This is a genomic window from Azospirillum sp. (assembly GCF_050789165.1).
In genome coordinates this window covers 1-92,177 of sequence record NZ_JBOZRT010000166.1, presented here as the reverse complement: position 1 = coordinate 92,177, position 92,177 = coordinate 1, and the positions used below count along the sequence as shown (strand labels likewise).

Genomic DNA, 92,177 nt, shown 5'->3' with positions numbered 1-92,177 from the left:
GGAGGCAGGGGAGGGAGCGAGAGCCATCTCCCGCGCCATGCTCTTGGCCAGCGTCAGCGCGTCGTCCGCGCCGCGGGCGATCACGTCGACCAGGCCGATGTCCAGCGCCGTCTCCGCGTCGACCTGCCTCCCCGACAGCAGGATCTCCAGCGCCCGCTCCACCCCGCGCTCCGGGTCCTTGCGCAGCAACAGCCTCGGCAGGCGCTGCGTGCCGCCGTAGCCGGGCGGCAGGAACAGGTTGATCTCCGGCTGGCCGAGCTTCGCCCGCGGGTCGGCCACGCGGACGTGGCAGGCCATCGCCAGCTCGCAGCCGCCGCCCAGCGCCACGCCGCGAATCGCGGCGATCACCGGCTTGTCGAGCGATTCCAGGGCGCGGAACACCGCGTGCGCCTTGGCGGGCAGGGCGCGGGCCTCCTCCTCGTCGCGCACCTCGTCCAACAGCTGGCGGATGTCCGCGCCGGCCACGAAGCTCCGGCCGCCGGCTCCGGTGATGACCACCGCTCGGATGTCTGTCCGGCGGGCGAGATGGCCGACCAGAGTGTCGAGTTCGTCCAGCAGCCGGTCGGACAGCGCGTTGACCGGCGGGTTGTCGATGGTCACCGTCGCCATGCGCACACCGTCCGCCAGGGTGTCGTACTGGATCGACAGGAAGCGCTGGCGCTCCAGCAGGCGCTGCTCCTCGGCGCGCTGCTGGCCGCGCAGCCACGCGTCGATGCGGCCGCGCAGGTCGGGCAGGCACTCGGGGTTGCGCAGGGTGGAGGTGTCGCCGAGATCCTCGCCGTTCATCATCGCGGTCAGGAACCGGCGCATGTACTTGCCCGAGCGCGTCTCCGGGAACGCCGGCACGGTCAGGATGTCGGAGGGCACGGCCACCGCGCCCTTCTCCTGGCGCACGAGGTCCTTCAGGCGCCGCTCGTCGTCGCCGGTGAGCGTGCGGCCCTTGGCGGGCAGCACGAAGGCGACCGGGGTCAGGCCCTTCTCGCGGTGCGGGGCGCCGACGACGATGACGTTGCCGACGGGGGAGTCGGGGTTGATCTGCTTGTCGCGCAGGATCGCGCCCTCGATCTCCTCGGTGCCCATGCGGTGGCCGGAGACGTTGATCACGTCGTCCGAGCGGCCGTGCAGGCTGAATGAGCCGTCCGCGTACCGGCGCGCGAAGTCGCCCTGCAGATAGGCCCACACCGGCCGCCCCTCGCTGTCGCGGAAGCGGCCGAAGTAGGTCTTCACGAAGCGCTCGAAGTCCCCTTTCCAGCCCGGCTGCCCGACGGACTCCGCGTCGCCCCAGATGGTGCGGGCGAGATAGGGGTAGGGGGCGGCCACGACGATCTCGCCCTTCTCCTCCAGCTCCGCCGGGCGGAAGGCGTGGCGACCCTGCGCGTCCGGTTCGCCTTCGGGAACCCACACGTCGCCCAGCACCCAGGGCAGCGGATAGGTGTGCGCGTCGGCGCGCAGCGGCTGGTCCGGGTTGCCGTAGGGGTGGGTCCAGACGATGCCGCCGTGCTCGGTCGCCCAGTAGGAGTTGATGTACTGCGGCGTCATCACCGCCATGCCGAAGGCCTGCACGGCGGGGCTGGTCGGCTCGGCGCAGAAGGTGGCGACGCGCAGGGTGGAGCGGTCGTAGCGCTCGACGTCCGCCCGGTTCTCCGGGTGGGTCATGACGGTCTTCAGGAAGGTCACGCCGGCCTTGAAGATCGTCACCCGGTGCCGCTCGATAATCGAGGCGAAGCGGCCGGCGTTGGGGAACACCGGCGCGCCCTCGGTGATGATGCCGGGGATGCGGGCGGCGAGGGAGGCGGTGATCAGGTAGCTCTGCCCGGTGATCCAGCCGGGGTCGGCGACCACGTAGATCACGTCGCGGCCGGGCAGCGCGTCGAAGCTCACCGCCATGGTGTGCGCCACGCCGGCGACGTAGCCGCCGTGCACGTGCACGACACCCTTCGGTTTGCCGGTCGAGCCGGAGGTGTAGATGATGAACAGCGGGTACTCGGCATCGACCGGCCGGCACGGCACCGCCTTCCACAGCGCGGCGCACAGGGCGCGGTCGTCGAGGGCGCGCAGCGCCTCCATGTCCGCCACTCCGGCGGCCTTGCACACCGCGGTTTCGGCGGCGGCCAGCAGCTCGTGCGCCCAGACGTCGCGGCCCTCGACCCAGGCGATCTCCGGCAGGTGGGCGTGGCGGACCACCACGACCTTTTCGACGCGGGGCGGGGCGGAGGCCAGCGCCTCGGCCACGGAGGCGCGCAGGTCGGCCAGCGCCGCGGCGTTCAGGCCGCCGTGCGCGTCCAGCGCCTTGCCCAACTCGCGCATCACGTCGGCGGGGGCGACGGTGATCTCGCCGGACAGGCCGTTCGCCATGACGTCCAGCAGGTCCGTGGCGGCGCCCTTGATGCGCAGCACCTCCGCCACAATGCGCAGGGCCACCGGCAGCGCCACGAAGCGGTCGAGCGCCGGGTCGGTGTACGCCTCCTTGAAGGGCGCCATCTCGGCGTTGCGCGACGCGCCGTCGGCGGTGATGACCACGCGCGCGCCGGCGTTCTCGATGCGGTCGGACAGGGTCTTGTCGGAGAAGCCGCCGAACACCGGCGTGTAGATGACGCCCAGCCGCTTGGCGCCCTCGGTCCAGACGATCTGGTCGAGGATGTTCGGCATGTTCAGCGCGATGCGGTCGCCCGGATTGAGACCCAGGTCGGTCAGCGCCTGCGCCGCTAACACCGAGCGGACCAGCAGCTCGCGCCGGGTCAGCGTCACGTGGTGCACCGGGCCGCCGCGCCCGCCGTTGGCCGCGGCGTCCCAGCGGTCGCCCTCGTACCAGTAGGCGGCCTCGGCACCAAAGCCGGACAGCACGTGGCGGTCCACCTCGTTGAAGGCGGCGTTGGTCCGCCCGCCGGAGAACCAGCGGTAGAAGGGGGCGTCGGCCCCGTCGAAGGCCGTGGTCCAGGGTGTCCAGTCGCGCCGCTCGGCCGGTTCGCCGGTGGCGGCGTTCCAGCCGCGCCAGACGCCGTCCGCCTCGCGGCTCAGCCAGGATTCGCCGTCGAACCAGTGGATGGTGCGCGCCGCGATGTCGCCGTGGAAGGCGCCGGGGTCGCGCTCGCACGCCGCGCGCATGCGCTGCCAGTCGGCGGCGCTGCGGATCGGGTTGACGGTGACGTCCTGCGGCAGCGGCGGCGTGACGGCGGCGCGTTCGGCCATGTCGGTCCTCCCTACGATTTTCGCGCACTATAGCGCGGCGGCCCGGCTGCGCCATACTGGTTCGCATGGCGAACTAAGGGAGGAAAGGTCATGACGGAGATGCGCTTCACGGTCAGCCACGCCGACGACTCGGCTTTCCGGCGCGACGGGCTGCGGCCGTTCTTCGAGTACCGCGACCTCGGCATCAAGGAGGCCACCGGCGGCATGGTCGGGGCGCACGTGATCCGCGCCCGGCCGGGAGAGGAGAGTCTGGGCGGCCGGCACACGCACGATCTTCAGTTTCAGATGGTCTACGTGCTGAAAGGCTGGGTGAAGTTCGCCTACGAGGGGCAGGGCGAGGTGATCCTGCGGGCGGGTAGCTGCGTGCACCAGCCGCCGGGCATCCGGCACGTGGAAATCGCCCACTCCGACGACCTGGAGATGCTGGAGATCACCCTGCCGGCGGAGTTCGAGACGGCGATGGCGGAGTAGCGTGTTGCCCCCTCCCTAACCCTCCCCCGCATCGCTCTCGGCGGATCTTCGATCCGCCTGACGCGGCAAGCGGATCCTTCGGATCCGCTGAGAGCGGGAGAGGGAACTCCGCCGCTCTGCCCCCCTCCACCGCCAAAGGCGGGGGAGGGATGGGGAGGGGGCAAAAACCCTCACCGCCGCCGCTTCCCCCGCCCGCCCGCGTGCCCGTCGACGAACTCCGGCGGCTTGCGGGCGAGCCAGCGGATGAAGGCGGCCAGCTCCGGGTGGGCGCGCAGGCTCTCCACGGTGTTGTATTGGTCGCGCAGCTCGGCCTCGGTCAGCACGGCGTGGATCTTGCCGTGGCAGACGCGGTGCATGGTCACCGTCTCCCGCCCGCCGTAGCGGCGCGGCGTCAGGTGGTGCTCGTTCAGGCTGGGGCCGGGCATCATCGGACGGCCGCACAGCGGGCACGGACCGGCCGGGTCGGGGATCCTGGGCATGCGCCGTCAGGTCGGCGCCGTGGCCGGTCCCGTCAAGGGCAGCAGCGCCCGCAGCCGCGCCAGCAGCTGGTCCGGCCGGTACGGCTTCTGCACCACCACGAGGCCGTCCAGCCCCGGCCCGGCCGCGGGCATCTCGGCGTAGCCGGTGACCATCACCCCCGGCAGCGCCGGCCAGCGGGCGCGCACCGTGCGCAACAGCTCCAGCCCGGTCATGCCGGGCATGGCGTAGTCGGTCAGCAGCAGGTCCACCGCGCCGTCCCGGCCCTCCAGCAGGGTCAGCGCCGCGGCGCCGTCCGTCGCCTCCAGCACGGTGAAGCCCGAGCCGGCCAGGAAAGCCGCGGTGGCCGTGCGCACCAGCGCCTCGTCCTCGACCAGCAGCACCGTCGCCGGCCCGACCTCCGCCTCGGCGCGGGGGGCGGGGATATCCGCCGTCGCCGAGGCCTCCGGCGCCCGCGGCAGGTACAGCGTCACCGTGGTGCCGTCGCCCGGCCGGGTGTCCAGCGTCACCGCGCCGCCCGACTGCGCCGCCAGCCCGTGCACCATGCTGAGGCCGAGGCCGGTGCCGTGGCCGACGCCCTTGGTGGTGAAGAACGGCTCGAAGGCGCGGGCGGCCACCTCCGCGCTCATGCCGGTCCCGGTGTCGGCGACCGCGACGGCGACGTAGTCGCCGGGCTCCAGCCCGGCCGGCTGCGGGTCGCCGGGGCCGAGGCGGCGGTCGGCGGTGCGGAGGGTCAGCGTGCCGCCGCCCGCCATCGCATCGCGCGCGTTGATGGCGAGGTTGAGCAGCGCCATCTCCAGCTGCGTCGGATCGACCTGCGCCGGCCAGCGCCCGGCGGCGGTGTCCACCGCGACCTCGATGGTGCCGCCCAGCGTGCGCTCCAGCAGGCCGGCCATGCCGCGCGCCAGGGCGCCGACGTCCACCGCGCGGGGCTCCAGCCGCTGCCGGCGCGAGAAGGCCAGCAGGTGCTGGGTCAGCGTGGCGCCGCGCTCCACCGCCGCGGCGGCGAGGCCAAGCGGCTCCAGCGTCGCCGTCCCGTCGCAGCGCTCGGCGATCAGGTGCAGGCTGGAGCCGATGGCCTGCAGCAGGTTGTTGAAGTCGTGCGCGATGCCGCCGGTCAGCTGGCCGATCGCCTCCATCTTCTGCGCCTGGCGCAAGGTGTCCTCGGCGCGGTTCAGCGCCTCCTCGGCCCGCGCGCGCTCGGTCACGTCGCGGACCAGCTGAAAGACGCCGATCAGGGCGCCGTCGGCGTCGCGCAGGGTGTCGAAGGCGATTTCAAACGCGCGCATCTCGCCGGCAGGGCCGCCGAAGGACTCCTCGATCACGAAGCGCTCGCCGGACAATGCGCGGCTCCACAGGGCAACGGCGCGCTCCTGCTCCTGCGGCTGGGCGGCCAGCGTCTCGGCCAGGGAATCGCCGATGCGCGGCGTGCGGCCGTACAGCGCCTCCATGGTGCGCTGGAAGGCGCCGTTGAACAGGATGAAGCGCATGTCGAGATCGACCGCGGCGACGAGGTCGCTGGAGCTTTCGATGATCGCCGCGAACAGCCGGCGGTCGGCGGCGTGCCGCTCCGCCGCCTCGCCCAAGCGGGCCTGGAAGGCGCTCCGGGTGGCGGTGACGTCCTCCAGGATGCCGACGGCGCGCCGCGCCCCGCCGCCGGGGTCGGCCGGTACCGCGCCGCGCAGCGCCACCCAGCGCGGCGGGGCGTCGGGCGGCAGCACGGTGAATTCCAGCGCGAACTCGCCCGGCGCGCCATCGGGGGGAAGCAGGGCGGCGCGCACCTGGGCGACCTCCTCCGGCCGGACGTGGCGCAGCCAGTCGGCGACCGGCGCCTCCGCCATGCCCGGCGGCAGACCGAGGATCTCGGCGCTGCGCCCCCAGCCGCGCAACGTGCCGGTGCGGCGGTCGAGCCGCCAGACGCCGACGTTGCCGGCCTCCATGGCCAGGCGCTGCTGCGCCTCGCTTTCGCCCAGGCGCAGGGCGGCATCGGCCAGGGTGACGCCGACGGCGTTGACCTCGCGCACCCAGGTGCGCACCGCGCCGGGCGCCTCCCCGCGGCCCAGCGCGCGGGCGGCGCGGGCCAGTTCCGCCACCGCGCCGGACAACCGCCGGCCCACCGCCAGGGCGACCGCAGCGCCGGCCAGCAACAGCACCGCGCCGCCGACGGCCACGGTGACCAGCGACTGGTACAGCGGCTCGTTCAGCGTGCGCAACGGCACGCCGACGCCGACCGTCCAGCCAGCCATGCCGGTGCGCGCCCAGGCGTTGAACACCGGGATGCCTTCCATCGACATGGAGCGGAAGCTGCCGGTGGCGCCGTTCGCGACGACCGACGCGACCTCCGGGCGGATCGGGCTGCCGACGAAGCGCTCCGGCGACAGCGAGCGGGCGAGGATCACGCTCCGCCGGTCCCAGGCCCCGGCGATCCACCCCTCCGGCAGACCCTGCCGGCGCAGGATGCCGCTCAGCGCCTCCACCGGGATGCTCATGGACAGCACATGATCGACCGTGCCGCCGCGGCGGAGCGGCACGCCGACGGCGACCAGCGGCGTGTCGGCGATGACCCCGGGGAACAGGTCGGAGACCTGCGCCTGCCCGGTCTCGACCACGCGGCGTACCATCTCGACGTTGGCGGTGCGCGGCAGCGGCTCGCCGTAGGGGCGGCGGGTGTTGAGGAGTTGCTGGCCCTCGCGGTCGGTGAGCGTGATGTACAGGCCCTCGCGTCGCGGGTCGATCTGGCGCAGCACGTCCACCGTCTGGGCGTGGAGGGCTGCGAGGTCGCCGCGCTCCGCCCGCGGCGAGACCGCCAGCACCTGGAGCGCCGAGGCCATGCCGGCCAGTTCGCGGTCGATGGCGACTGCGAGGGTCTGCGCCAGGTGGCGGACGCGCTCCTCCACTGCGGCGCGCTGGGCGTCGGCGGTGCGCGCCACCATCCAGCCGGCGAACACCAGCACCGGCAGCAGCGCCGCGACCACCAGCAGCAGCAGGCCCGAACGCAGCGGAATCCCGCCTCCCACGGCGGCGCCGTCGCCGGTTGGGCTATCCTTCTTGCCTGCGCTCACCGTGCCGTCGCCTTGACCGGGCCGTTGTCGTGCGGTCCGACCCTATACCAACTGCGGATACGACAAAACCGTCTCGATGACGGGCGGGAAATTCCCGCTCTGGTGGCGCCGGGCCAGCCGCGCCGGGGAACCTCGGCCGCGCCACCCTGTTGGCGGTTGGGAGACCGCCTCGGCGCTGATGGGGACTTGCAGATGGACGACGGTACCTCCCGCCACGCACCGGACCACATGCCGCCGCCGGACGCCACCGGCGCGCCGCAGCGCAGCCGCGACGCGCCGTTGCGCGGTTCCGCGGCCGGACTCGGTGACCGCCCGCCGGTGACCAACCCGCCGCGGATCACGCCGAGTTCGACGCGCGGCGGCTGGTCGGCGGGGGGCATGGCGATCCCGGTGCTGGCGATCGTCGTGGTGCTGCTGGTGCTGTCCATGCTGGTGCTGCGCTGGTGATGACGAAGGAGGATTTTTCGATGGGTAAAACCATTGTCGCCCTCTACGACCGCGCCGGAGACGCGAAGCGCGCGGTGGACGACCTGACCGGCGCCGGCGTGCCGCGCGACGCCATCAGCCTCGTGGCCTCGCACCCGGCCGAACGGGACGGGGGCAGTGCGCTGGCCGGCATCGACGCCGACCGCGACGCCAGCACCGGAACGGCGATCGCCGCCACGCTGGGCGGCGTCGGCGGAGCGATGCTCGCCATGGCGGTGCTGGCGATTCCCGGCGTCGGCGCGGCGGTGGCCATCGGGCCGATCGCCGCCGGGCTGGTCGGCGCCGGGGCAGGGGCGGTGGCCGGCGGGCTGGTCGGTTCGCTGACCGGGCTCGGCGTGCCGGCGCACGAGGCGCACGCCTACAGCGAGGGCGTGGAGCGCGGCGGCACGCTGCTGATCGTGCACACCGACCGAGCGGACCCCGACCGGGTGAGCGAGGTGCTGGCCCGCCACCCGCCGGCCGATGTGCGCACGCCGGGCGGTGGCGGGGGCCACCGCGGCAAGGACGCGCTGGCCGGCCGCGGCGCCGACTGGCGCACCGCCGCCTGGGCGCCCTTCGACCAGAGCGCCGGCCCGATGGAGGTGCTGCGTCCCGGCCAGGCCGACGGCGGCGATCCGTCGCGCGGCGCCCACCCGGTGGCGCACGCGGGCGAACGCAGTGGCGCGGATTGGGGGACGGTGGGCAAGCAGGAGGGTGAGCGCAGCGTGGACGACACGCAGGTGGGGCAGTGCGGGACCTCGCCGGGCACGCGTGGGGGTGCCACGGCGTTCGGTGGGATCGAGCGGGTGCCGGCGAAGACGGGGGAACAGACGAAGACGAGTGTGAAGACGCCTTGATTCCCCCCTCCCAGAGCGGGAGCGGGAATCAATCCGGATACCGGATCTCCACCACCTCGATGCTCTCCACCCCCGCGGGCGTGCGCAGCTCGACCACGTCGCCTTCCTGCGCCTTCAGCAGCGCGCGGGCGATGGGAGAGATCCAGCTGACCCGGCCGGCGTCGGTGTCGGTCTCGTCGATGCCGACGATGGTGATGGTGCGCTCCTCGCCGTCGTCGCGGGCGTAGATCACCGTGGCGCCGAAGAACACCCGGTCGCGGGTGGTCTGGCGCTGCGGGTCGACGACCTCGGCGGCCTCCAGGCGCTTGTTCAGGAAGCGGATGCGCCGGTCGATCTCGCGCAGCCGCTTCTTGCCGTAGATGTAGTCGCCGTTCTCCGACCGGTCGCCGTTGCCGGCGGCCCAGGACACCACCTCGACCACCTTCGGGCGCTCGACGCGCAGCAGGTGCTTGAGTTCGTCCTGCAACCGCTGGAAGCCGGCGGGCGTGATGTAGTTCTTCACGCCCTTGGGGATCGACGGCGCGCCGTCGGCGCCGTCGTCCTCGTCGTCGCGGTCGGATTCTTTCGTAAAGGCCTTGCTCATTCGGGAAGCGGCTTGCCGTCCATCAGGTCCACGAAGCGATGGAACAGATAGTGGCTGTCCTGCGGTCCCGGCGAGGCCTCCGGATGGTACTGCACCGAAAACACCGGCTTGCCCTTCAGGCGGATGCCCTCGTTGGTGCCGTCGAACAGGCTGACGTGCGTCACCTGGACGTCGGCCGGCAGGCTCTCCGGCACCACGACGAAGCCATGGTTCTGGCTGGTGATCTCGACGCGGCCGGTGGCGAGGTCCTTGACCGGGTGGTTGGCGCCGCGGTGGCCGCGCTCCATCTTCACCGTCTTGCCGCCCAGCGCCAGCGACAGCATCTGGTGGCCCAGGCAAATGCCGAACATCGGCACGCCGGTGTCGACCAGCGCCTTGATGGTCGGCACCGCGTATTCGCCGGTGGCGGCGGGGTCGCCGGGGCCGTTGGACAGGAACACGCCGTCCGGCTTGTGGCGCATCACGTCCTCGGCCGTCGCGGTGGCCGGCAGCACGGTGACCTTGCAGCCGGCGTCGGCGAGGCAGCGCAGGATGTTGCGCTTGGCGCCGAAGTCCAGCGCCACCACGTGGAAGCGCGGGTTCTCCTGCGTGGCGTAGCCCTTGCCCATGGTCCACGCCGCCTCGTTCCACGAGTAGGTCTGGCGGCAGGACACCTCCTTGGCGAGGTCCATGCCCTCCAGCCCCGGCCACGCGGCGGCCTTGGCGCGCAGCGCGTCGAGGTCGAACTCGCCCTTCGGGTCGTGCGCGACCACGCCGTTCGGCGCGCCCAGGTCGCGGATGCGGCGGGTCAGCCGCCGGGTGTCGATGCCGGCGAGGCCGATCAGGCCGTAGCTCTTCAGCCAAGCGTCCAGATGCTTGCTGGAGCGCCAGTTCGACGGGTCGGTGATGTCGGCGCGCAGGATCAGGCCGCGGGCCGCCGGGGTCACCGTCTCGATGTCCTCGACGTTGGTGCCGACGTTGCCGACGTGCGGGAAGGTGAAGGTGATGATCTGCCCGGCGTAGCTGGGATCGGTCAGGATCTCCTGGTAGCCGGTCATCGAGGTGTTGAAGCACACCTCGCCCACCGAATCCCCGACGGCGCCGATGCCGCGGCCGCGGAACACGGTTCCGTCGGCAAGGACGAGCACACCGGTGTGGAGTTCGGGGGTATTGCTATCGGGCATAGGGTCCGGACCTTCACAACGCCTGCCGCGGGCGACATATCCAGTGCTCGCGGGCCGGTCGGCGGGCCGGCCTGCGCGGCGCACGCGCTCGCGCCTGAACGCCCCCGGTCCGACGGGTTCGGACGGAAGCGGGCATGGAATAGGCAGGAGCGGTGGGCCGGTCAACCTATATGACGAACGGCGGCCCGATTTCCACCCCCGCGTTCGCGGATCCGGGATGTCTGGAAGCGGGGAAGGGAATGCGCTATCAGGGGCGCCGGTCATTCTAATCTGACGGAAGAGGACGGTCATGCTGCGCGAGCGCTTCAACGAGGCCCTGAAGGAGTCCATGAAGGCGAAGGACCAGCGCGCGCTGTCCACCGTGCGCATGGTCCTCGCCAAGCTGAAGGACAAGGACATCGAGGCGCGCGGAAAGGGCGTCACGACGGGCATCGAGGAGGGCGAGATCCTCGCCATGCTGCAGGGCATGGTGAAGCAGCGCCAGGAATCGATCGCGCTGTACGAGCAGGGCGGCCGCCAGGAACTGGCCGACCAGGAGCGCGAGGAGATCCAGGTGATCGAGCGCTTCCTGCCCAAGCAGATGTCCGAATCGGAGTCGCTGGAGGCCATCAAGGCGATCATCGCCGAGACGGGCGCGGCCTCGGTCAAGGACATGGGCAAGGTGATGGCGGAGCTGCGCGCCCGCTACGCCGGCCAGATGGACTTCGGCAAGGCCAGCGGCCTGATCAAGCAGCAGCTTTCGGGGGGCTGACGGGGATCCCCTCTCCCGGGGCGGGAGAGGGGGCGTCCGACCTACCTCTTGCCCGATGACGAGACCTTAACCGTTTATCTGTAGCGTACCTCCCCCTCACGCCCGCGTCATCGGAACCCCATGGCCTTCCCGCCCCAATTCCTGGAGGAGCTGCGCACCCGTCTGGCCCTGTCCGACGTGGTGTCCAAGCGCATGCGCCTGCAGCGCGCCGGGCGCGAGTACAAGGCCCCGTGCCCGTTCCACAACGAGAAGACCCCGTCCTTCTACGTCAACGACCAGAAGGGCTTCTTCCATTGTTTCGGCTGCGGCGCCCACGGCGACATCATCGGCTTCGTGATGCGCCACGACAACCTGGCCTTCCCCGAGGCCGTGGAGGCGCTGGCGTCGGAGGCCGGGCTGCCGGTGCCGCGCCCCACCGAGGAGGACCGGCACCGCTACGAGCGGCAGAAGACCCTGCACGACCTCACCGAGCAGGCCTGCCGCTGGTTCGAGCGCCAGCTGGTGGCGCCCGCCGGCCGCGCCGGCTACGACTATTTCCGCCGCCGCGGGCTGGACGACGAGATCATCGCCCGCTTCCGCCTGGGCTTCGCGCCGGCCGACGGCAACGCGCTGCGCCAGTACATGCAGAGCCAGGGCTTCGGCGACGACGACATGGTCACCGCCGGCCTGCTGAAGCGGCCGGAGGACGGCCGCGCGCCCTTCAGCTTCTTCCGCAACCGGGTGATCTTCCCCGTCGCCGACCGCCGCGGCCGCGTCGTCGCCTTCGGCGCCCGGCTGATGGAGGGCGACGGGCCGAAGTACATCAACACGTCCGACACCCCGCTCTTCCACAAGGGCACGCTGCTCTACGGCCTGTCGAGGGCGCGGCAGGCGGCGGGCGACGGGCAGCCGGTGATCGTCGCCGAAGGCTATATGGACGTCATCGCCCTGGTGCGCGCCGGGTTCGAAGGGGCGGTGGCGCCGCTCGGCACCGCGCTAACCGAGACGCAGATCCAGGAGCTGTGGAAGCTCATTCCCGGCGCGGAAAAGGAGCCGTACCTCTGCTTCGACGGCGACAACGCCGGCCGGCGCGCCGCGTGGCGGGCGGTGGACCGCATCCTGCCGCACCTCGCCCCCGGCCATTCGGCCCGCGTCGTCTTCCTGCCCGAGGGCGAGGACCCCGACAGCCTGATCCGCGTCCAGGGGGCAAAGGCCATGCGCGGCGTGCTGGAAGTCTCGATTCCGCTGGCCGAGGCGGTCTGGCGCATGGAGACGGAGGGCAAGCGCACCGACACCCCCGAATCCAAGGCCGCTATCAAGGCCGCCCTGGAGGCGCGCTGCGACCAGATCGCCGACCGCACCGTGCAGGCCTTCTACCGCACCGAGATGCGCCGCCGGGTGGACGAGGCGTTCGCCTGGACCCGCCCGCAAGGGCAGGCCCGCGGACCCTGGCAGCCGGGCCGTCCGGGTGCGACTCGGAAGCCGCAACGGCACCTCGTGGGGGAGCCGGGGCTGCGCACTGGGCCTCCGCCTGGGCACAAAAGGCGTAGCCCTGTCCGTTCGGTGCTCGACCATGTGCGTGAAAGGGTGCTGCTGGCCACGCTGATAAACCACCCAGAGTTGTTTGATGAGGTGGGGGAATCGCTTGGAATGCTGCCATTTCCGTCTGGAGGGCTGGATGAACTCCGGCAAGCGGTCATAACCATACTTTCCGCCGACTCCGGGGGCGACTCGGGACTTGACGCCGCCGCTGTCGAAAGCCATTTGTCTTCCGCGGGCTTTGATACCATTTTGGCATCGGTGCTCAGCGAGTCGGCCTATGACCATGGTTGGTTCGCCGAACCCGGGTCCTCCGCTCAGGAGGCAAGGCGGGGATGGTGGCGGACATGGGGGCACCTGCGCCATGCGCAGCTTGTCGCCGAACTGAAGGAAGCGGAGGAAGCTCTGGCGCGCGAAACCAGTGACGAAGTGTACGCGCGACTGTTGGTTCTCCGGCAGGAGGTCATAAAGGTCGGTATGGGTATGGATGACTCGGACCTCGACGACAATGCGTCGTAACCACTGTTGGGGTGGGAAAGCGGGGCTTTGGACGGAGAAGCGGGGCCGGTCATTGGTTTGGAGCGGGAAAAAATCCGATTGGCGGAACGAACGGTGCGGTATGACCGCCGCGGGTTCGTGTCGCCTTTGTCTTTATCTGGGGTAATGCGGGGGCAGCAGTCGCATGGCCACGAAAGCAGCGAACAGCGTTGAATCGTCCGAGAACCGGGAAGAGTCCGGTGATGGTCCTCTGATGGACGGCATGGGGCTTGCCGTCAAGAAGATGATCGCCAAGGGCAAGGAGCGCGGCTACGTCACCTACGACGAGCTGAACTCGGCCCTGCCACCCGACTCTTCGTCCTCCGAGCAAATCGAGGACACGATGGCGATGCTGTCCGAGATGGGCATCAACATCGTGGAGTCCGAGGAGCAGGACGACACCGCCAACGCCGACGCCGCGGGCGACGGCGAGGGGCGCTCGTCGGGCAACCTCGACGACGACGACATCGGCCGCACCGACGACCCCGTGCGCATGTACCTGCGCGAGATGGGCTCGGTCGAGCTGCTGAGCCGCGAGGGCGAGATCGCCATCGCCAAGCGCATCGAGGCCGGCCGTGAGATGATGATCGGCGCGATCTGCGAATCGCCGCTGACCATCCGCGCCATCATCGACTGGCACGATTCCCTCATGGAAGGGAAGATGCTGCTGCGCGACATCATCGATCTGGACGCCACCTACGGCGGCGGCCCGGACGGCGAGGGCCTGCCCGAGGGCGTGCCGGCCGAGGCGATGGGCGAGCAGGCCGAGCGCACCGAGGAACCCGAGGGCGAGCGCGCCGAGGGCGGCGAGGAGCGCGAGCCGGGCGCCGAGGGCGAGGGCGACGGCGAGGGCGACGAGGACAACAACATGTCCCTGTCGGCCATGGAGGCCGCGCTGAAGCCGCAGGTGCTGGAGACCTTCGAGAAGATCAAGGCCACCTACGACAAGCTGCACAAGGTGCACGAGCAGCGCCTGACCGCCATCCAGCGCGGCGAGGACGTCGGCAAGCAGTCGGACAAGAAGTACGACAAGCTCAAGGCCGAGATGGTCGAGCTGATGAACACGGTGCGCCTGAACAACCAGCGCATCGAGCAGCTGGTCGAGCAGCTCTACGGCCTGAACCGCAAGCTGACCGGCTATGAGGGCCGGCTGCTGCGCATGGCGACGGAGTTCCGGGTCAAGCGCGAGGACTTCCTGAACCAGTACTTCGGCCACGAGCTGGACCCGAACTGGGTGGACCGCATCCGCGGCCTGAACCCGAAGACCTGGGGCCGCTACGTCGAGAAGTACGAGGGCGACATCGTCAAGACGCGCGAGGCCATCGCCGGCATCGCCGACGAGTCGCGCGTGCCGATCAGCGAGTTCCGCCGCATCGTCTCCACCGTCCAGAAGGGCGAGAAGGAGGCGAGCCGCGCCAAGAAGGAGATGGTGGAGGCCAACCTGCGCCTCGTCATCTCCATCGCCAAGAAGTACACGAACCGCGGCCTGCAGTTCCTGGACCTGATCCAGGAGGGCAACATCGGCCTGATGAAGGCGGTGGACAAGTTCGAGTACCGGCGCGGCTACAAGTTCTCGACGTACGCCACGTGGTGGATCCGGCAGGCGATCACCCGCTCGATCGCCGACCAGGCGCGGACCATCCGCATCCCGGTGCACATGATCGAGACGATCAACAAGCTGGTCCGCACCAGCCGCCAGATGCTGCACGAGATCGGCCGCGAGCCGACCCCGGAGGAGCTGGCCGAGCGTCTGATGATGCCGCTGGAGAAGGTGCGCAAGGTCCTGAAGATCGCCAAGGAGCCGATCTCCCTCGAAACGCCGATCGGCGACGAGGAGGATTCGCACCTCGGCGACTTCATCGAGGACAAGAACGCGGTGCTGCCGCTGGACGCCGCCATCCAGGCGAACCTGCGCGAGACGACGACCCGCGTGCTGGCCTCGCTGACGCCGCGCGAGGAGCGTGTTCTGCGCATGCGCTTCGGCATCGGCATGAACACCGACCACACGCTGGAAGAGGTCGGCCAGCAGTTCAACGTGACCCGCGAGCGCATCCGCCAGATCGAGGCGAAGGCGCTGCGCAAGCTGAAGCACCCGAGCCGCTCGCGCAAGCTGCGCAGCTTCCTCGATACCTGATTGGGGACTTGGGTCTTTTGCAGATCGGAACGGGGGCCTTCGGGTCCCCGTTTTCGTTTTCCGGGCCGCACTCCGGGGTTGCACGGCGCGGCGTTTGGCGCCAAAGTCCCGCCTCCGTGGGCCTGTAGTTCAGCGGTTAGAACGCGCCGCTCATAACGGTGTTGTCGTCGGTTCGAATCCGGCCGGGCCCACCATATTTTCCATGAGATAGCGCGCTCGGAAATGGGCGCCCAACCCGATGGACACGCAAGCCACCGTGTCGCCCGCAGAATCGGGGGGCTTACCTCTCGCATCTCGTTGCGGATCGTGCTGATGGCATTCGTCCGATACGCCCGTGCGCTCCTTCATCTCCCGGTCCGGCGGACTTTCATGCGCTTTGCCTGCCCGATGTCGCGGCGGAAGGCCCGTTCGCGTGTTGCGGCAGCTGGTCCAGATGGGAGGGCAGGAAAAGGTGCCTGCGATGAATACAGCTCATCCGGTTCTCTGTGCTGTTCGCGATAATCTGAAAATCGACGAAATGAAAATATCCCCAGATGCATTTTGTGGCGGCGCGGAGAATCGGACGGTATATTGAACGGAAGAGCGTTTGGAATTTGCATTTTTCATGGATCATGACCACGTAAAGGGAGGTTGCTGTTTCTCCACGGGTGTGGCTGCGGCCCCCGTGCGGAACCGGCTCGCCGGATGGGACGCGGGTGACCGGACGAACGGTACCCACCGCTGCCAACGACGCCCCGGCGTCCTCACCACACGAAGGCTTCATGACCATGGATCTGATCGAAAAGCTGCCCGGGATGACGGACAACGACCTCGGCACCCTCGTCTCCAACGCCGAGCGCCTGGCGCAGACCGGTACGGCGAAACAGCAGCAGGCTGCGCAAGCCATGCTTCCCGCCATCCAGGCCGAAGTCGCCAAGCGGCACGCCCTCAAGCCTGCCAAGCGCGCACCGCGCACAGGCCGCAAGACGGCAGCCGGGTTGCGGGTCGCCTGACGTTGCCACGAACTCGCGCCGCCGATTTAACGCCTGCCTCCGAAAGGACTTCCATGACGATCGTGGACCGCACGCCCTCCCAACCGCGCACCGTCGTGGAGGGCGCGGCAACCCCGCTTCCCGCCGTGGCGAATAACGCGGACTCCGCCGCCCGCCGCCAAACGACCGACGAGTGCTATCGCATCGCGGCCAGCCTCGCCCACCGTCCCGGTTCTTAGGGCGGCCCTCCGGCAGCCTGGAACAACGACACTCAGGAGATCGACAATAGCCAAGCTATATGACGCGGATCCGGTCCGCGAAGGCCCGCGCCTCAACCGGGAAATCACCGCACGCATGGTGCGCCTCGTGGGCGCCGACGGAGAGATGGTCGGCATCGTCCCGCTGCGTCAGGCGTTCGACGCCGCGGCGGAAGCGGAGCTCGACCTTGTCGAGGTCGCGCCGCAGGCCGAGCCGCCGGTGTGCAAGATCCTCGATTACGGGAAGTTCCGCTTCGAGGAGCAGAAGAAGGCGAACGAGGCGCGCAAGAAGCAGAAGATCGTCGAGTTGAAGGAGCTGAAGCTCCGTCCGAACATCGACGACCACGACTACGACGTGAAGATGCGCGCTGCGATCCGTTTCCTGCAGGAAGGCGACAAGATCAAGCTGACCATGCGCTTCCGCGGGCGCGAAATGGCGCACCAGAACCTTGGCATGGATGTTCTGATCCGGGCACGCGACCAGCTTCAGGAGATCGCGAAGGTGGAGCAGATGCCGCGGATGGAAGGCCGCATGATGATCATGGTGCTGGCACCACGCTGAGGGCCTGCGGCGGGTCACTCAACGGAAAGCAAAAAGGACGGCTTCGGCCGTCCTTTTTGTTCGTTCTATCCGCTGTGCGTCAGAGCGCGCGCAGGTTCTCAGCCGAGACCTTGCCGCGACGCGGATCGCGCACCGCCTCGTAGGAGAGCTTCTGGCCCTCGTTGAGGTTGCCGATGCCCGCGCGCTCGACGGCGGAGATGTGGACGAAGACGTCAGCCGAGCCGTCTTCCGGCTGGATGAAGCCGAAGCCCTTGGTGGAATTGAACCACTTGACGGTACCGTTGGCCATGGGGTGCTTCCCTTTCTGGCGTTGCCCGCCCGGACATCGGGAGGGCATCAAACTCACTTCGGGAAGAGAACCAAACCCGGGACCCGGGCTGGAGAACGCAAACCCCAGAGCAAACTCGACGCCGTTCACATAGGGATGGGTGCCCGCCTCCACAAGCGGAATGATCGCGCCGTCGAGGCGGGCACCACGCTCCCGGCACTTGCCGCCGGGGCCGTCCTGTGAGCGGTATGCCGACGGCTACGGCCGATGCGGCGTGCGCCGCGGGTTCGCGAGGAAGAAGCGCAGCATCTCCCGCGAGGCGTCCGGCCCGCGCGGATCGGTGTAGGATCCGGCCGGGCTGCCTCCGGCCCAGGCGTGCTGCGCGCCCTGGATCGTCCATTGCTCGCACAGCACGCGACCGGTGGCGTCGGTGTGCAGCGTGCGGCTGTAGCCATGCCCGCCCGGCACCCGGCCATGCTCCACCACCGTCCGCAGCCCCGCCGCGCCCGCCTTGGCTTGCGCGGCGACGTCTTCGCCGTTGCGCGGGTGAACCGTGGTGTCCCGGTCGCCGTGGAAGACGATGGTCGGCACCGGGGTGGCGAATGGCTGTTCCGCCGCTCCTCCCCCCTGGCGCATGGCGGCGAAGGCGGAGGGAAGGTCGCGGGCCGCTCCGCGGGGCAGGCCGGAATGCACCCCGACGGCGGCGTAGAGGTCGGGGTAGGCGGCGCCCATGATGGCCGCCGCCGCCCCGCCGGCGGAGAGGCCCGCGACATACACGCGGCCGGGGTCGACGGGGTGGTCGCGCATGACCTGCCGGGTGATCCCCGCGATCAGCGAGGGCTCGCCGCCGTCGCGCCGCTGGTCGGCGGGGTTGAACCAGTTCCAGCACTTCTGGGCGTTGGCCGAGGATGGCTGTCCCGGGTAGGCGACGAGGCAGCCATGCTCCTCCGCCAGCGCGTTCATGCGGGTGCCGGCGGCGAAGTCATCCGGCGACTGGGTGCAGCCGTGCAGCATCACCACGAGGGGAAGCGGCTGGCCGTCGCGTTGGTTGGCGGGAACGTAGAGCTTGTAGGAGCGCGACCCGGCCGCGTTGCTGTAGGACGCCGCCGTGAAGGACGCGCCGTCCGGCAGCGGATCGGCCGGCGGGCGGGCGAGGTCGCCCACTCCGAGGTCGAGGCCGGCCGGCATGGCGCGGGCGGCAAGGCCGCGCAGGGTCTCGCCCAGGCCCGCCCGCGGCCCGGGATGGAAGCGGCCGCCGAACGTCCCGGCGGACGGGGGGCTCGTGGTGCGGTGCGGCGGCGTTGGGTCCGTCGCATCCACCGTGACGAACTCGGCATCGATGGTGGCCGGGGAGCCGGGACGCGCCGGTTCGGGCGCCGCGTCGGCTCCTGCGCCGCCCAGCAGACGCTGGATGAGGGCGGTCGCCTCGGCGAGCTTGCCGGTCCGGGTGAGGCGGGTCGCCTCGGCCATCCCGGCGGAGAAGCGGTCGGTCATGTCGGGAACTTTCTGTGCTCGGACGCGGGCTTCCAGGGAAGCCCGGTCCGTCGTCTTTCAGGAATGCGGCGGGCGGCGTTCGCCGTCAGCGCATACGGTCGGCAAGGGCCGCCTTGACGGCGGCGCTGGCGTGCAGGGCCCCCAGCACGGCGATCGAGGCGATGGCCGCGCGGGCGAGTTCGGGGGTGACGTCCTGGGCGATGGTGGCCAGCCCGAGGACCCGGATGTCGAGCCTCTGACCGGCGTCCCGCGCCGCTTCGAGGTCCGCGCGGGTGTAATGACGCAGGCCGAGATCGACGCTCTTGCGCGTCACGGCCTGCCGCACGGCGTCGCCGTGGCGGTCGATCTGGTTGCGGATCGCGGTGCGGATGAAGTCGGTGCGATTCGCGTAGAACCCTTCCTGCACCAGGAGATCGATGTGGCCGAGGTCGACATAGCCGAGGTTGATCGTGATCTTCTCGCTGTCGCCGGCCTTCGGCTTCGGTTCGGGTGCGTTGCCGGCCATCTCTATACCATCCCATCACCATCCAGTGAGATGGTAAGTGGGGTGATCCCGGAGCTGATCAAGGGGGTATCGGTGCCGCTCTGGTCCGATCATGGACTGCCGCCGAACCGATGACGCCAGCGCCTCGATGATGCGGCACACGATATCTATGTTGCCTTCTGGCGGACACCGGGGCGGCCGTGATCGTTGCAAGGAACGCGCTGCGGCTGCTCGGGCACGTCCGCCGGGCGCGAGATTGAAGGCATCCGGGGCAGGGGCCGCGGGCGTCCGTGCCCGCTGTTCCTAGGCTGGGTGTTCGAATGAGGCATTTGCGGATCCGCCGGACGCGCGTGATCCCGGATCGGACCTGAGGGAGATCACCGCGTGTCGCACGACCATAGGCATGAGCACGCCGGCCATGACCACGGGCGCGGGCATCAGCACGGTCCTGGCCATTCCCACGCCCCGGCCCGCTACGACCGAGCCTTCGCCATCGGCACCGCGCTGAACCTCGGCTTCGTTGCCCTGGAAGCGGTCTACGGCGTCATCGCCAACTCGGTCGCCCTGCTCGCCGATGCGGGCCACAACCTCTCCGACGTGCTCGGGCTGCTGCTGACGTGGGGCGCCGCCTGGCTCACCCGGCGCCGCCCGACCGACCGCCACACCTACGGGTTCGGCAGTTCGTCGATCCTCGCCTCGCTGCTCAACGCGGTGGTCCTGCTGATCGCGGTCGGCGCCATCGCCTGGGAGGCGGTCGGGCGCCTCGCGCACCCCGAGCCGGTCGAGGGCGGCACCGTGATGTGGGTCGCCGCGATCGGCATCCTGATCAACGCGGGGACCGCCTGGCTGTTCAGCGGCGGCAAGGACACCGACCTGAACCTCAAGGGCGCCTACCTGCACATGGCGGCCGACGCCGCGGTGTCGCTGGGCGTGGTGGTGGCGGCGCTGCTGATCCGCTGGACGGGCTGGCTGTGGCTCGATCCGGCGGTCAGCCTTGCCATCGTCGCGGTCATCGTCGCCGGCACCTGGGGGCTGTTGCGGGAATCGGTGAGCCTCGCCATGAACGCCGTCCCGGCCGGCATCAGCCGCCCCGCGGTCGAAGGCTATCTGGCCGGGCTGCCCGGCGTCGTCGCGGTGCACGATCTGCACATCTGGGGCCTGAGCACCACCGACGCGGCGCTCACCGCGCACCTCGTGCGCCCCGGCACCGGACCCGACGACGAGTTCCTGAAGCAGGTGGCGCACGACCTGAAGGAGCGGTTCGGCATCGGGCACGCGACCATCCAGGTCGAGCACGACGGCGGCGACTGCCACCTCGCCCCGGCCGACGTCGTTTAGACGGGAGCCGCTCGCCGGGGCGGCGGTCGGCTACCCGCCGTACTGCTCGTCCGTCACCTTCTCCATCCAATCGACGGCCTTGCCGTCGAGTTGCTCCTGGATGGCGATGTGCGTCATGAACGTGGTGGGCGAAGCGCCATGCCAGTGCTTCTCGCCGGGCGGAAACCAGACCACGTCGCCGGGCCGGATCTCCTCGACCGGACCGCCCTCGCGCTGCACCCGGCCGAGGCCGGCCGTGACGATCAGGGTCTGCCCCAGCGGATGGGTGTGCCATGCCGTCCGGGCGCCGGGCTCGAACGTGACGCTGGCCGCCATCGCACGGGCGGGGGCGTTCGCCTGGAAGAGCGGGTCGATGCGGACCGTGCCGGTGAACCACTCGCCCGGCCCCTTTGCGGACGGCTGCGAGCCAACGCGCGTGATGTCCATGGTCTTTCATCCTCCGGTCTTTGCCCCGGTCGGGGCCGCTGTTGAGCGACAATCCACGAGGTTCGGCGATCGGGCCTGCCGCGCGTGCTCGTGAATGAACCGTGCCGGAACCCGGCCGGTGCGTCGCACCGGCCCGTCCTCTGTTCCGCAGTCGCGATCAGGCGCCTAGGGACGCGGTGTCGATCACGAACCGGTATTTCACGTCGCCCTTGAGCATCCGCTCATAGGCCCTGTTGATCGCGTCGGCGCGGATCAGCTCGATGCCGGCGAAGGAATTGGCGGCAGCACCGCCGCCAACCTCATTCCCGTTGGGGCCATCCGTTCCGTCAGGCCGGCTGAAGCCGATCCATGCGCGACGCTGCGAACGCCGGAAGGGCGACGATCACGACCAGGACCCGCGCTGACACTGACGGTGGCTTGGTAACCGCTCCTGTCGAACAGGGTTCCCGCAACGACCGCACCCGAGGTGATCGCCGGTTGAACGATCCTGTCCGCAGTATTCACCTTCGGTCGGGCGCCAGAATCGGTGCTTCAGCATGAAGAAGCGTCATGAATGCCGCGTGAGAACGTCAAGAATCTGCTCGCGTTCCCGACGGTTGGCCGGGAGCGCCGCTTCACCAGGGCCGCGGCCAAGGTCGGGGGCTCGCAATCGGCCTTGAACCACACCATCCGCCAGCTCGAAGCCAAGCTCGGCATCCTTCGTGCGCCGCCTCCCTCCGTCGGATGAGTGCCTGCCACACGCGTGCGTCTCATGGCGGGTGCAACCGGATATCTGTACGTCCGAGCCATCACACGCTCCATCCGGGTTGTGCGATGGAGATGGAGCAAGGGGCGCGCCTGTGAAATCAGGAGTTCGTCATCGCGGCCCGCCCCGGAATCCTGATGGGAGGGCACGGGCATGCGCGACGCCTTCACGGTCACCAGGGTCACCGACATCGCCCCGGGGGCGGGATGGTCGTTCCCGACCGGCTTCACCGAGTTCGCCGGCGACCTGTACTTCATCGCCGAGGAGCCGGAGCACGGGCGCGAGCTGTACCGGATCGGGCGGGACGGCACCGCCGTCCGTGTCACCGACATCGCCGGAGGAAGCGCGTCCTCCCACCCCGACAGCCTGACGCCCTTCGGCGGCGCCCTCTACTTCAGCGCCGAGGAGTCGGAGCATGGGCGCGAGTTGTACAGGCTCGACCGGAACGGCGCCGTTTCCCTGGTCGCCGACATCACGCCGGGCAGCGGCGGGTCCAATCCGGGTTCGCAGCCGGAGCCCTTCTTCGAGTACCGCGGGGCGCTGTACTTCGACGCCGCCGATCCCGAACACGGCAACGAACTCTACCGGGTGAGCCGGGACGGCACCGTCTCCCTGGTCGCGGATATCAATCCGGGCCCGGCGGGCTCGAGCCCCACGTACTTCACCGAGTTCCGGGGCGAGATGTACTTCAGCGCGGGCGACGCGGCGCACGGCGCGGAACTGTTCAAGCTCGGACGGGACGGCGCGGTTTCCCTGGTCGCCGACCTCTGGCCGGGCGGCGAGTCGTCGATCCCCTACGGCTACACCGTGCACGACGGCGCCCTGTACTTCACGGCGGCCGACCCGGAACACGGGCGCGAACTGCGCCGGATGTCCCGCGATGGGACGGTGTCCCTGGTCGCCGACCTCAATCCCGGCAGTGCGAGCACCTTCATGTCCGACCTGGTGGAGTACCGGGGCGATCTCTACTTCCGGGCCGAGACGCCCGGGTATGGCGGCGAACTGTACAAGCTCGGTCGCGACGGCACGGTGTCGCTCGTCGCCGACATCTGGCCGGGGGCGCGGGGATCGAACCCGTCCGACTTTACGGAGTACCGGGGCGAACTCTATTTCAGCGCCGACGATCCGGAACACCGGACCGAACTCTACAAGCTGTCGCGGGACGGCACGGTGTCGCTGGTCGCCGACATCGCGCCGGGGGCGGTCAACTCCAACCCCAACAACTTCACCGAATACCGGGGCAGCCTGTTCTTCGCCGCCGACGAGCCCGAGCACGGCCGCGAACTCTACCGGCTCGACGCGGATGGGGAGGTCCACCTCGTCGCCGACATCAACCCCGACCCGGTGAGCGGTCATCCCTCCATGGGCGGCTCCGGACCCCACGGATTCTTCGAGCATCGCGGCGACTTGTACTTCGTCGCCGACGAACGGCAGCACGGCATGGAAGTGTACAAGGTGTCTGTGGGCGCCGCCGCTGCGGGCCTTGATCCGTGGTCCACGCTGCTCGGGTGTTGAGCGCCGGCGCGGCCCGTCATGGGGAGCGGCCGGGCTCCCCCAGCGCGCGGTAGCGGGCCTCGATGGCGTCGATGATGCCTTGCCCGCGCTCCGCCACGTAGCGCCAGAGCTGCGCGTGCACCGGCAGCAGCGGCAGGCTGCGCCGGTGCGCGACGTACCAGGAGCGCATCAGCGGCAGCCCTTCCACATCCAGTTCCCGCAGCAGGCCGAGCGCCAGCTCCAGCCCGATGGTGTGGCGCGAGATCAGCGCGACGCCGATGCCGGCCATCACCGCCTGCTTGATGGTCTCGTTGCTGCTGGAGGTCATCACCACCCGCGGCGTGAAGCCGCCGGCCTGGAAGAAGCGGTCGGTCAGCGCGCGGGTGCCCGCCCCCTCCTCGCGAGCGATGAAGCTGCAGCCGGCGAGGTCGGAGAGCCGCAGCCCGTGTTGACCGGCCAGCGGGTGCGCCGGGTTGCAGACCAGGACGCTGGGGTGCCGGGCGAATGCCTGCGCCACCACCTGCGTCTCGTCCAGGGGGTGGCCCATGATGGCGAGGTCGACCTCGCCCCGCGCCACCGCCTCGTTCACCTCGCGCCGGTTGCCGTCCTGCAGGTGGATGGAGACGCCGGGGCGCTCCGCCTGGAAGCGCGAGACGATGTGCGGGGCGATGTATTTGGCGGTACTCACAAGGCCGATGGCGACGTTTCCGCCGGTGACGTCCTTCAGCGCCTGCATCCTCCGGTCGGCGTCCTCCAGCGCCTGGAGGATGAGCGCGGCATGCTCCAGCAGGTCGTGCCCGGCCTCGGTCAGCACCACGCGCCGGCCCACCCGCTCGAACAACGGGAAGCCGCAATGGCCCTCCACCTGCTTGATCTGAAAGGAAACCGCGCCGGGGGTCAGGCCGAACTGCTCGGCCACCCGGGCGAAGGACAGGGTGCGCGCGGCGGCGGCGAAGATCTGCAGCTGGCGCAGCGTGGCGTGCTGGATGGTCATGGCGGCGGCTTTATTGAGGAATCCCTCGTCATAATGACCAGTGTATTTGAATATTCCTCGATGAAGCAATCGGCTAGCGTTTCTTCCGGACACAAAGCGACCTGCTCCGGGAGGGGACGAGATGAACCATATCGCGGGGAAGCCGACGATCGACCTGAAGGCCCGCTACGCCGCCGGCGTGCTGAAGTACCGGCAGATGGGCTACTGGGAGCCGGACTACGAGCCGAAGGACACCGACGTGCTCGCGCTGTTCCGCATCACGCCGCAGGACGGCGTCGAGCCGGAGGAGGCCGCCGCCGCGGTGGCCGGCGAAAGCTCCACCGCCACCTGGACGGTGGTGTGGACCGACCGCCTGACCAACTGCGAGAAGTATCGGGCCAAGGCCTACCGCGTCGATCCGGTGCCGGGCACGCCGGGCCAGTGGTTCGCCTACATCGCCTACGAGCTGGACCTGTTCGAGGAGGGCTCGATCGCCAACCTCACCGCCTCCATCATCGGCAACGTCTTCGGTTTCAAGCCGCTGAAGGCGCTGCGGCTGGAGGACATGCGGATCCCCGTCGCCTACCTGAAGACCTTCCAGGGCCCGGCCACCGGAATCGTGGTGGAACGCGAGCGCCTGAACAACTTCGGCCGCCCGCTGCTCGGCGCCACCATGAAGCCGAAGCTGGGTCTGTCCGGCCGCAACTATGGCCGCGTGGTCTACGAAGCGCTGAAGGGCGGCCTGGACTTCACCAAGGACGACGAGAACATCAACTCGCAGCCCTTCATGCACTGGCGCGACCGCTTCCTCTACTGCATGGAGGGCGTCAACCGCGCCACGGCGGAGACCGGCGAGATCAAGGGCACCTACCTGAACGTCACCGCCGCCACCATGGAGGACATGTACGAGCGCGCCGAGTTCGCCAAGGAGCTGGGCAGCGTCATCATCATGATCGACCTGGTGATCGGCTACACCGCCATCCAGTCCATGGCGAAATGGGCGCGGCGCAACGACATGATCCTGCACCTGCACCGTGCCGGCCACTCCACCTACACCCGGCAGAAGAGCCACGGCGTGTCGTTCCGGGTGATCGCCAAGTGGATGCGCATGGCCGGGGTGGACCACATCCACGCCGGCACCGTGGTGGGGAAGCTGGAGGGCGACCCCAACGTCATCCGCGGCATTTACGACACCTGCCGCGAGACGCACGTGCCGCAGAACCTCCAGCACGGCATCTTCTTCGACCAGCCCTGGGCCGGCCTGAAGAAGGTGATGCCGGTGGCGTCCGGCGGCATCCACGCCGGGCAGATGCACCAGCTGCTGACCTATCTCGGCGAGGACGTGGTGCTGCAGTTCGGCGGCGGCACCATCGGCCACCCCGACGGCATCCAGGCGGGCGCCACCGCCAACCGCGTGGCGCTGGAGGTCATGGTCAAGGCGCGCAACGAGGGCCGCGACATCTGGAACGAGGGGCCGGAGATCCTGCGCGACGCCGCCCGCTGGTGCCAGCCGCTGCGCGCCGCGCTCGACACCTGGAAGGACGTCACCTTCAACTACGCCTCCACCGACAGCGTGGACTTCGTGGCCACGCCGACCGCGGCTTAGACGCATTCGGCCGTCATACCCGCGCTCTCTTGGTCGCCATTTCGTCACTTCTCTGGCCGTCACACCCGGCACTCTCTTGGCCGTCATCCCCGCGAAGGCGGGGATCCATAATGTCCGAGACAGCATGCCATGGGAGTTATGGATCCCCGCCTTCGCGGGGATGACGGGACGAAAGAGACGACGGGAGAGGGGAACGGGAGCGTGACGAGCGGCCAGCGGCAAAGATAAGGATCCTCAACCATGCGTTTGACCCAGGGCCAGTTCTCCTTCCTGCCGGACCTGACGGACGGGGAGATCACCATGCAGGTGCAGTACGCCCTCGACCAGGGCTGGGCGGTGGCCGTCGAGTTCACCCGCGACCCGCACCCGCGCAACACCTATTGGACCATGTGGGGCAACCCCATGTTCGACCTGCGCGACGCCAAGGGCGTGATGATGGAGATCGACGCCTGCCGCAAGGCCAACCCCGACCAGTACGTCAAGGTGCTCGCCTTCGACAGCTCGGAGGGGTTCGAGACGGTGCGCATGTCCTACCTCGTCAACCGCCCGGCCGACGAGCCCGGCTTCGAGCTGGTGCGCGCCGAAGGGCCGGGCCGGCGCGTCGACTACACGGTCCGCAGCCACGCCACCGCGCGGCCGGAGGCGCGCCATGGAGCGTGAGCCCCGATACCGGCTCGCCCCCTCCATCCTCTCGGCCGATTTCGCGCGGCTGGGGGAGGAGGTGGAGCGGGTGGTCGCGGCCGGCTGCGACCTCATCCACTTCGACGTGATGGACAACCACTACGTCCCCAACCTGACCATCGGCCCCATGGTGTGCGAGGCGATCCGGCCGCGCACCACCGCGCCCATCGACGTGCATCTGATGGTCAAGCCGGTGGACGCACTGGTGCCGCTGTTCGCCAAGGCCGGCGCCGACCTCATCAGCTTTCATCCGGAAGCGTCGGAGCACGTCGACCGCACGCTCTCGCTGATCCGCGAGCACGGCTGCCGCGCCGGTCTGGCGCTCAACCCGGCGACGCCGCTGCACCACCTGGACCACGTCATGGACCCCCTGGACCTGATCCTGGTGATGTCGGTGAACCCGGGCTTCGGCGGCCAGTCCTTCATCCCTGCGGCGCTCGACAAGATCGCCGCGATCCGCCGCCGCATCGACCGCCACGCCGCGGAAACCGGCCGGACCATCTGGCTGGAGGTGGACGGCGGCATCAAGCCGGCCAACATCCGCGCGGTCGCCGACGCCGGCGCCGACACCTTCGTCGCCGGCTCCGCCATCTTCGGGGCGGCGGACGCCGACGGCGGCTACCGCGGCGTGGTCGGCCGCATGCGGGCGGCCCTGGCCGACGCTGGTATCGAGGGGAGGGCGGCATGACCGTGATGGACAAACCGGCCTCGATCGACCTCGACGCGCTGTACCGCGAGTCCGGCATCGGCGCCATGCTGGCCGGGATGGACCGCGAGCTGGTCGGCCTCACCCCGGTGAAGACCCGCATCCGCGAGGTGGCGGCGCTGCTGCTGGTGGAGAAGGCGCGCCGCTCGCTGGGCCTGGAGGCGGAGCCGCCCTCGCTGCACATGTGCTTCACCGGCAACCCCGGCACCGGCAAGACCACGGTGGCGCTGCGCATGGCCGGGATCCTGCACAGCCTCGGCTACATCCGCCGCGACCACGTGGTCAGCGTCACCCGCGACGACCTCGTCGGCCAGTACATCGGCCACACCGCGCCGAAGACCAAGGACGTGCTGAAGCGCGCCATGGGCGGCGTGCTGTTCATCGACGAGGCCTACTACCTCTACCGCCCGGAGAACGAGCGCGACTACGGCCAGGAGGCCATCGAGATCCTGCTGCAGGTGATGGAGGACAACCGCGACGACCTCGTGGTGATCCTCGCCGGCTACAAGGACCGCATGGACACCTTCTTCAAGTCGAACCCCGGCATGGCCTCGCGCATCGCCCACCACGTGGACTTCCCGGACTACGAGTCCGACGAGCTGCTGGAGATCGCCCGGCTGATGGTGGAGCGGATGCACTACCGCTTCGCGCCCGACGCCGAGCGCGCCATGGGCGAGTACATCGGCCGGCGCATGGCGCAGCCGCGCTTCGCCAACGCGCGCTCGATCCGCAACGCGCTCGACCGCGCCCGGCTGCGCCAAGCCAACCGCCTGTTCGAGGCGCGCGCCCGCGCCGTCGATGCCGACGCCCTGCTGACCCTCGCCGAGGAGGACATCCGCGCCAGCCGTGTCTTTGCGGTGTGATGCTTACCACACAAGCACCCTCCTGGCCGTCATCCCCGCGAAGGCGGGGATCCATAACTGGCAAGGCATGCTGCTTTGGAACGTATGGATCCCCGCCTTCGCGGGGATGACGGCCCAGAGAGGGGATTGGATACTTAGAGAACCATTCGCCTGACAAAAGTACCATTCAGGTCAGTCGGTAAAGCGCACTAGGATCGAACAAAAAAAGTCAGCCAGAGCCCAAGGCCACGACAACAACGGGGGAACGTCATGCCATACCGCCGCACCACGTTCAGCAAGTTCATCATCGACGACCAGCGCCGCCGCGGTGGAGGCGACACCAACCTGACGGCTCTGCTCAACGACGTCCAGACCGCGTGCAAGTACATCGGCACGGCGGTCGCGCGGGGCACGCTGCACCCCGTCGCGAACCCGCTGTGCGGCGAGCCGGACGCTCCCCCGTCCGGCTCGCCCACCCCTCCCTCCACCAACGTCCATGGCGAGGTGCAGAAGCCGCTCGACCTCATCGCCAACGAGATCATGCTGCGCACCTGCGAGTACGGCGGCCAGCTCTGCGGCATGGCGTCGGAGGAGATGGACGAGCCCTACGCCATCCCGGCCGAATACCCGCGCGGCCGCTACCTGCTGCTGTTCGACCCGCTGGACGGCTCCTCCAACCTGGAGGTCAACCTGACCGTCGGCACCATCTTCTCCATCCTGCGGGCGCCGGAGGGGGTGGAGGAGCCGACGGTCGCCGACTTCCTGCAACCCGGCACCCAGCAGGTGGCCGCGGGCTTCTCGCTGTACGGGCCGGCCGACATGCTGGTCGCCAGTTTCGGCGCGGGCGTGCACGGCTTCACCATGGACCGGGAGATCGGCGCCTACACGCTGACCCACCCCGACATGCGCATCCCCGAGGCGGCGTGCGAGTTCGCCATCAACGCCTCCAACGAGCGGTTCTGGGAGCCGCCGGTGCGCCGCTACGTCGAGGAGTGCACGCGGGGCCGCACCGGCCCGCGCGGGCAGGACTTCAACATGCGCTGGAACGCCTGCTTCGTCACCGAGGCCTACCGCATCCTGACGCGCGGCGGCGTCTTCCTCTACCCGCGCGACGTCCGCCCCTCGCACAAGCCGGGGCGGCTGCGCCTGCTCTACGAGGCCAACCCCATCGGCATGCTGGTCGAGCAGGCCGGCGGCGTCGCCAGCACCGGGCGCGAGCGCATCCTGGACGTCCAGCCGACCGACCTGCACCAGAAGGTGCCGGTGATCCTCGGCTCCAAGGCGGAGGTGGAACGCATCGTCGCCTACCACGCGGCGCACGACCGCGGCGAGGACGCGGCGTTCCACGCGCCGCTGTTCGGCACGCGCTCGATTTTCCTCGACACCGGCACCACGCCCCACGCCTGAGGAGGACCACACCCATGTCGGCCAAGCATCCGATTATCGTGGTCACCGGCTCCTCCGGGGCCGGGACGACCACTGTCACCCGCACCTTTCAGCAGATCTTTCGCCGCGAGAGCATCGCCGCCGCCATCGTCGAGGGCGACAGCTTCCACCGCTACGACCGCGTGGAGATGCGCGCCAAGGTCCGCGAGGCCGGCGAGACGCCGAACAGCACCTTCAGCCACTTCGGCCCGGCGGCCAACCTGTTCGAGGAGCTGGACACCCTGTTCCACCAGTACGGTGAGACCGGCACCGGCCGCGTGCGCAAGTACCTGCACGACGCGGCGGAGGCCGCCCCCACCGGCCAGGAGCCCGGCACCTTCACCCCGTGGGAGGACATCGAGCCGGGCACCGACCTGCTGTTCTACGAGGGCCTGCACGGCTGCGTGCGGACGGAGGAGCTGGACGTCTCCCGCCACGGCGACCTGAAGATCGGCGTGGTGCCGGCGGTGAACCTGGAATGGATCCAGAAGATCGACCGCGACCGCACGCTGCGCGGCTATTCCGAGGAGGCCATCGTCGACACCATCCTGCGGCGGATGCCCGACTACGTGAACTACATCTGCCCGCAGTTCAGCCGGACGCACGTCAACTTCCAGCGCGTGCCGACGGTGGACACCTCCAATCCCTTCATCGCCCGCGACATCCCGACGCCGGACGAGAGCATGCTGGTGATCCGCTTCGCCAACCCCAAGGGGATCGACTTCCCCTACCTGCTGTCCATGCTGAAGGACAGCTTCATGTCGCGGGCCAACACCATCGTCTGTCCCGGCGGCAAGATGGCGCTGGCCATGCAGCTGATCTTCACGCCGATGATCTGGCAGCTGATGGACCGCAAGAAGAAGGCGTTCTGAGCCATCAAGCCCCTCCCCCCTTGAGGGGGAGGGGCTAAGACCAACCCTTGGGAAGGGGACCCCGCCCATGACCGCGACCGCTCTGGTCCGCGAACAGGACCGCCTTGCCTTGCGCCCCGGGCGCCGCCGCTGCGCCGACGCGTTGCGCGCTCTGGCCATCGACGCGGTGGAGGCCGCGAACTCCGGCCACCCAGGCATGCCCATGGGCATGGCCGACATCGCCGAGGCGCTGTGGCGCCATCACCTGCGCCACGACCCGGCCGACCCGCACTGGCCCGACCGCGACCGCTTCGTGCTGTCGAACGGGCATGGCTCCATGCTGCTGTACGGCCTGCTGCACCTCACCGGCTACGATCTTCCGGCGGAGGAACTGCGGCGTTTCCGCCAGTTCGGCTCGCGCACGCCGGGGCACCCCGAACACGGCGTCACGCCGGGGGTGGAGACGACCACCGGGCCGCTGGGGCAGGGCATCGCCAACGCGGTCGGCATGGCGCTGGCCGAACGGCTGCTGGCCGCGGCGTTCAACTGGCCGGGGCACGTCATCGTCGACCACCGCACCTTCTGCTTCGTCGGCGACGGCTGCCTGATGGAGGGGATCAGCCACGAGGCGTGCTCGCTGGCCGGCACGCTGGGGCTGGAGAAGCTGGTGGTCTTCTACGACGACAACGGCATCTCCATCGACGGCTCCGTCGCCGGCTGGTTCGCCGACGACACCCCGGCGCGCTTCGAGGCGTACGGCTGGCGGGTGATCCGCGCCGTCGACGGCCACGACGCCGACGCCATCGACGCCGCCATGGCCGAGGCGCTGACACCCTGCGGCAAGCCGACGCTGGTCTGCTGCCGGACGGAGATCGGTTACGGCTCGCCGGGCAAGGCCGGCACCCACGACGTGCACGGCGCCCCGCTCGGAGCCGCCGAGGCGGCGGCGACCAAGGCGGCGCTCGGCTGGGACGCGCCACCCTTCGAGGTGCCCGGGGACGTGCGCGCCGCCTGGGACGCGCGCGAGCGCGGCGCTGCGCTGCGCTCCGGGTGGGAGGCCCGCTTCGAGCGCTACGCCCAGGCTTTCCCCGAGCTGGCGGCGGAGTTCACCCGGCGCATGCGGGGCGGCCTGCCGGCGGGCTTCGCCGACGCGGCCGACGCCTGGATCGCCGAGGTTGTGGAGCAGTCCGGCGCCATTGCCACCCGCAAGGCGTCGCAGCAGGCGATCCAGCGCCTGGCGGCGCTGCTGCCCGAGCTGCTGGGCGGCTCGGCCGACCTCACCGGCTCCAACCTGACGGACTGGCGGGGCTGCATGGAGGTGGGGCCGGGCAGCGGCGGCAACTACCTGCACTACGGCGTGCGGGAGTTCGGCATGGCCGCGGTGATGAACGGCGTGGCGCTGCACGGCGGCCTGCTTCCCTTCGGCGGCACCTTCCTGGTGTTCTCCGACTACGCCCGCAACGGCATCCGTCTGTCGGCGCTGATGGGGCTGCGCGTGGTCTACGTGTTCACCCATGACAGCATCGGCCTGGGCGAGGACGGCCCCACCCACCAGCCGGTCGAGCACGCCGCCAGCCTGCGCCTGATGCCGAACCTCGACGTCTGGCGCCCCTGCGACGCGCTGGAAACCGCCGTCGCGTGGCGTTCCGCGGTGGAGCGCGCGACCGGCCCGAGCGCGCTTCTGCTGTCCCGCCAGAGCCTGCCGGCGCAGCCGGGCGACGACCGCGCCACGAGGGCCGCGCGCGGCGGCTACGCGCTGGCCGACGCCGGGGGTGCGCCGGACGTGGTGCTGATCGCCACCGGATCGGAGGTCGCCGTTGCCATGGCGGCGCGGGGGCTGCTCGCCGAACGCGGCATCGCCGCCCGCGTCGTCTCCATGCCCTGCTGCGAGGCGTTCGAACGCCAGGACCCGGCGTGGCGGCACGCGGTGCTGCCGCCGGGCGTGCCGCGCGTGGCGGTGGAGGCCGGGGCGACCGGCCTGTGGCGGGCCTATGTCGGGTTGACCGGCGCGGTGGTCGGGCTCGACCGCTACGGCGAATCCGCGCCGGCGGGCGACCTCTACAAGCAATTCGGCATCACCGCCGAGGCGGTGGCGCAGCAGGCACAGCGGCTGTGCCGCGTATAACCGGGAGGAAAAGCAATGGCTCTGATCGCGCTTCGCCAACTCCTCGACCACGCCGCCGAGCACGGCTACGGCGTGCCCGCCTTCAACATCAACAACATGGAGCAGATGCTCGCGGTGATGAACGCCGCCGAGCGCACCAACGCGCCGGTGATCCTGCAGGCCAGCCGCGGCGCCTGCTCCTACGCCGGCGACGCGGTGCTGCGGCACCTCGTGCTGGCGGCGGTGGAGACGCACCCCGGCATCCCGGTGTGCCTGCACCTCGACCACGGCGACCGGCCGGAGACCTGCGTGTCGGCCATCGTCAACGGCTTCACCTCGGTGATGATGGACGGCTCGCTGGAGCCGGACGGCAAGACGCCGGCCAGCTACGCCTACAACGTCGAGGTCACCGGCCGCGTCGCCGCCCTGGCGCACATGGCCGGCGTCTCGGTGGAGGGCGAACTGGGCTGTCTTGGCTCGCTGGAGACCGGCCGGGGGGAGGAGGAGGACGGGCACGGCCACACCGGCACGCTGTCGCGGGATGCGCTGCTCACCGACCCCGACCAGGCGGCGGACTTCGTGGCGCAGACCGGGGTGGACGCGCTGGCCGTCGCCATCGGCACCTCGCACGGGGCCTACAAGTTCAGCCGCAAGCCGGAGGGCGACATCCTCGCCATGGACGTGGTCAAGGCGATCCACGCCCGGCTGCCCGGCACGCACCTCGTGATGCACGGCGCCTCCACCGTGCCGCAGGACCTCCAGGACATCATCAACGAACACGGCGGCGCCATTCCGCAGACCTGGGGCGTGCCCATCGAGGAGATCGTGGTGGGCATCCGGCACGGCGTGCGCAAGGTGAACATCGACACCGACGCGCGCCTCGCCATGACCGGGCAGTTCCGCCGCGTTTTGTCACGGAACCCGGCGGAGTTCGACCCGCGCAAGTGCCTGAAGCCGGCCATGGACGCCATGCAGGCCATGTGCGAGGAGCGCTTCGCCGCCTTCGGCGCTGCCGGCAAGGCCGCGTCGCTCAAGCCGCTGCCGCTGGACGCCATGGCGCAACGCTACGCCTGCGGCGAATTGTCGCCGGGCCTGCGCCTGCGCGCTGCGGCGGAATGAAAAGGAGGTGCCTTTAAGTTTGCGCTGCATCAATGTGACGCCCTTACGGATCCGATACATTGCCATTGGTAATATGCGCTTGGCCGTATCATGGCTGGCGGAAGCAATGCGAGGGTCCCATGCGTCACGCCGTGCAACCCTGGAGCGCCTCCTGGCGTGAGCTGGCCTTCCTGACGTGCCTGAGCGCCGCGGGGATCATCGCGTCGGTCTATGTCGCGATCCACGGCCCCACCGCCGAGGACCGGACGCACTTCGCCGCCGACCAGATCGTCGACCGCGGCCTGCACAACCTGAGCGCCGACGAGTGCCGCACCGCGCTGTCCACTCTGGTGGACGAGGGGCGCGGCCGCTCCGAGGTGCTGTGGCTGTGGGTGGAGGAGAGTGTCCCCGGCCGCAGCCTCCGTCGCTACGGCACCGCCGCGACCAGCGTGTCGCGCGCTGCTCCGCGCGCCCATGCCTTCCGTGCCGACGCCGTGCCGGCGGCGACCTGCGCCTACCCGTCCAACTCGCTTCATGCGCTGTCGCTCGGCGGCATCGCCCGCCCGGTGATCGACGCCGCGCCGGATCCCTGGGCCGCCGAGGGCGGGCCGTAACCGTCACGCCGCGTCCAGCGTCCGCCGGATCGCCGCAACCGAGAGGTCGGCGTCGGCCTCCGTCGTCGCGCCAATGACCGACAGCCGCATCACCCAGCGCCCGCGCCAGTTCGCTCCGCCGGCGAAACAGGTGCCGTCCTCCTGGACTCTCCGGATCACCCGCAGGGTGAACTCGTCGTCGTCCCCGAAGCGGACGACCACCTGATTCAGCACCACGTCGTTCAGCACCGCGATGCGCGGGTCGTCGGCCAGCGCCGCGGCCATGCGGCGGGCGAGCCGGCAGTGCCGCTCCACCATGTCTGCGACGCCCTGCCGGCCGAGGTGGCGGATCATCGCCCAGGTCGCGAAGCCGCGCGCTCGGCGCGACAGTTCCGGGACATAATGTGACGGGTCGCGCTCGCCCTCGGCGACCGGCGGCAGGTAGCTTGCGGCGATGGTCATCGCGCGGCGGTGCGCTTCGGCGTCGCGCACGATGGCGTAGCCGCAGTCGTACGGCGTCTGCAGCCACTTGTGGCCGTCCGTCGCCCAGGAATCCGCCGCCTCGATCCCGGCGCCCAGGTGCGCCCGCGCCGGGCAGGCCCGCGCCCACAGGCCGAAGGCCCCGTCCACGTGCACCCAGGCGCCGCGCGCGCGGGCCAGCGGCACGATGCGGTCGTGCGGGTCGAAGGCGCCGGTGTTGATCTGGCCGGCCTGGGTGATGACGATGCTTGGCCCGGTGCAGGCGGCGAGCGCCGCCTCGAACGCGTCCGCGTCCATGGCGCCCTGTTCCGTGGTCGGAACGCGTATCACCCGATTGTGCCCGAGGCCGAGGAACTGCAGCGCCGAGAAGACGGTGGCGTGGGCGTCTTCGCCGATCAGCACGGAGATGGGCGGGGCGCCGAACAGCCCGTCGGCCTCGACGTCCCAGCCGGCGCGGCGCAGCACCTCCCCGCGCGCCGCGGCGAGCCCGACGACGTTCGCCATGGTGGCGCCGGTGACGAACCCGACCGACGCCTGGGCGGGCAACCCCAGCAGGTCGAGCAGCCAGCGCGCGGCCACGGTCTCGGCCGCGGCGGCGGCGGGAGCGGCGACGTGGTTGCCGGCGTTCTGCCCCCAGGCCGCGGTCAACCAGTCGGCGGCGACGCCCACGGGGTGCGAGGCGCCGATGACCCAGCCGAAGAATCTCGGACCGGTGGTGCCGCTCAGGCCTGGGCCGGAGCGCGCGATCAGGTCGCGGACGACGGCGTCGGGCGGTTGGCCGGCGTCGGCGAGCGGCGCGTCGAAGGCCTCCAGAGCCTCGCGGTAGACCGCCTCCGGGCGCTGGACGCGCGCGTCGATGCCCCGGCGGTAGGCGATGGCGGCCTCGGCGGCCTGGCGCCATGCGGACTCGTGCTCGGGCTCCAGCCCCATCGTGATCCTCCCGTGGTTGTCCCTTTTTGGCCGTCATCCCCACGAAGTATTTGTGCGAAGCGAACAGGCATCCAGTGCTTACCGTAGCGCCTTCGTGGGGATGACGGCCAAAGAGGATCTCACAGCCGCCGCGAGGCGGCGCGGATCTCGTCCAGCACGGCCAGCGCGGCGGGGGAGAGCAGCGCGCCTTCGCGCAGCGTGATGCCGATCCGGCGCACCGTCCAGCCCAGCGCGACCCGCATCTCCACGAGGTCGCCGGCGGCGATCTCGTAGTGCAGCTGGTGCGGCGAGATCGCCGTCAGCATGTCGCTGCTGCGCAGCAGGCCGCGCAGCACCGCGAGGTCGCCGGTCTCCACTGAGGGCACCGGCGGCTCGACGGCGAGTTCGCGGAACGACTGGTCGATCAGGTGGCGGCCCGGGGCGCCGGGGCGCGGCAGGATCCAGCGCTGCGCCAGCAGGTCCTTCAGCGTCACCGGCGCGGTCAGCAGCGGATGGCCGGCGCGCACCACGATGCCCAGGCGGTCCTCGAACAGGCTTTCGCTGATCAGCCCGGCGCTCTTCACGTCGGCGCGCAGCGCGCCGACGATGAAGTCCACGTCGCCGTCGCGCAGGCCGGCGACCAGCACCTCGTATGGGCTCTCCACCGTGGTGACGCGGATGTTGGGGTGGCGCTGCAGGGCGGCGGCGATGGCGGTCGGCAGCACGTAGGTGCGGCCCAGCGGCAGCGCGCCGATGGTGACGCTGCCCTGCGTGGTGCCGGCGATGGCGGCGACGTCGGACTGCATGTGGCGCAACTCGGCGACGATGCGCTTGCCGCTCGACACGATGCGGGCGCCGACATCGGTGGGCACCATCCCGCGCATCATGCGCTGGAACAGCGGCTGCCCCAGCGCCTCCTCGACGCGGGCCAGCGACATGCTGGCGCCGGCCTGCGACAGGCCGAGGCGGGCGGCCGCGGCGGACAGCGTGCGCAGCTCCGACACGCCGATCAGCAGCAGCAGCGCCCGGCCGTTGAGCAGCAGGCTGGTGACCGCGTTGCGCTCGACCGCTTGCGCCCGCTTGCCGGTGCGGGCGACCTCGTCGAGGGTGCCGGCGACCTCCTGGGTGATGCGCAGCGCGCGGCCGCGCACCGCCTCGCCGTAGGCGTTGAGCAGCATGCCGCGCGGCTTGCGCTCGAACAGGGCGACGCCGAGGCTGCGCTCCAGCTCGGCGATGGCGCGGGCGATGGCGGAGGAGGCCTTGAAGATCTCCTCCGACGAGCGGGCGATGGAGCCGGTCTCCGCCACCGACAGGAAGTCGCGGATGTGGCGCAGGCTGGTCTCGATCCTCTCCGACGACGGCGCGAACTCGCTCATTCATCCCATCACAAAATGCACAGGCAGGGCCACGAAAGGGCAACGCCGCAACGTGTCCGGATGGCGGGCTTTCCGCAGCATGACCGGAATCGAAGCGGCGGGCATCACAAAATTGGGACGCTCCATCAGGGGGTGGCAACGGCGCGGGCGACGGGGGACGCTATAGTGGCGCTCAGCGCTTCGAACAATCGCGCCGGTCAATGAACAGCGGGGCGAACACCCGAACCGGCCGCGCGTGAAGAATAAATTGCACCAGCAGGTCCCGGAGGAAACGATGAGTGCCACCGTCACCCTCGAAATACGCTCCTTCATCAACGGGCGCGGCATGTCCGCGCGGCAGTGGCTGCTGACGGCCCTGTGCTTCCTGATCGTGCTGACCGACGGCATGGACGTGGCCATCATGGGCTTCGTGGCGCCAGCGATCATCGGCGACTGGGAGATCTCGCGCGCCGCCTTCGGCGTGGTCATGGGGGCGGCGCCCATCGGGCTGGCGGTCGGCGCGATCTTCGCCGGGTCCTCGTCGGACTGGTTCGGGCGCCGCAAGGTGCTGCTGCTGTCGGTGCTGAGCTTCGGCGTCTTCACGCTGCTGACCGCCTTCGCCCGCAACCCCACGGAAATGGCGCTGCTGCGCTTCCTGACCGGCCTCGGCCTGGGCGCGGCGATGCCGAACGCCACGACGCTGCTGTCGGAGTATGTGCCGGAGCGCTCCAAGTCGTTCCTGCTGGCCGCCATGTTCACCGGGTTCAACGTCGGCTCGGCCGCCATCGGCTTCATCGCCGCCTACCTGCTGCCGGTGCACGGCTGGCAATCGGTGCTGTTCTTCGGCGCGGCGGTGCCGCTGGCGCTGTTCCCGTTGCTGCTGCTGGCGCTGCCGGAATCGGCGCGCTTCATGGTGGTGCGCGATGTCGCGCAGGAGAAGATCGGCGCCGTGCTGGCCCGCATCTCCGGCGCCGACCTGACGGGCTTCACCCGCTTCACCCTGCGCGAGGACGCGGTGGCCGCCAAGCAGCCGATCGCCGTGCTGTTCACCGGCGCCTATGCGCTGCGCACCATCACGCTGTGGGTCACCTACTTCATGGGCCTGGTGGTCATCTACCTGGCCACCAGCTGGCTGCCGACCATGATGAAGGACGCGGGCATGTCGCTCGACCGCGCGGCCAACGTGACGGCGATGTTCCAGCTGGGCGGCACCGCGGGCGCCATCCTGGTCGGCATGGCCATGGACCGCTTCGGCGCCGTGCGCTCGATCAGCGTGACGTACGTGCTCGGCGCCGTGGCGTTGGTGGCGTTGGGCCTCGGCGGGCTGCAGTCGGCCTGGCTGGCCGTGGTGGTCGGCGTGGTGGGCTTCTGCATGAGCGGCGCGCAGACCGGCCTGAACGCATACGCCCCGGGCTGCTACCCGACGCAGGCGCGCGCCACCGGGGTGAGCTGGATGCTGGGCGTGGGACGGATGGGCAGCATCCTCGGCTCGTCCATCGGCGGCGTGCTGCTGGGCTTCGGCTGGGGCTTCGAGGGCATCTTCGCGGCGCTGGCGGTGCCGGCGGTGATCGCGGCGGCCTCGCTGTCCTTCGACGGTCCGTCGCGGCGCGCGCAGGCCAACCGCCAGCTCGACGAGCAGCCGGCGGCGGCCGAGTGATCTGAACACACCGAACGAAGAAAAGAAGGGAACACGTCATGGCACGGATCATCGGCGGCATCGCCTGTTCGCACACCCCGACCATCGGCTTCGCCGTGGACGCGGACAAGCGCAAGGACCCCGTCTGGGCGCCGATCTTCGAAGGCTTCGAGCCGGCGCGGCGCTGGCTGCAGGAGAAGAAGCCGGACGCCCTGTTCATGATCTTCAACGACCACGTGACGTCGTTCTTCTTTGACCACTACTCGGCCTTCACGCTGGGCATCGACGGGGAGTACGGCGTCGCCGACGAGGGCGGCGGCCCGCGCGACCTGCCGGCGGTCAAGGGCCACGCGGCGCTGGCGCAGCACATCGGCGCCTCGCTGATGGCCGACGAGTTCGACATGTCCTTCTTCCAGGACAAGCAACTCGACCACGGCAGCCTGTCGCCGCTGTCGATGCTGTGCGACCACGACGGGACGGCGTGGCCGGTGCCCATCGTGCCGCTGGCGGTGGGCGTGCTGCAGTTCCCGATACCCTCGGCCAAGCGTTGCTGGAAGCTGGGGCAGGCGCTGCGCACCGCCATCGAGAGCTACCCCGAGGACATCTCGGTCGCCATCGTCGCCACCGGCGGCCTGTCGCACCAGGTGAGCGGCGCCCGCGCCGGCTTCAACAACACCCAGTGGGACAAGGACTTCCTCGATCTGTTCGAGAACGACCCGGAGGCGCTGACCCGCCTGACCATCGCCGACTACGCGGCGCTGGGCGGCGTCGAGGGGGCGGAGGTCATCATGTGGCTGATCATGCGCGGCGCCTTGTCGGCCAACGTGAAGAAGCTGCACGAATCCTACTACCTGCCGTCCATGACCGGCATCGCCGTGGCGGTGTACGAGAACCAGGACCGGCCGCTGCCGGTGGACAAGGGGGCGGAGCAGCGCGCGCACATCGGCCGCCAGCTGGCCGGCGCCGAGACGATCGACGGCATCCACCCCTTCACCCACGCGGTCAGCGTCAAGGCGTACCGCCTGAACAAGTTCCTGCACCGCCTGATCGACCCGGAGCACCGCCGCCGCTTCCTGGAGGAGCCGGAGGCCGCCTTCGCCGCCGCCGGCCTCACCGAGGAGGAGAAGGACATGGTGCGCCGGCGCGACTGGGACGCGCTGATCCGCTACGGCGTCATCTTCTTCATGCTGGAGAAGCTGGGCGCGGTGGTCGGCGTGTCCAATCTTCACATCTACGCCGCCATGCGCGGCCAGACGCTGGAGGAGTTCCAGGCCACCCGCAACGCGCCCAACGCCCTCTATTCGGTGGCGGGCAAGCAGGGCCTGGGCGCCATCGCCTGGGACAAGAGCAAGTAACGACGAAGGGGGGCAGACGCCATGATCATCGACATCCACGGTCACTACACCACCGCACCCAAGGCTCTGGAGGCGTGGCGCCAGCGGCAGATCGCCGGCCTCACCGACCCCTCGCAGGCGCCGAAGGCGTCGGAGCTGACGATCAGCGACGCCGAGCTGATGGAGAGCATCGAGGTCAACCAGCTGGCCAAGATGCGCGAGCGCGGGTCGGACCTGACGGTGTTCTCGCCGCGGGCGAGCTTCATGGCGCACCACATCGGCGACTTCCAGACCTCGTCCACCTGGGCCGCCATCTGCAACGAGCTGTGCTTCCGCGTCTCGCAGCTCTTCCCCGACAACTTCATCGGCGCGGCGATGCTGCCGCAGTCGCCGGGCGTCGATCCGAAGACCTGCCTGCCCGAGATCGAGAAGTGCGTGAAGGAGTACGGCTTCGTCGCCATCAACCTGAACCCCGACCCGTCGGGCGGGCACTGGACGTCGCCGCCGCTCTCCGACCGCCACTGGTACCCGATCTACGAGGCCATGGTGGAATACGACCTGCCGGCGATGGTCCACGTCTCCACCTCGTGCAACGCCTGCTTCCACACCACGGGGGCGCATTATCTGAACGCCGACACCACGGCGTTCATGCAGTGCCTGACCTCCGACCTGTTCAAGGACTTCCCGACCCTGAAGTTCATCATCCCGCACGGCGGCGGGGCGGTGCCCTACCATTGGGGCCGGTTCCGCGGGCTGGCGCAGGAGATGAAGAAGCCGACGCTGAACGAGCACCTGCTGAACAACATCTTCTTCGACACCTGCGTCTACCACCAGCCGGGCATCGACCTGCTGACCAAGGTCATCCCGGTCGACAACATCCTGTTCGCGTCGGAGATGATCGGCGCGGTGCGCGGCATCGACCCGGAGACCGGGCACTACTACGACGACACCAAGCGCTACATCGAGGCGGCGCCATTCCTGAGCGACGAGGACCGCTTCAAGATCTATGAGGGCAACGCGCGGCGGGTCTACCCGCGGCTCGACCAGGCGCTCAAGGCGCGGGGGAAGTAGGGCGCAAAGCCCCTCTCCCGCGAGGGGAGAGGGGCTTTCTCATTCCGCCGCCAGCTCCCGCGCCACCTCCAGGAAGGCCCGCACCACGGCCAGCCGGCGCCGTTCGCGCAGGCAGACCACCGACTCCTCCATCTCCACCCGCACCCCGTCCAGCGGCAGCAGGACGAGGCGCGGGTCGGGGGTGAACTCGGCCGCCGAGATGAAGCCGAGGCCGAGGCCGGCCGCCACCGCCTCCACCACCGCCTCGCGGCTCTCGATCTCCAGCGTCGAGGCCGGGGCCAGCCCGGCGTCGGCGAAGGCCTGCTCGACCAGCGTGCGGGTCATCGAGCCGGGCTCGCGCATCACCAGGCGCTCCGCCGCCATCTCCTGCAGCGTCACCGCGCGCTGCTCCGCCAGCGGGTGGCCGCGCGGCAGCAGGGCCTTCACCGGGTCGCGGCGGAACGGCACGACGGTAAGGCGCGGGTCGTCCGGCACGCCGCCCAGCACCGCCACGTCGATCTTCGTGTCCAGCAGCCCCTGCAACAGGACCTGCGAGTTGCCGACCGACAGCGTCACCGTCGGCCCCGGATGCCGCTTGGCGAAGGCGGCCAGCAGCGGCACCGCGTGGAACGGCCCGTCGGCGCCCACCGCCAGCGAGCCGCCCTCCAGATGGCGGACCCCGGCCAGCAGTTCCAGCGCCTCCTGCTCGGCGGCGAACAGGCGTCGGGTGACGGCGAACAGTGCGTGCCCGACCTCGGTCAGCGCCACGCCGCGCCGGCTGCGGTCGAACAGCAGCACGCCGTGGGCGTCCTCCAGCGCCTTCACTTCCTGCGACAGCGTCGGCTGGGTGACGTGAAGCAGGCGCGCGGCTTTGGTGAAGCTGCCCTCGGTGGCGACGGCATGAAAGGCGCGAAGATGGGCGGTGTTTATCGATCTCATTGATGGAGCCGGCGGTGGAATGGGCGGAGCCTATGGTACGCCGCACGTGATCGCCCGCCAAGCGAGCGGCCCGCCTCCGCGTTCGGGTTGTGAGAATTTCTTATCATTGCAAGCCATGGATATTTTTTCTCCAGTCCGCTAAAACATCGCGTGCAATACCGGCATATGCCGGTAGCGTGGCCGTGATGTGCAGGGGGAGGGCGTCGTGGGCGTGAGGAACGGGGGCGAGCTTTCCGTGGAATCCGTGGCGGCGTTGGGAGCGCACCGTCTGGCCGGGCTGCTGGTGCGGCACGCCGGACGCGACGCGGCCCTGGCCGCCGACCTGGGCATGGCGCTGCTGGCCGCCGGCCCAGCCGACCGGCTGGCCGAGGCGCTGGCGGCGGACATCCAGGCCATCGACGCCGATCGCAGCGACTGCGACGCCACCGGGAGCGGTGGGATCGCCGCGAGGCTGGACCGGCTGCGCGCCGCCATCGCCGCCGACTTGGCTCCGCGCGCGCCGCAGTTGGCGGCGGAGCTGCTGGAGCGCTTCCTGCGCCTGGACGCCGGGGTGTTCGGGCGCTGCGACGACGCCGACGGGCTGATCGGCGACGTCTTCCGGCTCGCCGTTGCCGACTGCGGCCGGGCCTGGGCGGCTGTGCCCGACCGTGACCCGCGCCGGGTTGCCGAGCGGGTGTTCGAGCTGTTCGCCGAGAACGACCACGGCGTGCGCGACGACCTGGTGCCGGCGTTCCGGGACGCACTCGGGCCCGTCGGCCTGGACGCTCTGGAGGGGCTGATCCGCCACCGGCTGGGCGGGCTGGCCGCCGATCCCGGAAGCTGGCGCGAGGCGGAGCTGATCCGCGTGCTGATCGAGATCGCCGACGCGCGCGGCGACCTCGACGGCTTCATCGCCCTGCACGAGCTGGCCGGCACGGAGGCCGTCGCCGTCAACGACATCTGCGGGCGGCTGGTCGCCGCCGGCCGGCTGGAGGAGGCGCTGGAGCGCGCCGAGCGGACCGAGGCGCCGGACTGGCGCCGCGGCGACCTCGACCGGCTGCGCATCGGCATCCTGCACCGGCTGGGCCGTGTGGCGGAGGCGCAGGCGCAGCGCCGGGCGCTGTTCGCCCGCACGCTGTCGCCGACCGTGCTGGAGGAGTACCTGGAGGCGTTGCCGGCGGCCGAGCGCCCGGCGGCGCTGGCCGACGCGGTCGCCGTGGCGCGCGGCCACGTCGACGTGCACGGCGCGCTGGACCTGCTGGTCCGGCACGACCTCGACGCCGCCGCGATCCTGGTGCATGAGCGGGTGCAGGACATCAACCCGCAGCTCTACCGCGTGCTGCGCCCGGCGGCCGAGCGGTTGGCCGGGGCGCACCCGCTGGCCGCGGTGCTGCTGCGCCGCCGGCTGGCCGAGGGCGTGCTCGACCAGGGGCAGGCGGCGTCCTATGGCTACGCGGTGATGGACCTGGAGGCGGCCGAGCGGTTGTCCGGCGCGGTGCTGGACTGGGGCGGGCATCCGTCGGCCGACGCGTACCGCCGCGACCTCGCGGCGCGTCACCGTCCGAAGCGCGGGTTCTGGGAGCGCATGCGGCAGGCCGGGCTGGACTGGCAGCGCTGAAGGCGCTGGGAGACGCCCATACCGTTTCGTCGTGAAGCTCCTCTCCCCCGAGGGAGAGGGGGTATCCGTGCGGCAGCGCGGGGAGAGACTCTTTGTCCGGCTCTGCCGAGGCGTCATCCCCCTCTCCCCAAACCCCTCTCCCTTCAGGGGGAAGGGGCTTCGGAATGAACCGAAACCCGATCCAACCCTCTCCAATTCCTCGTGCGTCCATTGCCCGGGTCGCGAATGGCCTGCGTTGTTGCCATGCAATTGATTTATCCGTCTAAGTAAAGCTGAAGCGCTGCGTCCAACATACATGGATATGCAGAAGCTGAGTTTGGCTTATCGTTCGAAAACGAAAACGGTTTACCGAATCTTTGGAGTTACCCGCCTAGCGTGACTCGCACTCGACGGGCAAGGAGTGCGTCGCTGGAGCCGGTTTATGCGGATTTATTGGACGAGTCTGCCGTGTTTTTTGGTTGTGACTCTGGCGTTGTGTGCGGCTGGCTTGGTTGCCTACCTCGATTACGCAAAGTTTGCCTCGACTTTTAATAAAGATCATCCGACGTTGGCGGTGCAACTGGTTGCGCTGGCGGTGCTGACGGCAACGGCCGCGGGCCTGCTGGCGTGGCGGGCTCCCGCGCTCCTTGAATCGGCTGCCCGTGGGCCCTTGCGCGGGATGGCGCTGGCCGGGGCGGCGGTGGGGACGGTGACGCTCGGTGCGCTGGCGGCCATGGGGGCCGAGGCGGTGCAGGTTCTGGCCGCGGACGCCGCGGTGGTGGCGCTGGTCGTGCTGCTGCTGGCGCACGAGGCCTTGCGGCTGCTTGCCGCCCGCACGTCGGGGACGGGGGCGGGGGAGGGCGGGGAGAGCCTCGCCGGGATCCGCGCCGCGCTGTTCCTCTTCATGCTGGCGGAGGAGCTGTCGCGCTCCTTCCTGCCGCTCTACGTGCGCGAGCTGTACACGCCGCTGCCCGGGCTGTCCGACACCGTGGCCATGGGGCTGCCGATCGCGCTGTTCATGCTGCTGGTGGCGGTGTTCACGCCGTTCGCCGGCGCCTGGGCCGACCGCTTCGGCAGCCGGCGCACGCTGCTGCTCGGCACGCTGCCGGCGGTGGCGGGGTTCGCCGGGACGGCGGCGGCGCAGACGCTGCCCGAACTGCTGCTCTGGCGCAGCGCCTGCGCGCTCGGCTACGCGGTGATGTTCATCGGTGCGCAGGGCTTCATCGCCCGCCACACCCGGCGGCAGGACCGGGCGCGCGGCATGGCGCAGTTCGTCGTCGCCGTGGTGGTCGCCGGCCTGTGCGGCGCGCCCATCGGCGGAATCCTGGCCGACCATCTCGGCCCGCGCGCGGTGTTCTGGGTGTCGGCGGCGCTGGCGCTGGCTTCGGCGCTGGCCGCCCGCGGGCTGCTGCCGTCCGAGGCGCCGGAGCGGGCGGAGCGCGCGGTGGCGTGGCGCGACTACGCGCTGGTACTGGCGAACCGCCGCTTCCTGGCGCTGCTGCTGCTGTCCTCGGTGCCGACCAAGGTGATGCTGACCGGCTGGCTGTTCTATCTGGTGCCGGTCCACCTGCACGATCTCGGCGAGACGCCGGCCGCCATCGGCCGCACCATGATGGCGTACGGGCTGACCATCGCGCTGCTCGGCCCCTGGCTGTCGCGCGCGGCCGACCGCAGCGGACGGCACGCCCTGTTCGCCGGGACCGGCGGGCTGGTCGGCGGCGTCGGCGCGCTGGCGGTGCTGCACTCCCCCGGAACGGCGGCGGTGCTGGCCGGCGTCGCGGCGCTCGGGCTGGCGCACGCGCTCAACAACGCCACGCAGCTGGCCCTGGTGCCCGAGGTGGCGCGCGCCGAGTGCGCCCGCATCGGCCGCACCAGCGTCTTCGCCATCTACCGCCTGCTGGAACGCGGCGGCGCCGTGCTCGGCCCGGTGATCGCCGCGGCGCTTGCCGATTGGTTCGGCGCGGTGGCGGCGCTGGGGGCGCTCGGCGCGCTCAGCCTGCTGACGTCGGCGGCGTTCTGCGCCGTGTTCGCGCGGGAGGCCGGCGCGCTCCCGCAGACCGTCGGGGAGGGCGCTCCATGACTCCCGCCCGCACCCGCCGTCACCCCACCACAGAAGCGATGACGCCCATGCACGACCATCTGGTTGCGGAGCGGACACCGCCCGTCGCGGCGCCGACCTTCGCGCCGAGCAACACCGACCGGCCCGACGGCGAGCCGATGGCCGCGCTCGCCGCCATCCTGCGGGCGCTGGGGATCTCCTCGCCCGAGGGGATGGGCTGGAAGGACTACGACAAGGTTATGCGCGCCATCGAGCCGCTGATCGGCAGCGGCCACGTGCTGCGCCACTTCGACTACACGCACCCCGCCGCGCTGCAGACCGGCACGGTGGAGCGGCTGCGCGCCGACTACACCGTCCGCCTCGCCTACACGGAGTGGGGCAGCCCGCTGCGTCCCACTCTTCTGTGCCTCGGCGGCATCGCCAACGCGGCGCGGCGCTTCGACTATCTGGCGAAGGCGCTGTCGCACCAGTACCATGTGCTGTGCCTGGACTGGGCCGGGCGCGGGCGCAGCGGCTGGCTGACCGAGCAGTCGGACTACAGCTTCGAGAGCAACGTCGCCCAGGTGATGGCGCTGATCCGCCACAAGCGGCTGGGCCGGGTGACGTTGATCGGCTCGTCGCTCGGCGGCTGCGTGGCGATGCGGGTGGCCAGCGAGGCGCCGCACCTGGTCGACCGCCTGATCCTCAACGACATCGGCCCGTTCATCCCGGTGGAGCGGCGCAAGCGCCGCGCGGAGTCGGTGGCGCGGCACTACGTCTTCCGCCAGCCGGCGCAGCTGTTTCGGCGCACCGGCGCCTCGCAGAAGAACGACGGGCCGGTGGACGACACCGTGCTGCTGCACAACAGCTTCCACCAGACCCGCTGGTCGGAGGAGAACGGCGGCCGCGTCTACCGCCACGACATCCGGGCGCTGCAGAGCTACCGCGACGAGGCCGGGCACGACCACGACCAGTGGGACGACTGGCAGCGCATCGACTGCCCGGTGCTGGAGGTGCACGGACTGATGACCGACGCGCTGCTGGACTCCACCATCGAGCGGATGCTGGCCAAGCCGCGGGTCAGCGTCCTGCACATTCCGCAGGTGGGCCACACGCCGACGCTCAGCGATCCGCTGCACATCGAGGCGCTGAAGGGCTGGCTGCGCACCCCCGACGACTGGCCGAAGGAGAGCACCGTCGGCTGGACGCCCGGCCCCGAGCGCGTGCTGTTCCGCTGAGGGAGGGCTGGGATGAGCGAGGGCTTCCACTTCGTGCGCCATGGCCAGACGTCGGACAACCTGCTCGGCGTGCGCTGCGGCGGCGACCGCGACGTGCCGCTGACCGCGCGCGGCCACGCCGACGCCGAGGCGGCGGCGGAGCGCTTCGCGCAGACCGGCCAGCCGTGCGGGCTGGTGATCGCCGGCCCGCTGCAGCGGACAAAGTCCACCGCGGCGCCGTTCGCCGCGGCGTTGAGGGTCCCGGTGGTGACCCGCGCGTGGCTGCGCGAGCGCACGCTGGGCGCCTGGAACGGCCTGCCGATCGCCGAGACCCGCGCCTGGATCGCCGAGGGGCGCACGCCACCCGGCGGCGAGGCGGAGGAGGATTTCGCCGCCCGCGTGCTGGCCGGCGTGGCGGAACTGGGCCGGGTGCTGGACGACTGGCCGCTGCTGGTGGGCAGCAAGGGGATCGCCCGGGTGCTGATGCACCGCTTGGCCGGGCGTCCGGGTGTCGAGCTGGGCAATTGCGCCGTCGTTCGCTTCACGCGGGCGGCGCCGGGCTGCTGGATCGCCGAGATCAGTGAAACAGAGGAACCGCGCGCCCCGCGCGTGACGAGGACCGAGGAGTAGGACGATGAAGCTCAAGATCGGAATGCGGTTGCTGCTGCTGGTGTTCGGCGTGGCGCTGCTCGGCGCCGTGGCGGGAGCCAGCGTCCATTTGACCGGGATGCGCGAGGCGCTGATCGAACAGCGCAAGGCCAAGGTGAAGGAGATGGTGGATGCCGCCAGCTCGGTCATCGCGCTGTACGGCGACCTGGAGAAGCAGGGCAAGCTGACGCGCGAACAGGCGCAGGAGCAGGCCCGCGTCGCCGTGCGCGCCATGCGCTACGGCGACGGGGAGTACTTCTTCGTCTACGACTTCCAGGGCCTGCTGCTCGTGCACGGCCTGCGGCCGCAGCTCGAGGGCAAGAACTTCCTGGACCGGGAGGACCCCTACAAGGTCCGCTACAACGTCCTGATGACCGAGGCGGCCAAGACGGGTGGCGGCTTCGTCGCCTACCACTACAGCCGCAGCGACGGCGCCACGCCGTCGCCGAAGATCGCCTACGCCACCGGCTACCAACCCTGGCAGTGGATGATCGGCACCGGCCTCTACACCGATGACGTGGACGAGGAGTTCCGCGCCCGTGCCGCGCGCGAGCTGCTGTTCACCCTGTTGGTGCTGACGATCAGCGTCGGCGTCGGCGTGTGGGTGGCGCGCGGGTTGTCCGGGCCGCTGCTGCAACTGCGCGACGTGCTGGGCCGCATCGGCAACGGCGACTATGCGGTGGACGTGCCGCACGCCGGGCGCCCGGACGAGATCGGCGACATCGCCCGCACCGTCCGCGGCCTTGCCGCCGCGCTGGCGTCGGCGCGCGACACGGCCACGAACCTGGACCGCGAGCGCGCGTCCCGCGACCAGCAGCGCGAACGCCTGTCGGCCCGCGCAACCCAGTTCGCCCGCGCGATGGACGAGGTGGTGGCCGGCTTGAGCAGCGCCGCCACCTCGCTGCACGGCCGTTCGGCCGCGCTGGCCGGTGACGCCGCCGCCGCGACCGAGCAGGCGCAGGCCGCCGCCGGCGCGGCGCAGGGCGCCTCCGTCAGCGTCGAGACCGCGGCGCAGGCCAGCGAGGAGCTGCGCAGCTCCATCGCCGCCATCAGCCGGCAGGTGGAGAGCGCCGCGCAGACCGCCGCCCGCGCGGTGACCGAGACCGCCAACACCACCGGCATCGTCTCCGGCCTGGTCTCCGCGGCCGAGCAGATCGGCGCGGTGGTCGAGCTGATCAACTCCATCGCCGGGCAGACCAATCTGCTGGCGCTCAACGCCACCATCGAGGCGGCGCGCGCCGGCGAGGCGGGCAAGGGCTTCGCGGTGGTGGCCTCGGAGGTCAAGTCGCTGGCCAACCAGACGGCGAAGGCCACGGAGGACATCCAGGCGCAGGTCGGCGCCATCCGCGCCGCCACCGGCAACGCCATCGGCGCCATCGAGGGCATCGCGGCGCTGATCAAGAACCTGAGCGGGCTGAACGGCGAGGTCGCCTCGGCGGTGCAGCAGCAGGAGGCGGCGACCCACCAGATCTTCGCCAGCGCCCGCGCGGCGGCCGACAACTCGCGCCGGGTGACCAGCAGCGTCGAGGCGCTGTCGACGACGGTGTCCACCACCAGCGCGCAGATGGGGGAGGTGACCAGCGGCGCCGAGAGCGTGTCCAACCAGTCCGAGCGCCTGAAGGACGAGGTGCGCCGCTTCGTGGCGGAGGTCAGCGCGGCATAAAGGTTGGGAGCGCGCGGGCACTCCGCGCGCTCCGTCCTGTTTACCGGGAAGGGCATCCCTTTCACGGAGCAGGACATGGCCAAGGCGGAATCGAAGAAGCAGCAGATGGCGGCGGGCGCGGCGCTCGCCGCGAAACGGGGCGAGACGCCGGAATCGCATCTGCGCGGTGCGTCCAAGGAGATGGCGAAGTCGATGTCGGAGAAGGAACTCCACGACATGGCCGCCACCAAGCGCAAGGATCTGCCGACCCGCGAATCGAAGCGCTGACCGGTCTGTGAAAGACAAATGCGCTTCAGGGCTCCCGGCATATAGTATCGACTGCCAACCACTTGACGTGTCCTCAGGCGAAGGGATGGTATTCCTCCGTTCGTCCAGCTTGGAACGGTGGCTTTGTTCTGCCAGGGTGGCGCGGCGTCGGCGGTATCATGCGTGGGGAGTCGGCGTTATACAGATGAAATGGAAACAGGACGGCTGATGCTTTCCATCGTCTACCGGAGCGTGGCGACGCGCCACCTGCCGGCGACCGAGCTGATCGAGCTGTGCATCACCAGCGCCGAGAAGAACGCCAGGAGCGATATCACCGGCTTCTTGGTGCAATACGACGGTGTCTTCCTGCAGGTCCTCGAAGGGCAGGGGCCGATCCTGGAACCGCTGATCGAGACCATCCGGGCCGACGACCGGCACACAGGCTTCAATGTTCTGTGCCGGGACGACGCGGCGCGGTCGCTGAACTTCGGCTTCTGGTCCATGAACATCGGGCCGCTCGACGATGCGGACATGCGGCGGATCGTGCTGGCCGACGGCGCCGCGGACTTTGCCGGCCGTTCGCTCGATCCCGACTACGCGCTGACGGTGCTGACCCGCGCGTATCTGGAAACCTGCTGGCGCGCCGACGTCGATCCGGCGGCGCGCGACCTGCGCCGCGGCGTCATCCCCAACTGGGTGCAGCCGACGCACGTCTCGGGCTCCGAGGCGCCCTGACCCCTGAGCGAGTGCCCCGTTGGAAGGGGCGTCCTGCCCAGAAGAGACCCCGCAAGTGGCATTGTGCCGCCCGGCCGCAGGGACGACCTCCGGTGCGGAGGTGCCATGTCCCTGCTTGCCCTATGCGCCCTGATGGCGTTCGCCGCGCACGCCCTGCGCTGGCGGCCCAACGGCATGCTGCGCTCGGTCTGGATGCTCGCCGTCATGCTCGGCGTGCTGGGCCTGCTGGCGTGAACAGCCCCTCTCCCTCAACGGCAGAAGGGAAGGGGATTCAGCCCCGCTCCAGCCATTCCCGCATGAACGCGACGAACCGCGGGTCCGCCGCATAAGCCACGTTGATGCGCATGGCCGGCGCCGACGGCGCCTTGTCCGGCACGAACACCGAGCCCGGCGCCAGGAAGATCCCCCGCTCCGCCGCCTCGCGCGCCAGGGCCAGCTCGTCGGCGCCCGGCGGCAGCTCGCCCCAGATGTAATACCCGCCGCCGGGCGGCGTCGGCACCCGGATGCCGATCCGGGCGAGCGCGCCGTCCGCCTCGTCGGCCGCCGTCTGGAGGCGCGCCTTCAGCTTGCGCAGATGGCGCAGGTACTGGCCGGTGGCGACGACGCCGTAGACGATGCGCTCGACATAGTCGGACGTGCTGACCACCGTCAGCATCTTCAGGTCGCACAGGGTGTTGATGAGCGCCGGCTTGGCCGCGACGTAGCCGACGCGCAGGCTGGCCGACAGTGTCTTGGAGAAGGTGCCGACGTAGATCACCCGCTCCAGCTGGTCGAGCGCCGCTAGGCGCGGGCTGGAGGCCGGCAGGATGTCGGCGAACGGGTCGTCCTCGACCACCGTGAAGCCGTGCTGCTCGGCGATCTGCAGCAGGCGGTGCGCGGTCGCCGGGGTGATCGAGCCGCCGGTTGGGTTGTGCGCCAGCGACTGGGTGAAGAACACCTTGGGCTTGTACGCCGCCGCCTTGGCGGCGAGGTCGTCGAGGTCCGGCCCGTCGGCGAGCCGACGCACCCCGACGATCTCCGCCTTGGCCAGCGTCAGCTTGCCGAACAGCGGGTAGTAGCCGGGGCTGTCGACCAGCACCGTGTCGCCGGGCTCGATCAGCTGGCGCGCCACGAGGTCGAGCGCGTGGTTGGCGCCCTGGGTCAGCAGGATCTGCTCCGGCGCCACCTTGATCGAGCGCTCGGCCAGGGTGAGGGCCAGTCGCTCGCGCAGCGGCAGGAAGCCCCAGGGGTTGCCGTAGCCGTGCTCCGCCGCGGCGCCGCGCGACGAGGCCATGTGGCGCAGATGGCTGCCGACCTCGAACCGCTCCATCCAGGAGGGCGGGGGGCGGCCGTCGCCAACCCGCACGGCGTAGCTCTGCACCAGCTGTTCGCGCAGCAGCGAGACGAAGTCCACCGCCTCCGCCACGTGCGCGGGGCGCCGCTCCGGCGAGGTTCGGCGCACCCGCGCCACGTAGTAGCCGGAGCCCTGCCGCGCCTCCAGGCGTCCCAGCGCCACGAGGCGGTCGTACGCCTCCGCCATGGTGTTCTTGGACACGCCGTGCTCCAGCGCGCCGACGCGCACCGACAGCAGGCGCTCGCCGGGTTTCAGCAGGCCGGAGTCAATCAGGCCGGCGACCCTCTCGACGATGCCGTTCACCCGGCTCATGGCGGTCCTCCGCGGCAACTGTCCCAGCCATAAGACTGGTACAGTGTCCGGGAGAATATCGCAAACTGTCCCTTGTCCCGTCCGGCCGCGCGGCGGATCATCGGTGTGCAAAGCATAAAACCGGAACGGACGGGAGAGGACCGCCTTGTCGCACAGCCGCCGCAGCTCGCGCATCCCCGGATTCCATCGCAAGCCGCCGCGGGAGCGGCTGCAGATCGTCGCCGACTTCGCCGGGCTCGACGCGGAGACGGCGGCGCGCCTCGCCGACACCGGCGGCCTCGGGCTCGACCTCGCCGACCACCTGATCGAGAACGTCGTCGGCTCGATGAACGTGCCGCTGGGCATCGCCACCAACATGAAGGTGGACGGCGAGGACGTGCTGATCCCCATGGCGACCGAGGAATCCTCGGTGGTCGCCGCGGTCTGCAACGCGGCGCGGCAGTGCTACGACGCCGGGGGCTTCACCACCTCGCTGTCCGGCACGCTGATGATCGCGCAGATCCAGACCGTGGGGGTGGCCGACCCCTACGCGGCGCGCCTGCGCATCCTGGAACGCCGCGACGACGTCAAGGCGGTGTGCGACGGCTGCGACCCGGTGCTCCTGAAGTTCGGCGGCGGCTTCCGCGACCTGGAGGTGCGGGTGCTCGACACCCTCAGCGGGCCGATGGTCATCACGCACCTGATCGTCGACACCCGCGACGCCATGGGCGCCAACGCCGTCAACACCATGGCGGAGACGCTGGCGCCGCACATCGCGCAGTGGACCGGCGGGCGGGTGTATCTGCGCATCCTGTCCAACCTCGCCGACCGGCGGCTGGCGCGGGCGCGGGCGGTGTGGCCGCTGGAGGCGATCGGCGGCGAGGAGGTGCGCGACGGCATCATCGGCGCCTACCACTTGGCCGCGGCCGACCCCTACCGCGCCGCCACCCACAACAAGGGCATCATGAACGGCATCAGCGCCGTCGTGCTGGCCACCGGCAACGACACCCGCGCCGTCGAGGCCGGGGCGCACGCCTACGCCGCACGCGCCGGGCATTACGGCAGCCTGACGCGGTTCGAGCGGACGGCGGATGGACACCTCAGCGGCACCATCGAGATCCCGATGGCGGTCGGGCTGATCGGCGGGGCGACCAAGCTGCACCCGACGGCGCAGGCCAGTCTGAAAATTCTCGGCGTCACCAGCGCCGAGCGGCTGGCGCGGATCATCGCCGCGGTCGGGCTGGCGCAGAACTTTTCCGCCCTCAAGGCGCTGGCGACCACCGGCATCCAGAAGGGGCACATGGCGCTGCACGCGCAGAACATCGCGCTGGTGGCCGGCGCGGTGGGCGACGAGGTCGACCGCGTCGCCCGCATCCTGGTGGAGCGCGGCACCGTCCGCCAGGACGTGGCGCAGGCGGTGCTGGAGGAGTTGCGGCGGGGCGGGTGAGAGAGTGCTTGCGTTGGGCCCCCCACCCAACCTCCCCCCACTGCGCGGGGGAGGAGTCTGAGCCCTCCCCCGCGCAGTGGGGGAGGGTTGGGTGGGGGCCGGGCGAGGAAACGCGGACGGCCCGCAACACCAATCAAGAACGACGAACGGAGGAAACCAATGAAGGCGCGTCTGACCTTTGCCACCGCGGCCTGCGCCGCCGCCCTGCTGTCCGGCGCGGGGCCCGCCGACGCCGAGATCGCCGGAAACCGGATCAAGCTGGGCGTGCTGACCGACATGAGCGGCTTCGCCTCGGACTCGACGGGCCAGGGCTCGCTGGTCGCGGCGCAACTGGCCGCCGAGGATTTCGCCAAGGAACTGCCCGGCGTCACCATCGAGGTCGTGCACGCCGACCACCAGAACAAGCCGGACATCGGCGCCGCCGCGGCGCGCCGCTGGCTCGACCAGGAGCAGGTCAACGCCATCCTCGACGTGCCGTTCTCCTCGGTGGCGCTGGCGGTGAACGAGGTGGTGCGCAACTCCAAGGCCGTGTTCATCGCGTCAGGCCCCGGCACCACCGAGCTGACCGGGCCGAAATGCTCGCCCAACACCGTGCACTGGACCTACGACACCTGGGCGTTGGCCAACGGCACGGCGCGCGCGGTGACCGAGGGCGGCGGCAAGACCTGGTACTTCCTCACCGCCGACTACGCCTTCGGCCACGCGCTGGAGAACGACGCCGCGGCGGTGGTGAAGAGCCTGGGCGGCACGGTGGTCGGCAGCGTCCGCCACCCGCCGAACGCGTCGGACTTCTCGTCCTACTTGCTGCAGGCGCAGGGCTCGGGCGCGAAGATCATCGGGCTGGCCAACGCGGTCGGCGACACCATCGGCTCGGTCAAGCAGGCCACCGAGTTCGGCGTGCTGAGCGGCGGCCAGCGCTTGGCGGCGCTGCTGATGCAGCTGACCGACGTGCACGCGGTGGGCCTGAAGGAGGCGCAGGGCCTCTACCTGACCGAGGCGTTCTACTGGGACCTCAACGCCGGCACCCGCGCCTTCGCCGACCGCTTCGCGGCGAAGATGAACGGGCGGCGGCCGACCGGCAACCAGGCGGGCGTCTACGCCGGCGCGCTGCACTACCTGAAGGCCGTCAAGGCGGCCGGGACGGCGGACGGCGCCGCGGTCGCCGCCAAGATGAAGGAACTGCCGACCGACGACCCGCTGTTCGGCAAGGGCTCCGTCCGCGCCGATGGCCGGGCCGTGCACGACATGCTGTTCTTCGAGGTCAAGAAGCCCGACGAGTCCAAGGGCGCCTGGGACTACTACAAGCTGGTCAGGACCATCCCGGCGGCCGAGGCGTTCCGGCCGCTCGACCAGGGCAACTGCCCGCTGGCGAAGAAATAGCCGGAGGTCAGTCGCGGTAGCGGCGGCGGGCGAGGGTGGCCTCGATCTCCTCGCCGCCGGCGCCGATCACCGCGGCGGGGTCGAGGGCGACCTCCAGGTCGGCGGGCTGCGGCGCCCGCTCCTTTCGGCGCTGCGCGTGCCGGCCGAGAACCAGATGGGCGAGCAGCGCCGCCACGCCCATGCCGGGGATGACGCTGGTGATCGCGGTGAACGGGTTGCTGAACAGCATGGCGGCCGCCGCGGAGCCGGCGAGGCCGCCGCCGATCTGCAGGAAGCCGGTCAGCGCCGACGCCGCCCCGGCGATGGCCGGGAAGCCGGCGAGCGCGCCGGCCGTCGTGCCCGGCAGGACCAGGGAGATGCCGAACGCCCACAGCGCGGTCGGGGCCATGACGGTGGCCAGCGACGGCGGCAGCACTCGCAACCCGATGCCGAACCCGGCGGCGCCGGCCAGCACGAAGGCGAGGCCGACCGGGATCAGGCGCTTGGCGTCCACGGTGCGCAGCAGGCGCCCGGTGATCGCCGCCCCGGTGGTGTAGGAGCCGGTCTGCAGCAGCATCGCCATGCCGAACTGCGTCGGCGTCAGGCCGACGGTCTCGATCATCACGAAGGGCAGCAGCGCCGCCAGCGTGTAGATGCCGCCCAAGGTCAGCCCCAGCACCAGCCCGGCGCGCATGAACACCGCGTCGGTCAGCAGGGTCTGGTAGTTGCGCAGCACGCGCGACGGGCGGACGTTCTCAGGGTTGCGGGTGAGGTTGGTCTCGGCTACCGTGCCGGCGTACAGCAGCAGGACGGCGATGCCGTAGACGGTCATGCCGTAGAAGATCGCCTGCCAGCCAAGCGTGCCGAGGATCAGCCCGCCCAGGGTCGGCGCCACCGCCGGCGCCACCGCCAGGAACAGGCCGATCAGGTTGAGGATGCGCGCCGAGTTCTGCCCGGTGAACTGGTCGCGCACCATGGCGCGCGAAATGGCGATGCCGGCCGCCGCCCCCACGCCTTGCAGGAATCGTCCGACCAGCAGAACGTCGATCGACCACGCCAGCGCCGCCAGCACGCTGCCCACCGCGTAGACCGCGAAGAATCCCAGCGCCACCGGCCGCCGGCCATAGGCGTCCGACAGCGGGCCGCAGGCCAGCTGCGAGAAGGCGAAGCCGAAGAAATAGACGCTCAGCGTCAGCTTCACCGCCGACGCGGTGGTGTGGAACGCCTCCACCAGCATCGGCATGGCGGGCGTGTAGAGCGCCAGGCTCAGCGGCCCAAGGGTGACGATCAGCGCACCCATGATCGCGGTGCGCATTTCCGACATGATCGGCTTCATGGCGCCTTCCCCTGGCGGGCTTCGTCCAGCAGCCGCGCGCGCAGGCGCAGCAGCATCGCCTTGAACACGTCCTGCTCCTCCGCGGTGAAGTCGCTGAGCAGCGCCGCGCGTGTGCTGGTGAACAGGGCGACGACGCGGGCTAGCAGCGGCCCGGCCTGCGGCGTCAGGTGAACGGTGCGGGCGCGGCGGTCGGTCGGGTCCGGCTCGCGCACGATCAGGCCGTGCGCCTCCAGCCGGTCGAGGAAGCCGATCAGGGTCATCGGCTCGACCCCCATATAGGCGGCGAGCGCCGTGGTCCGGGTGCCGGGGTAATGGCTGGCGTAGACCAGGGCGCGCGCCTCGCCGGGGGTGAGGTCCAGGTCGGTGCCGGCCAGCGCATGGTCGAAGCGCGCGCGCAGCAGGCGCGCGGCGTCGATCAGGGCGAAGCCGATGGGAATGTCGTCGGGCATGCTGATATACTAAGGGTGCCTTAGTAATTTGGCCAGCGCCGCGCTGGGCAGGGCAGGCATGCGCTCGGGCGTGGGGGCCCGGTTCAAGCGCTTTCCTCGGCCGCCACTGCCCCCCGCGCCTCGCGCCGGCGCATGATCTCGTAGGCGACGGCCCCCAGCACCGTCAGCGCGATCAACACCAGCGACAGCGCGTTCACCGCCGGCGTCAGGCCGGTGCGGACCTTGGTGGCGATGTAGATGGTCAGCGTCGTCTCCACGCCGCGCACGAACAGCGTGGTGTTGTAGTTCTCGAAGCTCTGCAGGAACGCGATCAGCGCGGAGGAATAGGCCGCCGGCATCAGGTAGGGCAGCGTGATCCGCCGGAACGCCTGCCAGTGCGAGGCGCCGAGGTCGAGCGCCGCCTCCTCCAGGCTGGTGTCGAAGCGCTGCAGACGGGCCAGCGCCATCAGCATGGCGTAGGTGGCGATGAAGCTGGACTGCGCGACGACGGTGAGGAACAGGCCGCCGGTCACGCCGAACCACTGCTTCCAGAACACCAGGGTCGAGATGCCGATGATGATCCCCGGCGTCAGCAGCGGCGACACCATGACGGCGTACAGCAGCGTGCGCGCCCGCCCGTGCAGCCGGTCGAGCAGCAGCGCCGCCGCGAGGCCCAGCGGCACCGCCACCGCGACCACCGCCGCGCCGACCAGCAGGCTGGTGCCCAGCGCCTGCCACATGCGCTGGTCCTCCGCCAGCACGCGGAACCAGTCCAGCGTGAAGCCGCGCCACGGCGTGACGGTGGGGAAACGGCTGGCGTTGAAGGTCGCCGCCGCCATGATGCCCAGCGGCAGGAACAGGTAGCCGAAGAAGACCGCCAGATACGCCCGGGTCATCAGGCGGCGCAGGCCGGCGGCGGTCATTTGGCGATGTCCGTCAGGCCGACGCGGAACAGCCGCATCATCACGAGGATGAAGCCGACGCACAGCACCAGCAGGATGAAGGCGTAGGCGGCGCCCTGGTTCCAGTTCCCGCCCTCGAAAAACCAGTTGTAGATGATCTCGGTGAACCAGCGGCTCTGCGGCCCGCCGAGCAGCGCCGGCACCGCGTAGCTGCCGGCCGCCAGCATGAAGGTCATGATGCAGCCGACCGCGATGCCCGGCTTGGCGTGTGGCACGACGATGCGGCGGTGGATGGCGATCCAGCCGGCGCCCAGGTCGCGCGCCGCCTCGATCTGGTGGCGGTCCAGCGTCTCGATGGCGTTGTAGATCGGCAGCACCATGAACAGCACGTAGACGTACACCATGCCGGCGATGACGCCGCCGTCGCCGCCCAGAAGCCGCACCGGCTCCGCCCACACGCCCAGCCCCACCAGCAGCGCGTTCAGCGGGCCGTTGTAGGCGAGGATGATGTACCAGGCGAAGGTGCGCAGGATCTCGTTGATCCAGAACGGCACCACCAGCATCAGGACGAGCGTGGGCAGCTTCCGCTTCGGCGCCACCTGGGCCAGGTAGAACGCCATGGGGTAGGAGAGCGCCAGCGTCACCGCGGTGACCAGCGCGCTGCCCCACACCGTCTTCAGGAAGATGCCCAGGTGGATGGCGTTGCTCCACAGCGTGCCGTAGTTCCTCAGCGTGTGCACGTCCTCCGGCCCGCCGATCTTGGACGGCGGCAGCATCGGGCGCAGCGAGTAGTCGACCATCAGCAGCTGCGGCAGCGCGATCATCAGCAGCACCCAGGCCGCCGACATCGCCAGCAGCGTGACGGTCAGCGGCGCGCCGTAGCGGCGCAGCGCCGGTTCCAGCACCGCCCTCACGCCGTGTCCCCCGGCGGCAGCACCACCGCGTCCTCGGCGCGGAAGCCAACGCGCGCGGCCGACTCCGGCGGGAAGGGAAGGGCGCCGCCGCGGTGCGGCGTGTGCACCTGGATGCGCGCGCCGCCGGCCGTCTCCAGCACCGCGGTGACGAAGGCGCCCTCGAAATCGCAATGGCTGACGCGGGCGGGCAGCGCGTTCTCGGTACCGTCGGCCTGCATGCGTTCGGGACGCACGAACAGAACGGCGCGGTCGCCGGGGCGCAGGCCGCGCGGGTTCCGGCCCAGCAACCGGCCCAACGGCGTGTCGAGCGCGGCGACTCCGTCCGCCGACTCGGCGACCGTGCCGGCGAAGCGGTTGGCCTCGCCGACGAAGGAGGCGACGAAGGCGGTGTCCGGCCGGTCGTAGATGGTGGCGCCGTCGCCGACCTGCTCGATCACGCCGTGATTCATCACGGCGATGCGGTCGGACATGGTCAGCGCCTCGCCCTGGTCGTGCGTGATGTAGATGAAGGTCACGCCGGTGCGGCGCTGGATGGCGCGCAGCTCGGCGCGCATGTGCTGGCGCAGCTTGAGATCGAGGGCAGACAGCGGCTCGTCCAGCAGCAGCACGGACGGCTCCACCGCCAGGGCGCGGGCGATGGCGACCCGCTGGCGCTGGCCGCCGGACAGCTCGGTCACCCGCTTGTCCGCCGCGTCGGGCAGCGCGACGAGGTCGAGCAGGCGCTGCACGGCGCTCCGCCGCTCGGCCTTCGGCACGCCGCGCACCTCCAGCCCGAAGCCGATGTTCTCGCCGACGGTCATCAGCGGGAACAGCGCCAGGTTCTGGAAGATCAGCGCGGTCGGCCGCTTGTTGGGGCCGATGCCGCGCATGTCCTGCCCGCCGATGCGGATGGTGCCCGACGTCGGCTCCATGAAGCCGGAGATCATGCGCAGGATCGTCGTCTTCCCGCAGCCTGAGGGGCCGAGGAAGCTGAAGAACTCCCCCGCGCCGATGGTGAGCGAGACGTCGCGCACGGCGGTGATCGCGCCGAAGCGCATGGTGACGCGATCGAGCGCGACGTCCCGGCTCATCCCTTTTCCGCCCCTGCCCGTCAGGCCGCCAGGAACCGGTCCTGGTACTCGTTGCGGATGGAGACGTACCATGCCTCTTGGATCGGCCACCACCACAGCTTGGTCAGCGCGTCGCCCGGATAGGCGTCGGCGAAGAACTGCTTGTTCAGGTCGGAGAGGTGCGCCTCCGCGCCCTTTGCCGTGGAGCTGATGCCGGAGTGGTTGGTGTACAGCGCGCCCGCCTGCGGCGTGTAGAACCAGTTGATCCAGGCGTAGGCGTTCTCCACGTTCTCCGCCTTCTTCGGGATGGCGAAGCCTTCCATCCAGGCGAGCGCCCCTTCCTTGGGCGCCAGGAAGCGGACCGGCAGGTTCTCCTTGCGCAGGGCCACCGCGGTGGAATCCCAGGTCTGGCCGATGACGCAGCCGTTGGTTCGGAAGGCGCCCTGCGCCTCGTTCTCGTTGGTCCAGAACTGGCCGACCGACTTCTTGTTGGCGGCGGCCACCTTGAGGATGGCGTCGAAGTTGGCGCGCGCCTTGGCCTCGTCCTTGAACTGGTCGCGCACGGGGTGGGGCAGCTTGCCCTGGCTCTCCAGCCACAGCGCGATGCCGATCAGGCCGGAGTGGCCGCGCACGGTGACCTTGCCGGCGTGCTCGGGCTTCCACAGGTCGCCGTAGCTGGCCGTGCCGTATGTCAGCGGCGCCTTGGTCTGGTCGTAGGCCAGTGCCTCGGTGCCCCAGTCGGCCGGCGCGAAGTAGCGCTTGCCGCCCACCACGCCGCCCATCCCGGCCGAGCCGTCGACGGCCGAGGCGATGCAGCCGTCCCACTTCACCTTCGACTCGTCGAGCGGCTGCACCAGCTCCGCCTCGACGTAGTTGGGCACGCGGTCGACCGTGGGGTGGATGACGTCGAAGCCGGCGCCGCCGGTGGCCTTCAGCTGGTTCAGCAGTTCGTCGTTGGTGCCGTACTCGGTCAGCGTCGCCTTCACGCCGGTCTTGGCGGTGAAGTCGGCCAGCATGTCCGGGCTGATGTAGCCGGCCCAGGAGAAGACGCGCACGCTGCCGCCCGCGGCATGGCCCTCGCGCAGCATCCACGGCCCGACCGCGGCGACGCTGCCGGCGGCGGCCGCGCTCTTCAGCAGCAGGCGGCGGGTGAAGGCCTTGGCGACGTGCTGGATGGGGGTGCGGTCAGGCGTGCTCATGGTGTCCCTCCTCTCCCTGGTGTGTTCACGGGATTATGCGGAGGCAAGGCGGGGCCGGCAATTTCCCAGCGTGGACGTAGCCTAAACTTCATAGGTTCGTCGCGGGGCGGACACATCGCCTCACGGGTTGAACAGATTGTCCCGGACCGCCAGCAGGTGCATCCGCACGGCGTCGCGCGCCGCCACCGGATCGCGCGCCCGCAGCGCCGCGACGATGGCGCGGTGGTGCGTCTGGTAGATGGCGCGCCTCTCCGGCGTCACGCTGCGCTCCTTCAGCATGCCCCACTCCGCGTCGTCGCGGATGCGGTTCAGCACGGCGTAGAAGGCGTCCAGAAGCCCGTTGCGGCAGGTGGCGACCAGGGTGCGGTGCAGGGCGCCGTCCCAGTGCTCGAACTCCGGCACGGTGCGCGCCGCCTCGGACTCGGCGAGGCAGCGGTCCAGCTCGGCGAAATCGGCCTGGGTGGCGCGGGCGACCGCCAGCTCGGCCACCGCCGGCTCCAGCAGGATGCGCGCCTCCATCACCTCGGCCGGGCTGGCGTTCAGGAAGGCGGCGGGCGGCAGCAGCGTGGTGGCGATGCGGTCCTCGTCCGCCCCCTCGCCGACCAGGAAGGTGCCGCGCCCCACGCCGCGGGCGATGCGGCCCTCCGCCTCCAGCGTGTCGAGCGCGCGGCGCACCGTGTTGCGGGCGAGGCCGAGGGACTGCGCCAGCGAGCGCTCGGTCGGCAGCTGCTCGCCCGGGCGCCACAGGCCGCTGGCGATGGCGCGCTGCAGGTGGTCGTAGGCGATCCGTGCCCGGCCCAGCGTGTCGGGAGGCCTGATCGCGGCGATGGACGGCGGCTTGTGCATGCGGGCCGGTCCCCGTTGCGCGCGCGGAAGCGCACCATTCCTGAACCATAAGGTCCAGCGCCCCGGCCTGCCAATCCACTCGATTGGTATACGAATAATCAGCCATACGGCTAATTGACCGCACGGATTGTCCTGGGCAACGATTGAACCAGCGGTGAGGCAATTTTAAACCGATAAGGTTCACCCGAAAAAGGACCAGTCATGAAGCTGGCGACGATCCAAGGGGAGGGAGGGGCGCGCGTTGCGCTGGTGGATGCGGAGGCCGGCCGGGTCTGGCCGGTCGCTCCGCCGGCGTGGGCGCCGCAGCCCTGGGGGATGCTGGACGTGATCCGTGGATTCCGCGACCTGCGGGACACGCTGCGGCCGGAGGGGCCGGGCATCCCGTTGAGCGAGGTGACGCTGCTGGCGCCGATCCCGCGCCCGGCGCGCAACCCGATGTGCGTGGGGAAGAACTACTACGACCACGCGCACGAGTTCACCCGCTCCGGCTTCGACAGCAGCGCCAAGGGCGCGGCCGACGCGGTGCCGGAGCATCCCATCATCTTCACCAAGGTGCCGGAGACGGTGATCGGGCCCGGCGCGCCGATCCCCTACCCGCACGGGGTGAGCGACCAGGTCGACTACGAGGTCGAGCTGGTGGTGGTGATCGGCCGCGGCGGGACCAACATCCCGAAGGCCCAGGCGATGGACCATGTCTTCGGCTACACCATCGCCAACGACGTGACGGCGCGCGACATCCAGGCGCGGCACAAGCAGTGGTTCCTCGGCAAGTCGCTGGACGGCTTCTGCCCGCTTGGGCCGTGGATCGTCACGGCGGACGAGGTGGACCTGTCCGACATGCCGGTGCGCAGCTGGGTGAACGGCGAGCTGCGGCAGAACTCCAACACCCGCGACCTGATCTTCGACGTGCCGACGCTGGTCGAGACCATGTCGCGCGGCATCACGCTGCAGGCCGGTGACCTGATCCTGACCGGCACCCCGGCCGGGGTCGGGCTGGGCTTCACGCCGCCGAAATTCCTCAGGCCCGGCGATCGCGTGAAGATGGAGATCGGCGGCATCGGCGTCATCGAGAACACGCTGGAGGGTTGAGTCCATGGCGACCGTGACGGTCGACCGCATGGCGGTGGAGGTGGACGGCCAGGGCGACCCGGTGCTGATGATCCACGGCCTGGGAGGCACGTCGAACACCTTCGCGCCGCAGTGCGCGGGGCTGGCGAGCCGGTACCGCTTGGTGCGGCCGGACCTGCCGGGCTCCGGCCGCTCGGCCACGCCGGAGGGGGCGCTGTCCATCGGGCGGTTCGTGGCGGCCATGGCAAAGGTCTGCCAAGTGCTCGGCATCGAGCGGGCGCATGTGGTGGGCCACTCGCTGGGCACCATCGTGGCGCAGCATCTGGCGGTCGAGCATCCGGGGCTGGTGCGCTCGCTGACGCTGTTCGGGCCGTTGATGGCGCCGGCCGATGCTGGGCGGCAGGGCTTGCGCGACCGGGCGGCGAAGGCGCGGGGCGAGGGCATGCAGCCCATCGCCGACGCCATCGTGCAGGCGGCGCTGTCCTCTGACAGCAAGGCGCACCAGCCGGTGACCGTCGCCTTCGTGCGGGAATCGCTGATGCGCCAGTGCCCGGAGGGCTACGCCAAGACCTGCGAGGCGCTGGCCGCCGCCGAGGCCGCCGACCCGGCGCGCATCCGGGCGCGCACGGTGCTGGTGGCCGGCGACGAGGATGCGGTGGCGCCGGCCTCGGTGGCGCGGACCATCGCCGAGCGCATGAACGGAGCGGCGTCGCTGCGGGTGCTGCCGCGCTGCGGCCACTGGCAGCCGCTGGAGCGGGCGGCGGACTGCACGGCGATCCTGGGGGAGGCGCTCCAGGGACGCGGATAGAGCGGTTTGCAGCCGCTTCTAAGCCCCTCTCCCTCAAGGGGAGAGGGGCTCAAGGACAGGTTTCCCGCAAGAGGACCGCGCAAGACGGCCGGCGGAAGCATTTCAGGGAGGAAGCGATGGCGAACGTTCTCGTGACGAACGTGCGCATTCTCGACGGCACGGGCGAGTACCCGTACACCGGCGAGGTGCTGATCCAGGGCAACCGCATCCGCCGGGTGGCGCGCGGCCTGCGCAGCCTGCCGACCGTCGGCGCCACGGTGATCGACGGCGCCGGCGCCACGCTGATGCCCGGCATGACCGAGGCGCACACCCACTTCTCGTGGAACGACCAGCCCGACCTGGAATCCATCCAGCGCATGCCGCCGGAGGAGCACACGCTGTGGGCCGCCAAGGTGGCGAAGACCTACATCGACAGCGGCTTCACCTCCTGCGTCGGGGCGGCGGCGGCCAAGCCGCGCCTGGACGTGGTGATCCGCAACGCCATCAATTCCGGCCTCATCCCCGGGCCGCGCTACCTCGCCAACGGGCAGGAGATCGCTACCACGGGCGGCCTCGGTGACACCTCGCCGCCCCACATCCCGGCGCCGGAGCTGAGCTTCGGCTGGATCGTCACCGGGCCGGAGGAGATCCGCCGCGCCGTGCGCATGTTCGTCAAGTACGGCGTCGACCTGCTGAAGCTGAACATCTCCGGCGAGGAGATCGCCGGCGTCGCCGCCGAGGAGACGCCCATGTGCGACGACGAGGTCGCCATGGCGGTCAGCGAGGCGCATCGCCGGGGGAAACGGGTGTGCGCGCACGCGCGCTCGGCGGAATCGGTGAAGATGTGCGTCCGCCACGGGGTGGACATCATCTACCACGCCTCCTACGCCGACGAGGAGGCGCTGGACATGCTGGAGGCGGCGAAGGACAGGCACTTCGTGGCGCCGGCCCTGGCGTGGCTGATCCGCACCGGGCGCGACGCGGCGGATTGGGGCATCAAGCCGGACAGCCCGCTCGCCATCAAGTACCAGCGCGAGGCGGAGATCGCCTGCGAGACCATGCGCAAGATGCTGAAGCGCGGCATCCGCGTGCTGCCCGGCGGCGACTACGGGTTCGCGTGGATCCCGCACGGCACCAACGCCAAGGACCTTCAGTACTTTGTCGACCACTGCGGCTTCTCGCCGATGGAGGCCATCGTCTCCACCACCAAGTGGGGCGGCGAGATCATGGGCCGGCCGGGCGAACTGGGGCAGGTCAAGGAGGGCTATCTGGCCGACCTGATCCTGGTGGACGGCGATCCCGTCGCGAACATCCGCATCCTGCAGGATCGCTCGCGGCTGCTGTTCATCATGAAGGACGGCGAGTTCCACAAGGCACCGGACATGGCGCCGCAGCGCGCCCGGTTCGGCGTGGGGGTGGTGGCGTGATGCGTGGGACGTGGCCGCGTCGGGCCCCCCTCCCGGCCTCTCCCCACTTCGCGGGGGGAGGTGTCAGGCCCTCCCCCGCGCAGTGGGGGAGGGTTGGGTGGGGGCCCAGCACTGGGGTTTTCCCATGAAGCAATTCATCCTCACCACCCTCAATGGCCTGACGCTCGGCGCCTTGTACTTCCTGGTCGCCAGCGGCTTCACGCTGGTGTTCGGGCTGATGCGCAACGTCAACCTCGCGCACGGGGCGCTCTATCTGCTGGGCGCCTACGTCGGCTGGTCGGTGGCGGACAAGACCGAGTACTGGCTGCTCGGCGTCGCCGCCGGGTTCGCGGCCACCGCCGTCCTGGGCCTCGTCTTCCAGCTGCTGATCTTCCGGCGCATGGAGGGGCAGGACCTGCGCCAGACTATGGTGACCATCGGCATCTCCATCGTGCTGGCCGACCTGATGCTGTGGGTGTGGGGCGGCGAGACCTACCAGTTCACCCCGCCGGACATCATCGACGGCTCGCTGGCGTTGCCGCTGACGCCGAACTGGCGCTACCCGACCTACCGCGTGGCGCTGCTGGTGGCCGCCGCCGCGATCGGCGTCGGGCTGTGGCTGTTCCTCAACCGCACCAAGGTCGGCATGATGATCCGCGCCGGGGTGGACGACCGGGCCATGCTCGCCGCGTCGGGCGTCAACGTGCAGCGCGTCTTCGCCATCACCTTCATGGTCGGCGCCGGGCTGGCCGGTTTCGCGGGGGTGGTCGGCGGCACCGCGCTGTCCATCGCGCCGGGCGAGGACGTGCGCTACCTGCTGGCCTCGCTGATCGTCGTCATCGTCGGCGGCCTGGGCAGCATCAGTGGCGCCGCGGTGGGCGCGCTCATCATCGGCCTCGCCGAGCAGTATGGGCTGGCCTATTCGCCGACCTACGGGGCGGTCTACACCTTCCTGATCCTGGTGGCGGCGCTGGCGCTGCGGCCGCAGGGACTGATGGGCCGCCGGGCATGACCATCGCGCTCTCCGACCCGACCGTCCGCACCCCGGCCAGCGCGGCGCTGCACGCGAAGGTCGCGAAGTACGCGCTGCTGGGACTGGCGCTGCTGGCCTACCCGCTGGTGGCCAGCGACTTCTTCATCGTGCAGATCGGCGCGCAGACGCTGTTCATGGGCACCATCGCGCTGTCGCTGATGTGGCTGGGCGGCTACGGCGGCATGGTCAGCCTGGCGCAGCTGACCTTCGCGGGCGTGGCGGCCTACATGATCGCGGTCTTCGGCGTGTCGAACAAGCCGGAGCTGTCGCTGGGCTGGGAATGGTGGGCGGCGATCCCGGCGGCGCTGATCGTCGCCACCGCCTTCGCGACGCTGACCGGCATGCTGGCGGCGCGGACCGAGGGCATCTACACCATCATGATCACGCTGGCCATCGCGGTGGCCTTCTCGCTGTTCTGCCGGCAGAACTACGCGATCTTCAACGGCTTCGCCGGCTTCGCCAGTCTGAGGCCGCCGGCGCCGTTCGGGCTCGACCTGCGGGCGCCGCTGCCCTTCTACTACCTGTGCCTCGCCTTCGCGGCGGGGGCGTACGCCGGCGTCGTCTACGTGACGCGCTCGACCTTCGGGCTGGCCTTGCAGGCGGTGCGCGACAACCCCAGGCGCATGCGCGCCGTCGGCTTCAACGTGTACGCCCACCGGGTTGCCGCCTACGCCATGTCGGGGCTGCTGGCGGCCATCGGCGGGCTGCTGCTGGCGTGGTTCAACGGGCGGATCTCGCCGGGCTCCATCGCCGCGGGGCCGAGCATCAACGTGCTGGTGATGGCGGTGCTGGGCGGCATGGCGCACCCCGTCGGCCCCTATGTGGGCGCGCTGGTCTTCATCCTGTTGCAGAACTTCGCGATCGACCTGATCGACCCCGAGCGCTTCAACCTCGTCATCGGGGTGGCCTTCCTCGTCATCGTGCTGGCGTCGCCCGACGGGCTGGTCGGGCTGTGGCGGCGGCTGACGGCGCGCAGGTCCGGGGGACCATCGACGTAACCGAAGAAACAAAAGGGAGGGAACCATGGTGCGGAGCGTGAAGGGTGCCTTGCTGGCGGCGACGATGCTCGCCGGTGTCTCCGCCGTGCCGGCGCTGGCCGCGGACAGCATCAAGGTGGGCGGGCTGGCGACGCTGGAGGGCGCGTTCACCGTGCTCGGCCAGGACGGCATGCGCGGGTTGGAACTGGCGCTGAAGGAGGCCAACTACACGGCCGGCGGCAAGAAGCTCGAACTGGTCAAGGGCTCCTCCGACGCCACGCCGGACAGCGCCATCCGCGCCGCCCGCAAGCTGGTGGAGCAGGACAAGGTGGACATCCTGGTCGGCCCGCTGTCGGGCGACGAGGGCGTCGCGATGCGCGACTTCGCCAAGAACTACCCGAACGTCACCTTCATCAACGGCTCGTCGGCGGCGCAGGACACCACGCTGCGCAACCCGGCGCCCAACTTCTACCGCTTCTCCACCGACGGCGTGCAGTGGGCCGCGGGCCTGGGCGAGTACGCCTTCAAGAACAAGGGCTACAAGCGCGCGGTGGTCGTCGCCGAGGACTACGGCTTTCCGTACAGCCAGGTGATGGGCTTCATGCTGGAGTACTGCAAGGCCGGCGGCAAGGTGGCGGACAAGTTCTGGGTGCCGATCGGCAACAAGGATTTCTCCTCGATCATCGCCAAGATCCCCGACAACATCGACGCCATCTACGTGGCGCTGGGCGGCGCGGACGCCACCAACTTCCTGACGCAATACGAGCAGTCGGGCGGCAACAAGCCGATGATCGCCGGCTCGATCACCGTGGACCAGACGGTGCTGGGCGCCAAGGGCAAGCGGCGCAGCTACCTGATCGGCACGCCGTCGGCCGGCCCGATCGCCGACACCTGGGACGATGCGGGTTGGAAGAAGTTCGTCGCCGACTACAAGAAGGCGTTCCCGGACGGGCTGCCGTCGCCGTCGCTGTTCGCGCACGCCTACTACATCGGCGGCAAGGCGATGATCGCCGGGCTGGAGAAGGTGAAGGGCGACCTGTCCGACGGGCAGAAGGGCTTCCAGGCGGCGCTGTCCGGCCTGACGCTCGACACGCCAACCGGCAAGGTCAGCCTCGACAAGAACCGGCAGGCCAAGGCCGACATCTTCCTGACCGAGGTGGCGGAAGGGCCGAACAACACGCTGATGAACAAGGTCGTCAAGGTCATCCCGCAGGTCACCCAGACCATGGGTATGGACGAGGCCGAGTTCATGAAGCTGGGGCCGGCCAGCCGCGACAATCCGGAGTGCCGGTGAGCGCCGGCAGCCGGCCCCCCACCCAAACCCTCCCCCACTGATGCGGGGGAGGGCTTCAACTCCTCCCCCCCGCGAAGTGGGGGGAGGTCGGGAGGGGGGCCCAGAGCGAGGACCGCATGGAACGAGCCGAACGCCTCAGATCCGTCGCCAGCGCCACCGCGCTGGAGCTCACCGGCGTCAGCCGCGTCTTCGGCGCGCTGCTGGCGGTGGACACGGTGACGCTCAGCGTCGCCGCGGGGGAGCGGCGCGCCATCCTCGGCTCCAACGGCGCCGGCAAGACGACGCTGTTCAACACCATCACCGGCGACTTCCCGCCGTCGAACGGCCGCATCCGCTTCTTCGGCGAGGACATCACCGAGCTGCCGCCGTACGAGCGCATCCGCCGCGGCCTGCGCCGCACCTACCAGAACTCGCAGCTGTTCCGCGGGCTGTCGGTGCTGGACAACCTGTACTTGGCGGTGCGCGGCGTCGGGCGGCGGCGCATGAGCCTGCTGCGGCCGGCCGAGGACCACCCGGCCCGGGTCTCCGCCCGCCAGCTCGCGCACGCCATCCACATGGAGGGCGTCGGCGACCGGCTGGTGTCGGAGCTGTCGCACGGGCAGCAGCGCCAGCTGGAGATCGGCATGGCGCTGGCCGGCGCGCCGCGCTTCATCCTGTTCGACGAGCCCGCCGCGGGCTTGAGCCCGGCTGAGCGGCGCGAGCTGGTGGACATCCTCGGCGCGCTGCCCCGCCACATCGGCTTCATCATCATCGAGCACGATTTGACGGTGGCCCTCCAGGTCGCCGAGACGGTGACCGTCATGCATCAGGGCCGCGTCTTCAAGCACGGCTTGCCCGCCGAGATCGAGAGCGACCCCGAGGTCCAGAAGATCTATCTGGGAGGCCAGCATGGCTGAGCCCGTCCTGGAGGTCTCCGACCTGCACGTCTACTACGGCCAGTCGCACGCGCTGCAGGGCGTGACGCTGCGGCTGGAGGGCGGCGTGCTGGCGGTGGTCGGGCGCAACGGCATGGGCAAGACCACGCTGTGCAACGCCATCATGGGCATGGTGCGGGCCGAGCGCGGGTCGGTGCGGGTGCTGGGCAGGGACATCCTCGGCCTGCCGCCCAACGACGTGGTGGCGCACGGCGTCGGCTATGTGCCGCAGGGCCGCCGCGTGTGGCCGTCGCTGAGCGTGGACGAGCACCTGCGGCTGGCCGCCGGGTCCAAGGGGCCATGGACGGTGGAGCGCGTCTACGACGCCTTCCCGCGCCTGAAGGAGCGCCGCAACAACGGCGGCGGCCAGCTCTCGGGCGGCGAGCAGCAGATGCTCGCCATCGGCCGGGCGCTGCTGGCGAACCCGAAGCTGCTGATCATGGACGAGCCCACCGAGGGACTCGCCCCGGTGATCGTCGAGCAGGTCGCCGCCATGCTGAAGCGCCTGGGCGGCGAGGCGGAGATCAGCGTGCTGCTGGTCGAGCAGAACCTCGGCGTGGCGCTGGACGTCGCGGCGCGGGTGGCGGTGATGGTCAACGGCCGCATCGCCCGCGAGCTGCCCTCCGCCGAACTGGCGCGCGACGCCGAGCTGCAACGGCGGCTGATCGGGGTGGGGAGCCACGGCCACGAGGACGAGGTCGCCCCCACGCCCGCCGCCGAGCCGGAACCGGAGGTGCGCGCCTACGTGGTGCGCCGCGCCTCCGCCGACCTGCCGACCATCGAGCTGTCCGACGAGGCCCCCGCCTACAGCGTCCGTCGCGCGCCGACGCGCTGGAGCCAGGGCGGCGCCGCGCCGGCCCGCGCTCCGGACCCGGTGGTGGAGGACGCGGCACCCCGCGAAATGGCGGTGCCGGTGGCGTTCACCGTCGGCCGCGCCGCCTACGTCGCCGGCACCTTCGACACCAAGGCCAGGGAGCTGTTCTTCCTGAAGAACCGCATCGAGGCGCTGGGGCTGTCGACGGTGACGGTGGACCTGTCCACCTCCGGCCGCCCCAGCCCCGCCGACGTCGGCCCGCCGGAGGTCGCGCGCCACCACCCGCGCGGGGCCTCGGCCGTGTTCACCAATGACCGCGGCGCCTCGGTCACTGCCATGGCGGAGGCGTTCGAGCGCTTCATCCTCACCCGCCGCGACGTCGGCGGGGTGGTGTCGGCCGGCGGCTCGGGCGGCACGGCGCTCGCCACGCCGGCCATGCGGCGGCTGCCGGTGGGGCTGCCGAAGGTGATGGTCTCCACGGTCGCCAGCGGCGACGTGAAGGCGTACGTCGGGCCGTCGGACATCTGCATGATGCACTCGGTCACCGACGTGCAGGGGATCAACCGCATCTCGGAGCAGGTGCTGTCCAACGCCGCGCACGCGCTGGCCGGCATGATCGCGCACCGGCCGCGCACGTCGCTGGCCGACAAGCCGGCGGTCGGCCTGACCATGTTCGGCGTCACCACGCCCTGCGTGCAGATGGTGCAGCGGGCGTTGGAGGAGCGGTACGACTGCCTGGTCTTCCACGCCACCGGCACCGGCGGGCAGTCGATGGAGAAGCTGGTCGATAGCGGCCTGCTCGCCGGCGTCATCGACGTCACCACCACCGAGGTCGCCGACCTGCTGATGGGCGGCGTGTTCAGCGCCGGAGAGGGGCGGCTCGACGCCGTCATCCGCACCCGCGTGCCCTACGTCGGTTCGGTGGGCGCGCTGGACATGGTGAACTGGGGGCCGCTCGACACCGTGCCGGCCGCATTCAAGGGACGGAACCTCTACCGGCACAACCCGCAGGTGACGCTGATGCGCACCACGGCGGAGGAGAACGCCCGCATGGGCCGCTGGATCGGCGAGAAGCTGAACCGCATGGACGGCCCGGTAAGGGTCCTGCTGCCGGAGGGCGGGGTGTCGCTGCTCGACGCGCCCGGCAAGCCTTTCCACGACCCCGCCGCCGACGCCGCCCTGTTCCGCGCACTGGAAGAGACGGTGCGGCCGGGGCCGAACCGAAAGCTCGTCCGATTGCCGTACAACGTCAACGACCCGGCGTTCGCGGACGCGCTGGTGACGGCGTTCGGGGAGGTTTCGCGATGATTTTGGGACGCGCCGGGCGCTGGGCCCCCACCCAACCCTCCCCCACTTCGCGGGGAAGGGCTTGTTCCTCCCCCCGTCGAAGATGGGGGGAGGTTAGGAGGGGAGCCCAACGCGCGCACTCCACCGCCAACGAGAAGGGAACCCCATGCCCCGCATAGCCCGCGCCAGCATCCTCGAGTCCTTCCGCGCCAAGATCGCTCAGCGTCAGCCGATCATCGGCGGCGGCGCGGGCACCGGCCTGTCGGCCAAGTGCGAGGAGGCCGGCGGCATCGACCTCATCGTCATCTACAACTCCGGCCGCTACCGCATGGCCGGGCGCGGCTCGCTGGCCGGGCTGCTGGCCTACGGCAACGCCAACGAGATCGTCGTCGAGATGGCGCGCGAGGTGCTGCCCGTCGTGAAGCGCACCCCGGTGCTGGCCGGCGTCAACGGCACCGACCCGTTCATGATCCGCGACCATTTCCTGCGGCATCTGGGTGAGCTGGGCTTCTCCGGCGTGCAGAACTTCCCCACCGTCGGCCTGATCGACGGCACCTTCCGGGCCAACCTGGAGGAGACCGGCATGGGCTACGGCCTGGAGGTCGACCTGATCCGCGCCGCGCGCGCGCTGGATCTGCTGACCACCCCCTACGTCTTCTCCGAGGGCGAGGCGCAGGCCATGACGGAAGCGGGGGCCGACATCATCGTCTGCCACATGGGCCTGACCACCGGCGGCGCCATCGGCGCCGAGACGGCGAAGACGCTGGCGCAATGCGCCGAGGAGATCAACGCCTGGATCGCCGCCGCCAAGCGCGTGCGCAAGGACGTCATCGCGCTGTGCCACGGGGGCCCGATCAGCATGCCGGAGGACGCCGCGTACATCCTCGACCGCTGCCCGGAGTGCGACGGCTTCTACGGCGCCTCCAGCATGGAGCGTCTGCCGGTCGAGACCGCGCTGACCGAACAGACCCGCAGCTTCAAGAGCATCCAACGCAAGGCGCGCGAGCAATAGGGAGGTTTCGTCATGGACACCATCGGCGCGCTGGTCGCCTGGCTGGTCGTCATCGCCATCCTCGTCGCGGTGGTGGCCTACTTCCTCTACTTCTTCTACCGGCGCTCGACCAAGGAGGTGAGCTTCGTGCGCACCGGCTTCGGCGGGCAGCGGGTGGTGGTGAACGGCGGCGCCATCGTGCTGCCGATCGTCCACGACGTGACGCTGGTCAACATGTCGACGCTGCGCCTGGAGGTGCGCCGGGGGCGCGAGCACGCGCTGATCACCCGCGACCGCATGCGGGTTGACGTGGTGGCCGAGTTCTACGTGCGCGTCGCCCCCACCCCCGAGGCGATCGCCATCGCCGCGCAGACTCTCGGCTCCCGCACCATGAAGGCGGATGGGCTGCGCGAGCTGGTGGAAGGCCGCTTCGTCGACGCGCTGCGCTCCGTCGCCGCGGAGATGAGCATGGAGGAGATGCACGTGAAGCGCGGCGAGTACGTCAAGCGCGTGCGCGCCTCCGTCGCCGCGGGGCTGGAGCTGAACGGGCTGGAGTTGGAGAGCGTGTCGCTGACCAGCCTCGACCAGACGCCGATGGAATACTTCAACCCCTCCAACGCCTTCGACGCCGAGGGTTTGACCCGGCTTACCCAGGAGATCGAGCAGCGCAAGAAGATCCGCAACGACATCGAGCAGGACACTGCCCTGCAGATCCGCAACAAGAATCTCGAAGCCGAAAAGGTGACGCTGGAGATCGAGCGGGAGTCCGAATACGCCCGCCTCTCGCAGGAGCGTGAGCTGGAGGTCCGCCGCGCCGCGCAGCGCGCCGAGGTCGCCCGCGAGCGCGCCGAGCAGGAGCGCGCCGCCGAGGAGGCGCAGATCACCGCGCGCGAGCAGGTGGAGCGCATCCGCATCCTCACCGAACGCCGCCTGGAGGAGGAGCGCATCAACCGCGAGCGCGAGGTGCAGCGCCTGGAGGTCGAGCGCCGCAAGGCGCTGGAACTGGCCGAGCAGGAGCGCCAGATCGCTGTCGCCGCGCAGTCCCGCGCCCAGTCGGAGGCGCTGGCGCAGGCCGAGACGGCGCGCGCCCTGGCCGTCGCCGCGGAGGAGAAGGTGTTCTCCGCCCGCGAGGTCGAGCAGGCCGAGCGCCGCAAGCGGGTCGAGCTGATCGCCGCCGCCCAGGAGGTCGAGCGCGACGCGCTGCGCGTGCGGCTGGAGGCCGAAGCGGAACGCATGGCCGCCACTGACCGCGCCGAGGCTCAGCGCATCGCCGCCGAGGCCGAGGCGGAAGCCGACAAGATCCGCGCCGTCGCGGCCCGTCTGCGCTACGAGATCGAAGCGGAGGGGGCGCGGCAGATGAACGAGGCGCAGAACGTGCTGACGCCGGATTCCCGCGCTTCGGCCATGCGGCTGCGGCTCATCGACAAGCTGGAGGCGATCATCCGCGAGAGCGTGCGCCCCATGGAACGGATCGAGGGCATCAAGATCCTGCACGTGGACGGGCTGGGCATGAACGGCCACACCAACGGCGACGCGAACGGCACGGGCATCGCGGATTCCGTGGTGAACTCGGCGCTGCGCTACCGTGCCCAGGCGCCGCTGGTCGACCAGCTGCTGCGCGAGATCGGCATCGAGGGGATGGACATCAACAAGCTGGCCGGCGGGCTGGGGCACCGGGCCCTGGGCGAGCCGGAGGAAGGCAAGAAGCATTGAGTTGGTGGACCTCCTCCGCCCCCGGCGGGGGAGGGATTGAAAGGATGCACCATGGTCAAGGTCTACACCTCCACCGTCATCGACGCGCCGGCCGACCGGGTGTGGGCGACGGTGCGCGACTTCAACGCGCTGCCGGCGTGGACGCCCTTCGTCGCTGAGAGCCGCATCGAGGGCGGGCTGCCGTCCGACAAGGTCGGCTGCGTGCGCAACTTCCGCCTCCGGGACGGCGGGGTGATCCGCGAGCGGCTGCTGGCGCTGTCCGACTACGACTTCCAGTGCATCTACTCAATTCTCGAAAGCCCGATGGGTGTGCGCGACTACATCGCGACGCTGAAGCTGTCGCCGGTCACCGACGGCGATCGCACCTTCGCCGAATGGACCGCCGAGTTCGACTGCGACCCCGGCCGTGAGGCGGCGCTGAGCGAGCAGATCGGCCGCGGCGTCTTCCAGGGGGCGTTCGACACGCTGAAGGAACGGATGAGGCGTTGAGATGCCGCGCATCGTCCGCTCCACCGTCATCGACGCGCCGGTCGCCGAGATCTGGCGGATCCTGCGCGACTTCAACAGCCACAGGGACTGGCACCCGGCCATCGCCGACAGCCTGATCGAGAACGACCAGCCCGCCGACGCGGTGGGCGCGGTGCGGCGGTTCCGGCTGACGAGCGGCGGGGTGCTGCGCGAGCAGCTGCTGACGCTGTCGGACCGGGACCACAGCCTGTCTTATTGCATTCTCGACGCGCCGGTGCCGCTGATCGGCTATGTGGCGCAGATCCGGCTGCGGCCGGTGACCGACGGGGAGCGGACGTTCTGGCAGTGGTCCTGCGCCTTCGACTGCCCGGCGGAGCGCGAGGCTGAACTGACGCGGCTGGTGGCCGAGGGGGTATACGAAGCGGGATTTGCGGGACTCAAGCGAACCCTCTCCCCCCTGGGGAGAGGGCTGGGTGAGGGGGCCCGGCACAGTGCTGCGTACGGCCATGGCGGGACCCCCTCACCCCGCCCCACTCCCCAGAGGGGAGAGGGAGAGACGGACGCCATCGTCGTCCGCGCCCATGGCGGCCCCGAGGTCCTGCAATGGACGCGCGTCGCCGTTCCGCCGCCGGGGCCGGGCGAGGTGACGCTCCGCCAGAGCGTCGTCGGCGTCAACTTCATCGACGTGTACTGCCGCACCGGCTACTTCCGCCTGCTCAAGCCGCCCGGCGTGCCGGGCATGGAGGGTGTCGGCGTCATAGAAGCAGTGGGGCCGGGCGTCACCGGCCTGTCACCCGGCGACCGCGTCGGCTACGCCTGCGCGCCGGTGGGCGCCTACGCGGAACGCCGCACCATGCCGGCCGAGCTGCTGGTCACCCTGCCCGACGACATCGACGACGACACCGCCGCTGCGACCCTGCTGAAGGGTATGGCGGCGGAGTTCCTGCTGCACCGCGTGCACGCGCTGCAGCCCGGCGAAACGGTCGTGGTTCACGCGGCAGCGGGCGGGGTGGGCGTGCTGCTGGCGCAGTGGGCGGGCGCGCTCGGCGCCACGGTGATCGGCGTCGTCGGGTCGGAGGCGAAGGCCGGCGTCGCCCGCGCGCACGGCTGCGCGCACGTGCTGTCGGCCTCGGGCGACGTGGCGGCGCGGGTGCAGGAGCTGACCGGCGGGCGCGGGGCCGACGTGGTGTACGACGCCATCGGCCGCGACAGCGTGGCGCGCGACCTCGCCATGCTGGCGCCGTGCGGGCACATCGTCAGCTACGGGCAGGCCTCCGGGCACCTGGAGCCGCTGGACGTGGCGGGGCTCGCCGAGCGCTCGGCGCGGGTGTCGCGGCCGAACTTCGGGCATTACGTCGGCACGCCGGCGCAGGTGCGGCTGTCCTCGGCGCGGCTGTTCGAGGCCCTGCGGCGCGGGTTGGTGCGGCCGCTGGTCGGCGCCCGCCTGCCGCTGCGCGAGGCGGCGCAGGCGCACCGCCGGCTGGAGGACCGCTCCAGCGTCGGGGCGACGTTGCTGATCCCGTGACCGCCGCTATTCGGTGGCCGGCGGCGGGGTGTTGGTGTGCAGCCAATAGAGGCCGAGGCGGCGCATCACCTCGGTGAAGGCGTCGAGGTCGGCCGGCTTGCGGACGTAGCTGTTGACGCCCAGGCCGTAGCCGGCGGCGATGTCGCTGGCGTTGTCCGAGGTGGTCAGGATCACCACCGGCAGCCGCCGTGCCGCCTCCCGATCGCCGCGCGCACGGATGATTTGCAGCACGATCGATGCTCGGAGGAATCTCAAAAGCAGGAAGGCCTGCAACGGATACGAGCGCCGCCGTTCCCGGTTTCAGGCTGACGGCGGCGCTTCCGCGGCGGCCCGCGCGCATAGCCAGGCGCGGAAGGCGGCAAAGCCCGGATCTTCCCGCCGCGCCGGGCGCGACACCAGATACCAGGACCGGCCCATCGGCACCGCCAGCGGGAATGGCGTGACCAGCCGGCCGGCGGCCAGATCATCGACGATGTAGGGCTCGATCCCCAGCGTCACGCCGACGCCGTCGAGAGCGGCCTGCAGCGCCATGGCGTAGCTGCCGAAGGACAGCTCGCGCGCCGGCGGCGCCGGCAGGCCGGCGGCGGCGAACCACTGCACCCAGTCGTTCGGCCACTGCGAGTTGGACAGCAGCGTCGCGGCCGGCAGGTCCTCCGGCCGGCGCAGCGAGCCCGCCAGGGACGGGGCGCAGACCGGCAGCATGCCGGCGGTGAACAGCGGCTCAACCGTGTGGCCGGGCCAGTGCCCGTCGCCCAGCACGATGCCGCAGGTCCAGTCGTCGCGGATCGGCTGCGACGCGCCGCCGGTGGCGATGCGCACCTCGATCTCCGGATGTTCGGCGTGGAAGCCGCCCAGGCGCGGGATCAGCCAACGCACGGCGAACGTGGCGCCGACGCCGACCGTCAGCACCGGGCCGGTGCGCATGGCGGAGACCGCGTCGACGCTGCGCTCGATGGCGTCGAAGGCGGCGGTGAGGCCCGGCTGCAGCGCCCGGCCGCGTGGCGTGGGCACCAGCGCGTTGGCGCGCCGCTCGAACAGGGGAAAGCCGAGCCGCTCCTCCAGCAGGCGGACCATGCGGCTGACCGCGGCCTGGGAGACGTTCAGCTCCCCCGCGGCACCCGTGAAGCTGCCATGGCGCGCCGCCGCCTCGAAGGCGCGCAGGCCGTTCAGCGAGGGCAAGCGCCGCATTTCCGTCACCCCAAATTTTGCTGGGGGTGAGCATCAGGCAATGTCGTTTGCGGCGCAAGCGTGAGGATGTCACCTTTGATCCGCAACCATCAGAAATCCAAGTGGTGTGGAATGCTCACCGTTCCCCTGGCGCTGGGGCTCGGCGCCGCCGTGCTCGTCACCTCGTTCCTCAGCGGCCTGTTCGGGATGGCCGGCGGCATGGTGCTGATGGGCATCCTGCTGCTGATGCTGCCGGTGTCCACGGCGATGCTGCTGCACGGCATCACGCAGATGGCCTCCAACGGCTGGCGGGCGTGGCTGTGGCGGGAGCACATCGTGTGGCGGGTGGTGGTGCAGTTCCTGGCCGGCGGGACGGTGGCGGTCGGGCTTTTCACGCTGGTCGGGCTGGTGCCGGACAAGGCGGTATCGCTGATCGTGCTGGGGCTGTCGCCCTGGCTGGCGCTGGCGGTGCCGGGCGGCTGGTCGCCGGACGTGACGCGGCGCGGCCACAGCGCGCTGGCCGGATTCCTGTGCATCGGCATCCAGCTGGTCGCGGGGATCTCCGGCCCGCTGCTCGACGTGTTCTTCGTGAAGTCCGACCTGACGCGGCAGAGCGTCGTCGCCACCAAGGCGACCACGCAGGTCTTCGGCCACCTGTTCAAGTCGGCGTATTTCGGCTCGGTGGTCGCCGCGTCGGGCGGGCAGGGGGTGGACGCCGCGACGGTGGCGATGTGCGTCGCCGTTGCGATCACCGGCACCACGCTGTCGCGCCGCGTGCTCGACGCCCTGACCGACGCGCAGTTCCGCACCTGGAGCAAGCGCATCGTCATGCTGACCGGCAGCGTCTACCTGGGGCAGGGCGTGCTGCTGCTGGTGGCGCCCTAAAGCGGATTGTGATCCGCTTTAGATACATATGGCCTTACACGCCGGCCGGGCTACGGGCGCACGCGCGCCCAGGACCGCAGTCGCGGTCCAGATCGGATCGCAATCCGATCTAAGCCTCCGTCGGCTGCATCTCCGCCTTGAGCGCCTCGGCGAGGTGCCGGAAGGTCGCCTTGCGGCCGGAGCTGCGGCGCCACACCAAGCCGATGCGGCGGGGCGGGCTCTCGCCGGCCAGCGGCCGGACCTCCACGTCGAGGCCGCGCAGGATCCCTGTGTCGAGCGCCATCTGCGGCAGCAGCGTCACCCCCAGCCCGTTCGCCACCATCTGCACCAGCGTGTGCAGACTGGTGCCCTGGAAGGCGGAGTTGCGCGGCGCGTCGTCCAGGGCGCAGGCGGCCAGCGCGTGCTCGCGCAGGCAGTGGCCGTCCTCCAGCAGCAGCAGCTCCTCCAGGTGCATGTCGCTTGTGCGCGCCGTCGGCTTGGAGCACAGCCTATGCCCTGGCGGGCAGACCACGGCAAAGCGGTCGTCGGCGATGTCGATGCTCTCCAGGTCGCCCAGCGGGTAGGGCAGGGCGAGCAGCGCGCAGTCCAGCTCGCCGCTCTCGAGCCGGGCGATCAGGCGGGCCGTCTGGTCCTCGCGCAGGTACAGCTTCAGCTCCGGAAAGGCGGCGCGCAGGGCCGGCATCACGCGCGGGATCATGAACGGCCCGATGGTCGGGATCACGCCCAGGTGCAGCGGGCCGGCCATGGGATCCTCGGCGGCGCGGGCGATGTCCACCAGATCCTCGGCGTCCTTCAGCAGGGCGCGCGCACGTTCCGCCACCTCGCGCCCCAGCGGCGTGGGAATCACCGAGCGCCGCGTGCGCTCCAGCAGCGTCGCGCCGAGCAGTTCCTCCAGCTCCTGGATGCCGGCGCTGAGCGTGGATTGGGTGACGAGGCAGGCTTCCGCGGCGCGGCTGAAATGGCAGCGATCGACCACGGCGACGAGGTAGCGCAACTGGCGCAGGGTGGGCAGGGGCTTCATAAGTCGCATATTAATCGATTGAGTCGATCAATGCGATCTGAATTTTTTGTTTTTATCGCTGGTCCATAGCCCTTACGTTCCGTGCGGACACCGGGACGACGAGAGACGACAGTCGATCAAAAGGCCCGGAAAACCAGAAAATCAGCTCGTTATACAATTCGCAACACGGAGCATTTCAAATGTCGCTCATCGGCACCGAAATCAAGCCCTTCAAGGCGACCGCCTTCAAGAACGGCAAGTTCATCGAGGTCAGCGACGCCGACCTGAAGGGCAAGTGGTCGGTGGTGTTCTTCTACCCGGCCGACTTCACGTTCGTCTGCCCGACCGAGCTGGAGGACCTGGCCGACAACTACGGCGCGTTCCAGAAGCTGGGCGTGGAGATCTACAGCGTGTCGACCGACACGCACTTCTGCCACAAGGCCTGGCACGACACCTCGCCGGCGATCAGCAAGATCGAGTACACGATGGTCGGCGACCCGACCCTCGCCATCTCGCGCAACTTCGAGGTGCTGATCGAGGAGAAGGGCCTCGCCGACCGCGGCACCTTCGTCGTCGATCCGGACGGCAAGATCCAGATCGTCGAGATCACCGCCGGCGGCGTCGGCCGCAGCGCCACCGAGCTGCTGCGCAAGGTCAAGGCCGCGCAGTACGTCGCCTCGCACCCGGGCGAGGTCTGCCCGGCCAAGTGGGAGGAGGGCGAGAAGACCCTCGCCCCGTCGCTGGACCTGGTCGGCAAGATCTAACGCCGACTCCGCCTGCCGAGCCCCTCTCCTCCGCGCTCTCGGCGGATGCCCCAGGCATCCGCCTGACGCGACGGCGGGTCCATAGACCCGCCGTGGGAGAGGGTGCTCCACCAAAAAAGAAACCGCCTGACAACGAGGGTCGCCGCCATGTTGGATGAAAACGTCAAGGGCCAGCTGAAGGCCTACTTCGAGCGCATCACGCAGCCGGTCGTGCTGGCGGCCAGCCTGGACGACGGCCCGAAGTCCCGGGAGCTCGACTCCCTGCTGAACGACATCGCGGCGCTCAGCGACAAGATCACCGTGGAGCGCCGCGACGACGCGCGCACCCCCTCCTTCGCCATCGAGCGCGCCGGGACGGACGTCGGCGTCCGCTTCGCCGGCCTGCCGCTGGGGCATGAATTCAACTCGCTGATCCTGGCGCTGCTCCAGGTCGGCGGCCACCCGCCGAAGGAATCGGCGGAGGTGATCGAGCAGGTCAAGGCGCTGGACGGCGACTTCCGCTTCGAGACCTATTTCTCGCTGTCCTGCCAGAACTGCCCGGACGTGGTGCAGGCCCTGAACCTGATGAGCGCGCTGAACCCGCGGATCAAGCACGTCGCCATCGACGGCGCGCTGTTCCAGGACGAGGTGACGGCACGCCAGGTGATGGCGGTGCCCTCCGTCTTCCTGAACGGCGAGCCGTTCGCCCAGGGCCGCATGGGCCTGGAGGAGATCCTCGCCAAGATCGACACCGGCGCCTCGGGGCGCGCCGCCGAGAAGCTGAAGGGCAAGGACGCCTTCGACGTGCTGGTGGTCGGCGGCGGGCCGGCGGGTGCCGCCGCGGCGATCTACGCCGCCCGCAAGGGCATCCGCACCGGCGTGGTGGCGGAGCGCTTCGGCGGCCAGGTGCTCGACACCATGGCGATCGAGAACTTCATCTCCGTCTCCCACACCGAAGGCCCCAAGCTGGCCGCGGCGCTGGAGCAGCACGTCAAGGACTACGAGGTCGACGTGATGAACCTGCAACGCGCCGAGAAGCTGGTGCCGGCCACGGCGCCGGGCGGGCTGATCGAGGTGCAGTTGGCCGGCGGCGCCTCGCTGAAGGCGAAGACGGTGATCCTGTCCACCGGGGCGCGCTGGCGCCAGATGGGCGTGCCGGGCGAGGCCGAGTACCGCAACAAGGGCGTGGCCTACTGCCCGCACTGCGACGGCCCGCTGTTCAAGGGCAAGCGCGTGGCGGTGATCGGCGGCGGCAACTCCGGCGTCGAGGCGGCCATCGATCTGGCGGGCATCGTCGCCCACGTGACGCTGATCGAGTTCGACTCGGGCCTGCGTGCCGATGCGGTGCTGCAGCGCAAGCTGCACAGCCTGCCCAACGTGCGGGTCATCACCTCCGGCCAGACCACCGAGGTGCATGGCGACGGCACCAAGGTGACCGGCCTGTCCTACAAGGACCGCACCGGCGGCGAACTGCACCGCATCGACCTGGAGGGCATCTTCGTCCAGATCGGCCTGGTGCCGAACACCGAGTGGCTGAAGGGCTCGGTGGCGCTCAGCCCGCGCGGCGAGATCGAGATCGACGCGCGCGGCCAGACCTCGGTCTCCGGCGTGTTCGCCGCCGGCGACGCCACCACGGTGCCGTACAAGCAGATCGTCATCGCCATGGGCGAGGGCTCGAAGGCCGCGCTGTCCGCCTTCGACCACCTGATCCGCATGGTGCCGGTCGAGGTGCCGGCCGCGGCCTGACGCCGAAGCGCCATTCTTCGGAATCGCAAGGGGCAGCCCGGGACGCCGGGCAGCCCTTTCGTTTTGTTCGCGGCGCGCTTCGCTATTTTCACGGGCGAGGTGTGACGAATTTGTGTAGCGCACCCCCGGGGTCCGGGGGCACCATCGACGACAGGCAGCGCTTACGGCGGGTCCCCACCCCCGGCGGCCACCATAAGAACAAGGTTTCCGGAGGAGAGGCACCATGAAGACCAAGACACCCGGAATCGGATTCCTGGCCGCCTGCGCGGTCGCCGTCGGCCTGCTGGCCGCGCCGGCGCAGGCGGAGCAGAGCCTGTACGTCTACACATCCATGAAGGAATCGCTGATCGGCCAGCTGAAGGCCGAGTTCCTCAAGCGCAACCCCGGCATCAAGATGGACGCCCAGTCGGCCGGCGCCGGCAAGCTGATGGCGAAGATCGCCGCCGAGCGCGAGTCGGGCAAGATTCTCGCCGACGTGCTGTGGACCTCCGAGGTGCCGGACTTCTATCAGCTGAAGCAGGAAGGGCTGCTGCAGCCCTACACGCCGAAAGAGATCGGCGCGCTGCGCAACCCGTTCGCCGACTACGACGGGTCGTTCACCGCGGTGCGGCTGGGCACGCTGGGCATCGCCTACAACACCCGTTTCGTGAAGACCGCGCCGAAGGGCTGGGACGACCTGAAGGGGGCGGACTTCAAGGGCGCCTTCGGCATCGCCAACCCGGCGCTGTCCGGCACCGCGTACATGAGCGTCGCCGCCATGGCCAACGCCTTCGGCTGGCAGTTCTTCGAGGACCTGCGCGCCAATCGCGCCAAGATGGGGCAGGGCTCGGGGCAGGTGGTGGACGACACGGCGTCGGGCGACCTGAAGGGCAGCCTGGCGGTGGACTACATCACCATTGACAAGATGCAGAAGGGCGCCACGCTGGCGCTGGTCTACCCGCCGCAAATGCTGGTCATCCCCAGCCCGATCGCGATCTTCAGGAACAGCCCGAATCAGGAGGCCGCCAAGGCCTTCATCGATTTCGTGCTGTCCAAGGAGGGCCAGACGATCATCGCCGCCGAGGGCACGCTGCCGGTGCGCGGCGACGTGCCGCTGCTGCAGGGCTTCAACCTGCCGACCGTCGACGACGCGATGAAGCGGGCGCTGCCGCTCGACTACCCGAAGATGATGGCGGAGAAGGAAGCTACGGTGAAGAAATTCACCGAGATCATGCAGAAAAAGTGACGGTTCCCACCACCGCTCCCCCGCCTCCGGCGGGGGAGAGCTTTTGCGAACGGGTAGGACCGTCATGGCGAACGTCACGATCGAGAACGTCTGCAAGCGGTACGGCGCCAGGACGGTGCTGGACGGGCTGAGCCTGACGGCGGACGACGGCGAGTGCTTCACGCTGCTGGGACCGTCGGGATGCGGCAAGTCGGTGCTGATGCGCCTTATCGCCGGGTTCGAGGCGCCGGATTCCGGCACCATCGCCATCGGCGGCCGCGCCGTTGCCGACCCGGCGCGCGGCATCCTGGTGCCGCCGGACCGGCGTGGCCTGGGCATGGTGTTCCAGGACTACGCGGTGTGGCCGCACATGACGGTGGCCGAGAACGTCGGGTATCCCCTGAAAATCGCCGGCACCCCGTCCGCCGCCCGTGCCGAGGCGACCCGGCGCGCGGTCGCCATGGTCGGTCTGGCGGGGCTGGACGAGCGGCTTCCCTCCCAGCTCTCCGGCGGGCAGCAGCAGCGCGTGGCGCTGGCCCGCGCGCTGGTGTCGGAGCCGCGCCTGCTGGTGCTGGACGAGCCGCTGAACAACCTCGACGCCAACCTGCGCGAGGAAATGCGGTTCGAGATCAAGGCGCTGCAGCGCAAGCTGGGCATCACCGTGCTGTACGTCACGCACGACCAGGAGATCGCGCTGGGCATCGCCGACCGGCTGGCGGTGATGGACGCGCAAGGCCACCTGCGCCAGATCGGCACGCCGGAGGAGATCTACGAGACCCCGGCCGACGCCTTCGTCTTCCGCTTCATGGGCATCGCCAACTTCCTGCCGGTGCGCCGGCAGGGCGACGGCTGGGTGGCGGGCGAGGCCGGCGTGCCGTGGACCGGGCCGCCGCCGCAGCGCCCCGACCCGCTGCTCGCCGCCGGCTTCCGGCCGAGCGACGTGATCATGGCGCGGGACGGCGTCGGCCAAGGAGAGGGAATGCCGGCGACGGTGCGCCGCGCCAGCTTCCTCGGCGCCAGCGTCGATTACCTGATCGAGATCGGCGGCACGCTGGTCCGCGCCGCGCTGCCGAGCCACGACTGCCTGTCCCGCGGCCTGCTGTTCGCCGAGGGGGAGGGCTGCCGCGTCGCCCTCGACGGCGTGCAGTGGTTCGCCGGCGGCGCCCTGGAAGGCGGTGCGGCATGAGCACGACCATCCTGCCGAGCGCGGAGGGCTCCTCCGTCCTGCCGCGCGTCGGCACCGCGCAGATCCTGCTGGGCCTGTCCATCGGCATTCTGGTGGTCGTCGTCGCCGTGCCGGTGCTGCTGATCCTGTTCAACTCCTTCTGGGTGAACGGGCAGTTCAACGCGCTCGACGTCGTCAAGGTGCTGAGCCAGGGGGAGACCTACCAGGCGCTGCTCAACTCGTTGATCCTGGCCGGCGGCGTCACTATCACGGGCACGACGGTGGGTACCGTCTTCGCTTGGCTGGTCAGCCGCACCGACCTGCCGTTCAAGGGGGTGATGAAGGTCCTGTTCCTCATCCCCTTCATGCTGCCGTCCTTCATCGGCGCGCTCGCCTGGAAGATGCTGCTGTCGCCGCGCGCCGGCTACATCAACCGGCTGTTCATGGATTTCTTCGACACCGACACGCCGCTGTTCGACATCTATTCCTACGGCGGCATCATCGCCATCGAGACGATGTACCTGTTCCCCTTCGTCTTCATCCAGGTCAGCGGCGCCCTGGAGCGGATGGACCCGACGCTGGAGGAATCGGCGCGCATCTCCGGTGCCAGCCTGTTCACCATCACCCGCAAGATCACCATCCCGCTGGTGCTGCCCTCGGTGGTCTCCGGCGCCCTGCTGATCGCGCTCTACTCCATGGCGCATTTCGGCACGGTGGCGGTGCTGGGCGTCGAGGTGGGCATCTACAACATCCCCACCCTGATCTACGAGAAGATCCACCAGAGCGCCGGCAGCTTCACCTCGATCCGCACCGCCACCGTGTTGGCGACGGTGCTGGTCATCACCGCGGCGTTCATCCTGTGGCTGCAGAACCGCGTGCTGTCGCGCGGGCACTACCAGATCATCACCGGCAAGAGCTTCCGCCCGACCGAGTTGAAGCTGCGCGGCCTGCGCATCCCGCTCCTGATCTTCTGCCTCGCTTACATCGGCTTCACCATCGTGCTGCCGACGGCGACGATCTTCTGCGTCGGCTTCCTGAAGACCTACGGGCTGCCGATCGCGCTCGAGAACATGACGCTGCACAACTTCGAATACATTCTGTTCGAGTGGGACCTGACCCGCGGCGCCATCGTGAACAGCCTGCTGCTGGGCTTTTCGGCCGCGGTCATCACCATGTTCGCGGGCGTCATCATCTCGTACGTCATCGTGAAGATGCGCGTGCGCGGCAAGGGCATCCTGGAGTTCCTGGGGATGCTGCCATTCTCGGTGCCGGGCTCGGTGATCGCGCTGGGCACCATGCTGGCGTGGAGCGGCAAGTTCGGCATCAACATCTACAACACCGCCTGGATCATCCTGGTCGCCTACATCGCGCGCTACATGGCGTTCTCGCTGAAGGCCAACTCCGCGGCGCTGGAGCAGGTGCACGACTCCCTGGTGGAGGCGGCGCGGGCGTCGGGGGCCAGCATGTGGCAGGCGCTGCGCGACATCGTCATCCCGCTGGTGCGGCCGGGCATGCTGGCGGCGTTCTTCCTGATCTTCCTGCCGGCGCTGCGCGAGCTGACGGTATCGGTGATGCTGTACGGCCCGACCACCCGCACCATCGGCGTCGCCATCTACACGCTGAACGAGGACGGAGAGACGGTGTACGCGGCGGCGCTGGCCGGCGTCGCGTTGGTCCTCATCGTCACCGGCGAAGGGCTCATCAAGCGCCTCTTCAAGATCGGCATGAAGAAGTAAGGGGGGCGGAGCCATGGCCTTCATCGAGCTGAACGGGGTCACCAAGCGCTTCGGCGCCGTCACCGCGGTGGACCGCCTGACCCTCGGCATCGCGCAGGGGGAGTGCCTCGCCATGCTCGGCCCCTCGGGCTGCGGCAAGACGACGACGCTGCGCATGGTGGCGGGATTCGAGGATCTGGACGACGGCGAGATCCGCGTCGGTGAGCGGGTGCTGTCGGCCAAGGCGAAGAACTTCTACGTGCCGCCGGAGCACCGCAACTTCGGCATGGTGTTCCAGGCCTTCGCGGTGTGGCCGCACCTCAGCGTGTTCGAGAACGTCGCCTTCCCGCTGCGCATCCGCAAGCTGCCCAAGGCGGAGATCCTGGCGCGAACCGAGGAGGCGCTGCGCCACACCAACCTCCTGTCGGTGGCGGCCGGCAGTCCCAACGACCTGTCCGGCGGCGGCAAGCAGCGCGTGGCGCTGGCCCGCGCGCTGGCGATCCGGCCGGACGTGATGCTGCTGGACGAACCGCTGTCCTCCCTCGACCCACACTTCCGCGAGGAGATGCGGTTCGAGATCAAGGACCTGCAGCGCAAGTTCGGCTTCTCCATCCTCTACGTCACGCACGATCAGTCGGAGGCGATGGCGCTGTCCGACCGCATCCTGGTGATGCGCGACGGCGTGGTGCAGCAGATCGGCACGCCCATCGACGTCTACCGCGCGCCTGCCAACCGCTTCGTGTTCGAGTTCATCGGGCTGTCGTCGTTCCTGCCGGTCGGCCTGACGGCGGAGGGGATGGTGGTCGCCGGGCAGCACCAGCCCTGGCCGGACGGCCCGCCGCCGCCGGAGCTGATCGCCGCCGGCAAGGCCGTCCTCGCCGCCCGCCCGTCGGAGATCCGCTTCACCTCGGAGGGCGGCCTGCGCGGCGCGGTGGCGCGCAAGGCCTACCTGGGGGAGATCATCGACTACCGCGTCGACGTCGGCGGGTCGGAGATGCGGGTGCAGCGCCCGCGCCGCGACCCCGGCCCGGCGGTCGGCGATCCGTGCGGCCTGCTCATCGCCTCACCCCGCTGGTACCCGGCTTGACGCCGGGACCGTCGAGACGGTCTCGGCCGGGCGCTTCAGCACCACCAGCGCCAGCGTGGTGACGACCGTGCCGGCGACGATCGCCAGCACGTAGGAGCCCAACGGCGTCACCGCGTTGGGGATGGCCAGCACGAACACGCCGCCGTGCGGTGCGCGCAGGCCGCAGCCGAACCACATGGACAGCGCCCCCGCGGTCGCCGAGCCGGCCATGCAGGCGGGAATGACGCGCAGCGGGTCCTTGGCGGCGAAGGGAATGGCGCCCTCGGTGATGAAGGCGAGGCCGAGCACGCCGGCGGCCTTGCCCGCCTCCTGCTCCTGCACGGTGAAGCGGTTCTTCGCCACCATGGTGGCGAGCGCCAGGCCCAGCGGCGGAGTCATGCCCGCCGCCATCACCGCGGCCATGGGCGTGAAGGTGTTGGAGGCCAGCAGGCCGACCGCGAAGGTGTAGGCCGCCTTGTTGACCGGCCCGCCCATGTCCAGCGCCATCATGCCGCCGAGCAGCAGGCCGAGCGCCACCGCGTTCGCCCCGGTCATGCCCTGGAGGAAGGCGGTCAGCCCGTTCATGATCGCCGCCACCGGCGTGCCGATCACGTAGATCATCATCAGCCCGACCGCGAGCGTCGCCAGCAGCGGAATGACCAGCACCGGCTTAAGCCCCTCCAGATTCGTGGGCAGGCGGATGGTGTCGCGCAGCCAGCGCGCCACGTAGCCGGCGAGGAACCCCGCGACGATGCCGCCCAGGAAGCCGGCGCCGATCTTGGAGGCCAGCATGCCGCCGATGAAGCCGGGCGCCAGCCCCGGCCGGTCGGCGATCGAGTAGGCGATGTAGCCGGCCAGCACCGGCACCATCAGCGCGAACGCCGCCTCGCCGCCGATCTGCATCAGCGCGGCGGGCAGCGTGCCCTTATCCTTGAACGCCTCGATGCCGAAGACGAAGGACAGCGCGATGATGAGGCCGCCCGCCACCACGAAGGGCAGCATGAAGGACACGCCGGTCAGCAGATGCTTGTAGGGGCCGGACTGCGCCTCTTTCTGCTGCGCTTTTGCCTCCGCAACGGTGTCGGTGTAGCCGGCGGCGCCGGTGGGGGCGGGCAAGGCGAGGGCGTCGGAGACGACGCGGTCGGCGTGCTTCAGCGCGTCGCCGACGGAGGTCTTCAGCACCCGCTTGCCGGAGAAGCGCTCGGTGGTGACGTGGGTGTCGGCGCCGATGATGACGGCGTCGGCCTCGGCGATCTCCTCCGCCGTCAGGGCGTTCTTGGCGCCGACCGAGCCCTGCGTCTCCACCTTGATGCGGTAGCCGCGGGCCTGGGCGGCCTGCTTCAGCGCCTCGGCGGCCATGAAGGTGTGGGCGATGCCGGTGGGGCAGGCGGTGATGGCGACCAGCAGCTTCCCGCCCTCGGCGGCGGGCGGTGGGGTGGGCGCGGCTGGCGGTGCGGTGGCGACATGCGCCAGCGCCTCGTCGAGGACGTGGCCGGTCTCGCGGATGGCGCGGGCGGTGGAGGTGCGCAGGATCGGCTTGCCGGCGAAGCGGGACTCGTCCACGCCGATGTCGGCGGCGAGAATCACCGCGTCGGCGTTCTCGATGGCCGCGTCGCCCAGCCGGGTGCCGACACCCTCGGCGCCCTGGGTCTCGATCTCGATGGCGTGGCCCTTCAGCGCGGCGGTGCGCCGCAACGCCTCAGCCGCCATCACGGTGTGGGCGATGCCGGTCGGGCAGGCGGTGACGGCGACCAAGCGAGCCATGTGAGTCCTCCCCACCCCATGCGTCACAGCCCCTCCCCCCTCGCGGGGGAGGGGTTTGGGGAGAGGGGGCGCGGGCGAAGCCCGCAGATTACGCTTGCCACCCTCTCCCCAACCCCTCTCCCGTCGAGGGAGAGGGGCTAAAGGTTCACACCGCCTCCACCGTCACCGCGGCCATCAGCTCGGCGATCCGCTCCGGCGGCGGCAGTTCCGGGCCGAGGCGGGACAGCGTGCCGGCGGCGAACGCCGTGCCGCGCCGGGCGCAGGCCTCCAGGTCGCCGCCCTCCAGCCGCGCCGCCAGCACGCCGGCCACCATGGCGTCGCCGGCGCCCACGGTGCTGGCCACCGACACCTTCGGCGGGACCGCCAGCAGCGCCCGGCCGCCCTCGACGAACACCGCGCCGTCGGCGCCGAGCGACACCACCACAAGCGCTATTCCCGAGTCCGACAGCTCGCGCGCCGCCCGCACCACCGCGTCGCGGCCGGACAGCGGGCGGCCGAGCAGTTCGGAGAGTTCGTGGGCGTTCGGCTTCACCATGTCCGGCCGCGCCGCCACCGCATGGCGCAGCGGCGCGCCGCTGGCGTCCACCACGACGAAAGCGCTGTGGCGGCGCAGGCGCGGGACGATGTCGGCGTAGGCGGTCTCCGGCACGCCGGCCGGAACGCTGCCGGCCAGCACGACCGTGCCGTTGGCCGCGGCGAGGCCGTCGAGCGCGTGCAGCAGGCCGTGCCAGCTCTCGGCGCGGATCTGCGGTCCCGGCAGGTTGATGTCGGTGACCGAGCCGCCCTCGCGGTCGACCACCTTGACGTTGACCCGGCTGGCGCCCGGCACCCGCAGGCAGCGGTCGGTGATGTGGCGGCGGCGGAACAGCGCCTCGAACACCGCCGCGTTGTCCTCGCCCAGGAAGCCGGTGGCGGTGACCGGGACCGGGCCGCCGGACAGGAAGGCGGCGACGTTGATGCCCTTGCCGCCGGCGGTGCGCGTCTCGGCAACCGCGCGGTTGACGGCGCCGGCGGTGAAGCCCGGCACGTCGAGCGTCTGGTCGACCGCGGCGTTCAGGGTGACGGTGACGACGCCCCTCATGCGGCACCTCCGGGGAAGCGGTCGCGCACCAGCGCGCGCACCTCGGCCGCGTCGGCGCAGGTCAGCGCGTCGCGCGCCGTGCGTTCGGCCTCGGCCATGGAGATCCCGCGCAGCCGCGCCTTGACCGACGGCACGCTGGGGATGGCGACGCTCAGTTCGGTCAGACCCAGGCCGGCCAGCAGCACCGCGCCCGCCGGGTCGCCGGCGATGCCGCCGCAGGCCCCCACCCAGACGCCCGCCGCCTTGGCCCCGGCCACCGTGCGCTCGATCATCCGCAGCACCGCCGGGTGCAGCCCGTCGGCCTGCGGCGCCAGCACCGGGTGCAGGCGGTCCATGGCCAGCACGTACTGCGTCAGGTCGTTGGTGCCGATGGAGAAGAACGACACCTCCTGCGCCAGCCGGTCGGCCATCATCACCGCCGAGGGCACCTCGACCATGATGCCGATCTCGACCGGGGCGACGCCGAGCGCGCGCCGCTCCTCCTCGGTGATCGCCTTCGCCTTGGCGAGTTCGGCGGGGGTGGCGATCATCGGGTACATGATGCGCACCGGTCCCTCGGCCGAGGCGCGCAGCATGGCGCGCAGCTGGGTGCGGAACAGGTCCTCGCGCTCGAAGCACAGGCGGATGCCGCGCACGCCGAGGAACGGGTTCTCCTCCGCCGGCAGGCGCAGGTACGGGACGTTCTTGTCGCCGCCGATGTCCAGCGTGCGCAGGATGATCGGCAGCCCGTTCATCGCCCGGACCATGATGCGGTAGGCCTCCAGCTGCTCCTCCTCGCCGGGCGGGAAGTCGCGCTGGAGGAACAGGAACTCGGTGCGCATCAGGCCGACGCCCTCCGCCCCCGCCTCCACCGCCTTCACCGCGGCCTCCGGGTCGGAGAGGTTGGCGGCGACCTCCACCCGCCGGCCGTCGGTGGTGATGGCGGGCTTGTAGCGCTCCAGGTGCTCGGCCTCGCGCCGCCGGGCGACGGCGACGCGGGCGGTGGCGGCGCGCGTGCGGTCGCGCTGGGATGGGCCGGCCACCAGCACGCCGTCGTCGCCGTTGATGATGACTTCCCGCCCGTTCTCCAGGTCGAGCAGCGAGGGGCCGGCGGCGACCACGGCCGGGATGTCCAGGGAGCGGGCGATGATTGCCGTGTGCGAGGTCGCTCCGCCGCCCGCGGTGCACAGGCCCAGCACCATGGCGGGATCGAGCTTCGCGGTGTCCGACGGTTCGAGGTCTTCGGCCAGCAGGATCACCGGGTGGTCGGGGAGTGCGGCGACGCTCTCCGTCGCGTCGGCCAGCAGGCGCAGCACCCGTCGGCCGACGTCGCGCAGGTCGGCGGCGCGGCCGGCGAGCAGGGCGTCGGTCAGCTGGGCCAGGGTGTTGGCGCGCTCCTCGTACACGGCGCGCCACGCCCAGCCGGCGCTCTTGCCGTCGTCGATGCGGGCGTGTGCGTCGGCGGCCATCTCGGGATCGTCGAGCAACTCCAGGTGCGCCTTGAAGATGGCCGCCTTGGCCGCACCCGCCTTCTTCCAGAACTCCTCGTGCAGGTTGCGCAGGTCGGCGGCGGCGCCGGCCAGGGCCTGATCCAGGCGGCGGTGCTGGACGGCGGGGTCGGGGGCGGTCTCATCGACGGTCAGTTCCTCGCGCTGGAACTTCCAGGCGGTGCCGGTGGCGACGCCGGGCGAGGCGGAGATGCCGGCGATCACCCGCCCATCATAGTCGAGGTCGGTCGGCGGCGCGGCGCGCGCGGGCGGCGGCGGGGGCGGCGTCTCGGAGACGGTGGGCTCGTCCAGCCCGGCCTCGAAGGCGGCGCGGATGGCGGCCAGCGCGGCCTCGGCGTCGTCGCCGGCGGCGGTGATGGTCAGCGGCTGCCCACCCGACACGCCGAGGCGCAGCAGGGAGACGAGGCTCTTGGCGTTGCTGGTGCCGCCGCCGTGGCGCACGGCGATCTGCGAACGGAAGCGCTTCGCCACCTCGACCAGCGCGGTGGCCGGGCGGGCGTGCAGGCCGTGCGGGGAGGGGGCGGTGACGGCGATGGACGGCCCGGCGAGGGGAGCTGCGGCGTCCACAGCCGGGGCGGTCGCGTCGCCGTTCAGCACCGCCATCACCGCGCGCGGATCGGTGGTGGTGCCCAGCCGCGCCGCCTCGGCCGGGTTGCCGAGCACGCCGGTGAGCCGCTGGAGCACCGCGATGTGCTCGTCCGACTTGGCGGCGATGCCGACGACGAGGCGGGCGGGCTCGCCGCCCCAATCGACGCCGCCGGGGAACTGCACGACCACCACCCCGGTCCGCCGCACGAGGTCGCGGGCCTGGGGCAGGCCGTGCGGGATGGCGATGCCGTTGCCGAGATAGGTGGACGTGATGGCCTCGCGGCCGAGCATGCTGTCGATGTAGCCGGGCTCGATCAGGCCGGCATCGACCATGGCGCGGCCGGCGGTGCGGATCGCCTCGGCCTTGTCCGTGGCCGAGAGTCCAAGGCGCACCTGCGACTCCGTGATCTGGAGCATCGGCCGTCCTCCCCCTGCCAGCCCGGTCTCGACTGGATCCATAGACAATGGTGCGCGCGTGTGCCCCCTCCAAGCGGCAGCGCGGCGTTGACCGCGGGGGCGGCTTGCGGGAGCATGGGGGAACGCAGCCCATCCTTATGGAGCAGAGACCATGCACCCCGTCATGCGACGTCTGGTCCGGGACCATGGGGCGATGCAGGCCGTTCTCGACGCTGTCGAGCGCGAGGTGGCGGTGGTCGAGGCCGGCGGGCCGCTGGACTCGGATCTGGTGGTGCTGGCGCTGCGCTACCTGCGCGACTTCCCGGAATGGCACCACCACCCACTTGAGGAGGCGCTGTTCGCACGGGCGATCGGCCGTGATCCCGGCTGCGAGGACGCCTTCGCCGAGGTCTGGGCCGAGCATGACCGTTTTCCCGCGGCCAGCCAGCGCCTGCTGGACTGGTTCGAGGACGGGCCGGACGCGCCTGCCATGACCGCCGCGGCTGCGCTGGACGAACTGGGCCGCTACGCCGCCGACCAGCGCCGCCACATCCGGCGCGAGAACGACGAGGTCTTCCTGGTCCTGCTGTCCATTCTGACCGACGAGGACTGGGCGGTGGACCTGACCGCGTCCGCGGACGGCGCGTTCCAGCCGCTGTTCGACCGCATCCAGGCCGCTGGGGCGGGTGCTGGCCGCTAAAAAGTTTGCCACCGTATCAATCAGTTAGGCGCAGCTATCCAAAAAAGCGCGGCCATAACGTCGCACCCCACTTGCGGGCGGCGTTGGTTAGCGCTAACAATCGCAGCGCTATTGTGAGCGCTAACACGAGAAGACGCG

General features: G+C 70.5%; 80 protein-coding genes and 1 tRNA gene. 54 read left to right on the top strand and 27 right to left on the bottom strand.

Going from position 1 to position 92,177, the window contains the following annotated elements; translation table 11 throughout:
- Positions 1-3,189 (bottom strand): AMP-binding protein (locus tag ACRWK7_RS35730; protein ID WP_431862703.1); only part of this gene is annotated, 3,189 nt, incomplete at its 3' end.
- Positions 3,190-3,279: 90 nt separating this feature from the next.
- Here ACRWK7_RS35730 and ACRWK7_RS35725 point away from each other — a divergent pair.
- Positions 3,280-3,660, top strand: a complete 381-nt coding sequence (locus ACRWK7_RS35725; RefSeq protein WP_431862701.1) for a cupin domain-containing protein — start codon at positions 3,280-3,282, stop codon at positions 3,658-3,660.
- Positions 3,661-3,830: 170 nt separating this feature from the next.
- Here ACRWK7_RS35725 and ACRWK7_RS35720 read toward each other — a convergent pair whose 3' ends face one another.
- Together ACRWK7_RS35720 and ACRWK7_RS35715 are read right to left on the bottom strand one after the other, a co-directional pair.
- Positions 3,831-4,139 carry an HNH endonuclease gene (locus tag ACRWK7_RS35720; RefSeq protein ID WP_431862699.1) on the bottom strand — a complete coding sequence of 103 codons (309 nt, stop codon included), beginning with the start codon at positions 4,137-4,139 and terminating at the stop codon, positions 3,831-3,833.
- A gap of 6 nt (positions 4,140-4,145) precedes the next feature.
- Positions 4,146-7,199: a response regulator gene (locus ACRWK7_RS35715; protein WP_431862697.1), complete on the bottom strand. Its 3,054-nt coding sequence runs from the start codon at positions 7,197-7,199 to the stop codon at positions 4,146-4,148.
- A gap of 192 nt (positions 7,200-7,391) precedes the next feature.
- On the opposite strand from ACRWK7_RS35715, the gene ACRWK7_RS35710 reads away from it, so the two are divergent.
- Positions 7,392-7,646, top strand: a complete 255-nt coding sequence (locus ACRWK7_RS35710; RefSeq protein WP_431862695.1) for a hypothetical protein — start codon at positions 7,392-7,394, stop codon at positions 7,644-7,646.
- Between the two features lie 20 nt (positions 7,647-7,666).
- On the top strand, positions 7,667-8,521 hold the full coding sequence (locus ACRWK7_RS35705; protein WP_431862693.1) for a hypothetical protein: 855 nt from the start codon (positions 7,667-7,669) through the stop codon (positions 8,519-8,521).
- Positions 8,522-8,549: 28 nt separating this feature from the next.
- Here ACRWK7_RS35705 and greB read toward each other — a convergent pair whose 3' ends face one another.
- A complete protein-coding gene (gene greB, locus ACRWK7_RS35700) occupies positions 8,550-9,104 on the bottom strand; it encodes a transcription elongation factor GreB (RefSeq protein ID WP_431862691.1) in 555 nt (184 codons plus the stop codon).
- On the bottom strand, positions 9,101-10,267 hold the full coding sequence (gene carA, locus ACRWK7_RS35695) for a glutamine-hydrolyzing carbamoyl-phosphate synthase small subunit (protein ID WP_431862689.1): 1,167 nt from the start codon (positions 10,265-10,267) through the stop codon (positions 9,101-9,103). The genes greB and carA overlap by 4 nt, the downstream gene beginning before the upstream one ends.
- Positions 10,268-10,556: 289 nt before the next feature.
- Between carA and ACRWK7_RS35690 the strand changes: the two genes are divergently transcribed.
- The 6 genes from ACRWK7_RS35690 to infC all read left to right on the top strand — a co-directional run bounded on the left by ACRWK7_RS35690 (position 10,557) and on the right by infC (position 16,997).
- A complete protein-coding gene (locus tag ACRWK7_RS35690; RefSeq protein WP_431862687.1) occupies positions 10,557-11,018 on the top strand; it encodes a GatB/YqeY domain-containing protein in 462 nt (153 codons plus the stop codon).
- Positions 11,019-11,138: 120 nt separating this feature from the next.
- Positions 11,139-13,055 (top strand): DNA primase, encoded by a 1,917-nt coding sequence (dnaG, locus tag ACRWK7_RS35685; protein WP_431862685.1) that lies wholly within the window; start codon positions 11,139-11,141, stop codon positions 13,053-13,055.
- A 163-nt stretch (positions 13,056-13,218) separates the two neighbouring features.
- Complete coding sequence (gene rpoD, locus ACRWK7_RS35680) at positions 13,219-15,207, top strand: RNA polymerase sigma factor RpoD (protein ID WP_431862683.1); 1,989 nt, start codon at positions 13,219-13,221, stop codon at positions 15,205-15,207.
- Between the two features lie 118 nt (positions 15,208-15,325).
- Positions 15,326-15,401, top strand: a tRNA-Ile gene (locus ACRWK7_RS35675).
- A gap of 567 nt (positions 15,402-15,968) precedes the next feature.
- Complete coding sequence (locus tag ACRWK7_RS35670) at positions 15,969-16,199, top strand: hypothetical protein (RefSeq protein WP_431862681.1); 231 nt, start codon at positions 15,969-15,971, stop codon at positions 16,197-16,199.
- 264 nt (positions 16,200-16,463) lie between these two features.
- Positions 16,464-16,997 carry a translation initiation factor IF-3 gene (infC, locus tag ACRWK7_RS35665; protein ID WP_431862707.1) on the top strand — a complete coding sequence of 178 codons (534 nt, stop codon included), beginning with the start codon at positions 16,464-16,466 and terminating at the stop codon, positions 16,995-16,997.
- 79 nt (positions 16,998-17,076) lie between these two features.
- On the opposite strand, the gene ACRWK7_RS35660 is transcribed toward infC, so the two are convergent.
- The 3 genes from ACRWK7_RS35660 to ACRWK7_RS35650 all read right to left on the bottom strand — a co-directional run bounded on the left by ACRWK7_RS35660 (position 17,077) and on the right by ACRWK7_RS35650 (position 19,264).
- Positions 17,077-17,286 (bottom strand): cold-shock protein, encoded by a 210-nt coding sequence (locus tag ACRWK7_RS35660; RefSeq protein ID WP_431862679.1) that lies wholly within the window; start codon positions 17,284-17,286, stop codon positions 17,077-17,079.
- A 237-nt stretch (positions 17,287-17,523) separates the two neighbouring features.
- The gene (locus ACRWK7_RS35655) at positions 17,524-18,759 is read right to left on the bottom strand and encodes an extracellular catalytic domain type 1 short-chain-length polyhydroxyalkanoate depolymerase (protein ID WP_431862677.1); all 1,236 of its coding nucleotides are present in this window, start codon (positions 18,757-18,759) and stop codon (positions 17,524-17,526) included.
- An 85-nt stretch (positions 18,760-18,844) separates the two neighbouring features.
- Positions 18,845-19,264, bottom strand: a complete 420-nt coding sequence (locus ACRWK7_RS35650) for a CopG family transcriptional regulator (RefSeq protein ID WP_431862675.1) — start codon at positions 19,262-19,264, stop codon at positions 18,845-18,847.
- A gap of 363 nt (positions 19,265-19,627) precedes the next feature.
- Here ACRWK7_RS35650 and ACRWK7_RS35645 point away from each other — a divergent pair, with 363 nt between their 5' ends.
- Entirely contained in the window at positions 19,628-20,581 is a 954-nt protein-coding gene (locus ACRWK7_RS35645; RefSeq protein WP_431862673.1) for a cation diffusion facilitator family transporter, read from the top strand.
- A 30-nt stretch (positions 20,582-20,611) separates the two neighbouring features.
- Here the strand turns inward: ACRWK7_RS35645 and ACRWK7_RS35640 are convergent, their stop codons facing one another.
- Positions 20,612-21,007 (bottom strand): (R)-mandelonitrile lyase, encoded by a 396-nt coding sequence (locus tag ACRWK7_RS35640; RefSeq protein ID WP_431862671.1) that lies wholly within the window; start codon positions 21,005-21,007, stop codon positions 20,612-20,614.
- A gap of 553 nt (positions 21,008-21,560) precedes the next feature.
- Here ACRWK7_RS35640 and ACRWK7_RS35635 point away from each other — a divergent pair.
- Both ACRWK7_RS35635 and ACRWK7_RS35630 read left to right on the top strand, forming a co-directional pair.
- On the top strand, positions 21,561-21,734 hold the full coding sequence (locus ACRWK7_RS35635; protein WP_431862669.1) for a helix-turn-helix domain-containing protein: 174 nt from the start codon (positions 21,561-21,563) through the stop codon (positions 21,732-21,734).
- 171 nt (positions 21,735-21,905) lie between these two features.
- The gene (locus ACRWK7_RS35630) at positions 21,906-23,267 is read left to right on the top strand and encodes a hypothetical protein (protein WP_431862667.1); all 1,362 of its coding nucleotides are present in this window, start codon (positions 21,906-21,908) and stop codon (positions 23,265-23,267) included.
- Between the two features lie 16 nt (positions 23,268-23,283).
- Here ACRWK7_RS35630 and ACRWK7_RS35625 read toward each other — a convergent pair whose 3' ends face one another.
- Positions 23,284-24,240 carry a LysR family transcriptional regulator gene (locus ACRWK7_RS35625; RefSeq protein ID WP_431862665.1) on the bottom strand — a complete coding sequence of 319 codons (957 nt, stop codon included), beginning with the start codon at positions 24,238-24,240 and terminating at the stop codon, positions 23,284-23,286.
- Between the two features lie 121 nt (positions 24,241-24,361).
- Between ACRWK7_RS35625 and ACRWK7_RS35620 the strand changes: the two genes are divergently transcribed.
- The 9 genes from ACRWK7_RS35620 to ACRWK7_RS35580 all read left to right on the top strand — a co-directional run bounded on the left by ACRWK7_RS35620 (position 24,362) and on the right by ACRWK7_RS35580 (position 34,146).
- Positions 24,362-25,825, top strand: a complete 1,464-nt coding sequence (locus ACRWK7_RS35620) for a form I ribulose bisphosphate carboxylase large subunit (protein ID WP_431862663.1) — start codon at positions 24,362-24,364, stop codon at positions 25,823-25,825.
- A 240-nt stretch (positions 25,826-26,065) separates the two neighbouring features.
- A complete protein-coding gene (locus tag ACRWK7_RS35615; protein ID WP_431862661.1) occupies positions 26,066-26,485 on the top strand; it encodes a ribulose bisphosphate carboxylase small subunit in 420 nt (139 codons plus the stop codon).
- Complete coding sequence (gene rpe / locus ACRWK7_RS35610; protein WP_431862659.1) at positions 26,475-27,194, top strand: ribulose-phosphate 3-epimerase; 720 nt, start codon at positions 26,475-26,477, stop codon at positions 27,192-27,194. Before ACRWK7_RS35615 ends, rpe begins: the two co-directional genes overlap by 11 nt.
- The gene (gene cbbX, locus ACRWK7_RS35605) at positions 27,191-28,075 is read left to right on the top strand and encodes a CbbX protein (protein WP_431862657.1); all 885 of its coding nucleotides are present in this window, start codon (positions 27,191-27,193) and stop codon (positions 28,073-28,075) included. Before rpe ends, cbbX begins: the two co-directional genes overlap by 4 nt.
- Positions 28,076-28,324: 249 nt before the next feature.
- Positions 28,325-29,461 (top strand): class 1 fructose-bisphosphatase, encoded by a 1,137-nt coding sequence (locus tag ACRWK7_RS35600; RefSeq protein ID WP_431862655.1) that lies wholly within the window; start codon positions 28,325-28,327, stop codon positions 29,459-29,461.
- A gap of 14 nt (positions 29,462-29,475) precedes the next feature.
- Complete coding sequence (locus ACRWK7_RS35595; protein ID WP_431862653.1) at positions 29,476-30,351, top strand: phosphoribulokinase; 876 nt, start codon at positions 29,476-29,478, stop codon at positions 30,349-30,351.
- 67 nt (positions 30,352-30,418) lie between these two features.
- Positions 30,419-32,455 carry a transketolase gene (tkt, locus tag ACRWK7_RS35590; protein ID WP_431862651.1) on the top strand — a complete coding sequence of 679 codons (2,037 nt, stop codon included), beginning with the start codon at positions 30,419-30,421 and terminating at the stop codon, positions 32,453-32,455.
- 15 nt (positions 32,456-32,470) lie between these two features.
- On the top strand, positions 32,471-33,553 hold the full coding sequence (fba, locus tag ACRWK7_RS35585; protein WP_431862649.1) for a class II fructose-bisphosphate aldolase: 1,083 nt from the start codon (positions 32,471-32,473) through the stop codon (positions 33,551-33,553).
- 119 nt (positions 33,554-33,672) lie between these two features.
- Positions 33,673-34,146 carry a hypothetical protein gene (locus tag ACRWK7_RS35580; RefSeq protein WP_431862647.1) on the top strand — a complete coding sequence of 158 codons (474 nt, stop codon included), beginning with the start codon at positions 33,673-33,675 and terminating at the stop codon, positions 34,144-34,146.
- A gap of 3 nt (positions 34,147-34,149) precedes the next feature.
- Here ACRWK7_RS35580 and ACRWK7_RS35575 read toward each other — a convergent pair whose 3' ends face one another.
- Both ACRWK7_RS35575 and ACRWK7_RS35570 read right to left on the bottom strand, forming a co-directional pair.
- Positions 34,150-35,535: a pyridoxal phosphate-dependent decarboxylase family protein gene (locus tag ACRWK7_RS35575; protein WP_431862646.1), complete on the bottom strand. Its 1,386-nt coding sequence runs from the start codon at positions 35,533-35,535 to the stop codon at positions 34,150-34,152.
- A gap of 119 nt (positions 35,536-35,654) precedes the next feature.
- Entirely contained in the window at positions 35,655-36,890 is a 1,236-nt protein-coding gene (locus ACRWK7_RS35570) for a LysR family transcriptional regulator (protein ID WP_431862644.1), read from the bottom strand.
- Positions 36,891-37,164: 274 nt separating this feature from the next.
- On the opposite strand from ACRWK7_RS35570, the gene ACRWK7_RS35565 reads away from it, so the two are divergent.
- From ACRWK7_RS35565 to ACRWK7_RS35555, 3 genes are read left to right on the top strand one after another with little or no spacing between them, the layout of a single operon-like run.
- Positions 37,165-38,526, top strand: a complete 1,362-nt coding sequence (locus ACRWK7_RS35565) for an MFS transporter (protein ID WP_431862643.1) — start codon at positions 37,165-37,167, stop codon at positions 38,524-38,526.
- A gap of 38 nt (positions 38,527-38,564) precedes the next feature.
- Positions 38,565-39,860, top strand: coding sequence for a gallate dioxygenase (locus ACRWK7_RS35560; RefSeq protein WP_431862642.1), 1,296 nt, complete (start codon positions 38,565-38,567; stop codon positions 39,858-39,860).
- A 21-nt stretch (positions 39,861-39,881) separates the two neighbouring features.
- Entirely contained in the window at positions 39,882-40,910 is a 1,029-nt protein-coding gene (locus ACRWK7_RS35555) for an amidohydrolase family protein (RefSeq protein ID WP_431862640.1), read from the top strand.
- A gap of 39 nt (positions 40,911-40,949) precedes the next feature.
- Here ACRWK7_RS35555 and ACRWK7_RS35550 read toward each other — a convergent pair whose 3' ends face one another.
- Positions 40,950-41,828 (bottom strand): LysR substrate-binding domain-containing protein, encoded by an 879-nt coding sequence (locus tag ACRWK7_RS35550; RefSeq protein ID WP_431862638.1) that lies wholly within the window; start codon positions 41,826-41,828, stop codon positions 40,950-40,952.
- 235 nt (positions 41,829-42,063) lie between these two features.
- Here ACRWK7_RS35550 and ACRWK7_RS35545 point away from each other — a divergent pair, with 235 nt between their 5' ends.
- From ACRWK7_RS35545 to ACRWK7_RS35510, 8 genes are all read left to right on the top strand, one after another.
- The gene (locus ACRWK7_RS35545) at positions 42,064-43,425 is read left to right on the top strand and encodes a DUF6880 family protein (protein WP_431862636.1); all 1,362 of its coding nucleotides are present in this window, start codon (positions 42,064-42,066) and stop codon (positions 43,423-43,425) included.
- 553 nt (positions 43,426-43,978) lie between these two features.
- On the top strand, positions 43,979-45,484 hold the full coding sequence (locus tag ACRWK7_RS35540) for an MFS transporter (protein WP_431862705.1): 1,506 nt from the start codon (positions 43,979-43,981) through the stop codon (positions 45,482-45,484).
- Positions 45,481-46,680 (top strand): alpha/beta fold hydrolase, encoded by a 1,200-nt coding sequence (locus tag ACRWK7_RS35535; protein WP_431862635.1) that lies wholly within the window; start codon positions 45,481-45,483, stop codon positions 46,678-46,680. The genes ACRWK7_RS35540 and ACRWK7_RS35535 overlap by 4 nt, the downstream gene beginning before the upstream one ends.
- Before the next feature lie 12 nt (positions 46,681-46,692).
- Positions 46,693-47,289, top strand: coding sequence for a histidine phosphatase family protein (locus tag ACRWK7_RS35530; protein WP_431862633.1), 597 nt, complete (start codon positions 46,693-46,695; stop codon positions 47,287-47,289).
- 4 nt (positions 47,290-47,293) lie between these two features.
- A complete protein-coding gene (locus ACRWK7_RS35525) occupies positions 47,294-48,970 on the top strand; it encodes a methyl-accepting chemotaxis protein (RefSeq protein ID WP_431862631.1) in 1,677 nt (558 codons plus the stop codon).
- Positions 48,971-49,045: 75 nt separating this feature from the next.
- Positions 49,046-49,237: a DUF3008 family protein gene (locus ACRWK7_RS35520; protein ID WP_431862629.1), complete on the top strand. Its 192-nt coding sequence runs from the start codon at positions 49,046-49,048 to the stop codon at positions 49,235-49,237.
- A 207-nt stretch (positions 49,238-49,444) separates the two neighbouring features.
- Positions 49,445-49,951 carry a BLUF domain-containing protein gene (locus ACRWK7_RS35515; protein ID WP_431862626.1) on the top strand — a complete coding sequence of 169 codons (507 nt, stop codon included), beginning with the start codon at positions 49,445-49,447 and terminating at the stop codon, positions 49,949-49,951.
- A 105-nt stretch (positions 49,952-50,056) separates the two neighbouring features.
- Positions 50,057-50,185, top strand: coding sequence for a hypothetical protein (locus ACRWK7_RS35510; RefSeq protein ID WP_431862624.1), 129 nt, complete (start codon positions 50,057-50,059; stop codon positions 50,183-50,185).
- A 37-nt stretch (positions 50,186-50,222) separates the two neighbouring features.
- On the opposite strand, the gene ACRWK7_RS35505 is transcribed toward ACRWK7_RS35510, so the two are convergent.
- Positions 50,223-51,596 carry a PLP-dependent aminotransferase family protein gene (locus ACRWK7_RS35505; RefSeq protein ID WP_431862623.1) on the bottom strand — a complete coding sequence of 458 codons (1,374 nt, stop codon included), beginning with the start codon at positions 51,594-51,596 and terminating at the stop codon, positions 50,223-50,225.
- Positions 51,597-51,741: 145 nt separating this feature from the next.
- Here ACRWK7_RS35505 and ACRWK7_RS35500 point away from each other — a divergent pair, with 145 nt between their 5' ends.
- Both ACRWK7_RS35500 and ACRWK7_RS35495 read left to right on the top strand, forming a co-directional pair.
- The gene (locus ACRWK7_RS35500) at positions 51,742-53,022 is read left to right on the top strand and encodes a hydroxymethylglutaryl-CoA reductase, degradative (protein ID WP_431862621.1); all 1,281 of its coding nucleotides are present in this window, start codon (positions 51,742-51,744) and stop codon (positions 53,020-53,022) included.
- Positions 53,023-53,181: 159 nt separating this feature from the next.
- Positions 53,182-54,402 (top strand): ABC transporter substrate-binding protein, encoded by a 1,221-nt coding sequence (locus ACRWK7_RS35495; RefSeq protein ID WP_431862619.1) that lies wholly within the window; start codon positions 53,182-53,184, stop codon positions 54,400-54,402.
- A gap of 7 nt (positions 54,403-54,409) precedes the next feature.
- On the opposite strand, the gene ACRWK7_RS35490 is transcribed toward ACRWK7_RS35495, so the two are convergent.
- The 7 genes from ACRWK7_RS35490 to ACRWK7_RS35460 all read right to left on the bottom strand — a co-directional run bounded on the left by ACRWK7_RS35490 (position 54,410) and on the right by ACRWK7_RS35460 (position 61,055).
- Positions 54,410-55,717: a multidrug effflux MFS transporter gene (locus tag ACRWK7_RS35490; RefSeq protein ID WP_431862617.1), complete on the bottom strand. Its 1,308-nt coding sequence runs from the start codon at positions 55,715-55,717 to the stop codon at positions 54,410-54,412.
- Positions 55,714-56,166, bottom strand: a complete 453-nt coding sequence (locus ACRWK7_RS35485) for a MarR family winged helix-turn-helix transcriptional regulator (RefSeq protein ID WP_431862615.1) — start codon at positions 56,164-56,166, stop codon at positions 55,714-55,716. Before ACRWK7_RS35485 ends, ACRWK7_RS35490 begins: the two co-directional genes overlap by 4 nt.
- An 83-nt stretch (positions 56,167-56,249) precedes the next feature.
- Positions 56,250-57,068, bottom strand: a complete 819-nt coding sequence (locus ACRWK7_RS35480) for an ABC transporter permease (protein WP_431862614.1) — start codon at positions 57,066-57,068, stop codon at positions 56,250-56,252.
- A complete protein-coding gene (locus tag ACRWK7_RS35475; protein ID WP_431862613.1) occupies positions 57,065-57,961 on the bottom strand; it encodes an ABC transporter permease in 897 nt (298 codons plus the stop codon). The genes ACRWK7_RS35480 and ACRWK7_RS35475 overlap by 4 nt, the downstream gene beginning before the upstream one ends.
- Positions 57,958-59,031: an ABC transporter ATP-binding protein gene (locus ACRWK7_RS35470; protein WP_431862611.1), complete on the bottom strand. Its 1,074-nt coding sequence runs from the start codon at positions 59,029-59,031 to the stop codon at positions 57,958-57,960. Before ACRWK7_RS35470 ends, ACRWK7_RS35475 begins: the two co-directional genes overlap by 4 nt.
- A gap of 20 nt (positions 59,032-59,051) precedes the next feature.
- Positions 59,052-60,209, bottom strand: coding sequence for an extracellular solute-binding protein (locus tag ACRWK7_RS35465; RefSeq protein ID WP_431862609.1), 1,158 nt, complete (start codon positions 60,207-60,209; stop codon positions 59,052-59,054).
- Positions 60,210-60,329: 120 nt separating this feature from the next.
- Positions 60,330-61,055 carry a FadR/GntR family transcriptional regulator gene (locus tag ACRWK7_RS35460; RefSeq protein ID WP_431862608.1) on the bottom strand — a complete coding sequence of 242 codons (726 nt, stop codon included), beginning with the start codon at positions 61,053-61,055 and terminating at the stop codon, positions 60,330-60,332.
- Between the two features lie 201 nt (positions 61,056-61,256).
- On the opposite strand from ACRWK7_RS35460, the gene ACRWK7_RS35455 reads away from it, so the two are divergent.
- The 12 genes from ACRWK7_RS35455 (at position 61,257) to ACRWK7_RS35400 (ending at position 75,332) form a co-directional block, all read left to right on the top strand.
- The gene (locus ACRWK7_RS35455; protein ID WP_431862607.1) at positions 61,257-62,144 is read left to right on the top strand and encodes a fumarylacetoacetate hydrolase family protein; all 888 of its coding nucleotides are present in this window, start codon (positions 61,257-61,259) and stop codon (positions 62,142-62,144) included.
- A 4-nt stretch (positions 62,145-62,148) separates the two neighbouring features.
- Complete coding sequence (locus ACRWK7_RS35450; protein WP_431862605.1) at positions 62,149-62,931, top strand: alpha/beta fold hydrolase; 783 nt, start codon at positions 62,149-62,151, stop codon at positions 62,929-62,931.
- A 116-nt stretch (positions 62,932-63,047) separates the two neighbouring features.
- Positions 63,048-64,337 (top strand): amidohydrolase family protein, encoded by a 1,290-nt coding sequence (locus ACRWK7_RS35445; protein WP_431862603.1) that lies wholly within the window; start codon positions 63,048-63,050, stop codon positions 64,335-64,337.
- Between the two features lie 124 nt (positions 64,338-64,461).
- Positions 64,462-65,328 (top strand): branched-chain amino acid ABC transporter permease, encoded by an 867-nt coding sequence (locus ACRWK7_RS35440; protein ID WP_431862601.1) that lies wholly within the window; start codon positions 64,462-64,464, stop codon positions 65,326-65,328.
- Complete coding sequence (locus ACRWK7_RS35435; RefSeq protein WP_431862599.1) at positions 65,325-66,347, top strand: branched-chain amino acid ABC transporter permease; 1,023 nt, start codon at positions 65,325-65,327, stop codon at positions 66,345-66,347. The genes ACRWK7_RS35440 and ACRWK7_RS35435 overlap by 4 nt, the downstream gene beginning before the upstream one ends.
- Before the next feature lie 25 nt (positions 66,348-66,372).
- On the top strand, positions 66,373-67,620 hold the full coding sequence (locus ACRWK7_RS35430) for an ABC transporter substrate-binding protein (protein WP_431862597.1): 1,248 nt from the start codon (positions 66,373-66,375) through the stop codon (positions 67,618-67,620).
- Between the two features lie 116 nt (positions 67,621-67,736).
- Positions 67,737-68,516 (top strand): ABC transporter ATP-binding protein, encoded by a 780-nt coding sequence (locus ACRWK7_RS35425; protein ID WP_431862595.1) that lies wholly within the window; start codon positions 67,737-67,739, stop codon positions 68,514-68,516.
- Positions 68,509-70,656, top strand: a complete 2,148-nt coding sequence (locus tag ACRWK7_RS35420; RefSeq protein WP_431862593.1) for an ABC transporter permease — start codon at positions 68,509-68,511, stop codon at positions 70,654-70,656. Before ACRWK7_RS35425 ends, ACRWK7_RS35420 begins: the two co-directional genes overlap by 8 nt.
- Before the next feature lie 145 nt (positions 70,657-70,801).
- A complete protein-coding gene (locus ACRWK7_RS35415; RefSeq protein WP_431862591.1) occupies positions 70,802-71,647 on the top strand; it encodes a phosphoenolpyruvate hydrolase family protein in 846 nt (281 codons plus the stop codon).
- Between the two features lie 12 nt (positions 71,648-71,659).
- Positions 71,660-73,339 (top strand): flotillin family protein, encoded by a 1,680-nt coding sequence (locus ACRWK7_RS35410; RefSeq protein WP_431862589.1) that lies wholly within the window; start codon positions 71,660-71,662, stop codon positions 73,337-73,339.
- Positions 73,340-73,390: 51 nt separating this feature from the next.
- Positions 73,391-73,828, top strand: a complete 438-nt coding sequence (locus ACRWK7_RS35405; RefSeq protein WP_431862587.1) for an SRPBCC family protein — start codon at positions 73,391-73,393, stop codon at positions 73,826-73,828.
- Between the two features lies 1 nt (position 73,829).
- Positions 73,830-75,332 (top strand): SRPBCC family protein, encoded by a 1,503-nt coding sequence (locus ACRWK7_RS35400; RefSeq protein ID WP_431862586.1) that lies wholly within the window; start codon positions 73,830-73,832, stop codon positions 75,330-75,332.
- Between the two features lie 6 nt (positions 75,333-75,338).
- Here ACRWK7_RS35400 and ACRWK7_RS35395 read toward each other — a convergent pair whose 3' ends face one another.
- The gene (locus ACRWK7_RS35395) at positions 75,339-75,563 is read right to left on the bottom strand and encodes a hypothetical protein (RefSeq protein ID WP_431862584.1); all 225 of its coding nucleotides are present in this window, start codon (positions 75,561-75,563) and stop codon (positions 75,339-75,341) included.
- Between the two features lie 69 nt (positions 75,564-75,632).
- Positions 75,633-76,520, bottom strand: coding sequence for a LysR substrate-binding domain-containing protein (locus tag ACRWK7_RS35390; RefSeq protein WP_431862582.1), 888 nt, complete (start codon positions 76,518-76,520; stop codon positions 75,633-75,635).
- A gap of 111 nt (positions 76,521-76,631) precedes the next feature.
- Between ACRWK7_RS35390 and ACRWK7_RS35385 the strand changes: the two genes are divergently transcribed.
- Positions 76,632-77,384, top strand: a complete 753-nt coding sequence (locus ACRWK7_RS35385) for a TSUP family transporter (protein WP_431862580.1) — start codon at positions 76,632-76,634, stop codon at positions 77,382-77,384.
- Between the two features lie 109 nt (positions 77,385-77,493).
- On the opposite strand, the gene ACRWK7_RS35380 is transcribed toward ACRWK7_RS35385, so the two are convergent.
- Positions 77,494-78,405 carry a hydrogen peroxide-inducible genes activator gene (locus tag ACRWK7_RS35380; RefSeq protein ID WP_431862579.1) on the bottom strand — a complete coding sequence of 304 codons (912 nt, stop codon included), beginning with the start codon at positions 78,403-78,405 and terminating at the stop codon, positions 77,494-77,496.
- Between the two features lie 179 nt (positions 78,406-78,584).
- Between ACRWK7_RS35380 and ahpC the strand changes: the two genes are divergently transcribed.
- The 6 genes from ahpC to ACRWK7_RS35350 all read left to right on the top strand — a co-directional run bounded on the left by ahpC (position 78,585) and on the right by ACRWK7_RS35350 (position 86,044).
- Positions 78,585-79,148 carry an alkyl hydroperoxide reductase subunit C gene (ahpC, locus tag ACRWK7_RS35375; protein WP_431862577.1) on the top strand — a complete coding sequence of 188 codons (564 nt, stop codon included), beginning with the start codon at positions 78,585-78,587 and terminating at the stop codon, positions 79,146-79,148.
- Between the two features lie 147 nt (positions 79,149-79,295).
- Positions 79,296-80,873, top strand: a complete 1,578-nt coding sequence (gene ahpF, locus ACRWK7_RS35370) for an alkyl hydroperoxide reductase subunit F (protein WP_431862575.1) — start codon at positions 79,296-79,298, stop codon at positions 80,871-80,873.
- Positions 80,874-81,096: 223 nt separating this feature from the next.
- The gene (locus ACRWK7_RS35365) at positions 81,097-82,098 is read left to right on the top strand and encodes an ABC transporter substrate-binding protein (protein WP_431862573.1); all 1,002 of its coding nucleotides are present in this window, start codon (positions 81,097-81,099) and stop codon (positions 82,096-82,098) included.
- Between the two features lie 64 nt (positions 82,099-82,162).
- Positions 82,163-83,263, top strand: coding sequence for an ABC transporter ATP-binding protein (locus ACRWK7_RS35360; protein WP_431862571.1), 1,101 nt, complete (start codon positions 82,163-82,165; stop codon positions 83,261-83,263).
- Entirely contained in the window at positions 83,260-84,978 is a 1,719-nt protein-coding gene (locus ACRWK7_RS35355) for an ABC transporter permease (protein ID WP_431862569.1), read from the top strand. Before ACRWK7_RS35360 ends, ACRWK7_RS35355 begins: the two co-directional genes overlap by 4 nt.
- A gap of 13 nt (positions 84,979-84,991) precedes the next feature.
- On the top strand, positions 84,992-86,044 hold the full coding sequence (locus tag ACRWK7_RS35350; protein ID WP_431862567.1) for an ABC transporter ATP-binding protein: 1,053 nt from the start codon (positions 84,992-84,994) through the stop codon (positions 86,042-86,044).
- On the opposite strand, the gene ACRWK7_RS35345 is transcribed toward ACRWK7_RS35350, so the two are convergent.
- From ACRWK7_RS35345 to ptsP, 3 genes are all read right to left on the bottom strand, one after another.
- A complete protein-coding gene (locus ACRWK7_RS35345; protein ID WP_431862565.1) occupies positions 86,021-87,787 on the bottom strand; it encodes a PTS fructose-like transporter subunit IIB in 1,767 nt (588 codons plus the stop codon). The two genes, ACRWK7_RS35350 and ACRWK7_RS35345, sit on opposite strands and share 24 nt — an antisense overlap.
- A 145-nt stretch (positions 87,788-87,932) precedes the next feature.
- Positions 87,933-88,868: a 1-phosphofructokinase gene (pfkB, locus tag ACRWK7_RS35340; RefSeq protein WP_431862563.1), complete on the bottom strand. Its 936-nt coding sequence runs from the start codon at positions 88,866-88,868 to the stop codon at positions 87,933-87,935.
- Entirely contained in the window at positions 88,865-91,360 is a 2,496-nt protein-coding gene (ptsP, locus tag ACRWK7_RS35335) for a phosphoenolpyruvate--protein phosphotransferase (RefSeq protein ID WP_431862561.1), read from the bottom strand. Before ptsP ends, pfkB begins: the two co-directional genes overlap by 4 nt.
- Before the next feature lie 151 nt (positions 91,361-91,511).
- Between ptsP and ACRWK7_RS35330 the strand changes: the two genes are divergently transcribed.
- Complete coding sequence (locus ACRWK7_RS35330; protein WP_431862559.1) at positions 91,512-92,039, top strand: hemerythrin domain-containing protein; 528 nt, start codon at positions 91,512-91,514, stop codon at positions 92,037-92,039.
- Positions 92,040-92,177: the final 138 nt, after the last annotated feature.

Excerpts from the sequence above, each read along its gene's own strand:
- ACRWK7_RS35725 (WP_431862701.1), top strand. The coding sequence starts at position 3,280 with ATGACGGAGATGCGCTTCACGGTCAGCCACGCCGACGACTCGGCTTTC.
- ACRWK7_RS35720 (WP_431862699.1), bottom strand. The coding sequence starts at position 4,139 with ATGCCCAGGATCCCCGACCCGGCCGGTCCGTGCCCGCTGTGCGGCCGT.
- ACRWK7_RS35710 (WP_431862695.1), top strand. The coding sequence starts at position 7,392 with ATGGACGACGGTACCTCCCGCCACGCACCGGACCACATGCCGCCGCCG.
- ACRWK7_RS35705 (WP_431862693.1), top strand. The coding sequence starts at position 7,667 with ATGGGTAAAACCATTGTCGCCCTCTACGACCGCGCCGGAGACGCGAAG.
- greB (WP_431862691.1), bottom strand. The coding sequence starts at position 9,104 with ATGAGCAAGGCCTTTACGAAAGAATCCGACCGCGACGACGAGGACGAC.
- carA (WP_431862689.1), bottom strand. The coding sequence starts at position 10,267 with ATGCCCGATAGCAATACCCCCGAACTCCACACCGGTGTGCTCGTCCTT.
- ACRWK7_RS35690 (WP_431862687.1), top strand. The coding sequence starts at position 10,557 with ATGCTGCGCGAGCGCTTCAACGAGGCCCTGAAGGAGTCCATGAAGGCG.
- dnaG (WP_431862685.1), top strand. The coding sequence starts at position 11,139 with ATGGCCTTCCCGCCCCAATTCCTGGAGGAGCTGCGCACCCGTCTGGCC.
- rpoD (WP_431862683.1), top strand. The coding sequence starts at position 13,219 with ATGGCCACGAAAGCAGCGAACAGCGTTGAATCGTCCGAGAACCGGGAA.
- ACRWK7_RS35670 (WP_431862681.1), top strand. The coding sequence starts at position 15,969 with ATGACCATGGATCTGATCGAAAAGCTGCCCGGGATGACGGACAACGAC.
- ACRWK7_RS35660 (WP_431862679.1), bottom strand. The coding sequence starts at position 17,286 with ATGGCCAACGGTACCGTCAAGTGGTTCAATTCCACCAAGGGCTTCGGC.
- ACRWK7_RS35655 (WP_431862677.1), bottom strand. The coding sequence starts at position 18,759 with ATGACCGACCGCTTCTCCGCCGGGATGGCCGAGGCGACCCGCCTCACC.
- ACRWK7_RS35650 (WP_431862675.1), bottom strand. The coding sequence starts at position 19,264 with ATGGCCGGCAACGCACCCGAACCGAAGCCGAAGGCCGGCGACAGCGAG.
- ACRWK7_RS35640 (WP_431862671.1), bottom strand. The coding sequence starts at position 21,007 with ATGGACATCACGCGCGTTGGCTCGCAGCCGTCCGCAAAGGGGCCGGGC.
- ACRWK7_RS35635 (WP_431862669.1), top strand. The coding sequence starts at position 21,561 with ATGCCGCGTGAGAACGTCAAGAATCTGCTCGCGTTCCCGACGGTTGGC.
- ACRWK7_RS35630 (WP_431862667.1), top strand. The coding sequence starts at position 21,906 with ATGCGCGACGCCTTCACGGTCACCAGGGTCACCGACATCGCCCCGGGG.
- ACRWK7_RS35625 (WP_431862665.1), bottom strand. The coding sequence starts at position 24,240 with ATGACCATCCAGCACGCCACGCTGCGCCAGCTGCAGATCTTCGCCGCC.
- ACRWK7_RS35620 (WP_431862663.1), top strand. The coding sequence starts at position 24,362 with ATGAACCATATCGCGGGGAAGCCGACGATCGACCTGAAGGCCCGCTAC.
- ACRWK7_RS35615 (WP_431862661.1), top strand. The coding sequence starts at position 26,066 with ATGCGTTTGACCCAGGGCCAGTTCTCCTTCCTGCCGGACCTGACGGAC.
- rpe (WP_431862659.1), top strand. The coding sequence starts at position 26,475 with ATGGAGCGTGAGCCCCGATACCGGCTCGCCCCCTCCATCCTCTCGGCC.
- cbbX (WP_431862657.1), top strand. The coding sequence starts at position 27,191 with ATGACCGTGATGGACAAACCGGCCTCGATCGACCTCGACGCGCTGTAC.
- ACRWK7_RS35600 (WP_431862655.1), top strand. The coding sequence starts at position 28,325 with ATGCCATACCGCCGCACCACGTTCAGCAAGTTCATCATCGACGACCAG.
- ACRWK7_RS35595 (WP_431862653.1), top strand. The coding sequence starts at position 29,476 with ATGTCGGCCAAGCATCCGATTATCGTGGTCACCGGCTCCTCCGGGGCC.
- tkt (WP_431862651.1), top strand. The coding sequence starts at position 30,419 with ATGACCGCGACCGCTCTGGTCCGCGAACAGGACCGCCTTGCCTTGCGC.
- fba (WP_431862649.1), top strand. The coding sequence starts at position 32,471 with ATGGCTCTGATCGCGCTTCGCCAACTCCTCGACCACGCCGCCGAGCAC.
- ACRWK7_RS35580 (WP_431862647.1), top strand. The coding sequence starts at position 33,673 with ATGCGTCACGCCGTGCAACCCTGGAGCGCCTCCTGGCGTGAGCTGGCC.
- ACRWK7_RS35575 (WP_431862646.1), bottom strand. The coding sequence starts at position 35,535 with ATGGGGCTGGAGCCCGAGCACGAGTCCGCATGGCGCCAGGCCGCCGAG.
- ACRWK7_RS35570 (WP_431862644.1), bottom strand. The coding sequence starts at position 36,890 with ATGAGCGAGTTCGCGCCGTCGTCGGAGAGGATCGAGACCAGCCTGCGC.
- ACRWK7_RS35565 (WP_431862643.1), top strand. The coding sequence starts at position 37,165 with ATGAGTGCCACCGTCACCCTCGAAATACGCTCCTTCATCAACGGGCGC.
- ACRWK7_RS35560 (WP_431862642.1), top strand. The coding sequence starts at position 38,565 with ATGGCACGGATCATCGGCGGCATCGCCTGTTCGCACACCCCGACCATC.
- ACRWK7_RS35555 (WP_431862640.1), top strand. The coding sequence starts at position 39,882 with ATGATCATCGACATCCACGGTCACTACACCACCGCACCCAAGGCTCTG.
- ACRWK7_RS35550 (WP_431862638.1), bottom strand. The coding sequence starts at position 41,828 with ATGAGATCGATAAACACCGCCCATCTTCGCGCCTTTCATGCCGTCGCC.
- ACRWK7_RS35535 (WP_431862635.1), top strand. The coding sequence starts at position 45,481 with ATGACTCCCGCCCGCACCCGCCGTCACCCCACCACAGAAGCGATGACG.
- ACRWK7_RS35530 (WP_431862633.1), top strand. The coding sequence starts at position 46,693 with ATGAGCGAGGGCTTCCACTTCGTGCGCCATGGCCAGACGTCGGACAAC.
- ACRWK7_RS35525 (WP_431862631.1), top strand. The coding sequence starts at position 47,294 with ATGAAGCTCAAGATCGGAATGCGGTTGCTGCTGCTGGTGTTCGGCGTG.
- ACRWK7_RS35520 (WP_431862629.1), top strand. The coding sequence starts at position 49,046 with ATGGCCAAGGCGGAATCGAAGAAGCAGCAGATGGCGGCGGGCGCGGCG.
- ACRWK7_RS35515 (WP_431862626.1), top strand. The coding sequence starts at position 49,445 with ATGCTTTCCATCGTCTACCGGAGCGTGGCGACGCGCCACCTGCCGGCG.
- ACRWK7_RS35510 (WP_431862624.1), top strand. The coding sequence starts at position 50,057 with ATGTCCCTGCTTGCCCTATGCGCCCTGATGGCGTTCGCCGCGCACGCC.
- ACRWK7_RS35505 (WP_431862623.1), bottom strand. The coding sequence starts at position 51,596 with ATGAGCCGGGTGAACGGCATCGTCGAGAGGGTCGCCGGCCTGATTGAC.
- ACRWK7_RS35495 (WP_431862619.1), top strand. The coding sequence starts at position 53,182 with ATGAAGGCGCGTCTGACCTTTGCCACCGCGGCCTGCGCCGCCGCCCTG.
- ACRWK7_RS35490 (WP_431862617.1), bottom strand. The coding sequence starts at position 55,717 with ATGAAGCCGATCATGTCGGAAATGCGCACCGCGATCATGGGTGCGCTG.
- ACRWK7_RS35485 (WP_431862615.1), bottom strand. The coding sequence starts at position 56,166 with ATGCCCGACGACATTCCCATCGGCTTCGCCCTGATCGACGCCGCGCGC.
- ACRWK7_RS35480 (WP_431862614.1), bottom strand. The coding sequence starts at position 57,068 with ATGACCGCCGCCGGCCTGCGCCGCCTGATGACCCGGGCGTATCTGGCG.
- ACRWK7_RS35470 (WP_431862611.1), bottom strand. The coding sequence starts at position 59,031 with ATGAGCCGGGACGTCGCGCTCGATCGCGTCACCATGCGCTTCGGCGCG.
- ACRWK7_RS35465 (WP_431862609.1), bottom strand. The coding sequence starts at position 60,209 with ATGAGCACGCCTGACCGCACCCCCATCCAGCACGTCGCCAAGGCCTTC.
- ACRWK7_RS35460 (WP_431862608.1), bottom strand. The coding sequence starts at position 61,055 with ATGCACAAGCCGCCGTCCATCGCCGCGATCAGGCCTCCCGACACGCTG.
- ACRWK7_RS35455 (WP_431862607.1), top strand. The coding sequence starts at position 61,257 with ATGAAGCTGGCGACGATCCAAGGGGAGGGAGGGGCGCGCGTTGCGCTG.
- ACRWK7_RS35450 (WP_431862605.1), top strand. The coding sequence starts at position 62,149 with ATGGCGACCGTGACGGTCGACCGCATGGCGGTGGAGGTGGACGGCCAG.
- ACRWK7_RS35445 (WP_431862603.1), top strand. The coding sequence starts at position 63,048 with ATGGCGAACGTTCTCGTGACGAACGTGCGCATTCTCGACGGCACGGGC.
- ACRWK7_RS35440 (WP_431862601.1), top strand. The coding sequence starts at position 64,462 with ATGAAGCAATTCATCCTCACCACCCTCAATGGCCTGACGCTCGGCGCC.
- ACRWK7_RS35435 (WP_431862599.1), top strand. The coding sequence starts at position 65,325 with ATGACCATCGCGCTCTCCGACCCGACCGTCCGCACCCCGGCCAGCGCG.
- ACRWK7_RS35430 (WP_431862597.1), top strand. The coding sequence starts at position 66,373 with ATGGTGCGGAGCGTGAAGGGTGCCTTGCTGGCGGCGACGATGCTCGCC.
- ACRWK7_RS35425 (WP_431862595.1), top strand. The coding sequence starts at position 67,737 with ATGGAACGAGCCGAACGCCTCAGATCCGTCGCCAGCGCCACCGCGCTG.
- ACRWK7_RS35420 (WP_431862593.1), top strand. The coding sequence starts at position 68,509 with ATGGCTGAGCCCGTCCTGGAGGTCTCCGACCTGCACGTCTACTACGGC.
- ACRWK7_RS35415 (WP_431862591.1), top strand. The coding sequence starts at position 70,802 with ATGCCCCGCATAGCCCGCGCCAGCATCCTCGAGTCCTTCCGCGCCAAG.
- ACRWK7_RS35410 (WP_431862589.1), top strand. The coding sequence starts at position 71,660 with ATGGACACCATCGGCGCGCTGGTCGCCTGGCTGGTCGTCATCGCCATC.
- ACRWK7_RS35405 (WP_431862587.1), top strand. The coding sequence starts at position 73,391 with ATGGTCAAGGTCTACACCTCCACCGTCATCGACGCGCCGGCCGACCGG.
- ACRWK7_RS35400 (WP_431862586.1), top strand. The coding sequence starts at position 73,830 with ATGCCGCGCATCGTCCGCTCCACCGTCATCGACGCGCCGGTCGCCGAG.
- ACRWK7_RS35390 (WP_431862582.1), bottom strand. The coding sequence starts at position 76,520 with ATGCGGCGCTTGCCCTCGCTGAACGGCCTGCGCGCCTTCGAGGCGGCG.
- ACRWK7_RS35385 (WP_431862580.1), top strand. The coding sequence starts at position 76,632 with ATGCTCACCGTTCCCCTGGCGCTGGGGCTCGGCGCCGCCGTGCTCGTC.
- ACRWK7_RS35380 (WP_431862579.1), bottom strand. The coding sequence starts at position 78,405 with ATGAAGCCCCTGCCCACCCTGCGCCAGTTGCGCTACCTCGTCGCCGTG.
- ahpC (WP_431862577.1), top strand. The coding sequence starts at position 78,585 with ATGTCGCTCATCGGCACCGAAATCAAGCCCTTCAAGGCGACCGCCTTC.
- ahpF (WP_431862575.1), top strand. The coding sequence starts at position 79,296 with ATGTTGGATGAAAACGTCAAGGGCCAGCTGAAGGCCTACTTCGAGCGC.
- ACRWK7_RS35365 (WP_431862573.1), top strand. The coding sequence starts at position 81,097 with ATGAAGACCAAGACACCCGGAATCGGATTCCTGGCCGCCTGCGCGGTC.
- ACRWK7_RS35360 (WP_431862571.1), top strand. The coding sequence starts at position 82,163 with ATGGCGAACGTCACGATCGAGAACGTCTGCAAGCGGTACGGCGCCAGG.
- ACRWK7_RS35355 (WP_431862569.1), top strand. The coding sequence starts at position 83,260 with ATGAGCACGACCATCCTGCCGAGCGCGGAGGGCTCCTCCGTCCTGCCG.
- ACRWK7_RS35350 (WP_431862567.1), top strand. The coding sequence starts at position 84,992 with ATGGCCTTCATCGAGCTGAACGGGGTCACCAAGCGCTTCGGCGCCGTC.
- ACRWK7_RS35345 (WP_431862565.1), bottom strand. The coding sequence starts at position 87,787 with ATGGCTCGCTTGGTCGCCGTCACCGCCTGCCCGACCGGCATCGCCCAC.
- pfkB (WP_431862563.1), bottom strand. The coding sequence starts at position 88,868 with ATGAGGGGCGTCGTCACCGTCACCCTGAACGCCGCGGTCGACCAGACG.
- ptsP (WP_431862561.1), bottom strand. The coding sequence starts at position 91,360 with ATGCTCCAGATCACGGAGTCGCAGGTGCGCCTTGGACTCTCGGCCACG.
- ACRWK7_RS35330 (WP_431862559.1), top strand. The coding sequence starts at position 91,512 with ATGCACCCCGTCATGCGACGTCTGGTCCGGGACCATGGGGCGATGCAG.